At 63.1% G+C, this 115,343-nt stretch carries 85 protein-coding genes and 1 pseudogene (2 of these 86 running past the window's edge); 32 read left to right on the top strand and 54 right to left on the bottom strand.

The window, feature by feature from the left end; translation table 11 throughout:
• From DFS21_RS14235 to pip, 5 genes are all read right to left on the bottom strand, one after another.
• Positions 1-692 carry the 5' portion of a transporter substrate-binding domain-containing protein gene (locus DFS21_RS14235; protein WP_173862488.1) on the bottom strand. It extends 106 nt beyond the left edge of the window, so the window shows 692 of its 798 coding nt (coding positions 1-692); it begins with the start codon at positions 690-692; its stop codon lies off the left edge, out of view.
• Between the two features lie 267 nt (positions 693-959).
• Positions 960-3,527: a glucans biosynthesis glucosyltransferase MdoH gene (mdoH, locus tag DFS21_RS14230; protein ID WP_110700376.1), complete on the bottom strand. Its 2,568-nt coding sequence runs from the start codon at positions 3,525-3,527 to the stop codon at positions 960-962.
• Positions 3,520-5,256, bottom strand: a complete 1,737-nt coding sequence (locus DFS21_RS14225; RefSeq protein ID WP_110700374.1) for a glucan biosynthesis protein G — start codon at positions 5,254-5,256, stop codon at positions 3,520-3,522. The genes mdoH and DFS21_RS14225 overlap by 8 nt, the downstream gene beginning before the upstream one ends.
• Positions 5,257-5,518: 262 nt before the next feature.
• Positions 5,519-5,956, bottom strand: coding sequence for a D-aminoacyl-tRNA deacylase (gene dtd / locus DFS21_RS14220; RefSeq protein ID WP_110700372.1), 438 nt, complete (start codon positions 5,954-5,956; stop codon positions 5,519-5,521).
• The gene (gene pip, locus DFS21_RS14215; protein WP_046853900.1) at positions 5,953-6,924 is read right to left on the bottom strand and encodes a prolyl aminopeptidase; all 972 of its coding nucleotides are present in this window, start codon (positions 6,922-6,924) and stop codon (positions 5,953-5,955) included. The genes dtd and pip overlap by 4 nt, the downstream gene beginning before the upstream one ends.
• Before the next feature lie 149 nt (positions 6,925-7,073).
• On the opposite strand from pip, the gene DFS21_RS14210 reads away from it, so the two are divergent.
• The gene (locus DFS21_RS14210; RefSeq protein WP_110700370.1) at positions 7,074-12,668 is read left to right on the top strand and encodes an NEL-type E3 ubiquitin ligase domain-containing protein; all 5,595 of its coding nucleotides are present in this window, start codon (positions 7,074-7,076) and stop codon (positions 12,666-12,668) included.
• Positions 12,669-12,713: 45 nt separating this feature from the next.
• Here the strand turns inward: DFS21_RS14210 and hutG are convergent, their stop codons facing one another.
• From hutG to hutC, 7 genes are all read right to left on the bottom strand, one after another.
• Positions 12,714-13,517, bottom strand: coding sequence for an N-formylglutamate deformylase (hutG, locus tag DFS21_RS14205; protein WP_110700368.1), 804 nt, complete (start codon positions 13,515-13,517; stop codon positions 12,714-12,716).
• 10 nt (positions 13,518-13,527) lie between these two features.
• Entirely contained in the window at positions 13,528-14,733 is a 1,206-nt protein-coding gene (hutI, locus tag DFS21_RS14200; protein WP_110700366.1) for an imidazolonepropionase, read from the bottom strand.
• An 18-nt stretch (positions 14,734-14,751) separates the two neighbouring features.
• Positions 14,752-16,155 (bottom strand): amino acid permease, encoded by a 1,404-nt coding sequence (locus DFS21_RS14195; RefSeq protein ID WP_111532540.1) that lies wholly within the window; start codon positions 16,153-16,155, stop codon positions 14,752-14,754.
• Positions 16,156-16,295: 140 nt separating this feature from the next.
• A complete protein-coding gene (hutH, locus tag DFS21_RS14190; RefSeq protein ID WP_110700362.1) occupies positions 16,296-17,828 on the bottom strand; it encodes a histidine ammonia-lyase in 1,533 nt (510 codons plus the stop codon).
• Positions 17,829-17,911: 83 nt separating this feature from the next.
• Positions 17,912-19,585 carry a urocanate hydratase gene (gene hutU, locus DFS21_RS14185; RefSeq protein WP_111532539.1) on the bottom strand — a complete coding sequence of 558 codons (1,674 nt, stop codon included), beginning with the start codon at positions 19,583-19,585 and terminating at the stop codon, positions 17,912-17,914.
• Between the two features lie 246 nt (positions 19,586-19,831).
• Positions 19,832-20,404, bottom strand: coding sequence for a HutD family protein (locus tag DFS21_RS14180; RefSeq protein ID WP_102681740.1), 573 nt, complete (start codon positions 20,402-20,404; stop codon positions 19,832-19,834).
• Positions 20,401-21,111: a histidine utilization repressor gene (hutC, locus tag DFS21_RS14175; RefSeq protein ID WP_167659468.1), complete on the bottom strand. Its 711-nt coding sequence runs from the start codon at positions 21,109-21,111 to the stop codon at positions 20,401-20,403. The genes DFS21_RS14180 and hutC overlap by 4 nt, the downstream gene beginning before the upstream one ends.
• 144 nt (positions 21,112-21,255) lie before the next feature.
• Between hutC and DFS21_RS14170 the strand changes: the two genes are divergently transcribed.
• Entirely contained in the window at positions 21,256-22,620 is a 1,365-nt protein-coding gene (locus DFS21_RS14170) for a formimidoylglutamate deiminase (protein ID WP_110700358.1), read from the top strand.
• 69 nt (positions 22,621-22,689) lie between these two features.
• Here DFS21_RS14170 and DFS21_RS14165 read toward each other — a convergent pair whose 3' ends face one another.
• Both DFS21_RS14165 and bamE read right to left on the bottom strand, forming a co-directional pair.
• Positions 22,690-23,262: a lipocalin family protein gene (locus DFS21_RS14165; RefSeq protein WP_110700357.1), complete on the bottom strand. Its 573-nt coding sequence runs from the start codon at positions 23,260-23,262 to the stop codon at positions 22,690-22,692.
• Positions 23,259-23,513 (bottom strand): outer membrane protein assembly factor BamE, encoded by a 255-nt coding sequence (gene bamE / locus DFS21_RS14160; protein WP_079230016.1) that lies wholly within the window; start codon positions 23,511-23,513, stop codon positions 23,259-23,261. The genes DFS21_RS14165 and bamE overlap by 4 nt, the downstream gene beginning before the upstream one ends.
• Positions 23,514-23,736: 223 nt before the next feature.
• Between bamE and DFS21_RS27290 the strand changes: the two are divergent.
• Positions 23,737-24,774, top strand: a pseudogene (locus tag DFS21_RS27290) (cache domain-containing protein); the annotation flags it as partial.
• Positions 24,775-24,798: 24 nt separating this feature from the next.
• Positions 24,799-25,629 (top strand): methyl-accepting chemotaxis protein, encoded by an 831-nt coding sequence (locus DFS21_RS27285; RefSeq protein WP_371926848.1) that lies wholly within the window; start codon positions 24,799-24,801, stop codon positions 25,627-25,629.
• Between the two features lie 33 nt (positions 25,630-25,662).
• On the opposite strand, the gene DFS21_RS14150 is transcribed toward DFS21_RS27285, so the two are convergent.
• The 3 genes from DFS21_RS14150 to DFS21_RS14140 all read right to left on the bottom strand — a co-directional run bounded on the left by DFS21_RS14150 (position 25,663) and on the right by DFS21_RS14140 (position 29,896).
• Positions 25,663-26,259, bottom strand: coding sequence for a DUF924 family protein (locus DFS21_RS14150; RefSeq protein ID WP_110700352.1), 597 nt, complete (start codon positions 26,257-26,259; stop codon positions 25,663-25,665).
• A 3-nt stretch (positions 26,260-26,262) separates the two neighbouring features.
• The gene (locus DFS21_RS14145) at positions 26,263-27,273 is read right to left on the bottom strand and encodes a class 1 fructose-bisphosphatase (protein WP_038706942.1); all 1,011 of its coding nucleotides are present in this window, start codon (positions 27,271-27,273) and stop codon (positions 26,263-26,265) included.
• Positions 27,274-27,430: 157 nt separating this feature from the next.
• The gene (locus DFS21_RS14140) at positions 27,431-29,896 is read right to left on the bottom strand and encodes a glycogen/starch/alpha-glucan phosphorylase (protein WP_111532537.1); all 2,466 of its coding nucleotides are present in this window, start codon (positions 29,894-29,896) and stop codon (positions 27,431-27,433) included.
• A 185-nt stretch (positions 29,897-30,081) separates the two neighbouring features.
• Here DFS21_RS14140 and DFS21_RS14135 point away from each other — a divergent pair, with 185 nt between their 5' ends.
• Positions 30,082-30,486, top strand: coding sequence for a YkgJ family cysteine cluster protein (locus DFS21_RS14135; RefSeq protein ID WP_111532565.1), 405 nt, complete (start codon positions 30,082-30,084; stop codon positions 30,484-30,486).
• A 112-nt stretch (positions 30,487-30,598) separates the two neighbouring features.
• Here the strand turns inward: DFS21_RS14135 and typA are convergent, their stop codons facing one another.
• The 3 genes from typA to DFS21_RS26620 all read right to left on the bottom strand — a co-directional run bounded on the left by typA (position 30,599) and on the right by DFS21_RS26620 (position 34,268).
• Positions 30,599-32,419, bottom strand: a complete 1,821-nt coding sequence (gene typA, locus DFS21_RS14130) for a translational GTPase TypA (protein ID WP_046853888.1) — start codon at positions 32,417-32,419, stop codon at positions 30,599-30,601.
• Positions 32,420-32,546: 127 nt separating this feature from the next.
• The gene (gene thiI, locus DFS21_RS14125; protein ID WP_111532536.1) at positions 32,547-34,001 is read right to left on the bottom strand and encodes a tRNA uracil 4-sulfurtransferase ThiI; all 1,455 of its coding nucleotides are present in this window, start codon (positions 33,999-34,001) and stop codon (positions 32,547-32,549) included.
• Between the two features lie 99 nt (positions 34,002-34,100).
• The gene (locus tag DFS21_RS26620; protein WP_158539551.1) at positions 34,101-34,268 is read right to left on the bottom strand and encodes a hypothetical protein; all 168 of its coding nucleotides are present in this window, start codon (positions 34,266-34,268) and stop codon (positions 34,101-34,103) included.
• A 110-nt stretch (positions 34,269-34,378) separates the two neighbouring features.
• On the opposite strand from DFS21_RS26620, the gene glnA reads away from it, so the two are divergent.
• From glnA to ntrC, 4 genes are all read left to right on the top strand, one after another.
• Positions 34,379-35,785 carry a type I glutamate--ammonia ligase gene (gene glnA, locus DFS21_RS14120; RefSeq protein ID WP_111532535.1) on the top strand — a complete coding sequence of 469 codons (1,407 nt, stop codon included), beginning with the start codon at positions 34,379-34,381 and terminating at the stop codon, positions 35,783-35,785.
• A 146-nt stretch (positions 35,786-35,931) separates the two neighbouring features.
• The gene (aroQ, locus tag DFS21_RS14115) at positions 35,932-36,474 is read left to right on the top strand and encodes a gamma subclass chorismate mutase AroQ (RefSeq protein ID WP_110700346.1); all 543 of its coding nucleotides are present in this window, start codon (positions 35,932-35,934) and stop codon (positions 36,472-36,474) included.
• Between the two features lie 255 nt (positions 36,475-36,729).
• The gene (gene glnL / locus DFS21_RS14110) at positions 36,730-37,815 is read left to right on the top strand and encodes a nitrogen regulation protein NR(II) (protein ID WP_046853886.1); all 1,086 of its coding nucleotides are present in this window, start codon (positions 36,730-36,732) and stop codon (positions 37,813-37,815) included.
• Positions 37,812-39,248, top strand: a complete 1,437-nt coding sequence (gene ntrC / locus DFS21_RS14105) for a nitrogen regulation protein NR(I) (protein WP_111532534.1) — start codon at positions 37,812-37,814, stop codon at positions 39,246-39,248. Before glnL ends, ntrC begins: the two co-directional genes overlap by 4 nt.
• A 115-nt stretch (positions 39,249-39,363) precedes the next feature.
• Here ntrC and DFS21_RS14100 read toward each other — a convergent pair whose 3' ends face one another.
• Positions 39,364-40,269 (bottom strand): RHS repeat-associated core domain-containing protein, encoded by a 906-nt coding sequence (locus DFS21_RS14100; protein WP_111532533.1) that lies wholly within the window; start codon positions 40,267-40,269, stop codon positions 39,364-39,366.
• Positions 40,270-40,586: 317 nt separating this feature from the next.
• On the bottom strand, positions 40,587-41,024 hold the full coding sequence (locus DFS21_RS14095; RefSeq protein WP_111532532.1) for a hypothetical protein: 438 nt from the start codon (positions 41,022-41,024) through the stop codon (positions 40,587-40,589).
• Here DFS21_RS14095 and trmL point away from each other — a divergent pair.
• Entirely contained in the window at positions 41,023-41,484 is a 462-nt protein-coding gene (trmL, locus tag DFS21_RS14090) for a tRNA (uridine(34)/cytosine(34)/5-carboxymethylaminomethyluridine(34)-2'-O)-methyltransferase TrmL (RefSeq protein WP_110700337.1), read from the top strand. The two genes, DFS21_RS14095 and trmL, sit on opposite strands and share 2 nt — an antisense overlap.
• 84 nt (positions 41,485-41,568) lie before the next feature.
• Here the strand turns inward: trmL and secB are convergent, their stop codons facing one another.
• The 3 genes from secB to DFS21_RS14075 are packed head-to-tail and all read right to left on the bottom strand — an operon-like array spanning position 41,569 to position 42,763.
• Entirely contained in the window at positions 41,569-42,054 is a 486-nt protein-coding gene (secB, locus tag DFS21_RS14085) for a protein-export chaperone SecB (RefSeq protein WP_023628821.1), read from the bottom strand.
• Positions 42,055-42,093: 39 nt separating this feature from the next.
• Positions 42,094-42,348 (bottom strand): glutaredoxin 3, encoded by a 255-nt coding sequence (gene grxC / locus DFS21_RS14080; protein WP_003249204.1) that lies wholly within the window; start codon positions 42,346-42,348, stop codon positions 42,094-42,096.
• A gap of 1 nt (position 42,349) precedes the next feature.
• Entirely contained in the window at positions 42,350-42,763 is a 414-nt protein-coding gene (locus tag DFS21_RS14075; protein WP_023628822.1) for a rhodanese-like domain-containing protein, read from the bottom strand.
• Positions 42,764-42,969: 206 nt separating this feature from the next.
• Here DFS21_RS14075 and gpmI point away from each other — a divergent pair, with 206 nt between their 5' ends.
• The 4 genes from gpmI (at position 42,970) to DFS21_RS14055 (ending at position 48,140) form a co-directional block, all read left to right on the top strand.
• Positions 42,970-44,505 (top strand): 2,3-bisphosphoglycerate-independent phosphoglycerate mutase, encoded by a 1,536-nt coding sequence (gpmI, locus tag DFS21_RS14070; RefSeq protein WP_111532531.1) that lies wholly within the window; start codon positions 42,970-42,972, stop codon positions 44,503-44,505.
• Positions 44,506-44,646: 141 nt separating this feature from the next.
• Positions 44,647-45,948: a murein hydrolase activator EnvC gene (locus tag DFS21_RS14065; protein WP_111532530.1), complete on the top strand. Its 1,302-nt coding sequence runs from the start codon at positions 44,647-44,649 to the stop codon at positions 45,946-45,948.
• Between the two features lie 87 nt (positions 45,949-46,035).
• On the top strand, positions 46,036-47,364 hold the full coding sequence (locus tag DFS21_RS14060) for a S41 family peptidase (RefSeq protein WP_111532529.1): 1,329 nt from the start codon (positions 46,036-46,038) through the stop codon (positions 47,362-47,364).
• A gap of 8 nt (positions 47,365-47,372) precedes the next feature.
• The gene (locus tag DFS21_RS14055; RefSeq protein ID WP_110700331.1) at positions 47,373-48,140 is read left to right on the top strand and encodes a divergent polysaccharide deacetylase family protein; all 768 of its coding nucleotides are present in this window, start codon (positions 47,373-47,375) and stop codon (positions 48,138-48,140) included.
• Positions 48,141-48,175: 35 nt separating this feature from the next.
• Here DFS21_RS14055 and DFS21_RS14050 read toward each other — a convergent pair whose 3' ends face one another.
• Entirely contained in the window at positions 48,176-52,828 is a 4,653-nt protein-coding gene (locus tag DFS21_RS14050; RefSeq protein WP_111532528.1) for a dermonecrotic toxin domain-containing protein, read from the bottom strand.
• 133 nt (positions 52,829-52,961) lie between these two features.
• Positions 52,962-54,965 carry a BCCT family transporter gene (locus DFS21_RS14045; RefSeq protein ID WP_110700327.1) on the bottom strand — a complete coding sequence of 668 codons (2,004 nt, stop codon included), beginning with the start codon at positions 54,963-54,965 and terminating at the stop codon, positions 52,962-52,964.
• Positions 54,966-55,441: 476 nt separating this feature from the next.
• Between DFS21_RS14045 and betI the strand changes: the two genes are divergently transcribed.
• The 3 genes from betI to betA all read left to right on the top strand — a co-directional run bounded on the left by betI (position 55,442) and on the right by betA (position 59,383).
• Entirely contained in the window at positions 55,442-56,098 is a 657-nt protein-coding gene (gene betI / locus DFS21_RS14040; protein WP_046853878.1) for a transcriptional regulator BetI, read from the top strand.
• Between the two features lie 38 nt (positions 56,099-56,136).
• Entirely contained in the window at positions 56,137-57,609 is a 1,473-nt protein-coding gene (betB, locus tag DFS21_RS14035) for a betaine-aldehyde dehydrogenase (protein ID WP_110700325.1), read from the top strand.
• A gap of 76 nt (positions 57,610-57,685) precedes the next feature.
• The gene (betA, locus tag DFS21_RS14030) at positions 57,686-59,383 is read left to right on the top strand and encodes a choline dehydrogenase (RefSeq protein WP_110700323.1); all 1,698 of its coding nucleotides are present in this window, start codon (positions 57,686-57,688) and stop codon (positions 59,381-59,383) included.
• Between the two features lie 45 nt (positions 59,384-59,428).
• Here betA and DFS21_RS14025 read toward each other — a convergent pair whose 3' ends face one another.
• Positions 59,429-61,579: a dermonecrotic toxin domain-containing protein gene (locus DFS21_RS14025; RefSeq protein WP_111532527.1), complete on the bottom strand. Its 2,151-nt coding sequence runs from the start codon at positions 61,577-61,579 to the stop codon at positions 59,429-59,431.
• A gap of 176 nt (positions 61,580-61,755) precedes the next feature.
• Here DFS21_RS14025 and DFS21_RS14020 point away from each other — a divergent pair, with 176 nt between their 5' ends.
• From DFS21_RS14020 to trxC, 4 genes are all read left to right on the top strand, one after another.
• A complete protein-coding gene (locus DFS21_RS14020) occupies positions 61,756-63,498 on the top strand; it encodes a potassium/proton antiporter (protein WP_110700319.1) in 1,743 nt (580 codons plus the stop codon).
• Positions 63,499-63,533: 35 nt separating this feature from the next.
• Positions 63,534-66,839: a mechanosensitive channel MscK gene (gene mscK, locus DFS21_RS14015; protein ID WP_110700317.1), complete on the top strand. Its 3,306-nt coding sequence runs from the start codon at positions 63,534-63,536 to the stop codon at positions 66,837-66,839.
• Between the two features lie 165 nt (positions 66,840-67,004).
• On the top strand, positions 67,005-68,465 hold the full coding sequence (selO, locus tag DFS21_RS14010) for a protein adenylyltransferase SelO (protein ID WP_111532526.1): 1,461 nt from the start codon (positions 67,005-67,007) through the stop codon (positions 68,463-68,465).
• Positions 68,466-68,509: 44 nt separating this feature from the next.
• Complete coding sequence (trxC, locus tag DFS21_RS14005) at positions 68,510-68,944, top strand: thioredoxin TrxC (protein ID WP_110700313.1); 435 nt, start codon at positions 68,510-68,512, stop codon at positions 68,942-68,944.
• Here trxC and DFS21_RS14000 read toward each other — a convergent pair.
• Entirely contained in the window at positions 68,941-69,714 is a 774-nt protein-coding gene (locus tag DFS21_RS14000; RefSeq protein ID WP_110700311.1) for a ParA family protein, read from the bottom strand. The genes trxC and DFS21_RS14000 overlap by 4 nt on opposite strands.
• Positions 69,715-69,766: 52 nt before the next feature.
• Positions 69,767-70,672, bottom strand: coding sequence for a LysR family transcriptional regulator (locus DFS21_RS13995; protein WP_110700309.1), 906 nt, complete (start codon positions 70,670-70,672; stop codon positions 69,767-69,769).
• A gap of 206 nt (positions 70,673-70,878) precedes the next feature.
• On the opposite strand from DFS21_RS13995, the gene DFS21_RS13990 reads away from it, so the two are divergent.
• Together DFS21_RS13990 and DFS21_RS13985 are read left to right on the top strand one after the other, a co-directional pair.
• Positions 70,879-72,036, top strand: a complete 1,158-nt coding sequence (locus DFS21_RS13990) for an MFS transporter (protein ID WP_371926847.1) — start codon at positions 70,879-70,881, stop codon at positions 72,034-72,036.
• Positions 72,037-72,211: 175 nt separating this feature from the next.
• Positions 72,212-73,561, top strand: coding sequence for an APC family permease (locus DFS21_RS13985; protein WP_111532525.1), 1,350 nt, complete (start codon positions 72,212-72,214; stop codon positions 73,559-73,561).
• Positions 73,562-73,614: 53 nt separating this feature from the next.
• On the opposite strand, the gene DFS21_RS13980 is transcribed toward DFS21_RS13985, so the two are convergent.
• Together DFS21_RS13980 and DFS21_RS26470 are read right to left on the bottom strand one after the other, a co-directional pair.
• On the bottom strand, positions 73,615-74,184 hold the full coding sequence (locus DFS21_RS13980) for a DUF2780 domain-containing protein (protein WP_110700302.1): 570 nt from the start codon (positions 74,182-74,184) through the stop codon (positions 73,615-73,617).
• A 209-nt stretch (positions 74,185-74,393) separates the two neighbouring features.
• Entirely contained in the window at positions 74,394-74,702 is a 309-nt protein-coding gene (locus DFS21_RS26470; RefSeq protein WP_146230420.1) for a hypothetical protein, read from the bottom strand.
• 398 nt (positions 74,703-75,100) lie between these two features.
• On the opposite strand from DFS21_RS26470, the gene DFS21_RS13970 reads away from it, so the two are divergent.
• Positions 75,101-75,868 (top strand): RHS repeat-associated core domain-containing protein, encoded by a 768-nt coding sequence (locus tag DFS21_RS13970; RefSeq protein WP_110700298.1) that lies wholly within the window; start codon positions 75,101-75,103, stop codon positions 75,866-75,868.
• A 50-nt stretch (positions 75,869-75,918) separates the two neighbouring features.
• On the opposite strand, the gene fdhA is transcribed toward DFS21_RS13970, so the two are convergent.
• From fdhA to DFS21_RS13935, 7 genes are all read right to left on the bottom strand, one after another.
• Positions 75,919-77,118 carry a formaldehyde dehydrogenase, glutathione-independent gene (fdhA, locus tag DFS21_RS13965; RefSeq protein WP_046787516.1) on the bottom strand — a complete coding sequence of 400 codons (1,200 nt, stop codon included), beginning with the start codon at positions 77,116-77,118 and terminating at the stop codon, positions 75,919-75,921.
• Between the two features lie 238 nt (positions 77,119-77,356).
• Positions 77,357-78,214: a formyltetrahydrofolate deformylase gene (gene purU, locus DFS21_RS13960; RefSeq protein ID WP_023631289.1), complete on the bottom strand. Its 858-nt coding sequence runs from the start codon at positions 78,212-78,214 to the stop codon at positions 77,357-77,359.
• Positions 78,215-78,225: 11 nt separating this feature from the next.
• Positions 78,226-78,858 (bottom strand): sarcosine oxidase subunit gamma, encoded by a 633-nt coding sequence (locus tag DFS21_RS13955; protein WP_102681863.1) that lies wholly within the window; start codon positions 78,856-78,858, stop codon positions 78,226-78,228.
• 137 nt (positions 78,859-78,995) lie between these two features.
• Complete coding sequence (locus DFS21_RS13950) at positions 78,996-82,013, bottom strand: sarcosine oxidase subunit alpha (RefSeq protein ID WP_111532524.1); 3,018 nt, start codon at positions 82,011-82,013, stop codon at positions 78,996-78,998.
• A complete protein-coding gene (locus DFS21_RS13945) occupies positions 82,010-82,345 on the bottom strand; it encodes a sarcosine oxidase subunit delta (RefSeq protein ID WP_023631299.1) in 336 nt (111 codons plus the stop codon). Before DFS21_RS13945 ends, DFS21_RS13950 begins: the two co-directional genes overlap by 4 nt.
• 17 nt (positions 82,346-82,362) lie before the next feature.
• A complete protein-coding gene (locus DFS21_RS13940; RefSeq protein WP_046857448.1) occupies positions 82,363-83,613 on the bottom strand; it encodes a sarcosine oxidase subunit beta family protein in 1,251 nt (416 codons plus the stop codon).
• A 15-nt stretch (positions 83,614-83,628) separates the two neighbouring features.
• Positions 83,629-84,882: a serine hydroxymethyltransferase gene (locus DFS21_RS13935; RefSeq protein WP_102681861.1), complete on the bottom strand. Its 1,254-nt coding sequence runs from the start codon at positions 84,880-84,882 to the stop codon at positions 83,629-83,631.
• A 318-nt stretch (positions 84,883-85,200) separates the two neighbouring features.
• Between DFS21_RS13935 and DFS21_RS13930 the strand changes: the two genes are divergently transcribed.
• Positions 85,201-86,241 carry a low specificity L-threonine aldolase gene (locus DFS21_RS13930; protein ID WP_111532523.1) on the top strand — a complete coding sequence of 347 codons (1,041 nt, stop codon included), beginning with the start codon at positions 85,201-85,203 and terminating at the stop codon, positions 86,239-86,241.
• Positions 86,242-86,407: 166 nt separating this feature from the next.
• Positions 86,408-86,878 (top strand): hypothetical protein, encoded by a 471-nt coding sequence (locus DFS21_RS13925; RefSeq protein ID WP_111532522.1) that lies wholly within the window; start codon positions 86,408-86,410, stop codon positions 86,876-86,878.
• Between the two features lie 90 nt (positions 86,879-86,968).
• Here the strand turns inward: DFS21_RS13925 and DFS21_RS13920 are convergent, their stop codons facing one another.
• The 4 genes from DFS21_RS13920 to DFS21_RS13905 all read right to left on the bottom strand — a co-directional run bounded on the left by DFS21_RS13920 (position 86,969) and on the right by DFS21_RS13905 (position 90,723).
• The gene (locus DFS21_RS13920) at positions 86,969-88,906 is read right to left on the bottom strand and encodes a methyl-accepting chemotaxis protein (RefSeq protein ID WP_111532521.1); all 1,938 of its coding nucleotides are present in this window, start codon (positions 88,904-88,906) and stop codon (positions 86,969-86,971) included.
• Positions 88,907-89,108: 202 nt separating this feature from the next.
• The gene (locus DFS21_RS13915) at positions 89,109-90,140 is read right to left on the bottom strand and encodes an RHS repeat-associated core domain-containing protein (protein ID WP_256591387.1); all 1,032 of its coding nucleotides are present in this window, start codon (positions 90,138-90,140) and stop codon (positions 89,109-89,111) included.
• A 53-nt stretch (positions 90,141-90,193) separates the two neighbouring features.
• Positions 90,194-90,496, bottom strand: a complete 303-nt coding sequence (locus tag DFS21_RS13910; protein WP_062572563.1) for a cell division protein ZapA — start codon at positions 90,494-90,496, stop codon at positions 90,194-90,196.
• Positions 90,493-90,723: a hypothetical protein gene (locus DFS21_RS13905; protein ID WP_102681859.1), complete on the bottom strand. Its 231-nt coding sequence runs from the start codon at positions 90,721-90,723 to the stop codon at positions 90,493-90,495. The genes DFS21_RS13910 and DFS21_RS13905 overlap by 4 nt, the downstream gene beginning before the upstream one ends.
• A 276-nt stretch (positions 90,724-90,999) precedes the next feature.
• Here DFS21_RS13905 and DFS21_RS13900 point away from each other — a divergent pair, with 276 nt between their 5' ends.
• On the top strand, positions 91,000-92,625 hold the full coding sequence (locus DFS21_RS13900; RefSeq protein ID WP_110700286.1) for a methyl-accepting chemotaxis protein: 1,626 nt from the start codon (positions 91,000-91,002) through the stop codon (positions 92,623-92,625).
• Positions 92,626-92,712: 87 nt separating this feature from the next.
• Here DFS21_RS13900 and gbcB read toward each other — a convergent pair whose 3' ends face one another.
• A complete protein-coding gene (gene gbcB / locus DFS21_RS13895) occupies positions 92,713-93,813 on the bottom strand; it encodes a glycine-betaine demethylase subunit GbcB (RefSeq protein WP_046857453.1) in 1,101 nt (366 codons plus the stop codon).
• Between the two features lie 297 nt (positions 93,814-94,110).
• Here gbcB and gbcA point away from each other — a divergent pair, with 297 nt between their 5' ends.
• Positions 94,111-95,403, top strand: a complete 1,293-nt coding sequence (gene gbcA, locus DFS21_RS13890; protein WP_111532520.1) for a glycine-betaine demethylase subunit GbcA — start codon at positions 94,111-94,113, stop codon at positions 95,401-95,403.
• 112 nt (positions 95,404-95,515) lie between these two features.
• Here gbcA and DFS21_RS13885 read toward each other — a convergent pair whose 3' ends face one another.
• Positions 95,516-96,412 carry an RHS repeat-associated core domain-containing protein gene (locus DFS21_RS13885; protein ID WP_110700282.1) on the bottom strand — a complete coding sequence of 299 codons (897 nt, stop codon included), beginning with the start codon at positions 96,410-96,412 and terminating at the stop codon, positions 95,516-95,518.
• Between the two features lie 151 nt (positions 96,413-96,563).
• On the opposite strand from DFS21_RS13885, the gene DFS21_RS27280 reads away from it, so the two are divergent.
• Entirely contained in the window at positions 96,564-97,328 is a 765-nt protein-coding gene (locus DFS21_RS27280) for an RHS repeat-associated core domain-containing protein (RefSeq protein ID WP_309147863.1), read from the top strand.
• A gap of 624 nt (positions 97,329-97,952) precedes the next feature.
• Here the strand turns inward: DFS21_RS27280 and DFS21_RS13875 are convergent.
• The 6 genes from DFS21_RS13875 to DFS21_RS13850 form a co-directional block, all read right to left on the bottom strand.
• On the bottom strand, positions 97,953-98,723 hold the full coding sequence (locus DFS21_RS13875) for an electron transfer flavoprotein subunit beta (protein WP_111532519.1): 771 nt from the start codon (positions 98,721-98,723) through the stop codon (positions 97,953-97,955).
• Between the two features lie 11 nt (positions 98,724-98,734).
• On the bottom strand, positions 98,735-99,967 hold the full coding sequence (locus DFS21_RS13870; protein WP_110700276.1) for an electron transfer flavoprotein subunit alpha/FixB family protein: 1,233 nt from the start codon (positions 99,965-99,967) through the stop codon (positions 98,735-98,737).
• The gene (gene dgcB / locus DFS21_RS13865; RefSeq protein ID WP_111532518.1) at positions 99,967-101,919 is read right to left on the bottom strand and encodes a dimethylglycine demethylation protein DgcB; all 1,953 of its coding nucleotides are present in this window, start codon (positions 101,917-101,919) and stop codon (positions 99,967-99,969) included. The genes DFS21_RS13870 and dgcB overlap by 1 nt, the downstream gene beginning before the upstream one ends.
• Positions 101,920-102,095: 176 nt before the next feature.
• Positions 102,096-104,156 (bottom strand): dimethylglycine demethylation protein DgcA, encoded by a 2,061-nt coding sequence (gene dgcA, locus DFS21_RS13860; protein WP_111532517.1) that lies wholly within the window; start codon positions 104,154-104,156, stop codon positions 102,096-102,098.
• 15 nt (positions 104,157-104,171) lie between these two features.
• Positions 104,172-104,702, bottom strand: coding sequence for a DUF5943 domain-containing protein (locus DFS21_RS13855; RefSeq protein WP_012316656.1), 531 nt, complete (start codon positions 104,700-104,702; stop codon positions 104,172-104,174).
• A gap of 77 nt (positions 104,703-104,779) precedes the next feature.
• Positions 104,780-105,757, bottom strand: a complete 978-nt coding sequence (locus DFS21_RS13850; RefSeq protein ID WP_011536164.1) for a dipeptidase — start codon at positions 105,755-105,757, stop codon at positions 104,780-104,782.
• 275 nt (positions 105,758-106,032) lie between these two features.
• Here DFS21_RS13850 and DFS21_RS13845 point away from each other — a divergent pair, with 275 nt between their 5' ends.
• Positions 106,033-106,434, top strand: coding sequence for a lysozyme inhibitor LprI family protein (locus DFS21_RS13845; RefSeq protein ID WP_023629701.1), 402 nt, complete (start codon positions 106,033-106,035; stop codon positions 106,432-106,434).
• A gap of 54 nt (positions 106,435-106,488) precedes the next feature.
• Here the strand turns inward: DFS21_RS13845 and DFS21_RS13840 are convergent, their stop codons facing one another.
• Entirely contained in the window at positions 106,489-108,165 is a 1,677-nt protein-coding gene (locus tag DFS21_RS13840; RefSeq protein ID WP_111532516.1) for a DUF4153 domain-containing protein, read from the bottom strand.
• A 350-nt stretch (positions 108,166-108,515) separates the two neighbouring features.
• On the opposite strand from DFS21_RS13840, the gene ilvD reads away from it, so the two are divergent.
• The gene (gene ilvD, locus DFS21_RS13835) at positions 108,516-110,357 is read left to right on the top strand and encodes a dihydroxy-acid dehydratase (protein WP_110700270.1); all 1,842 of its coding nucleotides are present in this window, start codon (positions 108,516-108,518) and stop codon (positions 110,355-110,357) included.
• A 164-nt stretch (positions 110,358-110,521) separates the two neighbouring features.
• On the opposite strand, the gene DFS21_RS13830 is transcribed toward ilvD, so the two are convergent.
• On the bottom strand, positions 110,522-111,577 hold the full coding sequence (locus DFS21_RS13830) for a haloacid dehalogenase-like hydrolase (RefSeq protein ID WP_178082021.1): 1,056 nt from the start codon (positions 111,575-111,577) through the stop codon (positions 110,522-110,524).
• 247 nt (positions 111,578-111,824) lie between these two features.
• Between DFS21_RS13830 and DFS21_RS13825 the strand changes: the two genes are divergently transcribed.
• On the top strand, positions 111,825-113,216 hold the full coding sequence (locus DFS21_RS13825) for an L-cystine transporter (RefSeq protein WP_111532515.1): 1,392 nt from the start codon (positions 111,825-111,827) through the stop codon (positions 113,214-113,216).
• A gap of 40 nt (positions 113,217-113,256) precedes the next feature.
• Here the strand turns inward: DFS21_RS13825 and DFS21_RS13820 are convergent, their stop codons facing one another.
• Positions 113,257-115,343, bottom strand: the 3' portion of a protein-coding gene (locus DFS21_RS13820; protein ID WP_371926838.1) for a TonB-dependent siderophore receptor. 304 nt of this gene lie beyond the right edge of the window; the window shows 2,087 of its 2,391 coding nt (coding positions 305-2,391); its start codon lies off the right edge, out of view; it ends in the stop codon at positions 113,257-113,259.

Raw genomic sequence — 115,343 nt, 5'->3', positions numbered from 1 at the left:
ATGCTGTCGTAATCGCCCTTCTTCAGCCCGAAGGCCAGTGGCTCGTAGGTGAAGGGCTCTTCCAGGAACACCAGTTTGCCGGCGCCGGCCTTCTCCACCGCCACCACGTTGTAGGGCGAGTCGTAGACGAAGGCGTCGGCCTTGCCGTTGACCACGTCCATCACCCCTTCCTGCTCGTTGTCGTAGCCGTGGTACTTGGCCTTGCCGATCAGCTTTTTCGCGACCATCTCACCGGTGGTGCCAAGCTTGGAGGTGAGGCGATATTTCTCGTTGTTCAGGTCCTTGTATGACTTGATCTCGCCCGCCAGCTCCTTGCGGATCAGCAGGGTCTGGCCGACGACGATGAAGGGCTCGCTGAAGTTCAGGCGCAGGTTGCGCTCCTGAGTCAGGGTCATGCCGCTACCGATGAAGTCGAACTTGTCGGTCATCAGCGCCGGGATGATGCCGTCGTAGGCGGTGGAGACCATCTCCAGCTTGACGCCCATGGACTTGGCCATGGCCTTGAGGATGTCGACTTCGAAGCCGATGATCTCGCCACGTTTGTTGGTCATTTCGAACGGCATGTAGGTCGGGTCCATGCCCACACGCAGGGTGCCGCGCTTGACCGCGTCATCGATGGCGCCGGCCTGGGCGGTGGCTACCGCGATCAGGGCGGTCGCACCTACCAGCAGTCGCGACAGGTATTTCTTCATCATCACCAAGTCCCCTAGCAAGAAGTACGCAGATTTTTCTTGTAAGCACGGTCCTATAGACCGATGCGTAATGTCGGGACGGATGCTAACGCATGCGAAGGCCGGGACCTAGAGCCGGCGGGGACTTTGTTGGCCAAAAATCGATGAGGGAAAAACAATCGCGGGGCACGTCGGGCCGCCGCATCGCCGCTCCCACGCACCGTTGATACGGCGTGGGAGCGGCGATGCGGCGGCCCGACGTGCCCCGCGATTATCGGTGCGACGCAATCATGCCAGTGCTGGCTGGACCACGTGCTCCGGATGCAGCGGCAGCAACGGCGAGTGCGGATCGTTGGCGATGGAAGCGCGCCATACATCGATCCACGCCGTGTTGTGCCCGGCCCATACCTGCTCGTGCAGGCGCGATAGCGCCACCGGGTCGCTGAGCAGCGCCAGGCGGGTGTTCAGGTCCAGGCCTTGTGGCCCCACTTCCAGCGCCTTGGCCACGCGCTCAACACGCAGCGCCTCGATCGGCGCCGCCTGGCCGTGACGCGCAGTGGCCATGGCACAGGCCAGGGCGTTCTGGCGTGGGTCGACCACGGCCCGCACGAAGCCGTCGTGCAGGGCATGCCAGCGGTTCTCGTGGGTGTACTGGTCGGTGGCCAGCAGTTCCTGCGGCGTCGCATATTCCTCGGGGATGAGGAACAGCTTCTCGTCCTTGGCCGCCAGGCCCAGGCGGGTGCGGCTGGAGATCACCGAGACCGGGATCGACAGCACCAGCGAGCCAACGATCGGCGCCAGCCACCACAGGAAGCTCGGGTTCAACCAAGCCACCAGGCCGGCCCAGGCGATGCCCAGCAGGGTCTGCGGACCATGGCGACGTACCGCCTCGCTCCACGGGGTCGAGTCATCGTCACGCTGCGGCGAGTTCCAGGTCGCGGCCCAGCCGAGGAACGCGGCCAGCACGAAGCGGGTGTGGAAGATCATCCGCACCGGCGCCAGCAGCATGGAGAACAGCATCTCCATCAGCATCGACAAGGTGACCTTGATGCGCCCGCCAAACTCGGTGGCACCCTTGGCCCAGATCAAGATGACGCTGAGCAGCTTGGGCAGGAACAGCAGCACGATGGTCGTGGAGAACAGCGCGATGGCTTTTTCCGGGTGCCACTGCGGCCACAGCGGGTAGAGCTGGAAAGGTTCGATGAAGTATTGCGGCTCCATCAGAGTATTGGTCGCCAGCAGTGCGGTCGACAGCACCAGGAACAGGAACCACAACGGCGCCGACAGGTACGACATCACCCCGGTGAGGAACACCGCGCGATGCACCGGGTGCATGCCCTTGACCAGGAACAGGCGGAAGTTCATCAGGTTGCCGTGGCACCAGCGACGGTCGCGCTTGAGCTCGTCGAGCAGGTTCGGCGGCAGTTCTTCGTAGCTGCCCGGCAGGTCGTAGGCGATCCACACGCCCCAACCGGCCCGGCGCATCAGTGCGGCTTCGACGAAGTCGTGGGAAAGGATCGCACCGGCAAACGCGCCCTTGCCCGGCAATGGCGCCAGGGCGCAGTGCTCGATGAATGGCTTCATGCGGATGATCGCGTTGTGGCCCCAGTAGTGCGACTCCCCCAGCTGCCAGAAGTGCAGGCCGGCGGTGAACAGCGGGCCGTATACGCGGGTAGCGAACTGCTGCATGCGCGCATAAAGGGTATCCATGCCCGAAGCTTTTGGCCCGGTCTGGATGATGCCGGCGTCCGGATTGGCCTCCATCAGGCGCACCAGGCTGCTCAGGCACTCGCCGCTCATGACACTGTCGGCGTCGAGCACGACCATGTACTTGTACTCGCCGCCCCAACGACGGCAAAAGTCGTCGAGGTTACCGCTCTTGCGCTTCACCCGGCGCCGGCGACGACGGTAGAAGATGCGGCCGAAGCCCTTGGTCTCGCGACACACGTCGAGCCAGGCCTGTTGTTCGGCCACGGCGATATCGGTGTCGTTGGTATCGCTGAGCACGAAGAAGTCGAAGCGGTCGAGGTTGCCGCTGGCAGCCACCGACTCGAAGGTGGCGCGCAGGCCTGCGAACACCCGTGGCACGTCTTCGTTGCAGATCGGCATCACCAGCGCGGTACGCGCCTCGGCGGGAATCGGCTCGTTGCCGGCGCTGCTGCCGGAAATCTTGTACTTGTCACGCCCGGTGAGCAGCTCGAGGAAGCCCATCAGCGCGGTCCAGAAGCCCGCCGATACCCAGCAGAACAGGATGCCGAAGAGGATCAGGATGGACGTCTGCAGCGCATACGGCCACACCTGCACCACGGTGTCCCACAGAGGCTGGTGGATGACTTCGTCGAGGTCGACGAACGACCAGCCCTGGTAAGGCAGGATGCCCTTCATGTACCAGCCGGCGACAATGGTCTGCCCGATCATCAAGGTCAGCAGGATGTAGCGGCGGATCGAGCCGACCGTGCGCCAGCGCGCCGGCGGCAGCTCGCGCTTGGGCGGCTGCGGGGCGTTGGTGCGACCGGTCATGCGCCGCCACATGCGGATCAGCACGTTGGTGCGCCACGGCTCGGGCACGACCTTGGTGCGTTTGATCGGTGGGGCGATCTTCAGGCACAGGCGGCCGCTGCCATCGACGCCGAGCATCTCGGCCTCTTCCAATTCGGCGGCGCTGCCTACGGTAAGACGGGCACCCACCGAAGCCTGGACGGCCTCGGCGGTGGCGGCGGCCGGGTTGGCCGCCAGGCGTTGGTGCAGCTCGCTGAACGAAGTGCAACGGGCGAGTTCCGCGCGTTGCTCATCGCTCAGAGGGAGGTGGGCCAGGTACTCGCCAAGCGATTCCGGCCTTGTGCTTGAGTTACTCATCGGCAGGCAACTGATAGCTCCAGGTCTCGGTCAGCACCTTCTCGGTGGTGGCCGGGGCCCCGTTGGTGGATGCCGCGTCGGCGGCGGGTTGCTCGGCAGCCTGCTCGGCCTTGGCTTTCTCAGCCTTGGCGTGGGCGTGCTTGGCCGCGGCCTTGTCCTGCTTGGTTTCCTTGGCAGGCTTCGGTTGCTCGACCGGCACGTCACGCAGCAGCGCGGCGCGCATCTCGGTGGACTTCTTCGGATCCTGCACCTTCAGGCGCAGGGTCAGGCGCCAGCCTTTGGTTTCCGGGTTGTAACGCAGATTGTTCTCGACCACTTCGGCGTTGTCGCCGACGCTGACCTGGCTGCGCACGGCGGTGTCCGCCGGCAACGCCGCAAGGTTCGGGCCGATGAAATCGACCAGCAGGGCAACACTACCGTCGGTCTGGCGGATCAGGTTGGACTGCTTGACGTCACCGGCAGAGCGCAGGGTCTGCTTGACCCAGCCCAGCTCCTGCGAGTGCAGCTGGTCTTCCTTGATGGTCCAGCGCAGGCGGTAGTCGTATTCGAACGGCTTGCCTGGCTCAGGCAGTTTTTCCGGGCTCCAGAAGGCCACGATGTTGTCATTGGTCTCGTCGGCGGTCGGAATCTCGACCAGGTCGACGGTGCCCTTGCCCCAATCACCCTTCGGCTCGATCCAGGCACTCGGACGCTTTTCGTACTCGTCGTCGAGGTCTTCATAGTCGCTGAAGGCGCGTTGGCGCTGGAGCAGGCCGAAACCACGCGGGTTCTCGACGCTGAAGTTGCTCACGGCCAGGTGTTTCGGGTTGTTCAGCGGGCGCCACAGCCACTCGCCGTTGGCGGCGTGGATGGCCAGACCTTCGGAATCATGCAGGGCCGGGCGGTAGTTCATGACCTTCGACGGCTGGTTGGGGCCGAACAGGTACATGCTGGTCAGCGGGGCGATGCCCAAACGGCTGACGTTTTCACGCAGGTAGACGCGCGACTTGACGTCGACCAGGGTGTCCTCGCCAGGGCGCAGGGTCAGCTTGTAGGCACCGGTGGAGCGCGGCGAGTCGAGCAGGGCGTAGATCACCAGGTGCTTGTCTTTCGGCTTGGGCTTCTCGATCCAGAATTCGCGGAAACGCGGGAATTCCTCGCCCGACGGCAGTGCGGTATCGATGGCCAGGCCACGGGCCGACAGACCATAGCGGTGGCCTTTGCCGACCACGCGGAAATAACTGGCGCCAAGCAGGGTCATGATCTCGTCCTGCTTGTCGGCCTTGTTGATCGGGTAGAGCACACGGAAGCCGGCATAGCCGAGGTTCTTGGTGGCATCAGCGTCATGGGGCACGTCACCGAACTCGAAGCGGCTCGGGTCGTACTTGATTTCCTTGACCTTGTTGGCGGTGATCTCGTTGATGGTCACCGGCGTGTCGAAGTGCATGCCCTGGTGATAGAAGGACAGCTTGAACGGCGTCTTGTCCTTGGCCCACTCGGCCTTTTCCTGCAGGAAGCGGATCTTCTGGTAGTCGGCGTACTTCATGTCGCGGAACACCGGTGGCAGGTTGCTCTTCGGTGCCTCGAACTTCTGACCGGCCAGATCCTTTGCCTTGGCTGCAACATCGTCCAGATTGAATGCCCACAGCTGGCCCGCGCTCATCAGGCCGACCAGCGCCACGCCGGCCAACAGGGCCTTGCGCAGCCGGATACCGGGGATTCTAGGTGCAATACAGGGGCTTACAATCACGAGCAATCCTCGCCGAAAACAGATCATGAAACCAACGGCCAGCGACAAATGCCGGGTTGGCGAGCACTGTTCGGACCCCGTGAGGGCGTAATGATTCCCCAAACGGATCCTGACAATGCTCGAGTCAAAGTGAAACGAACCTGCGAACGCAGGTTCATGCAGCGCGCGATTATCCAGCAGGTCGCGTTACAACGCATCAGGCTGAACAAACTATTTATCGTACAAAACCCCTTGTTTTCGCCAAACAAAGGGTTTTTTGACCTCATATTTGTAACATAAATGTTACCGGGCCATCATTGACCAGATGCACCTGCATGTCAGCGCCGAAGCGACCACTGGCCACCTGGGGATGCTGACCTTGTGCCTTATTCAAAAGATAGTCGAAAAGCGCCGCGCCAAGGGCCGGTGGCGCAGCTGTCGAGAAGCTCGGGCGCATGCCGTTGCGGGTGTCGGCGGCCAAGGTGAACTGCGAAACCAGCAACAGGCCACCGCCGACATCCTTGAGTGAGCGGTTCATCTTGCCCTGCTCGTCGCTGAACACTCGGTAGTTCAGCAGTTTATGCAGCAGTTTGTCGGCATGCTCGGGCGAATCGCCAGGCTCGACCGCCACCAGCGCCAGCAGCCCTTGGTCGATGGCCCCGACGATCTCCCCCGCCACTTCCACCCGTGCGCCACGCACACGCTGGATCAGCCCTTTCATGCCTCTTCCAGGGGCAGGTCGAGCAGGCGTCGCGCCATCTGGTCGGCCGCGCGTACCAGAGCGTCGGTGATACCCGGCTCGGAGGCGGCGTGGCCGGCGTCGCGGATCACCTTCAACTCACTGTTCGGCCAGGCTTGGTGCAGTTCCCAGGCGTTGTCCAGCGGGCAGATCACATCGTAGCGGCCATGCACGATCACCGCCGGCAGATGGGCGATCTTCGGCATGTCGCGGATCAGCTGATCCTGCTCGAGGAACGCGTTGTTGGTGAAGTAATGGCATTCGATGCGGGCGATCGACAGGGCGCGCTGGGGTTCGGAGAAGCGGTCGACCACCAACGGATTTGGCCGCAGGGTGGCGGTACGGCCTTCCCAGGTGGACCAGGCCTTGGCCGCGTGCATCTGGGCGATCTGGTCGTTGCCGGTCAGGCGCTTGTGGAAGGCCTTGACCAGGTCGCCACGCTCTTCCGGTGGAATCGGTGCGATGTAGTCCTGCCAGTAATCCGGGAACAGACGGCTGGCGCCCTCCTGGTAGAACCAGCTGATTTCCTGCGGGCGGCACAGGAAGATCCCGCGCAGGATCAGCCCATGCACGCGCTCAGGGTGGGTCTGGGCATAGGCCAGGGCCAGGGTGGAGCCCCAGGAGCCGCCGAACAGCACCCATTTGTCGATGCCGAGGTGCTCGCGGATGCGCTCCAGGTCCTCGACCAGATGCCAGGTGGTGTTGTTCTCCAGGCTCGCGTGGGGCGTGGAGCGGCCACAGCCGCGCTGGTCGAAGGTGATGATGCGGTACAGGTTGGGGTCGAAGTAGCAACGGCTCTGGGCGTCGCAACCGGCGCCCGGGCCGCCGTGGATGAACACCACGGGCAGACCTTCCGGCGAGCCGCTTTCATCGACGTACAGCACATGCGGCGCTTCCACGGCCAGATCGTGCCGGGCGTAGGGTTTGATCTGCGGGTAGAGGGTCTGCATCGCGCACTCCGTGTGAGGTTTGGTTCGGCCGTGGGCCATCATAAACCTGAATTGCGCTTTGAGCATGTGTCTAAGCAAGATCATCTTATGTGCAAGGCGCAGACACGGCTCAATAGCATGAGGGGACTCAATCAACACGAGATGCCCTCATGCTCGACCCGGCAAACGCTGCAACCTCCGAACCTAGTCTCTATCACCAACTGATCAGCCGCAAGTTACCCGCCTGGCTGATCGACGCTCAGCCGGAGCAACGGCAACTCCTGCGCCAAGCGGCAAGCCAACGCGACCCACAGCTCGAACGCGCATGCGAGGAGAACCCGGCGGTGGCCAAGGCACTGGCGCAAACCTATGGCCAGCACCTGCAAGCCGAAGCCAACCTGAAGACACTTCTGGCGGGCCTGCCACAGCTGGAGCAATACGCCACTGAACTGCTTTCGAACGCGATCCGCCAGCACTTCGACCAGCAGATCGAGGTTTCGACAACCTACCTGATGAATCTGACCAGGGCCGCGGCCATCAGAGAGACGCTGTCCAGCCTGACCAGCGACCCATTCGCCACTTCAGCCCGCGCCCTGAAGCTGGCGACTCAATCCCTGCTGCACAGCGCCCTGCAGAATTTCGAGGCCTTCGAAGCTCGACCTGGGGGCTTGAAAGCTGGCAACAAAGAGTCGGCCATCCTCGACAGGAACGATGTCAGTCCCGTCTCCCAGGCCGTCAGGCTGCCCATCACTGCAGAAGACTTTGCGGCGCTGGCACGTAAGCTGGATATCGGCGGCAAGTACCAGGCGCTGCTCGACGCGCTCGATCCCCCCGCCGACAAGCCAGACTCAGAAGCCGTTCGGACCGTATTCAAGGCTGCCGAAAGCTCTGCATTCTGCTTGCACGTTCACCACGCCTTTTTACTGGGCAAGATCGGCAAAGCCATCCACGATACCCTGCTGAAACTCGCGAGCGACGACAAAGTCGAACATGGCGGGCGCCCTGTGCTGTGTGGCAGCATCACGCTGTTGCACACCACTCTTACCGGCGCAATGACGATTGGAATCGACGCTCGCATCCCAACGGGTGCCGGGCGCTTCCCACCCGGCCCGGTGTATCCCTATGACGGCTGGCTGGTGCTTTACCTCCCAGGCCTCCCCGAGCCGCTGACCTGCCATGCATCCAGGGCCGATGCCGAAGTCTTCCTTGCCAAGCAGTTGCCAGCACTTCGCCAGGCGAGCCACCAGCAACTGATACCCGACCGGCACCGGAGCAGTTTCCTCGACAGACTCACCGACACGCTTGAACCCTATACCTGGAACGCCAGCGGCCAGTACAAGGAACGCCTACCCGCCCCCAACCCCCAGATCAGCCTGCACGTACACCCCTTCACCAGGTCGTGCATGGACGAGCGAGTCACTCAACGGCAGCAGCGCCTGCGCGACGATGGACTGTTCCACGCCGTACCGACGGCAACGATGGACCAGCAGACCGCCCGAAGGCACATGGCCTACTTCGAGGCTATCGCGTTAAATACCCTGAATTTCGCGGGCATGTTCATAGCACCGTTAGGTGCCGTGATGCTCGGTGTGACCGCAATGCAACTGGTCAACGAAACCTTCGAGGGTATTGGCAGCTGGCTCGACGGGGATCGCGAGCAAGCGCTGCAGTACCTGATGGATGTGATCGAGAACGTCGCCATCATGGCGGCGCTGGCGGCGGCTCACCGTGGCAGTGGCACACCGGTGGTCGAGCGAATATCGGTGCAGACACCGTCCTTCATCGAAGAGCTCCAACCCGTCGAGACGCCTGACGGTGAACGCCGCCTGTGGAAACCGGATCTGGCCCCCTTCCACCACGACACAGTACTGCCGGCCGGACTCAAGCCCGACGAATTCGGTTTGATCCACCACGAAGGCAAAACCTGGCTGCCGGTCGAGGACCGGGTGTATTCGCTCAAGCGCGCAGACAATGGGTATCGCCTCGAACACCCTGGCCGCACCAACAGCTACCAACCGACAGCGCTGCACAACGGCGCAGGGGCGTGGCTGCTTCCCACCGAGCAACCGCGTAGTTGGGCCGACATGCGTCTGTTCCGCAGGCTTGGACACCTGCAGGCCAGCTTCGATGAATGTGCCGCCGAGCAGATACTGCGTGTCAGCGGCACCGACGAGCACGTGCTGCGCAAGATTCTGTGTCACAACCAGAGGCTACCGGCGCTGCTGGAGGACACGATGGAGCGTTTTGCCATCGATCAGCACATACAGCAGGCGCTTCCCGAGGCCTCGATCATGGCGCGCAGCGCCGAGTTCAGGCACCGCACCCAGGCAGTCATCGTCCCCCTTTCCTCTCGCGCGGCGCTGCTTCGAAGGGTTTACCCGAATCTACCTGTCAGGCTTTGCGAAGAACTGGCGCGCAATGCCTCATACGCCGAACGACGCATGCTGACTGCAGGTAAGGTACCTGGTCGGCTGGCTGGGGAAATTCGGCTCTATCAACAACAGGTGCGGCTGGCCCGTGCCTACGAAGGCCTGTATCTGGATTCCACGCGTAGCTGGGACAGCGACCGCCTGGCCCTGCGCATGCTCGAACGGCTGCCAGGCTGGCCCGAGGACCTGCGGGTGGAGCTGCACCACCGCCAGGTATCCCCGGAACGTATCGACGCTATCGGCCCAAAGAAAACCAGCTCGACCGTATCGATCACCAGTGCCTGGGCAGGCTATCTGGAGACCCCGACGGCCGAGACCCCGGATGAGCAGATTCGCCCCCACGACAGCCTGTACGGCGCAGTGTTCGACGCGCTGACCGACTCACATAAATTGGCGCTGGGTATCGATTCGGCGTCAGCCCTGCAAGAACGGGTGCGGGACGCCCCCCTGCTACCGCGCGCCGAACTGCGCAAAGTGCTCAACATGCAGCCCCCCGTGTTTCGTTCGCCCATGCGCCTGGCCGATGGACGGCTGGGCTACCGCCTGAGCGATGACGGGAAACCTCCAGAACCGCAGAGCAGGAGAAGCTTGTTGTCGCAACTTGACGACTTGAGCTTGGCACCCGAATTCTCCCTATCCTCGGAGCGTGTCTTGGTGGCCCTGGAAAACGCTGGCCGGTCGCCCTCTCAGATACAGGCGCGGATCGATCAATTGCGTGTCGAGCGCCAGGAGCTGCGTCAGAGTTTGGATGAGGCCTTCACCGGCACTAACCAGGTGTTGGCTCTCGGAGCGAGTATCGCCAATCGACAAGAGATCGAAATGGCCCTGTGGCAGCACTGGATTCATAGTGCCGTGCCCGAACTCGACGAATCACCAGGTATTCTGCGGCTTTCCAGGATGTTCATCGCCGAGTTCCCCCGGCAGTTGCCTGCCTTCATCGGTTTACGGGTCAACCGCTTGCAGCTGGATGACATCCTCCTCGATCACTCGCCCGACAGCAGCTTGGCCTGGACAGATTTCGAAGCGCAACTGAGCAATGTCTTCGGGCACTTCCCCAACCTGTCAGCCCTGGAAATCAGCCGTCACCCTGACGCGCTCGCTGGAACCTCGGAGTTCGCCAACAGCTTGCCGCTGATCGTCAGTAGTTTTCCACAGCTTGGTGAATTGAGACTGATCAACCAGAACCTCACACTCTACCCGCTGGACCTCGAACGCTTCGCCTCTCGCACTCAACTGAGCTATCTGGACCTGAGCGGCAATCGCCTTGCTCCACTCACACGCTTCAGCCCCCCGGACTGGTATCTGGATTACCTGGGCCTGGAGCGTATGGCACTGGAACACTGGCCGGACTGGCTTGACGCGGTGGCCCTGGAACGAATCGGCACCTTGTCGCTGCAACACAACAACCTGACCCGTGTCCCGACGCTGTTACTGGAAAACGCCGAAAGCGAGAGCACGCACACCCGTATTCTGCTCGATGGCAATGCCATACGCCCGGCGCAGTTGCTGGATATGCACCACAGCCAGGCAAGCCTGCGTCGCCGGTTCGTTTTCAGCCTGGGGCACAATCTCGTCATCGAGCAGTATCAAGCGCTGCGCGACACCCTGTACCAGTGGAGCATGGCCTCCACGTCCACGTCGGTGCCTGACGGCCAAACGGCAAACGCTCGATCGAGAGTCGCCCAATCTACTCTCGACTTCTGGGAACGCCGTGTCCGTGACGACTCCCTGAGCCCCTGGCACCTTGATGACTTCAGTGTTGAACACTTCCCACCTTCACTGCCGGAGTTCTTCATCCGCTGCGCCGATATTGTCCGACTGACCCGCATGCAGGGCACGGCAGAGCAGCTTGACCGGTGGCTTGAGCGTTTCACACACATCACCCATTTGACCCTCGACGGCCATGCCCGGCCACTTTCGCGCCTACCCGAGGCACTGACCCGACTGCCTGCGCTCAGCCGCCTGAGCGTCATAAACCAGGGCCTGGAGATCGACAATCAGGCGATGCGCGTAATCGCACGCATACCCGCCTTGAGGGAACTAGACATCTCTGACAACCGGCTGAACCCGGAATTGCGCAGCCTCAATGGCATGGCCCCACGCCTTGATCGCCTTGCTCTGCGCAACATGGGGCTGGAAAGCTGGCCGGCCTGGCTGGACAACCTGATGCCCAGATACACCTTGGACCTGCGGGAAAACCGCCTGACTACCCTGCCCCAGACGATTCTCGAAAACCCGCCAAGCACGTTCGGCAGCACTGCCATCCTGTTGACCGGCAACCCGTTGACCCCCGCGACGATGCGCGCAGCGCACCTGTCACAGCGCTACGACCGGACCTTCACCTTCGACATGGACTTGCCCTTCGACATTCTCAGCGCGTCGCCAATGGGCATCGAGCCAGGTGTCGCATTCGGCAGCTCGCTGGGCAGCCTCGGTAGTACGGGCAGCACCGGCAGCTACCATCGCCATGGCTTTGCCCCCTGGACGCCGATGCTAGAACTGGATGCCAGCCCTTGGCTGGAGGGTGCCGGCAGCTTGCACCAGTCACGGGACGCGCAGTGGCAGCAAATTCGCCAGGCCGGTGATGCGGACAACCTGCTGCAACTGATCACCCAGCTGACAACAGCCGTGCCCTATCGCAACACCGACACCAGGCCAGCCATCATAGAGCGTGTCTGGCGTGTCCTGGCAATGGCAGCGAACCAGCCAGATGAACGTGAGGTGTTCGATGCGATTGCTGCCGAGGCCATCCGCGAAGGCACCTGCCCGGACGGGATCTTGCTGCAGTTCCAGCAGGTCGAGCAGATGCACATGATTGCCCAGACCGCCCTGGATACGACCGGGGCGGGTCGCGAGTCGCGCCTCTATCGTTTGCTGCGCCGCCATTTCCGCCAAGAGCGCCTCGATGAAATTGCCAGCGCCAGGTCACTGCACCAGGATGCCGCCGAAGTCCGCCTGGCTTATCGGCGTCTGCTGGCCTCGCGCCTGGATCTGCTGAGCCCGGCTGACGAAATGATGTTCGCTGCCGACGTGAGTTCGGCAGATGCCACGGATGCTGCGTTACGAATATGGGAGGCTGAGGAGGGGGAGGAGTTTCTGACATTCGCCGGCTACACGCCGTTCTGGGTCGATTACCTGCGCGAGGTCTACGCTGGCGATTTTGAGCGGATCGAAACGAAGTTCCAGAGCGCAGTGAACAACCTGCAATACGACCAACCAGAGGCCAGCCTGGATGAACTGGAGGCGCCGACCCGCGCGCTGGAGGCTCTGCGCGAGCGACAAGAGGCAAACCTGATCGCCGAGCTGACCCAGCGCATTCGCGCCGAGCACCACTAGCCGCAAGCCAGCGCCCGCAGCTACGGCGCTGGCCATTGCTGCATGTTAGCGCCCGTAGCGCTCACGCCCCCATTGCAAGGTGGCTTCCAACAGGCGGCGCAAGACCGACTGGGTGGGTTGTGCCAGTTGCTCGCGATAGGTGAAAGGCTCCACTTCATCCATGTAGGTGCTCTGCGCTAGCTCCAGTTGCACTGCATGGATGTTGTTCGCCGGATCGCCGTAATGCCGGGTGATATGCCCACCCTTGAAACGGCCATTGAGCACATGGCTGTAGCCCTGCGCCTCAGCGCATACGCCCTCCAGCCGTTGAGCCAGCTCCGGGTCGCAACTTGCACCGTTGAAGGTGCCAAGGTTGAAGTCCGGCAGCTTGCCGTCGAACAGGTGCGGAATCAGCGAGCGGATCGAATGGGCATCCCACAACAGGGCGTAGCCGAAGTGGTCATGCAGACGCTCCAACTCGTTGCGAATGGTGTCGTGGTAAGGGCGCCAGATCTGCTTCAGGTACTGTTTGCGCTGCTCGCCTGTCGGTTCCAGCCCGTCCTTGAACAGCGGCTCGCCATCGAACAACGTGGCCGGGTACAGGCCGGTGGTGGCACCGGCATACAGCGGCTTGTCGTCATCCGGCCGATTCAGGTCAATGACGAACCGCGAGTACTCCGCCGCGACCACGCTGGCGCCCAGGTCACGAGCGAAGGTATACAGGAGTGGGATATGCCAATCGGTGTCCGGCAGGCTGCGGGCCCGGTCTACCAGACCGTCGCGCACGGCATCGGTGAGGCCAAGCCCGGCGTGGGGCATGCTGATCAGCAGGGGCAGGCGGCCCTGGTGGAAACTCAAAACCTTGTCCATGTCGCCTCGCTCAATTGGATATCTCGTGACCCATGCGCACCACGCGCTTGGGCAGGTCGCCGCCAAGCCAGTAGCTGAGGTCGGCCGGGCGTTCGATCTGCCAGGCGATGAAATCCGCCACCTTGCCCACTTCCAGCGAGCCATGGCTGTCGCCCAGCCCCAGGGCCGTGGCGGCATGCACGGTGACGCCGGCCAGCGCTTCCTCGGGGGTCATGCGGAAACAGGTGCAGCCCATGTTCAGCATCAGGCGCAGCGACAGCCCCGGCGAGGTGCCAGGGTTGAGGTCGCTGGCCAGGGCGATCTTCACGCCGTGCCGGCGCAGGGCGTCCATCGGTGGCAACTGGGTTTCGCGCAGGAAGTAGAACGCCCCCGGCAACAGCACGGCAACAGTGCCGGCCGCAGCCATGGCCATGGCGTCTTCCTCGGTCATGAACTCCAGGTGATCGGCCGACAGCGCCTGGTAACGGGCTGCCAGGCTCGAGCCATGCAGCGACGACAGTTGCTCGGCATGCAGCTTGACCGGCAGCCCCAGCTCGCGCGCCTTGATGAAGAGGCGCTCGACCTGGGCCGGGGAAAACGCCAGGTGCTCGCAGAAGGCATCCACCGCGTCCACCAGCCCCTCGGCGGCCAACGCCGGGAGCATCTGCTCGCAGATATGGTCGATGTAGTCGTCCGCTCTGCCCGCGTATTCCGGAGGCATCGCATGGGCGGCCAGGCAGGTGCTGCGCACGGTCACCGGCAACTCATCGCCCAGGCGGCGGGCGACGCGCAGCATCTTGCGCTCGTTCTCGAGATCCAGGCCATAGCCGGACTTGATCTCGATCGTGGTCACGCCGTCGCGCATCAGTGCCTGAACCCGCTGGCGGGCACTGCCCAGCAGCTCGTCCTCACTGGCCGCGCGGGTGGCCCGCACGGTGCTGGCGATACCGCCGCCCTGGGCAGCGATCTCGGCATAGCTGACGCCCTGCAGGCGCTGCTCGAACTCGCCGCTGCGGTTGCCGCCGAACACCGCATGGGTGTGGCAGTCGATCAGCCCGGGGGTGACCCAGGCGCCGCCCAGATCGACGACGCGGTCGGCCGTGACCGACGGCATGTCAGCGCGGGTGCCGATCCACTCGATCAGGCCGGCGCTGGTGACGATCGCCGCGTCCTCGATGACCGCGTAGCGACCACCGGTCATGGTCGCGGCGTGGCAGTGCTGCCAGAGGGTTCTCATCAGGATCTCCTTTCTAATTCAGCGTTGCAGCTCGGCAGGTTCCCGGACTGGCTCGCCACCACCGGCGCGTGGTTTGCACCACAGCAGGTAGGAGGCCACCAGGAACACCACCCAGATCACCCCGACGATCAATGCCGCCTGGGTGTCGGGGAAGTAGCCGAGCACACCGAAGATGAACACCATGAAGGCAATGGCCAGGACCGGGCCATAGGGCCAGAAGGGTACCGGGAACTTGAGCTGGGCGACTTCCTCGCGGCTCATGCTGCGGCGCATGGCCACCTGGGTGACCAGGATCATCAGCCACACCCATACAGTGGCGAAGGTAGCGATCGATGCGATCAGCAGGAACACGTTCTCCGGGATCAGGTAGTTGAGCAGCACCCCGACCAGCAGCGCCGCGCCCATCACCACCACGGTCATCCACGGCACACCGTGCCTGGATAGCTTGCCAAAGCCACGCGGCGCCTGGCCGTGCTGGGACAGGCCGTACATCATCCGGCCAGCGCCGAAGATGTCGCTGTTGATCGCAGAGATGGCTGCCGAAATCACCACGATGTTCAGCACCGCCGCCGCCGAGCCAATCCCCAGGTTGCTGAAGATCTGCACGAACGGGCTACCCTGGCTGCCGATCTGCGGCCAGGGGTACAGGCACATCAGCACGAACAGGGTCAGCACGTAGAACAGCAGGATGCGCAGCGGCACGGCGTTGATCGCTTTCGGGATCACGCGTTGCGGGTCTTTCGCTTCACCTGCGGTGACGCCGATGATCTCGATGCCGCCAAAGGCGAACATCACCACCGCGAACGAAGCGATCAGGCCGCTGACGCCATTGGGCATGAAGCCGCCATGTTCGAACAGGTTGCTCACCCCGACAGCCTGCCCGGTGCCCACCTGGCTGAAACCGAAGGCCATGATGCCGAGACCTGCGAGGATCATCGCGACGATGGCGCCGACCTTGAGCAGCGACAGCCAGAACTCCATCTCGCCGAACACCCGTACGTTGCACAGGTTCAGGCCGCCGATCAGGAAGACGATACCGAGTACCCAGATCCAGCGTGCCACTTCGGGGAACCAGAAGCCCATGTAGATCCCGAAGGCCGTGACGTCGGCGATGGCGACGATGACCATCTCGAAGGCGTAGGTCCAGCCGAGGATGAAGCCGGCCATGGGGCCGAGGTAGGTGCTGGCGTAGTGGCCGAAGGAGCCGGACACCGGATTGTGCACGGCCATTTCGCCGAGGGCGCGCATGACCATGAATACTGCGGCGCCGCCGATCAGGTAGGCCAGCAGCACGGCCGGGCCGGCCATCTGGATGGCCGAGGCCGAACCGTAGAAAAGCCCGGTACCGATTGCCGAACCGAGCGCCATGAAACGGATGTGCCGGGCCGATAGCCCGCGCTTGAGACCTTGAGCTTGTTGCATGTCACGTCCTTATTGTTGTTCTGGTCGTGATATCGGGATGGGGTCTGCTGCGCTGCCCAATCGCCGGCAAGCCGGCTCCCACACAAGCAGTTGTGGGAGCCGGCTTGCCGGCGATGGGCCGCAAAGCGGCCCCGAGGGCGTTACAGGCTTGGCAGGACGCCCGCCGGCAGCAGCCCGGTCAACGTGCCTTTGGCCAGCAACGCGGCAGCCGCCTCGATATCCGGCGAGAAGAAGCGGTCGCGGTCATAGTGCGGCACTTCGCGACGCAGCGCCTGGCGCGCCTGTTCCAGCTTGGCGGAGGTCTTCAGGCCCTTGCGCAGGTCCAGGCCCTGGCAGGCGCCCAACCATTCGATGGCCAGCACGCCACGGGTGTTCTCGGCCATTTCCCACAGGCGCTTGCCGGCGGCCGGGGCCATCGAGACATGGTCTTCCTGGTTGGCGGAGGTCGGCAGGCTGTCGACGCTGTGCGGGTGCGACAGTGCCTTGTTCTCGCTGGCCAGGGCGGCTGCGGTGACCTGGGCGATCATGAAGCCGGAGTTCACACCACCGTTTTCCACCAGGAACGGCGGCAGCTGGGACATGTGTTTGTCCATCATCAGCGAGATGCGGCGCTCGCTCAGCGAGCCGATCTCGGCAATGGCCAGGGCCAGGTTGTCGGCGGCCATGGCCACCGGCTCGGCGTGGAAGTTGCCACCGGAGATCACGTCACCCTCGGCGGCGAACACCAGCGGGTTGTCCGACACGGCGTTGGCTTCGATGCCCAGCACTTCGGCGGCCTGGCGGATCTGGGTCAGGCAGGCACCCATGACTTGCGGCTGGCAGCGCAGCGAGTACGGGTCCTGGACCTTGTCGCAGTTTTTGTGCGACAGCGAGACTTCGCTGGAATCACCCAGCAGGTCGCGGAAGCAGGCGGCGGTATCGATCTGGCCACGCTGACCGCGCACTTCATGGATGCGCGCATCGAACGGCGAGCGCGAACCCAGCGCCGCCTCGACGCTCAGGCCGCCACAGGCGATGGCCGCGGCGTACAGGTCTTCGGCCTGGAACAGGCCACGCAGGGCGTAGGCGGTGGAGGCCTGGGTGCCGTTGAGCAGTGCCAGGCCCTCTTTCGCGGCCAGGGTCAGTGGCTCCAGGCCGGCGACGGCCAGGGCTTCGGTGGCCGGCAACCATTGGCCCTTATAGCGGGCCTTGCCCTCGCCCAGCAGCACCAGCGACATGTGCGCCAGCGGCGCGAGGTCGCCGGAGGCGCCGACCGAACCTTTCAGCGGGATGTGTGGGTAGACTTCGGCGTTGACCAGGCCGATCAGCGCATCGATGACTTTGCGGCGAATGCCGGAGAAGCCACGACTGAGGCTGTTGATCTTGAGCACCATGATCAGCCGCACCAGGTCGTCGTCCAGTGGCGCGCCGATACCGGCGGCGTGGGACAGCACCAGCGAGCGCTGCAGGTTTTCCAAATCGTGGCTGGCGATGCGGGTCGAGGCCAGCAGGCCGAAACCGGTGTTGATGCCATAGGCGGTACGGTCTTCGGCGATGATCTGCTCGACGCAGGCGACGCTGGCGTCGATGGCGGGCGCGGCGCTGGCATCGAGCTGCAGGCGCACGGGCGCGGCGTGGACGGCGCGCAGTTGGGCCAGGGTCAGGGTGCCGGGCTTGAGGGTCAATTCGGTCACTTCGCTACTCCAATCGCGGGGGCCATGGCCCCCTTCTTGTTGTTCAGTATCACCCGTGAAGGGTGCGATCCAAAGCGCGGCGATCAGCCGGTGATCATCGGCAGGTCCAGGCCCTGCTCCTTGGCGCAGTCGATGGCGATCTGGTAGCCGGCGTCGGCGTGGCGCATCACGCCGGTGCCCGGGTCGTTGGTCAGTACGCGGGCGATACGCTCGGCGGCTTCATCGGTACCGTCGCAGACGATGACCATGCCCGAATGCTGGGAGAAGCCCATGCCTACGCCACCGCCGTGGTGCAGCGAAACCCAGGTGGCGCCGCCTGCGGTATTGAGCAGGGCGTTGAGTAGCGGCCAGTCGGAGACAGCGTCGGAGCCGTCGCGCATGGCTTCGGTTTCACGGTTGGGGCTGGACACCGAGCCCGAGTCCAGGTGGTCGCGGCCGATGACGACCGGCGCCGACAGCTCGCCGCTGCGCACCATTTCGTTGAATGCCATGCCCAGCTTGGCGCGCAGGCCCAGGCCAACCCAGCAGATGCGCGCCGGCAGGCCCTGGAAGCTGATGCGCTCGCGGGCCATGTCCAGCCAGCGGTGCAGGTGGGCGTCGTCGGGGATCAGTTCCTTGACCTTGGCGTCGGTCTTGTAGATGTCCTCGGCGTCACCGGACAGCGCAGCCCAGCGGAACGGGCCGACACCGCGGCAGAACAGCGGGCGGATATACGCCGGAACGAAGCCCGGGAAGTCAAAGGCGTTGGCAACGCCCTCTTCCTTGGCCATCTGACGAATGTTGTTGCCGTAGTCGAAGGTCGGGATGCCCTGCTTCTGGAAGTCGAGCATGGCCTTGACGTGCACGGCCATGGATTGCTTGGCGGCTTTCACCACAGCAGCCGGGTCGGTCTGCGCGCGGTCGCGGTACTGCTCCCAGGTCCAGCCAGCCGGCAGGTAGCCGTTGAGCGGGTCGTGGGCGCTAGTCTGGTCGGTGACCATGTCCGGGCGCACGCCACGCTTGACCAGCTCTGGCAGGATTTCGGCGGCGTTGCCGTGCAGGGCGATGGAGATGGCTTTGCCTTCGGCGGTGTACTTGGCGATGCGGGCCAGGGCGTCGTCCAGGTCAGTGGCCTGCTCGTCGACGTAGCGGGTCTCGAGGCGGAAGTCGATGCGGCTCTGCTGGCACTCGATGTTCAGCGAGCAGGCGCCAGCAAGTGTTGCCGCCAGTGGCTGGGCGCCGCCCATGCCGCCCAGGCCCGCGGTCAGTACCCACTTGCCCTTGAGGCTGCCGTTGTAGTGCTGGCGGCCGGCCTCGACGAAGGTTTCATAGGTGCCCTGGACGATGCCCTGGCTGCCGATGTAGATCCAGCTGCCGGCGGTCATCTGGCCGTACATGGCCAGGCCCTTGGCATCCAGTTCGTTGAAGTGTTCCCAGTTGGCCCAGTGCGGTACCAGGTTGGAGTTGGCGATCAGCACGCGCGGGGCATTGCTGTGGGTCTTGAACACGCCGACCGGCTTGCCCGACTGCACCAGCAGGGTTTCGTCGTCTTCCAGGCGGGTCAGGGTTTCGACGATCTTGTCGTAGCACTCCCAGTTGCGCGCGGCGCGGCCGATGCCGCCGTACACCACCAGCTCCTTCGGGTTTTCGGCGACCTGCGGGTCGAGGTTGTTCATCAGCATGCGCAGCGGGGCTTCGGTCAGCCAGCTCTTGGCGGTCAGCTTGTTGCCACGCGGGGCACGGATTTCTACGTCACGGTACTTGTTGTTGTCAGTCACGGGGATGTCCTCTGCGGTCGTCCGACGGCATGTGTGTGTCGTGGTGACTATACAAACACACCTTTACTTGTATGTACAAGCATAGGCAACCAAAAAAGAGTGACCATTCCTCGGATGAAAAACGAAAAAGGGGCCGCTACGCGCCCCATCGCTGGCAAGCCAGCTCCCACAGGGTTCACTTGGCCCATGTGGGAGCTGGCTTGCCAGCGATGGGCTGCATAGCAGCCCCCTTTCAGCGATGACAGATCAGTGTGAAATCAGCTCGATCAGGCAGAACCGCCCCTGTACATCCATTTCCAGCAACCCTTCATTGCCATCGACCCGCAGACAGTCATAGCGCCCAAGCTGCTGCGTCTCCTCCCCAGCCAGCCCCACCTCGACATGAGTGCTGGCGGCAAACAGCAACAGCGTCGACGCCGAGCTGAAGAGCCGGCTACTGCCATCGAACCACTGCAACCGCGCCCGATACCGCTGCGGCGCATAGATCAGGTTGAAATCGCGAATCGCCCCGCCCAACAGCTTGCAGCTCACCTGGCTTTCGCCACTGAAGGCGAACGCATCGAACGGCAGCAACGGCCGGCTGGCCTGGCCATCGACCAACAGGCGCATGCCATCGCCCTGCAATACGGTGATGATCCGCTGGTACCCGGTGAAGCTGGAAAAACCACCGGACTCCTCGATATCCGCGATCGACAGGCGCCAGCCGAAACCGTCCAGGCTGTCGCCTGCGTCGCGGGTGATCTCTTCGGTGAAACCGCCACCGTTCTTCCAGGGCATGCGCGGGTAGTCCTGGGCACGCAACAGCTGCAACTGGGTCATTTGCTGAATCGTCCTTCCAGACGGTGACGGGAACCGGGGTGAATCAAGCGCGCAGCGGTGACCGGCTGGCGCCCCGACCAGGTGCGACGGCGGATCAACAGGCACGGCTCGCCCCGCTCGATCTGCAGTAGTTTGCATTCTTCAGGCTCGGCGAGGATCGCCTCGACCACGTGCTCGCCTTCAGTGAGCGGCGCCACTTGCGACAAGTAGGCGTAGGGCGTCTGCCGGGTGAAATCCTGTTTCAGGTAGTCGGGCGCAATCGCCGCGTTGACATAGCGGTCCTCAATCTGCACCGGCACGCCATTTTCGTAATGCACGATCAGCGAGTGGAAGACCCGCTGGCCTTCGCGCATGTCCAGTGCCAGGGCGCGCTCGGAGCCGGCGGCTTCCTCGGCGAGTTTGATCACCTGGCAGCTATGCTGGTGGCCACGGCCGGCGATCTCGTCGGCGATGTTGTTGACCTCGAACAGCGCCGAGCGGCTCTTGGGCTCGGCGACGAAGGTACCGACGCCCTGCATGCGCACCAGCAGGCCTTCGGCGGTGAGTTCGCGCAGGGCGCGGTTGATGGTCATGCGGCTGAAGCCCAGCTCGCTGACCAGTTCGCTTTCCGATGGCACCCGGTGATGAGGCGGCCAGCTGCCGCTCTCGATCTGCTGGATGATCATCTGTTTCACCCGGGCGTAGAGCGGCGCCGGCCCTTCGCCCATCTGGGCAACCAGCGCGGAGACAGGAAGTGTCGGCACGGCGTTGAATCCTTGTGCGGTTGGAGTGAACGGTAGCTTGCCGGAGTTTACCCGGCAGGCAAACGGCTGTATATGTATATACAAGTTAACAATAACAGGATTTCACCGATGCCCGCCTACTTCGCCGAACGCGCCCTGCTCCCTTCGGGCTGGGCCCGCAATGTCCGCCTGGAGGTCGCCGCCGACGGTCGACTGGCCGCGATCATGGCCGATGCCGACGCCGAGGGCGCCGAGCGCCTGGGCGGGCCGCTGCTGCCGGGCATGCCCAACCTGCACTCGCACGCATTCCAGCGGGCCATGGCAGGGCTGGCGGAAGTGGCCGGCAATCCCAACGACAGCTTCTGGACCTGGCGCGAGCTGATGTACCGCCTGGTCGGCCGCATCACGCCGGAGCAACTGCAGGTCATCGCGCGCCAGTTGTATATCGAGATGCTCAAGGCCGGCTACACCTCGGTGGCCGAGTTCCATTATGTACACCATGACCAGAACGGCCAGGCCTATGCCGACCCTGCCGAGTTGTCGCGGCGCATCAGCGCCGCCGCCGCCGCCAGCGGCATCGGCCTGACCTTGCTGCCGGTGCTATACAGCCATGCCGGATTCGGCGGCCAGGCGCCCAATGACGGGCAACGGCGCTTCATCAACTCAACCGAACAATACCTGCAACTGCAACAGCAGCTAGCACCATTGCTGACACAACAGCCGGCGCAGGCACTGGGACTGTGCTTCCACTCGCTGCGCGCCGTGACACCGGGGCAGATCGCCGATGTGCTCGGTGCCAGCGACAAATCCTGCCCGATCCATATCCACATTGCCGAGCAACAGAAGGAAGTCGATGACTGCCTGGCCTGGAGCGGCCGCCGTCCGCTGCAATGGCTGTACGAGCATGTCGATGTCGATCAGCGCTGGTGCCTGGTCCACGCTACCCACGCCGAAGCCGACGAAGTCGCCGCCATGGCCCGCAGTGGCGCGGTGGCCGGATTGTGCCTGACCACCGAGGCGAACCTGGGTGACGGCATCTTCCCGGCGGTGGACTACCTGGCCCAGGGCGGGCGCATGGGTATCGGCTCGGACAGCCATGTGTCTTTGAGCGTGGTCGAGGAACTGCGCTGGCTGGAGTATGGCCAGCGCCTGCGTGACCAGCGGCGCAATCGCCTGTATCGCGCCGATCAGCCGATGGTTGGTCGAACCTTGTACGACGCCGCGCTGCTGGGCGGTGCCCAGGCGCTGGGGCAGCCGATCGGCGAACTGGCCGTGGGCAAGCGGGCGGACTGGCTGGTACTGGACGGGCAGGATCCGTATCTGGCCGTGGCCGACGGCGATGCCATTCTCAACCGCTGGTTGTTCGCGGGTTCTGATCGCCAGGTACGCGATGTGATGGTCAACGGGCAGTGGGTTGTGCGCCAAGGGCGGCATGAACAGGAGGAGCAAAGCGCGGCAGCGTTTGTACAAGTGCTGCGTCAGTTGCTGGACTGACAGTCGAAACATCGCGGGGCCCGCCCCCACAGGTAATGTGGGGAGCGGGTTTGCCCCGCGATGGCGTCCTCAATGCCGGGCGACGATGCTCTTGTCGGGCGTGCGCCAGATCAGGCGGCTGGTATCAAAGCCCTGCTGCCGCGCCTTGGCCAGCAGGTTTTCACGCTCCCACGCCGGCAACGAAGGCGTACGCGAAAGAATCCACAGGTACTTGCGGTCCGGGCTGCCGACAATCGCCGTGCGATAGCGCTCGTCGACGAACAGGATCCAGTAGTCCCCCTTGGCCACCCCGGGCACCAGGCGGGTGAACCAATTGTCGAACTCCACCCACAGCTTGTCGGTATGCCCCGCCTGCTGCGGCGTCGCATGGCCCTCGGCACGCAGCCATTCATCACCCAGGGTACGGCAACGGTTCAGCACGCCGACCGTGCCATCGGGCTTGAGGTTGTAATGGGCCTCGGACTGGGCGCAACCGTCCTGGTACTTCATTGGCAGGCGCGCCAGCTCGAACCATTTGCCTTGGTAACGCTTGAGGTCGACCGCACCTGCGGTCTTCGGCGCCAGCGGGTCGGTGGCCAAGGTGGCGCAGCCACCGAGCAGCATCACCAGGCACACGCCTAGCAGCAGGTGCAGGTGCCTCATTTGAGGCCCTGCCCGGAATACATCAGGACCTTGTCCGCCGCGTACTGCACGCTGATGAAGCTCTTCTCGTCCCCCCAGGTGCAACTGCTCATGCCTAGCGCACCAGAGCACTCCGTGGGCGTGCCGAGCAACTGCTCGACCTCGGCCTTGTTCATGCCAGCCTTGAGCTTGGAATAGTTTTCCTGGTTGATCTTGCTGCAGGCGGTCAGGACGACGCACAAGGACAACAAGGCGAGGGAACGCAACGACATGAAGGGACACTCCTGGAGATGGATACACAGGCACGAGGGCCTGCAGGGAGCTTAGAAGGGAAAAAGGCTCCTCGGTTCCCTGGCCGACGAGGTTTCGTTGTGCACCGTTGGTCGCCTGGCGCGCAAACGATTAATGTTTTATCCCTGCGCGTCGACATAGAGCGGTGGTGTGGCCTTTTGCCGCACCCCTCCCCTTCGTGCCCGTGCGCAGATTCCAAGAAAAATGACCAAGAACCTCAAGTTCAGCCACAAGATCCTGCTGGCCGCCGCCCTGGTGGTGGCAGTCGCCTTCACTTGCTTCGTCCTGTTCAACGACTACCGACAGCGTCAGTCACTGCGTAGCGACACCGAGTCGACCCTGCAATCGCTGGGCAACCTCACCGCCGGCAACATCCGCACCTGGCTCGACAGCCGCATCCAGCTGGTGAACTCGGTGGCCCAGCAGATTGCCGTCGACGGCCCCGCCAAGAGCAGCCTCGAGCGCATCCTGGCGCTGCCAGTGTATGGCGGCAACTTCATCCTCACCTACTTCGGCGGCCAGGACGGCAGCATGCAGTCGGTGCCGGTGGGCAACCGCGCCGCCGACTACGACCCGCGCGTGCGCGGCTGGTACAAGGCGGCCAGCACCGCGGGCCAAACCATCGTCACCGAACCGTACATCTCGGCATCGGCCGGCAAGCTGGTCATTACCCTGGCCACTCCGGTGCAACAGGGCGGGCGCATGATCGGCGTCAGCGGTGTCGACACCGATCTGCAGACCATCAGCAACCTGATCAACACCCTGGACTTCGGCGGCCACGGGCACGCCTTCATCGTCAACGGCGAGGGCAAGGTGCTCATCCACCCCAAGGGCGAACTGGCGCTCAAGCCCCTGGCGGAAGTCTACCCTGGCAGTAACCTGCGCATCGGCAGCGGCCTGAAGGAAGTGGAGGTCGAGGGTCGCAAACAGTTCATCAGCTTCACCCACGTCGACGGCGTGCCGTCGGCGGACTGGTACGTGGCCCTGGTGCTGGACCAGGACGCAGCTTTCGCCATGCTCGGCGAACTGCGCACTTCGGCCGTGGTGGCGACACTGATCGCGGTGGTGGTGATCATCGCCCTGCTCGGCTTGCTGATCCGCGTGCTGATGGAACCGCTGCACGTCATGGGCCGCGCCATGCGCGACATCGCCGAGGGCGAAGGCGACCTGACCCGGCGCCTGGCCATCCACGCCCAGGACGAGTTCGGCAGCCTGGCGCAGTCGTTCAACCGCTTCGTCGAGCGGATCCACGAATCGATCCGCGAAGTGGCCTCGGCCACCGGCCAGGTGAATGCCGTGGCCGGTCAGGTGGTGAGCGCCTCGAATGCCTCGATCCACAACGCCGACCAGCAGTCCAGCCGCACCAGCAGTGTCGCCGCGGCGATCAACCAGCTCGGCGCCGCCGCCCAGGAGATCGCCCAGAACGCCGCCCTCGCTTCGCAGCACTCCAGCGCCGCCCGCGGCCTGGCTGAAGAGGGCCAGCAGGTGGTGGGCGAAACCATCGACGTGATGAATCAGTTGTCGGCGCGCATCAGTGATGCCAGCGGCAACATCGAAACGCTGAACAACCACACGGCCAACATCGGCCAGATCCTCGATGTGATCAGCGGCATTTCGCAGCAGACCAACCTGTTGGCGCTCAACGCGGCCATCGAGGCAGCCCGTGCCGGCGAAGCCGGGCGTGGTTTCGCGGTGGTGGCCGACGAGGTGCGCAACCTGGCACACCGCACCCAGGACTCGGCACAGCAGGTGCAGCGCCTGATCGAGGAGCTGCAGGCCGGAGCCCAGGTGGCCGTGAGCACCATGAACCAGAGCCAGCAACACAGCGACCGCAGCGTCGGCATCGCCAACCAGGCCGGCGAACGCCTGGGCAGCGTCACCCAGCGCATCGGCGAAATCGACGGCATGAACCAGTCGGTGGCCACCGCCACCGAAGAACAGACGGCCGTGGTCGAGTCGATCAATGTCGACATCACCGAGATCAATACGCTGAATCAGGAAGGGGTGCAGAACCTGCAGAGCACCTTGCGTGCCTGCACCGACCTGGAGCATCAGGTCGAGCGGTTGAAGCACCTGGTGGGTAGTTTCAGGATCTGAGATGGCTGGGGCCGCTTCGCGGCCCCACTGGCACTAGAACCTGGACCCAGGCTCCAGCAAGAAGTCCATCTCTTCACTGGTGCTCGGGCGGTTCAGCACCAGGTTGCGGTGCGGGAAGCGCCCGAAGCGGGCGATCACCCGCTGGTGCTGCTCGGCATAGTCGAGGAAGCCTTCGAACAACCGACGGTTGGCCTCGGGCTGCTCGTCCAGCAAGGTCTGGTAACGCTCGACGCACAGGTTTTGCCAGTCCAGCACCTCGGCGTGCTCCAGTACCAGCAGCACGAACACCCGCTGGATCGGCAGCAGCTGGTAGTCCCAGCCCTTCTGCAACCCCTGCATGGCCACTACCTGGGCACGCCGGTCACCCTCGAAGGCACGCGGCGTGTCGCGATAGATCATGCGCGGCAGCTGATCCAGCAGCAGCACCAGACCGAGCCAGCCCTGGGGGCTCTGCTGCCACTCGTCGAGCCCGCCCGCCAGGGCTTGCTCGACCAGGTCGCCGAACAGCGCCTGGGCATCGACGTCGTGATGCTTGCCGAACCACAGCGTGTTCTTCTCGTCAGCCACGGCCTGGGCACTTGTGCCCCAACCGAACCACCACTCCAGCAACGGCTGCCAAGGTGCGAGCATGACTTACTCCTTGTGGTAGGCGGTGACGCGCTCGACCTCTTCCTTCGAGCCGAGGATCACCGACACACGCTGGTGCAGGCTCTCCGGCTTGATGTCGAGGATACGCTCGTAACCGTTGGTGGAGGCGCCGCCTGCCTGTTCGATGATGAACGACATCGGGTTGGCTTCGTACATCAGGCGCAGCTTGCCCGGCTTGCTCGGCTCGCGGGCATCGCGTGGGTACATGAACAGGCCGCCACGGGTCAGGATGCGATGCACATCGGCCACCATGGAGGCGATCCAGCGCATGTTGTAGTTCTTTTTCAGCGGCCCGGTCTCGCCGGCCAGCAGCTCGCCCACGTAGCGTTGCACCGGGGCTTCCCAGTGGCGCTGGTTGGACATGTTGATGGCGAACTCGGCGGTGGTGGCCGGTACCTGGATGTTTTCGTGGGTCAGGACGAAGCTGCCCAGCTCGCGGTCCAGGGTGAAGCCCTTGACGCCGTTGCCCAGGGTCAGGATCAGCATGGTCTGCGGGCCGTAGATAGCGTAACCGGCGGCGACCTGCTGGGTGCCTGGCTGCAGGAATGCATTCTCGTTCAGGGTTTCGTTCTGGCTCAGGTATTCGTTCGGGCAACGCAGCACCGAGAAGATGGTGCCGACCGAGACGTTGACGTCGATGTTCGACGAGCCGTCCAGCGGGTCAAAGACCAGCAGGTAGGCGCCTTTAGGGTACTTGCCCGGGATCTGGTAGGCATTGTCCATCTCTTCGGAGGCCATGCCGGCCAGGTGACCGCCCCACTCGTTGGCTTCGAGCAGGATGTCGTTGGAAATCACGTCGAGCTTCTTCTGCACCTCGCCCTGCACATTCTCGGTGCCCATGCTGCCCAGCACGCCGCCCAGGGCGCCCTTGGACACGTGGTGACTGATCTCCTTGCACGCACGCGCCACCACTTCGATCAGGAAGCGCAGATCGGCAGGGGTATTGTTGCTGCGGGTCTGCTCAATCAGATAGCGACTCAGGGTAACGCGGGACATGTATGGCTCCGAAAAGGAAAGGGGGAGAAAAACCCCCGCAGTTTACAGGGAGAGTTGCAGGCTAGCGAGCAAAGAGACTCGACTGGCGGATCAGACGGCGCTTTGACCATTGAGTTCACGCAGCTGGTCGATCGGGGCTGCCGCGCAGCCCCACGCTTCAATCCAAGGCCTTCCAGATCTCGCTCGCATACTCGCGAATGGTCCGGTCAGACGAGAACCAGCCCATGCGCGCCGTGTTCAGCACTGCCACGCGCCACCAGTCCTGCGGCGCGTGCCACAACTCCTCGACCCGCCGCTGGGCGTCCCAGTAGGCATCGAAGTCGGCGCACACCAGGAAGCGGTCGTAGGCGATCAGCCCGTCCACCAAGCCGGCATAGCGCGCCGGATCATCAGGCGAGAACACCCCGCTGCGAATCGCCTGCAGCACGTCGCCCAAACGATGGGAGGCAGCGATCGCCGACGCGGCGCCAAAGTCGCCGCTGCGCTTGCGTGCCTCCACCTGCTGCGCGGTCAGGCCGAAGATGAACATGTTCTCCGCCCCCACCTGCTCGCACATCTCGACGTTGGCGCCATCGAGGGTGCCGATGGTCAACGCGCCATTGAGGCCGAACTTCATGTTGCTGGTGCCGGAGGCCTCGTAGCCGGCCGTGGAAATCTGCTCGGACAGATCCGCCGCCGGAATGATGCTCTCAGCCAGGCTGACGTTGTAGTTGGGCAGGAACACCACCTTGAGCAGGCCGCGCACCGTGGGGTCGTTATTGACCACCCGGGCAATGTCGTTGGCCAGCTTGATGATCAGCTTGGCCTGGTGGTAGCTGGCCGCCGCCTTGCCGGCGAAAATCTTCACCCGCGGCACCCAGTCAGTGCCGGGGTCGTTGCGGATGGCCTGGTACAGCGCCACCGTATGCAGCAGGTTGAGCAACTGGCGCTTGTACTCGTGGATGCGCTTGACCTGCACGTCGAACAGCGCCTCCGGGTTGACCGTCACGCCCAACCTGTCCTGGATAATGCTGGCCAGGGCGCGCTTGCTGTGCAGGCGCTGGGCGGCGAACTGCTTGCGGAAGGTGGCCTTGTCGGCGAAGGACGCCAGTGCCTTGAGCTTGCCTTCCGGGTCATCCAGCACCTCCGGCCCCAGCGCTTCGATCAGCATCGCCGTGAGCGGCGGGTTGGCCTGGTACAGCCAACGGCGGAAGGTGATGCCGTTGGTCTTGTTGTTGATTCGCTGCGGGTAAAGCTTGTGCAGCTCGGCGAACACCGTGCTTTTCATCAGCTTGCTGTGCAGCGCCGAGACGCCGTTGACGCTGTGCGAGCCGAGGAACGCGAGGTTGCCCATGCGTACCCGGCGGCCATTGTCCTCCTCGATCAACGACACCGCGCGCAGCACGTCGAAGTCGTGCAGGCCTTTGGCCCGCAGTGCGTCGATATGGTAGGCGTTGATCAGGTAGATGATCTGCATGTGCCGCGGCAGCATGCGCTCCATCAATGCCACCGGCCAGGTTTCCAGGGCTTCGGGCAACAAGGTGTGGTTGGTGTAGGCCAGGGTGCCGACGGTCAGCGCCCACGCTTTGTCCCAGGGGATTTCGTGCTGGTCGACCAGCAGGCGCATCAGCTCGGCCACGGCAATCGACGGGTGGGTGTCGTTGAGCTGGATGGCCGCGGCATCCGGCAGGTTGAGCAGGTCCTTGTGCATGTTCAGGTGGCGTCGCAGCAGGTCCTGCAGCGACGCCGAAACGAAGAAGTACTCCTGGCGCAGGCGCAGCTCCTGGCCAGCCTCGGTGCTGTCGGCCGGGTACAACACTCGCGAGATGCTTTCGGCGCGGGCCACCTCGGCCACCGCGCCCAGGTGGTCACCAGCATTGAAGCGCTCCAGGTGCAGCTCCTCCAGCGCCCGGGCACGCCACAGGCGCAGGGTATTGACGCTGGAGCCGCGCCAGCCGACCACCGGCGTGTCATAGGCCACCGCCCGCACCGTCTCGCCCGGCCACCAGACCTGACGTTGCTGGCCATTGCCTTCCTGCACGGTCTCGACGCTGCCGCCGAAACTGATCGGATAGATCACCTCGGCCCGCTCGAACTCCCAGGGGTTACCAAAGTCCAGCCAGTTCTCGGTCTGCTCCTGCTGCCAGCCATCGACCACCGCCTGGCGGAACAACCCGTGCTCGTAGCGAATGCCATAGCCATGGGCGGCAATACCCAGGGTCGACATGCTCTCCATGAAGCACGCCGCCAGGCGCCCGAGGCCACCGTTGCCCAGCGCCGCATCGGGCTCGAGCAGGCGGATGCGCTCCAGGTCGACGTCCAGGCCTTCGAGGGCCTCGCGGGCGATCTCCAGGTAACCCAGATTGCTCAGGCTGTCGTACAGCAGGCGGCCGATGAGAAACTCGAGGGAGAGGTAATACACCCGTTTCTGGCTACGGCGGTAGGCCTGGCGAGTGTGATCCATCCAGTGGTCGACCATATGGTCGCGGGCAGCCAGGGCAATGGCCTCGAACCAGTCGTGATCAAAGGCGTGTTCCGGATCCTTGCCAACGGCGTAGGTCAGCTTGGCCAGCACGGCGGCGCGGAACGCGGCCACCTCATCGGGATGAGCTTTGGCCTCACGGGCCTTGTTTTCCTGGGACATGCGGCATCCTCGGGCAAGTAGGCGAAAGCGCAGGGAGAGTGTTCAGCCTAGACGCTCTGACACACAGCGACAGCGAGCGTTCGCGGTTTTCATCAACCACCAGGGGAATCGGGCAAAAGGTTGTTCACAAATTGAACAACTCCGGTATGATCGCGCGCCCCAAGACCGTGATTCACCCCATAACCATGAAAACGACCCTGATCGCCGCCGCCGAAGTCGACCGCCTGGAGACCTGGCAGCGCTATGCCAGCCATATGTGTGCTGGCTGCCACTCGACCTGTTGCACCCTGCCGGTGGAGGTGAAGATCAAGGATCTGATCCGCATTGGCGTGGTGGATGAATTCGAGAAAGACGAACCACCAAAGAACGTGGCCAAGCGCCTGCAGAAGGAAGGCATCATCGAGCGCTTCAACCAGAAGTCGGGGATCTTCACCCTGACCCGGATGAGCAACGATGACTGCATGTACCTGGATCGCAAGAGCCGCCTGTGCACCATCTACGACAAGCGCCCGGATACCTGCCGCAACCACCCCAAGGTCGGGCCGCGGCCGGGGTATTGCGCGTACAAGCCCAAGATGGTCGGGCGCTGAGACTGCGCCACGCCTGAAATGCTGGGGCTGCAAAGCGGCCTGTATTTCTGAAGGCAAACAAAAACGCCCCCGGCCTTTCGACCGGGGGCGTTTTCATTCAGCCTGAGCTAACTCAGTTCTTGGCTTTCTTGGCAGCGCGGGTACGCTCGCCTTCGTCCAGAATCTTCTTGCGCAGACGGATCGACTTCGGCGTGACTTCGCACAGCTCGTCGTCCTGGATGAACTCCAGAGCCTGTTCCAGGGTGTGGCGAACCGGCGGCACCAGGGCGATGACTTCGTCCTTGCCCGAAGCACGCATGTTGTCGAGCTTCTTGCCTTTGGTCGGGTTTACGCCCAGGTCGTTGTCGCGGCTGTTCAGGCCGATGATCTGACCGTTGTAGATCTCCTGGCCGTGCTCGACGAACAGCTTGCCGCGCGCCTGCAGGGTTTCCAGCGAGTAGGTCAGTGCCTTGCCGGTCTCGACCGAAACCAGTACGCCGTTCAGGCGGCCGGACATCTGGCCCGACTTCATGGTGTCGTAGCGATCGAAGATCGAGGTCAGGATGCCTGCACCGTTGGTCAGGGTCAGGAACTGGTTACGGAAACCGATCAGACCACGGGCTGGAATGTTGTATTCCAGGCGAACACGGCCCTTGCCATCCGGCACCATGTTGGTCAGGTCGCCTTTACGCAGACCCATTTCTTCCATGACCTTGCCCTGGGATTCTTCAGGGATGTCGATGGTGACGTTCTCGAACGGCTCCTGCTTGACGCCGTCGACTTCGCGGATGATCACTTCAGGACGGCCTACGGCCATCTCGAAGCCTTCACGGCGCATGGTTTCGATCAGAACGGACAGGTGCAGCTCACCACGGCCCGATACCTTGAACTTGTCAGGGGAGTCGGTTTCCTGGACGCGCAGGGCAACGTTGTACAGCAGCTCTTTGTCCAGACGGTCCTTGATGTTACGGCTGGTGACGAACTTGCCTTCCTTGCCGCAGAACGGCGAGTCGTTGACCTGGAAGGTCATCGAGACGGTTGGCTCGTCGACGGTCAGCGGCTTCATCGCTTCTACCGCGTCCGGGGCGCACAGGGTGTCGGAGATGAACAGCTCGTCGAAACCGCTGATGCAGACGATGTCGCCAGCCTGGGCTTCTTCGACGTCGACGCGGTGCAGGCCGTGGTGGCCCATCAGCTTCAGAATACGGCCGTTACGCTTCTTGCCGTCGACATCGATGGCAACAACCGGGGTGTTCGGCTTGATGCGGCCACGGGCGATACGGCCAACACCGATAACACCGAGGAAGCTGTTGTAGTCCAGTGCCGAGATCTGCATCTGGAACGAACCTTCACGGTCAACGTCCGGCGCCGGTACGTTGTCGACGATCGACTGGTACAGGGCGGTCATGTCTTCGCCCATGGCGGTGTGGTCCAGACCGGCGATGCCGTTCAGGGCCGAGGCGTAGACGACTTTGAAGTCCAGCTGTTCGTCGGTGGCACCGAGGTTGTCGAACAGGTCGAAGATCTGGTCCAGAACCCAGTCAGGACGCGCGCCCGGACGGTCGACCTTGTTGATCACGACGATTGGCTTGAGGCCAGCTTCGAAGGCCTTCTTGGTCACGAAGCGGGTTTGCGGCATCGGGCCGTCCTGGGCGTCGACCAGCAGCAGCACGGAGTCGACCATCGACATTACACGCTCAACCTCGCCACCGAAGTCGGCGTGACCGGGGGTGTCGACGATGTTGATGTGGTAGCCGTTCCAGTTGATGGCGGTGTTTTTCGCCAGAATGGTAATGCCGCGCTCTTTTTCCTGGTCGTTGGAGTCCATGACGCGCTCGTCGTTGAGCTCGTTACGCTCCAGGGTGCCGGACTGGCGCAGGAGTTTGTCGACCAGGGTGGTTTTACCATGGTCAACGTGGGCGATGATGGCGATGTTACGCAGATTTTCGATCACAACTGTATCTCGATCAGAGGATTCGGTTGCCGCCAGTGTAGGCGGCCAATATGTACGGTTTACGGCTCAGCGGGCCCGGTGGTCGGGAGGGCGATGGCGGATGCTGCCGCCATACAGCCCTGGCGTCTTATGTCGGACGATAAACACGCACATTGGCATGTCCCTCACTGAGCAGGTGGTGTGCGTGCAGACGGCTCATCACACCCTTGTCGCAATACAGCAAGTACTGGCGCGTGGGGTCCAGCTGCTTGAACTTGCTGTTGATGGCGTAGAACGGCATGGCCTGGACTTCGATGCCTTCCAGCACCAGAGGTTCGTCCTCCTGGGCGTCGGGGTGACGAATGTCGATGACGATCTGGCCTGGCAGTGCCTCGGCCACTTCCTCGATTTCGATGTCCTTGCCCAGTTCGTCGATCACATGGTCGATGGAGATGAACTTGGCGCGCTCCAGGGCGCGCTCCAGCACGGCCATGTCGAACTGCTTCTCTTCGTGCTCCATGCGGTGACGCTTGGCATGGGTAGTCGGGTTCACCGAGATCACGCCGCAATACTCGGGCATATGCTTGGCGAAGTCGGCGGTACCGATCTCGGTGGCCTGATCGATGATGTCCTGCTTGTGGCTGGCCAGCAGCGGGCGCAGCACCAGCTTGTCGGTGGCCGAGTCGATGATCGACAGGTTCGGCAAGGTCTGGCTCGATACCTGGGAGATCGCCTCGCCGGTGACCAGCGCGTCGATCTGCAGACGGTCGGCCATGTGCGCGGCGCCGCGCAGCATCATGCGCTTGAGGGTGACGCCCATGTAGCTGTTGTCGACCTTGTTGAGGATCTCGCCGACCACTTCCTCGAACGGCACGCTGATGAACAGCACGCGCTGGCTGCTGCCGTACTTCTTCCACAGGTAGTGGGCCACTTCCATCACGCCCAGCTCGTGGGCACGGCCACCGAGGTTGAAGAAGCAGAAATGGGTCATCAGGCCGCGACGCATCATCTGGTAGGCCGCGACGGTGGAGTCGAAGCCACCGGACATCAGTACCAGCGTCTGCTCCAGTGCGCCCAGCGGGTAGCCGCCAATGCCGTTGTGCTGATTGTGAATCACGTACAGGCGCTGGTCGCGGATCTCCATGCGCACCACGACTTCTGGCGTCTTCAGGTCGATGCCGGCGGCGCCGCACTGCTGGCGCAGCTGGCTGCCGACGTAGCGGTCGACGTCCATCGAGGTGAAATCGTGGTGGCCGCCGCGCTTGCAGCGTACCGAGAAGCGCTTGCCGGCCAGCAGGTGGCCAAAGTGGTGCTTGCACTTGGCGACGATGTCGTCGAAGTCGCCCAGTGCATACTCCTCGACCTGCAGGAAGTGGGTGATACCCGGCGTGCAGGTGAGGCGCTCGATCATTTCGCGCTGGATCTTTTCGTCCTCGACGCGGGTGACCACCTCGAGATTATCCCAGACACCATCAACCGCGAGCTCGGGATCAAGGTCCTTGAGCACGTTGCGGATGTTCTTGGCGAGCTGGCGGATGAAGCGCTTGCGCACCGGCCGGCTCTTGATGGTGATTTCTGGGAAGACTTTGACGATAAGTTTCATTGGTTTAACAGCGCGCCCAGGGCCTACCGAAAATGAGGGGCGCGAATTATAGCGGAAATTGCTCAGCTTTTGACCAACTTTTGTCCAGAAGGTTGGGATTTATGTTGCCTGCCCCGCGATGTAGCCCTGCACGCACAGGGCGCACCATAACGGTGCAACAAAGTTAAAAAACGCATCACATGAGTGCACCGCAGCCATCCAGATCATCAGCAAATGCCCAGCAACGCCTCCTTTTATCCCGTGCAGGCCATTTTCGGGCACTGGCATGCAATTTGCTCCCTTGTGAGGCAGGTAAGCTTGGCCGACTATCCGCGCCCAGCGACACCCTTATTTCCAGGGCAGCGGCCAACTGCGCCCTAGACCATCCGGAGGACAACATGTCGAAGTCGGTTCAACTCATCAAAGATCATGACGTCAAGTGGATTGATCTGCGTTTCACGGACACCAAGGGCATTCAGCATCACGTGACCATGCCGGCGCGCGATGGCCTGGACGAAGACTTCTTCGAAGTCGGCAAGATGTTCGACGGCTCCTCCATTGCTGGCTGGAAAGGCATCGAAGCCTCCGACATGATCCTGATGCCGGTCGACGAAACCGCCGTGCTGGACCCGTTCACCGAAGAACCGACCCTGATCATCACCTGCGACATCGTCGACCCGTCGAGCATGCAGGGCTACGATCGTGACCCGCGCGGCATCGCCAAGCGCGCCGAAGAGTACCTGAAGAGCACCGGCATCGGTGACACCGTGTTCGCAGGCCCAGAGCCTGAGTTCTTCATCTTCGACGAAGTGAAGTTCCACTCGGACATCTCCGGCTCGATGTTCAAGATCTTCTCCGAGCAGGGCTCGTGGATGACCGGCGCTGACGTGGAAGGCGGCAACAAAGGCCACCGTCCGGGCGTGAAAGGCGGCTACTTCCCGGTTCCGCCGTTCGACCACGACCACGAAATCCGCACCGCCATGTGCAACGCCCTGGAAGAAATGGGCCAGACCGTCGAAGTTCACCACCACGAAGTGGCGACTGCCGGCCAGAACGAAATCGGCGTCAAGTTCAACACCCTGGTGAAGAAAGCTGACGAAGTACAGGCCCTGAAATACGTCGTGCACAACGTTGCCGACGCCTATGGCCGTACCGCCACCTTCATGCCCAAGCCTCTGTACGGCGACAACGGCTCGGGCATGCACGTGCACATGTCGATCTGGAAAGACGGCAAGAACACCTTCTCTGGCGAAGGCTATGCCGGCCTGTCCGATACCGCCCTGTACTTCATCGGCGGCATCATCAAGCACGGCAAGGCCCTGAACGGCTTCACCAACCCGTCGACCAACTCCTACAAGCGTCTGGTCCCAGGTTTCGAAGCCCCGGTAATGCTGGCCTACTCGGCGCGCAACCGTTCCGCCTCGATCCGTATTCCTTACGTCGGCAGCCCGAAAGCCCGCCGTATCGAAGCACGCTTCCCGGACTCGTCGGCCAACCCGTACCTGGCCTTCGCGGCCCTGCTGATGGCAGGCCTGGACGGTATCCAGAACAAGATCCACCCAGGCGATGCCGCCGACAAGAACCTGTACGACCTGCCGCCTGAAGAGGCCAAGGAAATCCCGCAAGTCTGTGGCAGCCTGAAGGAAGCCCTGGAAGAGCTGGACAAAGGCCGTGCGTTCCTGACCAAGGGCGGCGTGTTCTCCGACGACTTCATCGATGCCTTCATCGAGCTGAAGAGCGAAGAAGAGATCAAGGTCCGCACCTTCGTGCACCCGCTGGAATACGAGCTGTACTACAGCTGCTGATCTGATCCGCGCCTCGCGTCGGTAACATCAGGACGGCCTCCTTCAGGAGGCCGTTTCCATTTTTGCATCGGCATCATCGGACTAGGCCTACAGCCGTATTTGGCAGCACTGCGACACTCGACTCTCCACCCATCCAGGAGATCGCCATGCGTACCACCCACCTCGCCTTCACTTGCTGCCTTGCACTGTCTGGTTGCAGCGCCGCGCCGCCGCCCACTTCGGACCTCGACACCTTGCTCGACGCCATCGAGCGCCGCCTTGACCTTGCCGAAGCAGTCGCCCTGCACAAATGGGACCGAGGGCAACCTGTGCAGGCCGTGGAACGCGAGCAACTGGTTCTGGCTAGTGCACGCCAGGCCGCAACCGCCTACCAACTGGACCCCGCACGCGCCGAAGCATTCTTCGCAGACCAGATCGAGGCCAGCAAACTGCTCCAGTACTACCTGCTTGACAGCTGGCACCGGGAACGGCGAGCACCCGACCTGCCTCGACGTGATCTTGGCCAAGATGTGCGCCCCACATTAGACCGCCTTCAGGCGCAACTGCTCGTGGCCCTTGCCCGGTTCGACCAGGGGGCCACGATCAAATGCCCCGGTTACCTGGCCGACGCACTGCAGCGCCGCACCCACGAAGCCACGCGACACCTCGCACTGATCCGCGCCACCGGCCAACTGTGCAAAAACGCCTGACCACCCTATGCTCCATATTGGTGCATAGCTAGGCCGAGCGCCTCGACATGCAGCCCAGTTTGGGTCGCAAGAATCGTTTAACCAAGACTTTGTGTGCCGAATTTGCGCGCACACGCGACTTTATCCGGAAATCCCGCTTCTTTTCGGAGCCTTGGTTTGGTTCTTGCATTTTCATTGCATCCTGCACGTCATCCGTGCGCGCCCCAGGTCTGGCCGGGGCGCCAAAAGAGTGCCAACAGAGGTCACCGACGCCTTATGACCATCAGCGATGCACAGCACCGTCTGCTTCTGGACAACCTGACCACGGCCACGCTCCTGCTCAATGCCGAACTGCGCCTGGAGTACATGAATCCAGCCGCGGAAATGCTCCTGGCTGTCAGTGGCCAGCGCAGCCATGGCCAGTTCATCAGCGAGCTGTTCACCGAATCGGCCGAGGCACTCAACTCGCTGCGCCAGGCGGTGGAACAGGCGCACCCGTTCACCAAGCGCGAAGCCCAGCTGACCTCGCTGACCGGCCAGAGCATCACCGTCGACTACGCCGTCACGCCCATCCTGCACCAAGGCCAGACCCTGCTGCTGCTGGAAGTGCACCCGCGTGACCGCCTGCTGCGCATCACCAAGGAGGAGGCCCAGCTGAGCAAGCAGGAGACCACCAAGATGCTGGTGCGCGGCCTTGCCCACGAGATCAAGAACCCCCTCGGCGGCATTCGCGGCGCGGCGCAACTGCTGGCCCGCGAGCTGCCCGAGGATGGCCTGCGCGATTACACCAATGTGATCATTGAAGAGGCCGACCGCCTGCGCAACCTGGTCGACCGCATGCTTGGCTCGAACAAGCTGCCGTCGTTGTCCATGACCAATATCCACGAAGTGCTCGAACGGGTATGCAGCCTGGTCGAGGCGGAGAGCCAGGGCGGCATCACCCTGGTGCGCGACTACGACCCGAGCCTGCCGGACGTGCTGATCGACCGCGAGCAGATGATCCAGGCCGTGCTCAATATCGTGCGCAACGCCATGCAGGCCATCGCCGGGCAGAACGAACTGCGCCTGGGCCGTATCACCCTGCGCAGTCGCGCCGTGCGCCAGTTCACCATCGGCCATGTGCGCCACCGCCTGGTGGCGCGGATCGAGATCATCGACAACGGCCCAGGCATCCCCGCGGAACTGCAGGACACGCTCTTCTATCCCATGGTCAGCGGCCGCCCGGACGGTACCGGGCTGGGCCTGGCCATTACCCAGAACATCATCAGCCAGCACCAGGGCCTGATCGAATGTGAAAGCCACGCCGGCCACACCACCTTCTCGATCTACCTGCCCCTGGAACAAGGAGCCACCGCCCCATGAGCCGAAGTGAAACCGTCTGGATCGTCGATGATGATCGTTCCATCCGCTGGGTCCTGGAAAAGGCTCTGCAGCAGGAAGGCATGACCACCCAGAGCTTCGACAGCGCCGATGGTGTCATGGGCCGCCTGGCCCGCCAGCAACCGGACGTGATCATCTCGGATATCCGCATGCCCGGCGCCAGCGGTCTCGACCTGCTCGCCCAGATCCGCGACCAGCACCCTGGGCTGCCGGTGATCATCATGACCGCCCACTCCGACCTGGACAGCGCCGTGGCGTCGTACCAGGGTGGTGCCTTCGAGTACCTGCCCAAGCCGTTCGATGTCGACGAAGCAGTGTCGCTGGTCAAACGCGCCAACCAGCACGCCCAGGAGCAACAGGCCCTGGAAGTGCCTCAGACGCTGGCCCGCACCCCGGAGATCATCGGCGAGGCACCGGCGATGCAGGAGGTGTTCCGCGCCATCGGCCGCCTCAGCCACTCCAACATCACCGTGCTGATCAATGGTGAGTCGGGTACCGGCAAAGAGCTGGTGGCCCATGCCCTGCACCGCCACAGCCCGCGTGCGGCATCGCCGTTCATTGCCCTGAACATGGCGGCGATCCCCAAGGACCTGATGGAGTCCGAACTGTTCGGCCATGAAAAGGGCGCCTTCACCGGCGCCGCCAACCTGCGTCGCGGGCGTTTCGAGCAGGCCGACGGCGGCACACTGTTCCTCGACGAGATCGGCGACATGCCCGCCGATACCCAGACCCGCCTGCTGCGAGTGCTGGCCGACGGCGAGTTCTACCGGGTCGGCGGCCATGTGCCGGTGAAGGTGGATGTGCGCATCATCGCCGCCACCCACCAGAACCTCGAGTCCCTGGTACAGGCCGGCAAGTTTCGTGAGGACCTGTTCCACCGCCTCAACGTGATCCGCATTCATATCCCGCGCCTGGCCGACCGGCGCGAGGACATCCCGGCGCTGGCCCGCCATTTCCTCGGCCGTGCCGCTCAGGAGTTGGCGGTGGAGCCCAAGCTGCTCAAGCCCGAGACCGAAGCGTTCATCCGCAACCTGCCCTGGCCGGGCAATGTGCGCCAACTGGAGAACACCTGCCGCTGGATCACCGTGATGGCCTCCAGCCGCGAAGTGCTGGTCGGCGACCTGCCGCCAGAGCTGCTCAACCTGCCCCAAGACGCCGCGCCGGTGACCAACTGGGAACAGGCCTTGCGCCAGTGGGCCGACCAGGCCCTTGCCCGCGGCCAGACCAACCTGCTGGACAGCGCCGTGCCCAGTTTCGAGCGGATCATGATCGAGACGGCGCTCAAGCATACGGCCGGGCGTCGACGTGATGCGGCGTTGTTGCTGGGGTGGGGTCGTAATACCTTGACGCGCAAGATCAAGGAGTTGGGGATGAAGGTGGATGGGGGGGATGAGGACGAGGGGGAAGAACACTGATCGTTGAACGCACTCGAAATCCATGAGCGGCCAGCATGGCCCTCATGGATTCTCTCGCTTCATCCCTGTTCAATGCAGAATAGTGCTGTCAAGCAGAGCTCAGATGCGAAGCAAGTCAATGTGTCTGAGCTCTAATAAAATTATCGAGATCTGAAACATTATGCTGAGCAATTAAATTAGCGTTATACAAGTCAGTCTCAGCGCGCTCAGCCCTACTTGCCATTTCCAGTCGATTCTCGTAATCGGCCTGACTTAGTGCTGGCTGCGTTTCGCTTTTTTGCAGTGCTTCATTTGCTAGCTTTTGTCCAGCAATAATTTGATTGTCACGCGTCCCAGCGGAGCGTCCCATAAAGTTTAGCGGACTCTCACGGTGTCGCGTTTCGCGGTGGCTTGCAAGCTGATCAAGCCCAAATGCACCGGCACCCACAGCTGCGAAACCTATCTGCAGAGGCACAGCAAGCAGAATCCCACCCATTGCGGCTAAATTAGATGCAGTCGTTGCTCCAGCAGAAAAGGTTGCAACCCCCTGCTCAACAATTCGAGTTCTGGAAACTTCCTTCCTATTGAGCACGTGGGGATCATTCGACCCCTTCTTCATACGCCTCACCTCAGCCCTCGTCTTGAGGCTGCTGATGAATTTACGCGCCATCATTACAGTTGCAATACCGCTCACCCCAGCGGAGATCCCCGGAGCTACCATATCCACACGGGCCAGCGAACCTCCACTGGGATCCCAATTATCTACTGGGTTACCTGCACAGTAGCCATAAGCATTGATCCCGCCAGCTCCAAACGGACTCAACCGATCAGGGGACTGAAAACGCATTATCTCCGGGGAGTAAAAACGATTGCCATTACCCAGCGGATAGCTACCAGTCACCCTGTCGCGAAGCTGTCCACAGAAGCCGGTGGCCGGCCCCCCTGCATCTGGAATGGCACCGTAAGGTGTATATGCTCTAGAGAAGTTGCCCCCCCCGAATGGTGAGCGCTGGCGATCAAGCATCGGCAAATACAGGCTCATGAACGGTCACTCCCGCAGGACTATGAAATCATGAGCCGAAAGCTAACCGAGGCTAATCGGTGTCCGATACTGGCAAAATTATCAGGTCCCGGTAGAAGTCTTCTCCGCCTGATGTCCACTATCTATCGGATAGAGCCCCTTTGCACCGTTGCTGGGCCATATGCACCAGCAAAAGGCAGATTAGTCCTCAGAACCCCTCGAAAAATGGCCAGAACACTGCATTTCCGGGCCTACTAGACTTGGCACGCTCCCTGCTAACTACCCAGTACCTCCAGTTTCGGGGACCTCGGTACAGGCAGGCCGGGATATCCCCTCTTTTATTCGTGCAGCCTGACCTGCACCCGCCAACGCCCCGCCTCCTGCGCGCCGGTCCATTCGCCGCGCAGGGGGCGCGCAGCGACCAGCGTCAACAGCAAGCCTTCCTCGCTCTTCTGCAAACGCCAGCCCACCGGCTTGCCCTGCAACATCAACTGGCCCCGCGCGGCCTTGCCCTCGGCCTGGAACACCACGGCCACGGTACCCTCGACATTCTCGCCATGCAGTTGCGGCTCTTCGTTGAACCATAGGTCCAGCCCGCCCTGCACCACCTCGACCTGCTCCAGCACCCGCTCCTCGGGCGCCGTCAGCCGGCCGATCATCAGGCCCACGAGCATGCCGAAGATCGCCAGCGACAGCAGCACCCGCGGCCAGGCCTTCGAACGCGGGTCGGGTTCGGGGGTAGAATGCTCGTCATCTTCACGCTTGGAGCCGTGCATGTTTCACGTCATCCTTTTTCAACCAGAAATTCCGCCGAATACCGGCAACATCATCCGCCTGTGCGCCAACAGCGGCTGCGCCCTGCACCTGATCGAGCCCATCAGCTTCGAGCTGGACGACAAGCGCCTGCGGCGCGCGGGGCTGGACTACCACGAGTATGCCACGCTACAGCGCCACCAAAGCCTGGCCGAATGCCTGGAAAGCCTGAATCAGCCTCGACTGTTCGCGTTCACTACCAAAGGCTCGCACCCGTTCCATGAGGTCGAGTACCTGCCCGGTGACGCTTTCCTGTTCGGGCCCGAAAGCCGTGGCCTGCCGGCCGAGGTGCTGGACAGCCTGCCTGCCGAACAACGCCTGCGCCTGCCGATGCGGCCGGGGTGCCGGAGCTTGAACCTGTCCAATACCGTGGCGGTGACGGTGTACGAGGCGTGGCGCCAGCAGGAGTTTGCCGGAAGCTGATGCGCTTGCCGCTCGGGCCCTATCACCAGCAAGAGACATGAAAAAGGCGACCACGAAGGTCGCCTTTTGCTTTACCGGCAGAAATTACTGCACGGTCGGCACTTCACCGGCTTCCTGCATGCGCTGCATCTCTTGCGCGTACAGGGCGTCGAAGTTGACCGGCGACAGCATCAGCGCCGGGAACGAACCACGGGTCACCAGGCTGTCCAGGGTCTCGCGGGCGTACGGGAACAGGATGTTCGGGCAGAACGCGCCGAGGGTGTGGCTCATCGAAGCGGCATCGAGGTTGGCGATCAGGAAGATGCCGGCCTGTTGCACTTCGGCGATGAAGGCCACTTCGTCACCGTTCTTGACGGTCACCGACAGGGTCAGCACCACTTCGTGGAAGTCGCCTTCCAGGGCTTTCTGGCGGGTGTTCAGGTCCAGCGATACGCTCGGTTCCCACTGCTGGCGGAAGATCTGCGGGCTTTTCGGAGCCTCGAACGATAGATCGCGCACGTAGATGCGCTGCAGGGAGAATTGTGGTGCGGTTTCTTCAGCACCAGCGCCGTTGTTCTGTTGGTCAGTCATGGCAGATCCTTTTCCTAATGTTCTTGAATGCAGTGCGAATCAGGCCGCCAGCAGCGCGTCGAGCTTGCCCGCGCGCTCCAGGGCATAGAGGTCATCGCATCCACCGACATGCGTGCTGCCGATCCAGATCTGCGGCACCGAGGTACGGCCGGCCTTCTGGCTCATTTCGGCGCGAACCTGGGGTTTGCCGTCGACCTTGATCTCCTCGAACGCCACGCCCTTGCTCTCGAGCAGGTACTTGGCGCGCATGCAGTAGGGGCAGTAGTCGCTGGAATAGACGATGACGGGCTTCATATCACTTCACCAGGGGCAGGTTATCGGCTTTCCAGCTGGAAACGCCACCGCTGAGCTTGGCGGCGGTGTAACCAGCCTTGAGCAGTTCGCGGCACAGGGTACCGGACTGCTGGCCCATCGCGTCGACGACGATCAGGGTCTTGTCTTTGTGTTTTTCCAGCTCGGTCATGCGGCCGGCCACTTTGTCCTGCGGCATGCTCAGCGCGCCGACGATATGCCCGGCCGAATATTCCTTGGCAGTGCGGATATCGATCACCACGGCCTTGTCGGCGTTGACCAGTGCGGTCAATTGGCCGTTGCTCAGGCTCTGGCCGCCACGGCGGACTTCATTGACCAGCAGCAGGACCAGCAGGACGACGAAAATGGCCACCAGGATGAAGTGATCTGTCGCGAATTGAATCAGGTGAGCAACCATCAGGGGTGTTCCAGGCGATTGAAAATGGCGGCCAGTATACACAGCCCCCCATGACCGCCAAAGCCCACCGGGCTGGCGGCAAACGCGCCTTCATGCTGCATGCCTGACCGCGCTGGTCGGGCAATGGGAGGAATATTCGCCGTCGCTGGCGGATTTGCCCTAAAATGCGTGTCTTTATCATCTTTGAACAACCGTGAGTTTGATTGATGACGAGTACGCCTAAACCCCTGGTCCTGATCATCCTGGATGGCTTCGGTCACAGCGAAAGCCCCGAATACAACGCCATCTTCGCTGCCAACACGCCGGTCTACGACCGCCTGCGCGCCACCCAGCCGCACGGTCTGATCTCCGGCTCCGGCATGGACGTGGGGCTGCCCGACGGGCAGATGGGCAACTCGGAAGTCGGTCACATGAACCTCGGCGCCGGCCGCGTGGTGTACCAGGACTTCACCCGGGTGACCAAGGCCATCCGTGACGGCGAGTTCTTCGAAAACCCGGTGCTCGTCGGTGCCGTGGAAAAAGCCGCCAGTGCCGGCAAGGCCGTGCATATCCTCGGCCTGCTCTCCGACGGCGGCGTGCACAGCCACCAGGACCACCTGATCGCCATGGCCGAACTGGCCGCGCAGCGTGGTGCCGAGAAGATCTACCTGCATGCCTTCCTTGACGGCCGCGACACGCCGCCGCGCAGCGCGCAATCGTCCATCGAACTGCTCGACGCCACCTTCGCCAAGCTCGGCAAGGGCCGCATCGCCAGCCTGATCGGCCGCTACTACGCGATGGACCGCGACAACCGCTGGGACCGCGTCAGCGCCGCCTACAACCTGATCGTCGACAGCGCCGCCGAATACACCGCAGCGACCGCCGTGGCCGGCCTTGAAGCCGCCTATGCCCGCGACGAGAGCGACGAGTTCGTCAAGGCCACGCGCATTGGCGAGGCGGTCGAGGTCGAAGACGGCGACGCCGTGATCTTCATGAACTTCCGAGCCGACCGCGCCCGCGAGCTGTCCCGCGTGTTCGTCGAGCCCGATTTCAATGAATTCCCGCGCGCGCGCCTGCCCAAGCTGGCGGCCTACATCGGCCTGACCCAGTACTCGGCGAAGATCCCGGCCCCCGCGGCTTTCGCCCCGGCCAGCCTGCACAACGTGCTCGGCGAGTACCTGGCGAAGAATGGCAAGACCCAGCTGCGCATCGCCGAAACCGAGAAGTACGCCCACGTCACGTTCTTCTTCTCGGGCGGGCGCGAAGAGCCGTTCGAAGGCGAAGAGCGCATCCTGATCCCGTCGCCGAAGGTCGCCACCTACGACCTGCAGCCGGAAATGAGCGCCCCTGAGGTCACCGACCGTATCGTCGAGGCCATCGAGCAGCAACGTTATGACGTGATCGTGGTCAACTACGCCAACGGCGACATGGTCGGCCACACCGGTGTGTTCGATGCCGCGGTCAAGGCCGTGGAGGCGCTGGACGGCTGCGTCGGCCGCATCGTCGAGGCGCTGGACAAGGTCGGCGGCGAAGCCCTGATCACCGCCGACCACGGCAACGTCGAGCAGATGGAAGACGAATGCACAGGCCAGGCGCACACCGCCCACACCACCGAGCCGGTGCCGTTCATCTACGTCGGCAAGCGCCACGTGAAAGTCCGTAACGGCGGCGTGCTGGCGGACGTGGCGCCGACCATGCTCGAGCTGCTGGGGCTGGAAAAACCAGTGGAGATGACCGGCACCTCGATCCTGATCGACGCCTGATCGATGTAGTGGGGCTGCCTTGCGGCCCCCAAAACAGTTGAATTCCAGACCAACGCCCCGCCGCACACGCCGCTGGGCGTTTTTTTTGCACGCCTGCGCGGGCATACTAGGCCAGTCTCCATCCCTGGTACGCCCAACCCCATGCTCCGCGCCCTGTTCCTACTCGCCCTGTCATGTCTGCTTGCCCCGGCCTTCGCTGCCGATGAGCGCGCGCAGACCCAACAACAGCTGGACGCCACCCGCCAGGACATCGCCGAGCTGAAAAAGATGCTGGGCAAGCTCCAGGAGGAAAAGTCCGGCGTGCAGAAAGACCTCAAGGCCACCGAGACCGATATCGGCAACCTCGAAAAACAGGTGGAGGCACTGCAGCAAGAACTAAAAAAGACCGAGGGCGAGCTGGAGCGCCTTGACCACGAGAAAAAAAAACTCCAGAGCGCCCGCGTTGAACAGCAACGCCTGATTGCCATCCAGGCCCGTTCCGCGTACCAGAACAATGGTCGCGAGGAATACCTCAAGCTGCTGCTGAACCAGCAGAATCCCGAGAAATTCGCCCGTACCCTCACCTATTACGACTATCTCAGCAAAGCGCGCATGGACCAGTTGCGCACCTTCAACGAGACCTTGCGCCAGTTGGCCAACGTCGAGCAGGACATCGCCGGCCACCAGCAACAGTTGCTGGCACAACGTGCCGAGCTCGACACTCAGCGCCAGGCCCTCGTCGCCGAACGCGACAAGCGCCAGCAGGTGCTGGCCAAGCTCAGCAGCGACATGAAGGAGCGCGACCAGAAACTGCAGAGCCGCGAGCAGGACCAGGCCGACCTGAGCAAGGTGCTCAAGACCATCGAGGAAACCCTCGCCCGCCAGGCGCGCGAGGCCGAGGAGGCCCGCCAGCGGGCCCTGCTGGCCAAACAGGAAGAAGAGCAGCGCCGCAAGGCGCAGGCCCTGGCCGCCGCGACCCGCAAGCAGGAACCCGAGGAAGCCCCGAAAAAGGCCCGGACTACCCTCGGCCCGGTGGTTTCCAGCGACACGGCCAGCTATGGCGGCGCATTTTCTTCGGCACGGGGAAAACTTCCATGGCCGGTCAATGGTCGATTGCTGGCACGCTTCGGTGACACCCGCGGCGGTGATGCGCGGGCCAAGTGGGACGGGGTGATGATCAGCGCCAGTGCGGGCACCCAGGTGCGCGCCGTGCATGGCGGGCGGGTGGTGTTCGCCGACTGGTTGCGCGGCGCTGGACTTCTGGTCATTCTCGACCATGGCAATGGCTACCTGAGCCTGTACGGCCACAACCAGAGCCTGCTCAAGAGCGCCGGCGACATCGTCAAGGCCGGCGAAGCCATCTCCACTGTCGGTGACAGTGGCGGCCAGGACAGCGCCGGCCTGTACTTCGCGATTCGCCAGCAGGGCCAGCCCACCGACCCCGCGCAATGGTGCCGAGGCTAGATAATGCTACTTTTACGGCGCCGCCCACGAAACGGCGGCGCCGATGCTCCCAGCAGGAGCACCAACAGGATCAGGAGTTCGTTCGACATGCTGCACTCGCCTCGCCTCACCCAGCTGGCCCTGACCATCGCCCTGGTCATCGGCACGCCCTTGGCCATTGCCGCCGAACCGGCCAAGCCAGTGGCCAGGCAGGCCGCGGTGCCGGCCACCGAGGTGACCGCCAAGGCGCCGCTGCCGCTGGAGGAGCTGCGCACCTTCGCCGAGGTCATGGACCGCATCAAGGCGGCCTATGTGGAACCGGTCGACGACAAGACCCTGCTGGAAAACGCCATCAAAGGCATGCTCAGCAACCTCGACCCGCACTCGGCCTACCTTGGCCCCGAAGACTTCCAGGAGCTGCAGGAAAGCACCAGCGGCGAGTTCGGCGGCCTTGGGATAGAGGTCGGCATGGAGGACGGCTTCGTCAAGGTGGTCTCCCCCATCGACGACACCCCGGCTTCCCGCGCCGGCATCGAGGCCGGTGACCTGATCGTCAAGATCAATGGCGCGCCAACCCGCGGTCAGACCATGACCGAGGCCGTGGACAAGATGCGCGGCAAGATTGGCGAGAAAATCACCCTCACACTGGTGCGCGACGGCGGCACGCCGTTCGACGTGACGCTGGCCCGTGCGGTGATCCAGGTCAAGAGCGTCAAGAGCCAGCTGCTGGAGAACGACTACGGCTACATCCGCATCACCCAGTTCCAGGTCAAGACTGGCGACGAGGTGGGCAAGGCCCTGGCCAAGCTGCGCAAGGACAACGGCAAGAAGCTGCGCGGCGTGGTTCTCGACCTGCGCAACAACCCCGGCGGCGTGCTGCAGTCGGCGGTCGAAGTGGCCGACCACTTCCTCACCAAAGGCTTGATCGTCTACACCAAGGGCCGCATCGCCAACTCCGAGCTGCGCTACTCCGCCGACCCGGCCGATGCCAGCGAAGGCGTACCTCTGGTGGTGCTGATCAACGGTGGCAGCGCCTCGGCCTCGGAAATCGTCGCTGGCGCCCTGCAGGACCAGAAACGCGCCGTGCTGATGGGCACCGACAGCTTTGGCAAGGGCTCGGTGCAGACCGTCCTGCCGCTGGCCAACGACCGTGCGCTGAAACTCACCACCGCGCTGTACTTCACCCCCAACGGCCGTTCAATCCAGGCCCAGGGCATCGTCCCGGACATCGAAGTGCGCCCGGCCAAGCTGACCGCCGAAGCCGACAACGACAACTTCAAGGAAGCCGACCTGCAAGGCCACCTGGGCAACGGCAATGGCGGCGCCGACCGACCGACCGGCAGCGCCAAGCGCAAGGATCGCCCGCAGGACAACGACTTCCAGCTCAGCCAGGCACTCAGCCTGCTCAAAGGTCTGAACATCACCAAGGGTGACTGAAGCCCCCCATGCGTTATCTGCTATCCCTGCTGTTCTGCCTGCTGGCCGTCGTCGCGCACGCGGCGCCCGCCGGCAAGGCCTACATGAGCATCATCATTGACGACCTCGGCCAAAGCAGCGAGCGCGACAGCCGCACCCTCGCCCTGCCCGGCCCGGTCACGCTGGCGATCATGCCCGACACCCCGCACGCCACCGACTTCGCCCGCCAGGCCCACAAGGCCGGACGCACGGTGATCCTGCACATGCCCATGGACCCGGCCACCGGCCCCTACGCCTGGCACCCCGGCACGCCGGTCGACGAACTGGCCCGACGCCTGGACGCCGCCTTGGCCAAGGTGCCCTTCGTCGCCGGTATCAACAACCACATGGGCAGCCGCATGACCGCTCAGCGCGAACCGATGCACTGGCTGATGGAAGAGCTGCAGCGCCGCCACCTGTTCTTCGTCGACAGCCGCACCAGCGCCGCCACCGTGGCCGCGGCCCAAGCGCAGGCCATCGGCCTGGCGCATGTTTCGCGGGATGTATTCCTCGATGACGTGAGAACGACAGAGGCGATCAACGGACAGTTGCAGCTGGGCATCGCCCAGGCCCGCAAGCAAGGCTCGGCGGTGCTGATCGGCCACCCCTATCCGCAGACGCTCGAGGTGCTGGCTCGCGAGATCCCTCGACTGAAGGCCCAGGGCATCGAGTTGATCGGCCTGCACCAGATAATCGCCGAGCGCGGCAACCAGGCCATGCCCGCCCATGGCCGCCTAGGCCGCTACGACAACCGCTGAAAGCCTGGCAAGCCGGGGTCGAATCCAGCCGTTATTCAGGTCAAAGGAATGATGCCTTCCACATCCGTTGGCGTCAGACGCCCCCTGTGGACCCGCTCACCGCTGACGGCCTCGTACCGTCGCCCCAGGAAGCGCTGGCTCCAGACCTTCAGGTGCCCATAGGTGAAGGCCTCGAGCGGCGCGGACTGCGAGTCCACATGGAAGTGCGCGGCCCACAGGTTGCGGCCCTTTGTCTCTCCGGGAGCATTCAGGCGGGTGATCCTGAACTCATCGAAGGGGCTGGTGCTGACCGATGTATCACGCCTGACATAATCCACCTTGATCAGCCCCTGCTCATGGAGAAACCGCAGACCATGCGCGGTCGGGTATCGGGTCTTGCCGTACAGTTCGATCATCAACCGTACCTTGTGAGCCTGAAAGTCGCTCACGGCCTCACTCAAGGCGGCTATCCGCTGCGCACTCACCCCCTGCCCCGCCAGTGCCGCGATCGTTCCTTGCAGCTTGCCGAGCTGCCGGTTCAGCAACCGCTGCAGCACCACGCCGTTGACGTCATCCCTCACGTAGTCTTCGGCAATTGCCAGCACGTCGTTGCCATCCTTGAGCAGTGCTTGTACCAGGGCCTCGACGTCCGGCGTGCCCCCCTCTTCGGACGATGGTTCGTTGATATCCTCGCGCTGGACCCATTGCCCATCCTTGAGATCGAAGACTTGCAGCGACCGTTTGCTGAGCGGATCCAGCACTTCTAGCGCGCTATCCCCCTGAATCCGGGTGGCGATGACCAAAAGTCCATCCCGGTTGCGAATGGCCCGCTGAGGCAAACTTGCCTTTGGATAGGGCAAGCGACCGGCAGCGCCCACCACACCGTCCTGCTCCGCAAGGGCGTCGATCAAGCGGCGTCCGGCATCATCCTTGAGCAACTGCATATGAGCCCGGTAGCGCTGAAGCATATCGGTTTCGACAAGGGCGCCCCCCGTGCGTTCGAGGTGCAACGCGTTGATGATAGCGGCCGCATAGGCATCCCACGCCTCCTGCAGGATGCTGATGCGGTCGGCCACGTTCAGGTTGGACATCAGCGACTCGCCATGGGCCGTGGCGGCGCTTCTTAGCGTGTCGCCTGCCAGGTCCTCCCGATATCTGAACAACTGAGGTTGCCCCGCGTCCAGGTGCAGCGCCAGGTCCGCCAGGTTCAGGGCATGATGAAAGCGAAGGTCTACAGTGGTGAACATGCGCCCGGCAATCAGTTGGTCGACCGTGCGCGGGGCGCCCACCCGTCCGATATCGAGATCGCCCGCTACCTCGCCGAGCAACTCGTCCAGGACACCTTGGGCGACAAGCATGCGCTCCTGTATACCGATGACCGTTTTCAGCTCCTCGCGAAACTGCTGATACTCCTTGCGCACATGGCCCCCCACGCCATCGTCGAATTGCGCGGCCAGCTCGCTCATGCGCGGGAAGTTCGCCAGATGCTGCAGCTCCCCCAGGATGAAATCGCTATTGCGGATCAGACCGGCCACCAGCATGCTTCGTTGCTGCAGGATGGCCTGCCCGAGCCCTTGTGTTCGATAGCTGCCGTACTTGGGCTCGAGCATGGCGGTCAGGATGTCGCGGTGCTCGCGATCCAGGCGCACTATACGCTCGGTCTGGGCGACCGCCTCCAGGCGCTTGGCGTCCAGCTCCATATCGAGCGTCGCGATACGTTGTTCATATGAACCCATGATCCTGTCGGATGCAGGCCAATCAAACGACTCATCCTTGTTGTTTTCCGCCTCCAGTCGCTTGCTCCCCTCTGCATCCTTAAGTCTTTCGAGGTGCTCGATGCGCCCTTGGATAGTGACCACCTCAAGGCTGCAACGACCAAACGCATCCAGCTCCCGCGCGGCATTGCTGGTAAAGGTATCGGAGGACTTTCTCATCTTGATGAACTGCTTCTCGAGACTTGCCTTCGGCATGCCGCCAAGGAGGCGTAGCCCTGCATCGACTCGCCAGGCGCCTTGCTCGAAGACCAGCCATGGCCCGCTCTTGTGCGCCGTGTCGACTACCCGGACGCCGTCCTCTGTCACGCTCACGGCAAAGGCCTCGCCAAGCATCGAGACATAGTGCCCTCCATCAACCTCGAACAATCCTGCTTGCGAAGGTTGCAGTCCCTCCAGCACGACGCTCGAGCGCATTGCCATCAGGACCTCGCGCTGCCCCGGCGCCAGCCAGTTGAAGCCCTGGTTGCCACGCCACGCCAAGTCGAGCAATAAGCCATCTACCTGCGACAAGGCACCTGGCGAGCCCACCTTCCCCTGGGTAGGTTCGACCCTGGCAGCCGCGTAACCACCGTCCTGAGCAGGGGTACCCTCGAACAAGGGAAGTCTGGGCGGGCGGTTCGGGCCCGCCACCGCGGATTGCGGCAATCGGGCATGCAGCATTGCCATCCCCAGGCTCATGACCAGATCAACGGTCGCCGCGGACCGCTCGAACGCACTGCCTTGCTCAAGGGCTTGCCCGTCCCCGTGCAGGCTGGCGGCGCTCTGGACCAGCCAGGCCGCCGAAGCGACCGGCCCCCGGAGCAACACAGTGGCGGTGTCGAACAACAACCATGCGCCTTTGCTGAGTATCGCCCAACGACTCTCCCTATCAGAGGTGCTCTGCTCCTCGGCCAATACAGTCAGCAACTCACGATTCGCCGTGTACAGCTTTTCATCCACAGCGCTCAACCACTGATGCGCGTCGAACTGGGCCGGCCCAGGCTTGTCAGGTAACGCGTACAGGTCGATACCGATGGAGGTGATATGAGGCTCGGTGAATCCGCCGTTGGCATAGATCGGACGAACACGCTCGTCCATCCAGGCGAGAATGCTTTCCTGCAGGGTGGATGATTCGCGAATGGCCGCCATCATTGCGTCGAGGCAGGAGAACTGCCGCAATGGATCCTTCGGGTAGAGCGGGCGATACAGCATCACCACCGCAGGCTCGGTCGAGAACAGCACGAACATGCCCCGGACCAGATCATCCTGGCCTGACGCCGACTGTCGCTTGAAAGTCAGCGGCATCAAGCCACTTGCGTTTGTCTGCTTGTCGACATGGCCGTTGCACAGGTCGACAATGCACTGCAGGCCTGCCTGCGAAAGCTTGCGGTCGAGTTTCGCCTGCAAGGCACTGAAACGTAGCGCCTGGCGCCACTCCCGGGCAAAGCGACGAGTGCGATCGGAACGGGTTGCCGGGTCAGCCAAGGCATCGGCTACGTATGCTGGGTAACACCCGCCGATATCAACCTTGCTTACCAGGTTCTTGACGTACTCGGCATTCATCCAGGGCATGACCAGTTGCTCGTTGACGTGCCTGATGTGCTTGATGAAGGCATTCCCCAAGCCACTGAGGTTGCCGATGGCGAACTCGGTGAGGGTCTTCTCGCCCGCCGCCGCCAGCGGCTCGCCACCGCCGCTGCCGACACCTGCGCCACCGGGCATGCCCTCGGCGACCTGCAGTTCCAGTATCAGCTCATCAGGAAAATAGTTGGCCTCCACCGGATAGTCCTCCAGCATCTGCTTTCGCAGCTTCCGGCTGGCGTAGGTCTGCAGGTCGAGCACCCCGTCCAGCGCCGCGACGCCCTCGACACTTGCATGGTCCAGCGCCAGGTCCAGCAACCCCGACTGATAGGCGAAGCTGTCACTCGCCGAGGCGAAGTCGATGCCCGGTGGTATCGCGGGTGAACCGTCCTCTACGATGAAGTAACCACCGACGAACCACTGCGCAGGGTCGCTCAGCTCCGCGAACAGCCCCTCCATCCGCGCCAGGGTCAACCCGTGCAAGCGCAATTGGCCGATGCATTCGAGCATGTGCCCGAGCAGCAAGGCGCTCAGCTGCGCGAATGCGTTGCCTTCGAGTTCGTGACGATCCCAGCTCATGGCAGTGAACCGATAGCGCAGCGCAAGCTCGTCACGCAACGACCGGGCAAAATCACACAACGACTCGAAGGCCAGGACCTGGCCGGACGGCTCGCACCAGAGCACAACCTCCCGCTCATCCCACTCACCTGTCACCAGCAAGCCGGGCTGTATCCGATCGAATTGCTGCGCATCGGCACTCAGGTTGGCCTGAACGACGAACACCGCTGGCTGCTCGTCGCCACCGCGGATCAAGCTACGGACACAGGCCTGCTGCTGATCATCCAGCCTCTGCAGAGGCAGGTTGCGCAGCAGCGCCATCTTCAACAGCAATTGCAACCAGCTATCACGGCTCCTTCCGGAACTACTAACCCCGTTCCAGTAGTTCACCTGGGCTTGGCAAAAGCATTCGGCAAGCTGCGGCAGCAGCTCGTTGAGCGCTGGCGTAAGACCTGTCAGGCGACGCGTGTCCCATTCGCTGTGCGAGTCGGCGAAACGGTGTGACGCCGCCAACCCAAGATTGTGGTGTCGCTCACCGATCGCCTCCAGATCCAGCGGCGCGCCATCGAGCATCGCCTGCATCACGACATCCACCAGCGCTGCGGTCGTCCAGTACTCGGTGTCGGGATCGGGGCTGTCCAGGATCAGTGGATCGGCGGACACCAACGCGGGTTCGACGAAGGTCAGCCAGGGCAGTTCCTTGAACAGCACTTGCAGCAGCTGCTCACTGACGACCTGACGCAAGGTCGGACGGTCGGCGAATTGACGGACTACGGCGTCCTTGAAGTCGAAGATCGATGTGGAGGATTGGGTCATGGCAAAGGCCTGCTCGTTGATGAGCCGCCACCATGCCCGCGCAGCCGCACACTGCTGGCACTACATATTGCACCCCAGAACGACAAGGGGCCCGACGCTTGCGCGCCGGGCCCCTTGGTCACTTCAGCCGTGATCAGCTGTACACACGCCCCAGCAGCTGGCGATGGCTTTCGAACTGATCCAGCACGTCACGCACGATCTGCTCGCGGGTGAAGCCCATCAGGTCGTACTCCTGACTGCCGTCGTGCAGATACACCTCGGCACGGTAGAAGCGCTGCTGCACTTCCGGCTCGCCCTCGACCGGCGCCTCACTCGGCGCGGCGAGGTAGCCATCCAGGCTGGCTTCGTAGACGAACGGGTTGCCCTCTTCCATCATCACCCGCAGGCCCATCATGTTGCGCGACTGGCCAACACGGGTCTCGACCTCGAAGCCCAGGGTACGCAGCTGCTCGGCGGCCTCTTTCAGCGCCGGACTGACCTGCTTGTCCATGAACCGCTGCACCACGGCCTGGGTCGGCTGCAGGTCCAGCTGGCTGAGACGCTCGCTGAAACCGCGACGGCCACGGGCGGCCAGTTCGGCGCGCTCGCTCTCGACCGCGACGTCCTGCTTCATGGCCTTCATCAGGCCGAACATGAACAGCACCAGGACCACCGAGAACGGCAGGCCGGCCAGTACCACCATGGTCTGCATGGCTTCGAAGTTACCGGCGAACAGCAGGCCGATGGTGACCAGGGTGATGACCACCGACCAGAACACCACCATCCAGTGCGGGGCGTCTTCGTCGACCTTGCCGCCTTTGCACGACAGGTTGGCCATCATCACCGCGCCGGAGTCGGCCGGAGTGAGGAACAGCACGAAGCCAACAAACACCGCCACACCGATGACGATCTTGGCCGCCGGGAAGAATTCCAGCAGCTGGTAGATCGACATAGACGGCTGTTCGAGCGCGGTCTTGCCCAGCTCCACGGCGCCCTGGTTGATCACCAGGTCCAGCGCAGTGTTGCCGAAGATCGACAGCCACGCCAGGGTGAAGCCCAACGGGATCAGCAGCACGCCGCTGACCAGCTGGCGCACGGTCCGGCCCTTGGAGATACGGGCGATGAACATGCCGACGAACGGGCCCCAGGAGATCCACCAGGCCCAGTAGAACACGGTCCACAGGCCCAGCCAGCGCTCGGACTTGTCGTTGTCGCCTTCATAGACATAGAGGTCGAAGGTCTTCAGGACGACGCCGTTGAGGTAGTCACCGACGTTCTGCACGAAGCCGTTGAGCAGGTGCAGGGTGTTGCCGGCCAGCAGCACGAAGATCAACAGGCCGCTGAACAGCAGGATGTTCAGGTTGGACAGGCGGCGGATGCCGTTCTCCACGCCGGACACCGCGGCCACGGTGGCCACACCGGCCATGACCAGGATCACCACCAGCAGGTTGGTCTTGCTGTGGTCCATGCCAAACAGGTATTCCAGACCCGAGGCCACCTGCATCGAGCCGATACCCAGGTTGGTCACCAGGCCCAGCAGGGTGACGAACATACCGAAGATGTCCACGGCATGGCCGGCGCCGCCCTTGACCCAACGCTCACCGACCAGCGGGTACAGCGCCGAGCGCAGTGCCAGCGGCTGGTTGTGGCGGTAGGCGAAGTAGCCGACGGCAAGGCCCACCAGGGCGTAGATCGCCCAGCCGTGCAGGCCCCAGTGCAGGAAGGTCAGCTGCAGGCCCTGGCGCGCGGCCTCGAGGCTGGCAGGCGTACCTTGCGGTGGGTTGAAGTAATGGTCCAGCGGCTCGGAAGCGCCGAAGTACAGCAGCGAGATACCGATACCGGAGGAGAACAGCATGCCGGCCCAGGCGCCGTAGCTGAAGTCGGGGGTGTCGTCCTTGCCGCCCAGCTTGAGCTTGCCGAAGTCGGAGAAGGCCAGGTAGACGACGAACAGCAGGTAGCCACAGATGACCAGCATGTAGTACCAGCCAAAAGTGCGGGTCAGCCATTTCTGGGCGACGCCCAGCACCTGGCCGGCGGCTTCGGGTACAGCGATCAGCAAGGCAGTCAGAACGAGGATCATCAGCGCCGAGGTGTAGAACACCACGCGATTGACCCGTACCCGCTCGGCGGGGGGCTTTGTCAGGGAGGCAGAACTCATTGCACGAATGCTCCGGGCAGTGCGGCAGTGGAGGCTAAACAGTTATTTCCCACGCAATTGGTGCAATAGCCCTACTGCGACAGGTGTTATAAAAGCACCCTGGAAACCGTGATCCCGAATAGGAACGTTGCAAAAAAATCAGACCGGTCGGCTGTGGAAAACCCTGCCCTCCATAAGGAGGTGCGCGCATTCGCCACAGACACCTGCCCGCTCCAAGGGCCGGCCGCGCAGCCTGTGACTGCTCGGCAAAATCTGTCTTTCGCATCGCCCATGCCCGTCAACGCCTTGTATTCCGGGGGTTACACGATTTCCTGGGGTGTCGATTCGTGCTTCCGTGACCGTCCGAAAACTGTCAATGGCACAAATTGTCGCAGAGCTTATTCTTTATTGATTGAACGTTCAATCAAAACAAAATAGACTGGCCTTCGCCGAGGCAGCCGCTTGTCGTCTGCCCGCAGGCCTGAGGAGATAGCAAGATGCCCAAGGTCGGTATGCAACCCATCCGCCGCCAGCAGTTGATCGAAGCCACACTGCAGGCGGTCGATCAGGTCGGACTGGGAGATGCCAGCATTGCGCTGATTGCCCGTTTGGCCGGCGTGTCGAACGGCATCATCAGTCACTACTTTCAGGACAAGAACGGCCTGATCGCAGCGACGATGCGCTACATCATGAACATGCTCAACGAGGGTGTGATCGCGCGTCGTCAGGCACTCACGGACGACAGCCCGCGTGCCCACCTGAAGGTGATCATCGAAGGCAACTTCGATGCGAGCCAGGTGAATGGCCCGGCAATGAAAACCTGGCTGGCCTTCTGGGCCTCCAGCATGCACCAGCCGTCTTTGCACAGGTTGCAGCGGATCAACGACCACCGCCTGTATTCCAACCTGTGCTGCCAGTTCCGCCGCGTCCTGCCGCTCTACCATGCGCGCAAGGCTGCCCGCGGCCTGGCAGCGTTGATCGACGGCCTTTGGCTGCGTGGTGCCCTGTCGGGTGACGCATTCGACACCGAGCAGGCAATACGCATCGCTTACGAATACATGGATCTACAACTGGCTAAGCAGCAGACCCTGGGCACAACCGACCAGGCCGCTGAACAGCCGCGCGCAGCGACCAGCCAACCGGCGGGAGCGTGACGCGGCAGCCAACCACACACTGCACTTGCGAGGACACTATGGCCCGTTTCGGAACGCAAAAACTCTACATCGATGGCGCTTACGTCGACGCTGGCAGCGATGCCACCTTCGAAGCCATCAACCCAGCTACCGGCGAAGTCCTCGCCCACGTGCAGCGCGCAACTCAAGCTGACGTCGAGAAGGCCGTCGAAAGCGCCGAGCGTGGCCAGAAAGTCTGGGCCGCCATGACCGCCATGCAGCGTTCGCGCATCCTGCGCCGCGCCGTCGACATCCTGCGCGAGCGCAACGACGAGCTGGCCATGCTGGAAACCCTGGACACCGGCAAGTCGTACTCTGAAACCCGCTACGTCGACATCGTCACCGGCGCCGACGTTCTGGAGTACTACGCAGGCCTGGTACCGGCCATCGAAGGTGAGCAGATCCCGCTGCGCGAATCGTCCTTCGTCTACACCCGCCGCGAGCCGCTGGGCGTGACCGTCGGTATCGGCGCCTGGAACTACCCGATCCAGATCGCCCTGTGGAAATCCGCCCCGGCCCTGGCCGCCGGCAACGCGATGATCTTCAAGCCGTCGGAAGTCACCTCGCTGACCACCCTGAAACTGGCCGAGATCTTCACCGAAGCCGGCCTGCCGAACGGCGTGTTCAACGTCCTGACCGGCAGCGGTCGCGAAGTCGGCACCTGGCTGACCGAGCACCCGCGCATCGAGAAAGTCTCCTTCACCGGCGGCACCACCACCGGCAAGAAAGTCATGGCCAGCGCCTCGAGCTCGTCGCTCAAGGAAGTCACCATGGAACTGGGCGGCAAGTCGCCGCTGATCATCTGCGATGATGCCGACCTGGACAAGGCCGCCGACATCGCCATGATGGCCAACTTCTACAGCTCCGGTCAGGTCTGCACCAACGGCACCCGCGTGTTCATCCCTGCCGCGATGAAAGCCGCCTTCGAAGCCAAGATCGCCGAGCGCGTTGCCCGCATCCGTGCCGGCAACCCGGAAGACGAGAACACCAACTTCGGCCCGCTGGTCAGCTTCCAGCACATGGAAAGCGTGCTGTCCTACATAGCCAAGGGTAAAGAAGAAGGCGCCCGCGTCCTCTGCGGCGGTGAGCGTCTGCTGGACGGTGCCTTCGCCAAGGGCGCGTTCGTCGCCCCGACCGTGTTCACCGACTGCACCGACGACATGACCATCGTCAAGGAAGAGATCTTCGGCCCAGTGATGAGCATCCTCAGCTACGAGACCGAGGAAGAAGTCATCCGTCGCGCCAACGACACCGAATACGGCCTGGCCGCCGGTGTCTGCACCAACGACATCAGCCGCGCCCACCGCATCATCCACAAGCTCGAAGCCGGTATCTGCTGGATCAACGCCTGGGGCGAGTCGCCGGCCGAAATGCCGGTTGGCGGTTACAAGCAGTCGGGCGTCGGCCGTGAGAACGGTGTCAGCTCGCTGGCTCAATACACTCGCATCAAGTCGGTCCAGGTCGAGCTGGGCGGCTACAACTCGGTTTTCTAAACCCCGTTTAGCCACGCCCGTGCTTTCACGCACGGGCGTTTCCGCTCCCTGACCACCGCCAACGAGGGTACTTCTCATGTCCCAAGAATTCGATTACATCATCGTCGGTGCCGGCTCCGCCGGTAATACCCTGGCCACCCGCCTGACCGAAGACGCCAGCGTCACCGTGCTGCTGCTGGAAGCCGGCGGCCCCGACTACCGCTTCGACTTCCGCACCCAGATGCCGGCCGCCCTGGCCTTCCCCCTGCAGGGTCGTCGCTACAACTGGGCCTACGAGACCGATCCGGAGCCGCACATGGACGGCCGCCGCATGGAATGTGGCCGCGGCAAGGGCCTGGGTGGCTCCTCGCTGATCAACGGCATGTGCTACATCCGCGGCAACGCCATGGACTTCGACGGCTGGGCTGAACTTCCAGGCCTCGAGGACTGGACCTACCTGGACTGCCTGCCGTACTTCCGTAAAGCCGAAACCCGCGACATCGGCCCGAACGACTACCACGGCGGCGAAGGCCCGGTCAGCGTGGCCACGCCGAAAGCCGGCAACAACCCGCTGTTCCACGCCATGGTCGAGGCCGGCGTGCAGGCCGGCTACCCGCGCACCGAAGACCTCAATGGCTACCAGCAGGAAGGTTTCGGCCCGATGGACCGTTCGGTCACCAAGAATGGTCGTCGTTCCAGCACCGCCCGTGGCTACCTGGACCAGGCCAAGAAGCGCCCGAACCTGACCATCGTCACCCACGCCCTGAGCGACCGCGTGCTGTTCGACAACAAGCGTGCCATCGGCGTGACCTACCTGGTGGGTGACAGCGAAGAGCGCGTCGAAGCCCGCGCCCGCAAGGAAGTCATCGTTTCCTCCGGCGCCATCGCCTCGCCACAACTGCTGCAGCGCTCCGGCGTCGGCCCGCGCGCCCTCCTGGAAAGCCTCGACATTCCAGTGGTCCACGACCTCCCGGGCGTCGGCGAGAACCTGCAGGACCACCTCGAGCTGTACCTGCAGTACGCCTGCACCCAGCCGGTGTCGCTTTACCCGTCGCTGCTGTGGTGGAACCAGCCGGCCATCGGTGCCGAGTGGCTGTTCAACGGCACCGGCATCGGCGCCAGCAACCAGTTCGAGGCCGGTGGTTTCATCCGCACCCGCCCTGAATTCAAGTGGCCGAACATCCAGTACCACTTCCTGCCGGTCGCCATCAACTACAACGGCTCCAACGGCGTGAAGGAGCACGGCTTCCAGGCACACATGGGCTCCATGCGCTCGCCAGCCCGTGGTCGCATCCAGGCCAAGTCGAAAGACCCGCGCCAGCACCCGAGCATCCTGTTCAACTACATGTCCACCGAGCAGGACTGGCAGGAGTTCCGCGACGGCATCCGCCTGACCCGCGAAATCATGGCCCAGCCGGCGCTGGACCCGTACCGCGGCCGCGAGATCAGCCCGGGCGCCCACGTGCAGACCGATGAAGAGCTGGACAAATTCATCCGCGAGCACGCCGAAACCGCCTTCCACCCGTCCTGCTCGTGCAAGATGGGCACCGACGACATGGCGGTAGTCGATGGCGAGGGTCGCGTGCACGGCATGCAGGGCCTGCGTGTAGTCGATGCGTCGATCATGCCGCTGATCATCACCGGCAACCTCAACGCCACCACGATCATGATCGCCGAGAAGATCTCGGACAAGATCCGTGGCCGCAAGCCGCTGCCGCGCAGCACCGCCAAGTACTATGTGGCAGGTGATGCGCCGGTGAAAGGCAAGCCGATGCGTGAAGTGAAGCAGGGCTGACACCCCGATCAGGGGCCGCGCTGCGGCCCCTCTCACGCCTTCCAGTCAGGTGGGCAACGCAAAGAAGGTGCGCATCAACGCGTCATCCTCTGTGCCCAAACGCTCAGCCAGTGCCTGACGATCGAACAATCCCCCCGTGCGCATCTCCCGCACGGTCCCCCCGCTTGGCGCCTGGGCCAGCGCCTTCAGGCACACCTCCGTAAACTGATAATCGTGCCCCTGAACGGCCGTCACCTTCTCCACTTGCAGGTAGCGCCCCGGCAACATCAGCGACTCCGCCTCATCCGGTCGCCTTGAGAAGGGCCCGATAGGCGTCGCCTGCATGTCCTCGCCCGGTTCCAGCACGTACACCAGCGCGTGGTCATCAAACGGTCCTCTGCCACTGACCTGTGTCTGCGGGTCGTTGAAAACCTCCCAGAGTGCATAAGGGTTTTCCGTGAAAGACGTGAAGTCGGTGGTCACCAGCACGTCACCCACATCAATGGCGCCATCGCCGAACGCCGGTATACCGGTACCCCGCAAGCTGGATGCTGCCCGGTACAGCCGTACCTGGTTGCTCACTCCTATATGCCCAAGGGCACAGGCAAGGTCGTGACTGCGCTGGACATTCCCGGCGTGAGTACCTTCGAGGGGCAAACCCCGCCACAGGTTGTTGTAGCGCTCTGGTGAGCTGGTGTACTCGGCAATGGCGGCCGAGCCAAAGCCGTGCTCATCCCGATAGACGGGAAAGGGCTCACTGAATGCATCCAGATACTCACCGCGGGGGCCCAAAGCATCCAGGTCAGCCCACGGCACCGAGCCCATCAGGGCTTCCTGGCGGGCTAGCGCCTGGTCCGACACCGCCAGCAATTCGTCTGCCGCCGGCGCCATGTAAAGCCCCCAGTCGACCTCGGCAGCCGCGGTTTGCGCCTGGCCAGCAATGCGCGGGGGTATGCGGCTCTCGCTGAACAGCTCACCGGCTCGCATCATTGCTGCATCGAGCAGAATAAAAAGAATATCCGTCAGTACTGCCCACCATGCTGCCGTGCGCCAAGCCCGTTTGCCATTGAGCGCCCGGTCCAGGTGCAGCCCCAGGCTCGCGGTGCCAAGCCCCAGCGAGGTCAATATGACTGGCCAGCCAAACGGCGCCATCGGTGCAATGACCAGGCTCGCAGCTTGTAAGCCCGCCAGCCAATTGGCCTTGCGCAGTTGTGCGTTGGTGGTCAGCCGCTCGTGGGCATCGCTGGTCAGATCATCCATGACCGCATCGCGCAGGTGGACGAACAGGTCCCCTGCAATCGCCTGCCCGGTAATCGTGATATCGCCCCGTGACTGGGCAAGCCACTTGAGGTTTGTGCTTAGGCGCAGGCGTAGCGACTGTGCCAGTACCCCATCCCCGACGAATAGCCTGACCAGGCGCTCCCGCCCCTCAGGCGTGGCTGCCTGATCAGCAAGCCATGCTGTCAGCGCGTGGCGATCGTCGAATAGCTGCACAACAGCCTGCGCATCGGCAAGATAGAGGCACAACTTGCCAGCCTTCAGCTTATGCTGGAACAACAGCCTGGCGCTGATACCGCCGATGGCAAGCATGCTCCAACCCCGCTGAGCATTCACCGGGCGGGTCTGTCGCAGACCTTGCACACTGATCGGCACTGCGGGTGCCGCAAACGTCGCCACCATCAGCTCCCGCCGCTCTGGCTCGCTGAGCGTCGATTGGCCCACAGCGGCAAGGAAACGGGCGCGGGCCAGCACGCAATAATCTTCGCCATGCTGCGACCGGAACCTGCTCAGAGCCTCGGTATAGCGCCCCGCAAAATCCAGTTGCCAGAACGCCTTCAGTACCTGCTGTGGGTCAAGCCGCACTTCGTTGCGCTCGTCATAGTCAATGTGGCTGGCATCCACCCGGTAGAAGCCACCGTAAACGCTTAACTCATCTGCACTGTCCTGCTGCTGTGGGCTGAAGCGCTGGACCACCAGCTCGGTCAGGCTCAGGGAGCGCCAGGGCGGCCCGCTGTGGCACCAGCCGGTGTAGCTGCGCGAGCTCGTTGCCGCGGCGTGGAATTCGTGCCAGTAGAGCCTGTCCGGATCCACCCAGTAACCCAACTGCTGGTGCAGCACATGGCCGGCCGCTTGACGCGCCATCCTGTGCAAATCAGGGAAATGCCCCAGCATGCGTTGAGCCAGCTGGGCGAGTGACAAGGTTTCTTGATCGTTCATGGATCTTGGCTACCTGGGACAAGGCGTTCCACTACACCGGCAAGCCGCAGCAACGATGCGGTATCGCTTTACAGCCCGCATCGGCCTCAGGTTAGAATCGATTGGCACGCGACCTGCTAGCTTTTTCTGAAAACTACGCTACATGGTCCATTCCCCCGCTGTCGGAGTACCTGCCTTTGGATGCAAGCACCATCAACAGCCTGTTCTTGATCGGCGCATTGCTGGTGGGCGCAAGTATCCTGGTCAGTTCCCTGTCATCGCGCCTGGGTATTCCTATTCTGGTCATCATCCTCGCCGTCGGCATGGTCGCCGGTGTCGACGGTGGCGGGATCATCTTCAACAACTACCCGACCGCCTACCTGGTGGGCAACCTGGCTTTGGCCGTGATCCTGCTCGACGGCGGCCTGCGCACGCGGGTGGCAAGCTTTCGCGTAGCGCTGTGGCCGGCGCTGTCGCTGGCCACGGTCGGGGTGATGATCACCACCGCCCTCACCGGCCTGGTTGCCGCCTGGCTGTTCAACCTGAGCCTGATCCAGGGCCTGCTGATCGGCGCCATCGTTGGCTCCACCGATGCCGCTGCGGTGTTCTCGCTGCTGGGCGGCAAAGGCCTGAACGAACGGGTTACCGCCACCCTGGAGATCGAGTCGGGCAGCAACGACCCAATGGCCGTGTTCCTCACGGTCACCCTGATCGACATGATCGCCAGCGGCCAGACCGGTCTGCACTGGAGCCTGCTGGGCCACCTGTTGCGCGAATTCGGCATCGGCGGGCTGCTGGGCCTGGGTGGCGGCTGGCTGATGCTGCAACTGGTAAACCGCATCAACCTGGCCGGTGGCCTGTACCCGATCCTGGTGGTAGCCGGCGGCCTGGTGGTGTTCTCGCTGACCAACGCCCTGCACGGCAGCGGCTTCCTCGCCGTGTACCTGTGCGGCCTGGTGCTGGGCAACAAGCCTATCCGCAGTCGCCACGGCATCCTGCACATGCTCGACGGCATGGCCTGGCTAGCCCAGATCGGCATGTTCCTGGTACTGGGCCTGCTGGTCACGCCCCACGACCTGCTGCCCATCGCCCTGCCCGCCCTGGGCCTGGCATTGTGGATGATCCTGGTCGCCCGGCCACTGTCGGTGGTCGCCGCACTGCTACCGTTCAAGGCCTTCCATGGTCGCGAGAAAGGCTTCATCAGCTGGGTCGGCCTGCGCGGCGCGGTGCCGATCATTCTGGCGGTGTTCCCGTTGATGGCTGGCCTGCCCCAGGCCCAGCTGTTCTTCAACCTGGCGTTTTTCATCGTGCTGGTGTCGCTGCTGGTGCAAGGCACCAGCCTGCCGTGGATGGCCAAGCTGCTGAAGGTCACGGTACCGCCGGACCCGGCGCCGATTTCACGCTCCGCGCTCGAGGTACACGTCACTAGCGAATGGGAGCTGTTCGTCTACCGCCTGGGCGCCGAAAAATGGTGCATCGGCGCCGCACTGCGTGAGCTGAAAATGCCAGAGGGTACGCGGATCGCCGCCTTGTTCCGCGGCGAGCAGCTGCTGCACCCGTCGGGCAGCACCGTGCTGGAGGTCGGCGACATGCTCTGCGTGATCGGCCACGAACATAACCTGCCGGCGCTGGGCAAGCTGTTCAGCCAGGCGCCGCAACGCGGCCTGGACCTGCGCTTCTTCGGCGATTTCGTGCTCGAAGGCGATGCCGAGCTGGGTGCGGTGGCCGCACTTTATGGCCTGAAACTCGATGGCCTGGACGCGAAGATGCCGCTGGCGCAGTTCATCCGACAGAAGGTCGGAGGCGCTCCAGTAGTAGGCGACCAGATCGAATGGCACGGCACGATCTGGACCGTCGCGGTCATGGACGGGAACAAGATCCAGAAAGTGGGCGTCAGATTCCCCGAAGGTACCCGCCCCGGCCCCGGGCTGTTCCTCTAAACTCCGATTTGCCGCGTAACACAAGAACTCTGCCTATGTCCCTGCGTGACCATTGCCGCGCAGCCCTGCTGGGGCTGTGCCTGACCCTCTCGTTCGCCGCCGGCGCGGTGGAAATCCCGACCACTCCGGGCATCCAGAGCAGCCTGAGCAAGATCGCCGAGCGCAAACTGCCGGAAACCGAGCAGAAAGCCGTGCAGCAGGTGCTGGAGCAGACCCTGGCGCTGCTCAACGCCCGCGACGACAGCGAAAAGAAGCTCGAAGCCCTCAAGCAACAGCTGGCCAACGCTCCCCAGGAGATCCGCGACAGCCAGCGCGAACTGATCAAGCTCAAAGCCTCCAGCGTCGTGCCGGTGGCGCAGCGCTACGCCAGCCTGACGGTGCCGCAGCTCGAACAGATGCTCAGCGAGCGCAGCACTCAGCAGGGCGACCTGCAGAAAGCGCTGTCCGAAGCCAACAGCCTGATCATCAACTCCCAGACCCGCCCGGAGCGCGCCCAGGCCGAGATCAGCGGCAACCAGATGCGTGCCCAGCAGATCAACAACAGCCTCAAGAGCGGCAAGGACAACGGCAAGTCGATCAATGCCGACCAGCGCAACCAGCTCAACGCCGAGCTGGCCTCGCTCAACGCCCTGACCCTGCTGCGCCGCCAGGAACTGGCCGGCAACAGCGTGCTGCAGGACCTGGGCAACGCCCGCCACGACCTGCTGATCGAACGCGCCACAAGGCTGGAACAGGAAATCCAGGACCTGCAGACGTTGATCAACGAAAAGCGCCTGGCGCAGTCGCAACAGGCCGTCACCCGCCAGTCGATCGAGGCGCAGAAGGCCGGCGGCAGCAACCTGCTGGCCACCGAGAGCACCGCCAACCTGCAGCTGTCCGACTATCTGCTGCGCAGCACCGACCGCCTCAACGAGGTGACCCAGCAGAACCTGCGCACCAAGCAGCAGCTCGATAGCCTCACCCAGGCCGACCAGGCCCTCGACGAGCAGATCAACGTACTCAAGGGCAGCTTGCTGCTGTCGAAGATCCTGTACAAGCAGAAGCAGGCCCTGCCGCACCTGAAGCTTGATCGCAACCTGGCCGACCAGATCGCCGATATCCGCCTGTACCAGTTCGAGATCAACCAGGAACGCGAACAGATGAGCAGCCCGTCCGCTTACGTGGACAAGCTGCTGGCCAGTCAGCCCGAGGAAGACATCACCCCGCAACTGCGCAAGGCCCTGCTGGAAGTGGCGATCACCCGTGGCGACCTGCTCGAGCGGTTGAACCGCGAGCTGTCGGCGCTGCTCAACGAATGCATCACCCTGCAGCTGAACCAGAAGCAGCTGCTGAGCACCGCCCAGAGCCTGCGCACCACGCTGGAAGAGCAGATGTTCTGGATCCCCAGCAACAAGCCGCTGGACTGGCAGTGGCTGCGCGAAGTACCCGAGCGCCTGACCACCCAGGTGGCCAGCCTGCCCTGGGGCGCGGGCATCAAGGAACTGGCTGACGGCCTGGTGCAACAGCCGCTGCTGTTCCTGCCGCTGATCCTTGTGATCGGCGCCCTGCTGTGGCGGCGTAAGGCGCTGTACCGGCGCCTGGGCAAGGTCCACCAGGACATCGGCCACTTCAAGCGCGACAGCCAGTGGCACACGCCCCAGGCGATCCTGATCAACATCCTGCTGGCCCTGCCGGTGGCCCTGGCCCTGACCCTGGGCAGCTACGCCCTGCAGCTCGATGCCCGTGGGCAGAACGCCAATCTCGGCGCCGCCTTGTGGCAGATCGCCCAGGCATGGCTGGTGTTCTACACCGCCTACCGCATCCTCGCCCCGGGCGGAGTGGCAGAGATCCACTTCCGCTGGCACAAGCCGCAGGTCGAGTTCCTGCGCGGCTGGGTGCGCCGGCTCGGCACCGTGGTGCTGGCCCTGGTCGGTGTGGTGGCAGTGGCCGAACACCAGCCGTCGGCCTTGGCCGAGGACGTGCTGGGCATCGGCGTGGTACTGACCTGCTACGCCCTGATGGCCTGGCTGCTCAGCCGCCTGCTGCTGAGCAGCCCCGCGCACCGCAACACCTCGCTGTTCCGCAAGGCCGTGGGAGTGGCCTTCACCGCCTTGCCCATCGCGCTGTTCGTGGCGGTGTGCTTCGGCTACTACTACACCGCCCTCAAGCTCACCGACCGGTTGATCTACACCCTTTACCTGCTGCTGTTCTGGCTGGTGATCGAGGCCGCGTTCGTGCGCGGCCTGTCGGTGGCGGCGCGGCGCCTGGCCTACCAGCGCGCCCTGAGCAAGCGCCAGGCGGCCAAGGAAGGGCTTGACGGCGAAGTGGTGGTCGAGGAGCCGACCCTGGACATCGAGCAGGTCAACCAGCAGTCCCTGCGCCTGATCCGGCTGGCCCTGCTCGGCGGCTTCATCGGCGGGCTGTACTGGGTATGGGCGGACCTGATCACGGTATTCGCCTACCTCAACAACATCACCCTCTACGAGTACAGCAGCGGCACCGGCGCGGCGGCGAGCATGGTGCCGATCAGCCTCGGCGACCTGCTCGGCGCCATGGTCATCGCCGGTATCGCCGTGGCCCTGGCCAGCAACCTGCCGGGCCTGCTCGAAGTACTGGTGCTGTCGCGCCTGAACCTTGCCCAGGGCAGCGCCTACGCCATCACCACGCTGCTTTCCTACGTGATTGCCGGCGTCGGCATCGTCAGCACCCTGGCCACCCTCGGGGTCAGCTGGGACAAACTGCAATGGCTGGTGGCGGCACTGTCGCTTGGCCTGGGCTTCGGCATGCAGGAGATCTTCGCCAACTTCATCTCCGGCATCATGATCCTGTTCGAGCGCCCGGTGCGCATCGGCGACACCATCACCATCGGCAACCTGTCCGGCACGGTGAGCAAGATCCGCATCCGTGCCACCACCATTACCGACTTCGACCGCAAGGACATCATCGTCCCTAACAAGACCTTCATCACCGGCCAGCTGATCAACTGGTCGCTGACCGACACGGTCACCCGGGTGACGCTGAAGCTGGGCATCGACTATGGCTCGGACCTGGACCTGGTGCGCGACCTGCTGCTCAAGGGCGCCCACGAAAACCCGCGGGTGCTCAAGGATCCGGAGCCGCTGGTGTACTTCCTCAACTTCGGCGAAAGCTCGCTGGACCACGAGCTGCGCATGCATGTGCGCGACCTTGGCGACCGCAACCCGACCCTGGACGAACTGAACCGCTACATCAACCGCGAGTTCAAGGCGCACAACATCAAGATCTCGGTGCGCCAGGTGGAGGTGTTCCTCATGGATACCAAGGGCGGCAAGCAGCAGTTGATCCCGATGGACAGCAAACCGGACAGCACGCCGCCGAGCTGAGTGGACTGCGACAGGCATGCCCTCCAGAATGCAGGCGAGGGCTTTGCCCTCGATCGCCGGCAAGCCGGCTCCCACAAGATGGCATGCCTTGCCCTGTGGGAGCCGGCTCGCCGGCGAAAGGGCCGCACAACGGCCCCAATGGCACCGAATTCAGGAGCAGGCCCCGTGAAGTCCCTCGACCAACTCACCTTCGACAACCGCTTCGCCCAACTCGGCGACGCCTTCTCCACCCAGGTCCTGCCCGACCCGATCGCCGATCCACGCCTGGTCGTCGCCAGCGAATCGGCCATGACCCTGCTCGACCTCGACCCGGCCCAAGCCGAACTGCCGGTGTTCGCCGAGCTGTTCAGCGGCCACAAGCTCTGGGAAGAGGCCGACCCGCGCGCGATGGTCTATTCCGGCCACCAGTTCGGCTCCTACAACCCGCGCCTGGGGGACGGTCGTGGCCTGCTGCTGGGCGAGGTCCTCAACGATGGCGGCGAGCACTGGGACCTGCACCTCAAGGGCGCCGGCCAGACGCCCTACTCGCGCATGGGCGACGGCCGCGCCGTGCTGCGCTCGTCGATCCGCGAATTCCTCGCCTCCGAGGCCCTGCACGCCCTGGGCATTCCCAGCAGCCGTGCGTTGTGCGTGATCGGCTCGAGCACCCCGGTATGGCGTGAGACCCGCGAGAGCGCCGCCATGCTCCTGCGCCTGGCCCAGAGCCATGTGCGCTTCGGCCACTTCGAATACTTCTACTACACCAAGCAACCGGAACAGCAGCGGGTGCTGATCGACCATGTGCTGGAGCAGCACTACCCCGAGTGCCGCGATGCCGAGCAGCCTTACCTGGCCATGTTCCGCACCATCGTCGAGCGCAACGCCGAGCTGATTGCCCGCTGGCAGGCCTACGGCTTCTGCCACGGGGTGATGAACACCGACAACATGTCGATCCTCGGCATCACCTTCGACTTCGGCCCCTACGCCTTCCTCGACGACTTCGACGCCAACTTCATCTGCAACCATTCCGATGACCGGGGCCGCTACAGCTACGCCAACCAGGTGCCGATCGCCCATTGGAACCTCAGCGCGCTGGCCCAGGCGCTGACCACGGTGATCGAAGTCGAGCCGCTGAAAGAAGCGCTGGGGCTGTTCCTACCGCTGTACCAGGCGCACTACCTGGACCTGATGCGCCGCCGCCTGGGCCTGACCACGGCCGAGGACGGCGACATGGCGCTGGTCGAGCGCCTGCTGCAGTGCATGCAGAGGGGCGGCGTGGATTACACCCTGTTCTTCCGCCGCCTGGGCGAGCAACCCGTGGCCGAGTCCCTGCAGGTGGTACGGGAAGATTTCATCGATCTGGCCGGCTTCGACGCCTGGGGCGCCGAATACCAGGCGCGCTGCGCGCGCGAAGCGGGCAATGCAGAAGGGCGCCGCGAGCGCATGCATGCGGTCAACCCGCTGTATGTGCTGCGCAATTACCTGGCGCAGAAGGCCATCGAAGCCGCCGAGGCGGGCGACTACCGTGAAGTGCGGCGGCTGCACCAGGTGCTGGGCAAGCCGTTCGAGGAGCAGCCCGGGATGCAGGCCTATGCCGAGCGGCCGCCGGAATGGGGCAAGCATCTGGAAATCAGTTGTTCGTCATGAACCCCGGGGCCGCTACGCGGCCCCAGCAATATCAAGGAGATGAAATGTCCGAACCACTCGTAATCCCCTGCCCAAACTGCAACGGCCTCAACCGCCTGCCCGCCGAGCGCCTGGGCGACAGCCCCAAATGCGGCCGCTGCAAACAGGACATGCTGCTCGCTCAGCCCTTCGAACTGAACGAAAGCACCTATGCCGCCCAGATCAAGGGCGATCTGCCGTTGCTGCTGGATGTCTGGGCCGACTGGTGCGGCCCCTGCAAGAATTTCGCCCCGGTGTTCGAACAGGCCGCACGCCAGCTCGCCGGCCGCTGCCGCCTGGCCAAGCTCGACAGCGAGGCCAACCGCAATCTCGCCGGCCAGCTCGGCATCCGCTCGATCCCGAGCCTGATCCTGTTCAGGAACGGCCGCGAAGTGGCTCGCCAGGCCGGCGCATTTCCACTGCAGTCGTTGCTGGAGTGGCTGCGCAGCCAGGGTGTCTAGGCGCTGCGTTCGAGCAGGTCGTGCAACTCGACGAACTGCTGGGTCAACTTGTGCCGTGGCTCAAGGTGGATCAGCGGCAGGCTGGCATGGTGGGATTCGCGCATCTTCACCGAACTGCCCAGGTACACCGGCAGCACCGGCAGGCCTTCGGCCAGCAGCTCTTCGAGCATTTGCTGGGGCAGGCTGGCCCGTGACTGGAACTGGTTGACCACGATGCCCTCGACCATCAGCTCGTCGTTGTGGTCTTCCTTGAGTTCATCGATCTCGGCCAGCAGGCCGTACAGGGCCTGGCGCGAAAAGCTGTCGCAGTCGAAGGGAATCAGCACGCGATCGGCGGCGATCAACGCGGAAACCGCGTAGAAATTCAGTGCAGGCGGGGTATCGATGTAGATCCGCTCGTAATCCTCGTCCAGCTCGTCGAGCAGTTTGCGCAGCTTGTTGATCTTGTGCTTGGCCTCGAGCTTGGGCTGCAGGTCGGCCAGCTCTGCCGTGGCGGTGACCACGTGCAGGTTATCGAAAGGGGTTTCGTAGATGTCGACCTTGTTCTTCTTGGCGAACGGCCCGCTGGACAGCGACTGCTTGAAGAAGTCGGCGATGCCCATGGGGATGTCGTCGCCGGTCAGGCCGGTCAGGTACTGGGTCGAGTTGGCCTGGGCATCCAGGTCGATCAGCAGGGTCCTATAGCCTTCACTGGCGCTGACCGCCGCAAGATTGCAGGCAATGCTCGACTTGCCCACGCCACCTTTCTGATTGAACACCACGCGCCGCATGTCAGACCTCCGTGTATCAACGAATGCCCGAGTATGTGGTCAGCGCAGCGGTTTAGCCAGCACCTTCGGGCTGTTCCAGCCCGGCCAGCAGGGCGATGAAGGCATTGGCCATGGCCGAGCCGGGCGCCTCGCGACGTACCAGCCACACGGCAGTCATCGCCTGCTCATCCAGTAGAGTGCGATACACCACGCCTTCGATGCGCATGCGCTGGAACGAGGCCGGTAGCACCGAAACGCCCAGCCCCGCCGAGACCAGGCCGATGATGGTCATCGCCTCTCCCGCCTCCTGGGCGAAATGCGGGGTGAAACCCGCCTGGCGCGCCAGGCTCATCAATTGGGCATGCAGGCCACTGCCGTAGCTGCGCGGGAAGAACACAAACGGTTCATGGGCCAGAGCCTGCATGTGCACACCTTGTTCGCTGCCGACGGCCAGCGGGTGCGATGCATTGAGCACGGCTACCAGGGGTTCGTGGAACAGCTCGGTGCAGGCTATTCCTTCTGGCAGTGGCATCGGTCGCATCAGGCCGATCTCGATGGACTCGTCGAACACCGCCTCCACCACTTCACGGCTACTCATTTCCTGGAGATTGAGGTGCACTGACGGATAGCGCTGACGGAAGGCCCGAATTGCCTGGGGAATCCGCGAGGTGAACGGTGCCGACGAGGTGAAACCGATCTTCATCTCGCCCAACTCACCCAGCTGCGCTCTCCTTGCCACGTCGGCGGCCTTCTCGACCTGCGCCAGCACCTGGCGCGCCTCCTCGAGGAATAGCCGCCCGGCCTCGCTCAACTCGACCCGACGGTTGGTACGCTCGAACAGGCGCGCGCCCAATTCCTGTTCCAGCGCTTGGATCTGCTGGCTCAAGGGTGGCTGGGAAATACCCAACTGCTGAGCGGCGCGGCCGAAGTGCAGCTCCTCGGCCACGGCGATGAAATAGCGCAGGTGACGCAGCTCCATGATCGGCTCCAAACAGGTCGTAAAACGTCTTAAACAGGTCGAACAATATATTGGATCTAATCATTAGCCAGCTATATGCTTTTTTCATCGCAGCACCGGCCCCAGCGCCCGAGGTACCCTCCGTGAGATCCGCCGTAGTCCCCCTGCCTGCCGAACCCGAGCCTGTCGTCAACGATATCTGGATCGAGAAAGGCTCGCCCGCGTTCATGAAAACCGTGCTGGCCCTGTTCAGCGGTGGCTTCGCCACCTTTGCCCTGTTGTACTGCGTACAGCCGATGATGCCGCTGCTTTCCCGGGAGTTCTCGATCAACGCCGCGCAGAGCAGCCTGGTGCTGTCGGTGTCCACCGCCATGCTGGCGTTCGGGCTGCTGGTCACGGGGCCAATCTCCGACCGCATCGGGCGCAAGCCGGTGATGGTCTTCGCCCTGCTCTGCGCGGCCCTGTCGACCCTGGCCAGCGCGGTGATGCCGAGCTGGGAGCTGGTATTGGCCGCGCGTGCCCTGGTGGGCCTGTCGTTGAGCGGCCTGGCGGCGGTGGCGATGACCTACCTGAGCGAAGAAATCCATCCGCAGCACATCGGCCTGGCCATGGGCCTGTACATCGGCGGCAACGCCATCGGCGGCATGAGCGGGCGCCTGATCACCGGCGTGCTGATCGACTTCGTCAGCTGGCACACGGCGATGCTGACCATCGGCGGGCTGGCCCTGGCAGCAGCGCTGGTGTTCTGGAGGGTGTTGCCCGAATCGCGCAACTTCCGGCCCCAGCCCCTGAATCCGCGCAGCCTGCTGGACGGCTTCGTCATGCACTTCAAGGATGCCGGACTGCCCTGGCTGTTCCTCGAAGCCTTCCTGCTGATGGGTGCCTTCGTGACCCTGTTCAACTATATCGGCTACCGCCTGCTGGCCGGGCCCTATCACATGAACCAGGCGCTGGTCGGGTTGCTGTCGGTGGTATACCTGTCGGGGATCTACAGTTCGGCGCAGGTCGGCGCCCTGGCCGACAGGCTGGGACGGCGCAAGGTGTTCTGGGCCAGCATCCTGGTGATGGCCGGCGGCCTGTTGATGACCCTGGCCACCCCATTGGCGATGATCATCGTCGGCATGCTGGTGTTCACCTTCGGCTTCTTCGGCGCGCACTCGGTAGCCAGCAGCTGGATCGGCCGCCGGGCGCTGAAGGCCAAGGGGCAGGCGTCTTCGCTTTACCTGTTCTGCTACTACGCGGGATCAAGTGTCGCCGGGACTGCCGGCGGGGTGTTCTGGCACCAGTGGGGCTGGAACGGGACAGGACTGTTCATTGCCAGCCTGCTGGCGGTCGCGTTGCTGGTGGCGCTGCGCCTGAGCAAGTTGGCGCCTAAATCGGGCTGATTCCAGGGCTGCAGTGAGGCGCTTGTCGCTCGCGGGGAGGGCCTGGAACGCCTCACTCAATACTCGATTAAAATCCAGGTTAATAATCGACATTAGCAACTCTTTGTTTGTCAGCATCCACTCAAGTGGATAAAAATCGATCAACCACAACTACAAGAAAAGCCAGGATCGATCAATGGCCAACGCCCCCCGCTCCGCCCCCGCGCAACTGCGCCGTGTCCTGGGCCTTCCCGCCCTGGTGTTCTTCGGCCTGGTGTACATGGTCCCGCTGACCATCTTCACCACCTACGGCATCGTCACCGAACTCACCGGTGGCCGCACCGCCGGCGCCTACCTGGTCACCCTGCTAGCCATGCTGTTCACCGCCACCTCCTACAGCTTCATGGTCAAGCGCTTCCCCGTCGCGGGCTCGGCGTACTCCTACACCAACATGGCGTTCGGCCCCAACGTGGGTTTCCTGGCGGGTTGGTCGCTGCTGCTCGACTACCTGTTCATCCCGATGATCAATTACCTGCTGATCGGGCTGTTCCTCAACATCGCCTTCCCGGCCATCCCGGCCTGGGCCATCGTGCTGGCGGCCATCGCCGTGGTGACCGTGCTCAACGTGGTCGGTATCCACTCGGTGGCCAAGACCAGCAACCTGATCGTCGGCGCGCAGATCGTCTTCATCGGCGTGTTCGTCGCCCTGTCCTGGCAGGGCCTGGCCGGGCAGCCGCTGGACCTGCTGGCGCCGTTGCGCGGTGATGGCAGCGCGCCGGGCTTCGCTGCCTTGATGGCGGGGGCGGCGGTGCTGTGCCTGTCGTTCCTCGGCTTCGATGCCGTGTCGACCCTGGCCGAAGAGTGCAAGGACGCCCGCCGCGACGTGCCGCGGGCGATCATCCTCACCACCCTCGGCGCCGGGCTGCTGTTCACCGTGCTGGCTTATGTCAGCCAACTGGTGCTGCCGGGCAGCACCTTCGCCAACAGCGATGCCGCCGCCAACGAAGTGATGATCAAGGCCGGTGGCCAGTTCCTCGCCAACTTCTTCACCGCTGCCTTCGTTGCCGGCAGCCTGGGCTCGGCGCTGGCCTCGCAGGCGGCGGTGTCGCGCATCCTGTTCACCATGGGCCGCGACCGCGTGCTGCCGCAGCGCAGCTTCGGCTACCTGTCGCCGCGCTTCGGCACACCGGTATTCGCCACCCTGCTGGTGTCGGCGTTCTCGCTGCTGGCACTGGTGATCGACCTGGCCACCCTCGCCTCGCTGATCAGCTTTGGCGCGCTGGTGGCGTTCTCGGCGGTGAACCTGGCGGTGGTGAAGACGCACCTGATGGATGACGCCGACCAGCGCACGCCGCTGGGCCTGCTGCGCTATGGCGCGGTGCCGCTGGTGGGGTTGAGCCTGACCTTGTGGCTGTGGACCAGCCTGTCGGCGCTGACGCTGGTGATCGGCTTGTGCTGGTTTGCGTTGGGGCTGGCGTACCTGGCGGTACTCACTGCCGGTTTCCGCAGGCCGGTGCGGTTAGTGGTTTTCTCCGAAACCGCGTAGCCCAAATATCTCCTGCAGGAGCAGCGCTGCACCGCTCCTGCAGAGGGTCGGGGTCAGACCGACGGGGTATTTACCGCCGGGCTACCCCACAAACTCCCCAGGTTTTGCAGCAACGACCCGGCAATCCCCTGCTGCCCCAGGTACTGCAGGATCAACGGCGCAAACTGGCCGATCATCCCGCTATCCATGCCCAGCGCCTTGAAGGCGTTGTCCAGGTCATTGCGGTTCTCGACTTCACCGCCCAGCGCATTGCTCAGGGCCGAGCTGTTCTTGTCGTTGCCCAGCAACTGCCCCAGCCCGTTCAGCCCACCCAGCGCATTGTTGCCCGACAGCAGGTCGAGCCCCGGCACAGCCTTGGTCAACTGCCCGTAGTCATCGCCGCTGAGGTTGTTGCGCGCCAGGCCCAACATGGCTCCCGCGCCGCCGATGGCCTGCTCGGGGGTGATCTTCAATTCGCTGCCCAGCGTATTGAGCAGGTTGGCCTGGGCGGCCGGCGCTTGCCCCTGGGCCTGTTGGTTCTGGTTCTGCATGGCCGAGACAGCATTGGCCGCGTCGCTGAGGTTGAAGGCGAACACCGGGCTTGCGGCCAGGGTCATCAAGGTTGCCAGGGTGAATGCTTTCATCGGGAGGGACCTCGTCGGCCGGAATGGCCGGGAAACGAGGGGTTGGACTGGGGTGCCGAAGGTTTGTTCCGGGCCGGCCATCGATGTTCATCCCAGGGGCCCAATCGCTGGCAAGCCAGCTCCCACAGTGGATTGCGCAATAGTCTGAGCCCTGCGCGGTCCCTGTGGAAGCCGGCTTGTCTTGGCGACGAACAGCGGCCCCGGCTATGTCAGCCTGGCTGAGAAAAGCCCGAGGCAGGCACCTGCTTCAAGGCCCCCACCAGAGCATCGACCTGACCCCAGGCGACGGTCAGGTGCTGCAGGCTCGACGCCTGGAGCTGCTTCAGATCGCCCTCGGTCGCCAGTTCCTGGGCGTGGTAGCCGTCGGTATAGGCGATGAACATGAAATGGCAGACGTTCATCAGCACCTCCTCGATGGGCACGGCGCCTTCGAGGATGGCAGTGGAGAGGGATTGGCCGGGTGGGAGTTGGAATTTGGCGTGGAGGTCTTCAGGTGGATCGGGGACGATCTTTTTCATCGAGGCACCATGCTGTGTTGAGTGCCACCCGTCCGTTTCCACACATCAGGGTGACAGCTGTACACGGGGTGGAAAGACCGGTGCATGGTGAACCCGGCAGGCCAAGAGGCCTCCCGCGTACAGCCGTCATGACGACAACAACCATGCTAACCGCCGGGTTTCCACGCCCGATCGCTGAACCGACAGCGACCGGGAAAGCCTAGTGGGCAGGATTTCCCCGGACAATCAGACGTGCATCGACAGATCACGCAGGATATTTCCTGCAACCTCAAACAGTAAGTGGGATATAGCCTCATCCTGGGTAGGACTCTTCCTCACGCCTAGCATTTCTGTCAGTAGCGGGCCTAGCTCCATTGCTGCAAATTGGGTAGGAAACCCAGCATCATTCGGAGAAAGTCATGCAACCGAAGCACCTCTCCTCCTCGGCAACATCGCTACTGGCAACAGACATGCAAGGCTCAATATTGCGTGCGCATACAAAACAAGCACCTCTTTCACTAGCGTATGCGACCTACGGGTTCGACCCACGTGCAATCTCGGATAGCCCCCAACTTCGATTCAACGCAAAACTTCGCACAGTTGCAGGTTTCTACCTCCTTGGCAGCTACAGAGCCTACAATCCAATACTGATGCGTTTCCACTCACCCGATAACTTAAGCCCTTTTGAGGGCGGCAGTATTAATGCATATGCTTACTGCTCAAATGACCCAGTAAACTTCAGCGACCCCAGCGGGCATATGAAGAAGCGCACTTCAATACAGGATCAATTGCGCCCAATTGTAACGGCCCAAATTTTTCACCAAGAGAGCAAAACAAACAAAACAAACCAGTTAAGTGCACTCAAGAAAAACCAGCCAAAAGCGGAAGCTAGACTGCAAACAATTCTCACGGAGTTAAAAGCCGACGACAAGGTCTACGGCAAGGAAAAAATGCACCGCAACAGTCGCTATGGACTAGAAACCGAAAAAACCTCACTGCTTTCCGATCTTGTAAAAATTGATAAACTACCCTCTGAAATAGCTTCTCACGAGGCGGCGCTTTTAATGCTCGATAAAAAAAATGACGCAATTGAAGTCCAGATTGGAAAAGCCAGATTCGATGAACAGTTCAAAATTGCTTTTCATGCCGCCATAGAAATTAACAGAATGCGCCAGGAAAGCAATTAAACAACTCACAGCAACAAAGCCCCAACGAGGGGCTTTGTTCGCTCAGAAATTCACGCTGCACTAAACGTCTTATGCGGATCAATCACAAACTTCTTCGGCACTCCCGCATCAAACTCCCCATACCCCTCCGGCGCCTGATCCAGGCTGATCACCTGCACCCCCACCACTTCAGCGATATTGATGCGATCCCACATGATCGCCTGCATCAGCTGGCGGTTGTACTTCATGGTCGGGGTCTGACCGGTATGGAAGCTGTGGGACTTGGCCCAGCCCAGGCCGAAGCGAATGCTCAGCGCGCCAATCTTGGCGGCGGCATCCACCGCGCCCGGGTCTTCGGTCACGTACAGGCCAGGAATGCCGATGTTGCCGGCGACCCGGGTCACTTGCATCAGCGAGTTCAGCACGGTGGCCGGGGCTTCGTGCTTGGCGCCTTCATGGCCATGGCCACGGGCTTCGAAGCCGACGGCATCGACGGCGCAGTCCACTTCCGGCTCGCCGAGGATGTCGACGATCTGCTCATGCAGCGGGGTGTCCTTGGACAGGTCGACCACCTCGAAGCCCTGGGACTTGGCGTGGGCCAGGCGCAACGGGTTGAGGTCGCCGACGATCACGCAGGCGGCGCCCAGCAGGCGCGCCGAGGCGGCGGCAGCAAGACCGACCGGGCCGGCACCCGCGACGTACACGGTGCTGCCCGGGCCAACGCCAGCGGTAACGGCACCGTGGTAGCCGGTGGGCAGGATATCGGACAAGCAGGTCAGGTCGCGGATCTTCTCCATGGCCTTGTCGCGATCCGGCAGTTTCAGCAGGTTGAAGTCGGCGTACGGCACCAGCACGTATTCGGCCTGGCCGCCGGTCCAGTCGCCCATGTCGACGTAGCCGTAGGCGCCGCCAGCGCGGGCCGGGTTGACGGTGAGACAGACACCGGTGTGCATCTCCTTGCACGAACGGCAGCGGCCGCAGGCGACGTTGAACGGCACCGACACCAGGTCGCCGATCTTCAGGCGCTCGACGTCACGCCCCATCTCGACGATTTCACCAGTGATTTCGTGGCCCAGCACCAGGCCGACCTGGGCGGTGGTGCGGCCGCGGACCATGTGCTGGTCGGAGCCGCAGATGTTGGTGGAGACCACCTTGAGGATGACGCCGTGCTCGATCTTCTTGCCGCGCGGGTCCTGCATCTTGGGGTAGTCGATCTTCTGCACCTCGACCTTGCCCGCGCCGAGATACACCACTCCACGGTTACCAGACATGCTCTTACCTCGCTTGATTTGTATTTATGCAGCGGTGGTGGAAAGCGCCGCCTTTCCGTGGGCGGCCTGTGTTACTGGAATGAAGGGATTGTGGGCTTGATGGGGGATGGGGCGGTGACTGGATGCGACAGGGGGATGCCTGTTTGCGGCGCAGCTAACGTCGCAACAAGCATCGCGGGGCAAGCCCGCTCCCACGCTGGATAACGTGGGAGCGGGCTTGCCCCGCGATGGTGTCGGCTCAGAGAACGACAGTACGATTGGCGTTCAAAAATACCCTTCTTTCGATGTGATAACCGACAGCCCGCGCCAGGGTCAGGCACTCGATGTCCCGCCCCTTGGCAATCAGGTCTTCCGGGTAGTGGCTGTGATCCACCACCTCCACGCCCTGGGCGATGATCGGCCCTTCGTCCAGGTCGTTGTTGATGTAGTGCGCGGTGGCACCCACCATCTTCACGCCCTTGTTGTAGGCCTGGTGATACGGCTTGGCGCCCTTGAAGCCAGGCAGCAACGAGTGGTGGATGTTGATCGCCCAGCCATCCAGCCGGCGGCACAGCTCCGGCGACAGCACTTGCATGTAGCGGGCGAGGATCACCAGCTCGGCACCGCTCTCCTCGATCACCTGCAGCACCTTGCGCTCCTGCGCCGGCTTGTCGTTGGGGTCGAGGGCGAAGTGGTAGTAGGGAATCTTGTGCCAGTGCGCCAGGGGCTCCAGGTCGGGGTGGTTGGACACCACCGCGACCACGTCCATCGCCAACTGGCCAATGCGTTGGCGGTACAGCAGGTCGTTCAGGCAATGGTCGGCCTTGGACACCATGATCACCACCTTGGGGCGGTGGTTGGGCGCGGTCAGCTCAAAGGCCATGCCGAAGGCTTCGCTGCGTTCGGCGAGCCCGGCACGGAAGCCCTCCTCGTCGAAGCCGTCCGCGGCGCGGAACTCCACACGGATGAAGAACCGCCCCGACAGCCGGTCATCGAAGGAATGGTGCTCGGTGACGTAGCAGCGCTGCTCGTAGAGATGACGCGTCACCACATCGACCGTGCCGAGCATGCTCGGGCAGTCGGCGGTGAGAATCCAGGTGTCCGGTGCCCGACTCATGGTGCTGCTCCTTACGCTTCGATGGCCAGGCCGTACTCGGCCGATGCGTCCTGCAGCCACAGCCACCAGTAGTCGGAGAAGCTGCGGCGAATCACCAACTCCCAGGTGTCCTCGGCGGTACGGCGGATCACCAGTTGCGACTTGGCGAAGACGGTGCCAACGGCCTTGCCGACCGGGAAGTTGTTCGGGTGTACATCATAGCTGGTGGATTTCATCAGCACGTCGCGCACGTTGGGGCCGCGCAGCTCGAGCAGGGTCTGCCCGCCGGTGACGTTGACCACCTGGATGTGCTGGCCGTCGAGGGCATCGCGCAGCTTCTGCTCGACGGCGAACTCCTGGCCGCCGGGGACGATCAGCAGCCACTCGTCCGGGCCGACCCACTGCAGCGACATCTCGCTGTTGGCGACCACGGTCAGGGCCACCGGCAGCTCCAGGCCCAGGGCCTTGTGCACGCCGCCGGCAAAGGCCTGGTCATGGCCGTCGCCACGCAGGGTCAGGTGGCCGAGGAATTTCTTTTCGCGCAGGGTCACGCCTGCGTTCTTGCGGCCCTTGCCAACCAGGCTGGCCAGGTCGGCGTGGTGCAGTGGCGACTGGGCCTTGGCGTCAGGGCCTGGGTTTTGCTGGAAGACGTTGATAGCGCTCATTTCTTACCTGCCTTGAATTCTTGTGCGAGGAACCACACTGATCTCGTGGGAGCGGGCTTGCCCCGCGATAGCGGCATCAGGGCCTCAATCGCATCGCGGGGCAAGCCCGCTCCCACCAGGACCGCGTCATCCTGAAATCAAACGTTCTGCCGCTCACCCTTCGGATCGAAGAACACCGAAGACACGATCTCGGCCTCGATCACACTGCCATCGGCCTGCGGCGAATAGACCCGCTCGCCCAGGCGCTTGAGGCCGCCCTTGACCACGCCCATGGCGAACGAATAGCCCAGAGAGTTGGCCGCGTAGCTGGAGGTGACGTGGCCGACCATGTCCATCGGGATCGGCTGCTTGGGGTCGAACACCAACTGGGCGCCTTCCGGCAGCCACACGTTCGGGTCCACGGGCTTGAGGCCCACCAGCTGCTTGCGATTGTCGCGGGTGGTGTCTTCACGGTTCATGCCGCGCAGGCCGATCCACGAGAAGGCTTTGTTGCGGCCCACGCACCAGCTCATGTTGAGGTCGTCCGGGGTCATCGAGCCGTCGGTGTCCTGGCCGACGATGATGAAGCCCTTCTCGGCGCGCAGCACGTGCATGGTCTCGGTGCCGTACGGGGTCAGGTTGTACTTTTTGCCCGCCTCGACGATCTGTTCCAACACGCCCATGGCGTAGTTGGCCTGCACGTTGATCTCGTACGACAGCTCGCCGGTGAACGAGATGCGGAACACCCGCGCCGGCACGCCGCCGACCAGGCCTTCCTTCCAGCTCATGAACGGGAAGCCGTCCTTGTCCAGGTCGATATCGCTGACCTCGGCCAGCAGCTTGCGGCTGTTGGGGCCGGACAGGGTCATGGTCGCCCAGTGGTCGGTGACCGAGGTGAAGAACACCTTCATTTCCGGCCATTCGGTCTGGTGGTACAGCTCCAGCCACTGCAGCACGCGAGCGGCGCCGCCGGTGGTGGTGGTCATGATGAAGTGGTTGTCGCCGACGCAGGCGGTCACGCCGTCGTCGAAGACCATGCCGTCTTCCTTGCACATCAGGCCGTAGCGGGCCTTGCCCACATCGAGCTTGGTCCAGGCGTTGGTGTAGATGCGGTTGAGGAACTCACGCGCATCCGGGCCCTGGATATCGATCTTGCCCAGGGTCGAGGCGTCCAGCAGGCCGACGCTGTCACGCACGGCCTTGCACTCGCGGGCCACGGCGGTGTGAATATCTTCGCCGGGCTTGGGGAAGTACCACGGGCGCTTCCACTGGCCGACGTCCTCGAACTCGGCGCCGTTCTTGATGTGCCAGGCATGCAGGGCGGTGAAGCGCACCGGCTCGAACAGGTGGCCGCAGTGCCGGCCTGCTACCGCGCCGAAGGTCACCGGCGTGTAGTTGGGGCGGAACATGGTGGTGCCCATTTCCGGGATGCCGATCCCGAGCGAGCGGGCGGCGATGGCCAGGCCGTTGATGTTGCCCAGCTTGCCCTGGTCGGTGCCGAAGCCCAGGGCGGTGTAGCGCTTGACGTGCTCGACCGACTCGAAGCCTTCGCGGGTGGCCAGCTCGATGGCCGCGGCGGTGACGTCGTTCTGTTGGTCGACGAACTGCTTCGGCGCACGGGCGGTGCCTTTGTCGTGGGGCACTTGGAACAGGGCCACGGTGGCCTCTTCCTTGCGCGCCAGGGTTTTCGGCAGGGTGCCGACACTGGCCTTGAAGCCGGCCTCGGTGGCAGCGCGAACACCGCCTTCGAAACCGTCGGCGATCACGTCACCAAGGGCATAGACGCCGTTCACGCCACCGACGCACACGCGTTTCTGCGGGGCATCGCCCGGCACGAAGCCGAGGATGTCTTCACGCCACACCGGGCGACCGCCCAGGTGCGAGGCCAGGTGCACCACCGGGCTGTAGCCGCCGGAGGTGGCGATCAGGTCGCAGTCGAGGGTTTCACCCGGGCTGGTGACCTTGTGCGCCTGCACATCGATGGCGGCCACGCGGGCGCCAGTGACGTGCTTGCTGCCCTTGGCCTCGATCACGGCGCTGGAGGTGAGGATGCGAATACCTTTGGCGCGAGCCTCTTCGACCAGCGAGCCACGCGGGTTGTGGCGGGCGTCGGCGATGGCGACCACTTGCAGGCCGGCATCGTGCCAGTCCAACGCGGCACGGTAGGCGTGGTCGTTGTTGGTCGACAGCACCAGCTTGCGGCCCGGGGCCACGCCATAGCGGCGCACGTAGGTGGATACGGCGCCAGCCAGCATGTTGCCCGGCAGGTCGTTGTTGCCGTACACCAATGGACGCTCATGGGCGCCAGCAGCCAGCACTACACGATTGGCACGTACACGGTGCACGCGCTGGCGCACTTGGCCGATCGGGGCACGGTCACCAAGGTGGTCGGTAAGACGCTCGTGGATGGTCAGGAAGTTGTGGTCGTGATAGCCATTGACCGTGCTGCGTGGCAACAGGGTGACTTCCGGCAGCGACTCCAGTTCGGCGACAACGGCATTGACCCAATCGGAGGCTGGTTTGCCATCGAGGGTTTCGCGGCTGTCGAGCAAGGTGCCGCCGAACTCTTCCTGCTCGTCGGCCAGGATCACCCGTGCACCGCTACGGGCAGCAGCCAGCGCGGCGGCCAGGCCGGCAGGGCCGGCGCCGACGATCAGCACGTCGCAGTGCTGGTTCATGTAGTCGTAGCTGTCCGGATCATTCTGCAGCGGCGCGCGGCCGAGGCCCGCCGCCTTGCGGATGTACTTCTCGTAGGTCATCCAGAACGACTTGGGGTACATGAAGGTCTTGTAGTAGAACCCGGGCGGCATCATGCTGCCGCCGACCTTGCCGATGATGCCCATCATGTCGTTGTTGACGTTCGGCCAGCCGTTGGTGCTGGTGGCCACCAGGCCTGCGTACAGGGCCTGCTGGGTGGCGCGCACGTTGGGGATCTGGGTAGCTTCGCTGGCGCCGATCTGCAGGATCGCATTCGGCTCTTCGGTACCGGCGGCGATGATCCCGCGGGGACGCGAGTACTTGAAGCTGCGCCCGACGATGTCGACGCCGTTGGCCAGCAGCGCGGCGGCCAGGGTGTCGCCGGCATAGCCCTGGTAGGTCTTGCCGTTGAAGGTGAAATTCAGCACCTTGCTGCGGTCGATACGACCGCCGCTGGCGAGGCGATAGGTCTGGCTCATACTTTTTCCCCTTGGCCCTTGGCGGTCGCTGGCGCGCTGCTCTGTTTCGAGGCGGCGGTGACCTGAGGCTTCTCGCCGATCTTGTAGGTTTCCAGAATCTCGTAGGTCACGGTGTCGCGGGTGACGTTGAAGTACTGGCGGCAGCCGGCAACGTGGTCCCACAGCTCGTGGTGGATGCCACGCGGGTTGTCGCGGAAGAACATGTAGGTGCCCCACTCCTCGTCGGAGCAGGCGTTCGGGTCCAGCGGGCGGGCGATATGCGCCTGGCCGGACGCGTGGAATTCTTCCTCGGAGCGCAGCTCGCCGCAGTGGGGACAGAAGATGTGCAACATGACGGTTGTCTCCGGGGTCAGTGGGCGACGGCAGCGGCGCCGTGTTCGTCGATCAGCGCGCCGTTGTAGAAACGGTCGATGGAGAAAGGCGCGGCCAGCGGGTGCATCTCGCCCTTGGCCAGGCTGGCGGCAAACACGTTGCCCGAGCCCGGGGTGGCCTTGAAGCCGCCGGTGCCCCAGCCGCAGTTGAAGAACATGTTCTTCACCGGGGTCTTGGAGATGATCGGGCAGGCGTCGGGGGTGGTGTCGACGATACCGCCCCACTGGCGGTTCATGCGCACGCGCGAGAGGATCGGGAACATCTCGACGATCGCCTGCAGGGTGTGCTCGATGACCGGGTACGAACCGCGCTGGCCATAGCCGACCCAACCGTCGATACCGGCGCCGATCACCAGGTCGCCCTTGTCGGACTGGCTGATGTAGCCGTGCACGGCGTTGGACATGATCACGCTGTCGATGATCGGCTTGATCGGCTCCGATACCAGTGCCTGCAGCGGGTGCGACTCCAGCGGCAGGCGGAAGCCGGCGAGCTTGGCCATGTGCCCGGAGTTGCCGGCGGTGACCACGCCGACGCGCTTGGCGCCGATGAAGCCCTTGTTCGTTTCAACCCCGATCACGGCACCGTTCTCCTTGCGGAAGCCGATCACCTCGGTCTGCTGGATCAAGTCCACGCCCAGGGCGTCGGCGGCACGGGCGAAGCCCCAGGCCACGGCATCGTGGCGGGCCACGCCGCCACGGCGCTGCACGGTGGCACCGAGGATCGGGTAGCGGGTGTTCTTCGAGCAGTCGAGATATGGGATCTCGGCCGCCACCTGTTCGGTGCGGATCAGCTCGCCGTCGACGCCGTTGAGGCGGTTGGCGTTGACCCGGCGCTCGGAGTCGCGAATGTCCTGCAGGGTGTGACACAGGTTGTAGACGCCGCGCTGGGAGAACATCACGTTGTAGTTGATGTCCTGGGACAGCCCCTCCCACAGCTTCATGGCGTGTTCATACAGGTGCGCCGACTCATCCCACAGGTAGTTGGAACGCACGATGGTGGTGTTGCGAGCGGTGTTGCCGCCGCCCAGGTAGCCCTTCTCGATCACCGCGACGTTGGTGATGCCGTGCTCCTTGGCCAGGTAGTAGGCGGTGGCCAGGCCATGGCCGCCACCGCCAACGATGACCACGTCGTAGACCTTCTTCGGCGTCGGCGTGCGCCACATACGCTGCCAGTTCTCGTGGTGGCTGAGGGAGTGCTTGAAGAGGCCGAAGCCCGAATAACGTTGCATGGTGTTCTGCTCCACTCAGCGGTAGACCGGGAAGTCGGCGCACAGCGCGGCGACGTTCTTGGCCACATCGGCCTCGACATCGGCGTCGCCCAGGTTGTCGAGCACATCGCAGATCCAGCCGGCCAGCGCAGTGCACTGGGCAACCTTGAAGCCACGGGTGGTGACCGCCGGGGTACCGATGCGCAGGCCCGAGGTGACGAACGGCGACTGCGGGTCGTTGGGCACGGCGTTCTTGTTGACGGTGATATGGGCGCGGCCCAGGGCTGCGTCAGCGTCCTTGCCGGTCAGGCCCTGGCGGATCAGGCTGACCAGGAACAGGTGGTTGTCGGTACCGCCGGACACCACGTCGTAGCCGCGCTCGATGAATACCTGGGCCATGGCCTGGGCGTTTTCGATGACTTGTTTCTGGTAGGCCTTGAACTCGGGCTCCAGAGCCTCCTTGAAACACACCGCCTTGGCGGCGATCACGTGCATCAGCGGGCCGCCCTGGGCACCGGGGAACACGGCGGCGTTGAGCTTCTTCTCGATCTCTTCGTTGGATTTGGCCAGGATCAGGCCGCCACGAGGACCGCGCAGGGTCTTGTGGGTGGTGGTGGTGACCACGTCGGCGAACGGGATCGGGTTCGGGTACAGCCCCGCGGCGACCAGCCCGGCGACGTGGGCCATGTCGACGAACAGCAGCGCGCCGACTTTATCGGCGATCTGGCGGAAACGCGGGAAATCCAGGGTCTTGGAGTAGGCCGAGAAGCCGGCGACGATCATCTTCGGCTTGTGTTCCACGGCCAGGCGCTCGACTTCGTCGTAGTCGATCAAGCCGGTTGCGGTGTCAATCCCGTATTGAACGGCGTTGTACAGCTTGCCCGAGGACGACACCTTGGCGCCGTGGGTCAGGTGGCCGCCGTGGGCCAGGCTCATGCCCAGGATGGTGTCGCCGGCCTGCAGCAGGGCCAGGTACACCGCGCCGTTGGCCGAGGAGCCGGAGTGCGGCTGGACGTTGGCGTAATCGGCGCCGAACAGCTGCTTGGCGCGCTCGATGGCCAGCGCCTCGACTTTATCCACATGCTCGCAGCCGCCGTAGTAGCGCTTGCCCGGGTAGCCTTCGGCGTACTTGTTGGTGAGGCCGCTGCCCTGGGCCTGCATCACGCGCTTGCTGGTGTAGTTCTCCGAGGCGATCAGCTCGATGTGATCTTCCTGGCGCTGTTCCTCGGCATTCATCGCCGCCAGCAGTGCGTCGTCGTAACCCTGGATCTGGTCTTGCTTGCTGAACATCGTGTATCTCCCGGCAGCGATCGTTTCTTGTCTGGTGAGGGTTTTCCCACCCTTTGCAGCGATGGTATGACCGGGCACGGCGGTACAGATGCCTGCGCGCGCCTTGCAATGGCGCGTTTACGACATTGCTACCCCAAGCACCACACAGCCCTGTGGGAGCCGGCTTGCCGGCGATGGAGCCAGACGCAGAACCATCGCTGGTTGAGCGGACGCTATCGCCGGCAAGCCGGCTCCCACAGGGATAGCGGTGGCCTGTATAGGCAACCGCCGAATCGATGGTTTAGAGTGCGTGCCTGCGTCGTAAAAAGGACAGGCGTCATGACCAATAACAACCAGCAATTCGCCAGCGACAACTATTCCGGCATCTGCCCCGAAGCCTGGGCCGCCATGGAAAAGGCCAACCACGGCCACGACCGCGCCTACGGCGACGACCAGTGGACCGAACGCGCCTCGGAGTACTTCCGCAAGTTGTTCGAGACCGACTGCGAAGTGTTCTTCGCCTTCAACGGCACCGCCGCCAACTCCCTGGCCCTGGCCTCGCTGTGCCAGAGCTACCACAGCGTGATCTGTTCCGAGACCGCCCACGTCGAGACCGACGAATGCGGCGCGCCGGAGTTCTTCTCCAACGGCTCCAAGCTGCTCACCGCGCCTAGCGTCAACGGCAAGCTCACCCCCGAGTCGATCCGCGAAGTGGCACTCAAGCGCCAGGACATCCACTACCCCAAGCCGCGGGTGGTGACCCTTACCCAGGCCACCGAAGTGGGCACCGTCTACCGCCCCGACGAGCTCAAGGCGATCAGCGCCACCTGCAAGGAGCTGGGCCTGAACCTGCACATGGACGGCGCGCGCTTTACCAATGCCTGCGCCTTCCTCGGCTGTTCGCCGGCCGAACTGACCTGGAAGTCCGGCGTCGATGTGCTGTGCTTTGGCGGCACCAAGAACGGCATGGCGGTGGGCGAGGCGATCCTGTTCTTCAACCGTGCCCTGGCTGAGGACTTCGACTACCGCTGCAAGCAGGCCGGGCAGCTGGCGTCGAAGATGCGCTTCCTGTCGGCACCGTGGGTGGGCCTTTTGGAAGACGGCGCCTGGTTGCGCCATGGCAACCATGCCAACCGTTGCGCGCAGCTGCTGGCATCGCTGGTGAGTGATTTGCCGGGGGTCGAGCTGATGTTCCCGGTGGAAGCCAACGGGGTGTTCCTGCAGATGCCGGAACATGCCATCGAGGCGCTACGTGGCAGGGGCTGGCGCTTCTATACCTTCATTGGTAGTGGCGGCGCACGCTTCATGTGTTCGTGGGATATCGAAGAGGACCGCGTGCGCGAACTGGCAGCAGATATCCGTAGCATTATCGGCGTCTGACGCCATTGTTCGGCAGGCCACAAGGCCTGCCGGGCTATTTTCAACGACGCGTATAACAATCTCTAGCCTGAAGTCACCTGACAGTTTTGCCAGTTTGCAACGTGCAGACGAGGCTTTATGTTCTTCGGCAGCCAATGGCTTTGACCCACCACGCCGAGGATGTATCATGACTACGAAAGTGTTGATAAATGATGAAGAAGTAGAAAATATTCATCCGACCAACCTGCGGTTCTTTCTCGCACTCAAACTTAAAGACCAATATATTGGCCGCCGTCAGTCTGGCCTTGTCACCAAAGTCACCCACAAGGAGGAAGGTGACAACGTGACCGTAGAGATCACCTTGGACGGGGCCACGGTAAGTGGCAATTCATCCTATAAACATAAAAATCGAACGCTCCGGCATCGCGGCCCAAATGCACCCATCACAGAAGTCACATTCTACGGGTCGAATAACGATACTCACTACGTCGATGAGCCTGAGATAGGCAAACTTATCAAGCTTAGTGCCGGTGAGAATTTCAAGATCAAGTGTGTGGATGAAAAAGAGAAAGAGGTCACTCTGATTGGCCAGATCATTGAGCAAATATTTGAGTATGAATTCGCTGGATCCAGCTCCCTTTGGACTGCTGTACATTAATCATCTTCATGGTAACTGCTACAGTCTCACCACCCGGGAGGGCTTTGCCCTTCTGTAGCGGTACAAGGCCGCGAAGCGGCCCCCGGCAATCTAAAGCCTGACCCCCCCCATCTGCCGCGCCAGATCATCAGCCAGGCCACGCAAAGCCTGGCATTCGTCCCGGCACCCTTGGACTTCGGCCGCAGTCTCCCGCGCCAGGTCGGAAATCCCCTGTACCGTGCGATTGATTTCCTCGGTCACCGCCGACTGCTCTTCGGTCGCAGTCGCCACCTGATTGTTCATGTCGCTGATGTGCTCGACCTGGTCGGTAATCGCCCCCAATGACGCGCCGGTGAGCTGGCTGGACTCCACACCACTGCCGGTCGCCTGCTGCCCCGCCTGCATCGAACTCACCGCTGAACCCGCCCCCTGCTTGAGGCGCTGGATCATCTGCTGCACTTCATCGGTGGACAGCTGTGTACGCCGGGCCAACGTCCGCACTTCATCGGCCACCACGGCAAATCCACGGCCCATCTCCCCTGCCCTGGCCGCTTCGATGGCAGCATTCAATGCCAGCAGGTTGGTCTGCTCGGAAATACTGCGGATCACCGCCAATACTTCGTCGATCGAGGCGACTTCATCAGCCAACTGGCTGACAGCATCAGCCGCCTTGCCGATATCGCCCGACATGCCCTCGATACCCTGGATCGAGCGCCGTACCACTTCGCGCGCCTGCAGGGCCTCATCCCGCGCCGATTGCGACGCCTGCGCCGCATCGCCGGCATTGCGGGCGATGTCCTGCACGGTCAGGCCCATCTCGTGCACCGCGGTGGCGACCATCTCGGTCATTTCCTGCTGGCGGCCCGAGCGTTCGGCGGTGTTGTCCACCACCTGGGTCACCTGCTCCACCGACAGGTGCAGGCGTTCAGTGGTGCGCAGCACCTCGCCGATCAGACCACGCTGGCTGTCGAGGAAACGGTTGAAGCCACGGGCCAGGTCGCCCAGTTCGTCCTGGCGCGAGTCGTCCAGGCGATGGCTGAGGTCTCCCGCGCCACCGCCGATCTGCACCAATGCGGCGGTGACCTGGCGAATGGGGCGTACCAACCCGCGTGCCAGCAGCACCACCAGCAATAGCGAAAGCAACGCCACACCACCGCCGATCAGGCAGGTCTGCCAGATAGCCTGGCGCGCCTGGGCGTAGATCTCGGCTTCCGGCACTTCGGCCACCAGCGTCCAGTTCAGGTCGCGCAGGGGCAAACCCAAGGCCAGGTAGTCCGCGCCATCACGCTGGAAACGGCTGCTGCGCAGGCCTTCGCCGCCTACCAGCACGGCCTTCGCCGCCTCGACGTCCAGCTGCTCGGCGAGCTGGCGCTTGCCACTGAACTGCTGGTCGGGATGGACCTGGATCAACCCGTCGTTGCGCACCAGGAACACCTTGCCGTGCTCGCCGAAGCTGAAGTCGTGGATCAGCTTGGACAGCTCGGTCATGCGCAGGCCCATGCCGGCTACACCGACCAGCTGGCCATCCTTCTCGACCCGGTAGTCGATGAACAGTGCCAGCTCGCCGGTCGAGCCGTCGATATCGATGTTGATCAGGCGCTCGGCGCCACTGTCGATGTAGCCGTAGAACCATTTGTCCTTGGGGTTGGCACGGCTGAGGGTACGGTCCAGGCCCTTCTCGTTGTAATAGTGGCCGGTGACGGTCGAGGCGAACAGGGTGGTGAAGGCGTGATTGCGCTGCTTGGCCGCGTCCAGGTATTCGATGAAGCGCGGCAGCTCGGCCGGGGTTTCACCGGCGGCCAGCCAGTCACGCAGGAGGGTGTTGCCAGCGATGTCCGCCGCCGCCACCAGCGGCTGGCCGAGCATGCGCTCGATATCGTTGCGGATGGCCTCGACGCTGGCCGGCAGCGCCGTGTCGACCAGGTAGCGTTCGGTGAGGCGGTTGAGCGCCACCGTGTAGATCGCCACCACCACCAGGATGCTCACCAGCAGGGCGGCGCCCATGCTCGCGATCAATTGCCACTGGATGCTCCGCTGCCAGATACGCATGTCCCACTCCCCGATAATTATTGTTTTTCGGGAAGTGTATACACTTAAGTATCCAGTTGTTCCAGTGATCTGCGACAGTGAGGGTCGCCATCATCGCGGGTGTCCACTCTCCAAGCCCGCGATGTGGCAGCGGGCCTTGTGGGAACGGGGCGCTCGACGGCCTGCTCGTGCTCACTCAATCGTGTAATGGCTAACCAACTGGTCACGCGGCGCCACGGATGTTACCAGCTACGGACCCTGTGTACAGTGCTCGAACGCCCCCCACCATCAGACCTGCTGCTTGAACGCCCCTCACTACCAGACTTGCGCCAGCCTGAGCGCCCTCTACCACCATTCCCATTCCTGACACTTCATAAAGCGTTTCCGCAACCACACCAGGGACGGAGAGCGCATTTTCCTCGGCCTTGGCCATCCAGCCTGTAAACACCGGCTGGGTCAGCAATGCGCCGCCTGCGGCAATGCCCATACTACTGGCCGTTTGCGCAACATAGGTCGAAATGTCCTCGGCGCCCTCCGGCGCGTCAGCAAGTCCCTTTTGTAGCAGCACGGATCTGCCAACATCCCCGGCAATTCCCCCCAAGAACTGCGCTGTGTTACCCCATCTGTTCGAATATGTCGGCTTAGCCCCCTCCGGGTTTATGCGCTTATCTACAACTTGGCCAGCCACGCGATTGAACGCCCCGAAAGCGGTCATCGTGCTGGCCGAATAGCCTAAGACATGGCCACCCACAGTTACAGTGTTTTGGCCTGAGGGGTCCCGTCGATTCACCGGGTTCCCCGCGCAATATGCATAAGCGTTGATCCCGCCATCATCGAAAGGACTCAGCTGATCGGGGGAATGAAAGTGCATCAACGCCGGGTTAAAGACTCTATGACCATTGCCCAACAGATACCCTTTCAATCCAGGCTCAAAGCGTTGCCCGGTAAAGCCTGTCATTGGCAAAGACTCGAAGGCCGCCCGATGGCCGTAGACGGAGTAGACCACTGCCTGAAAGCTTGACGCCGTGTGGATCGAAAGTGGGCTGAACATCCAATCGGTCGCCAAAAGTTTCTGCGCACCCACGGCTGTTTCCTCGCATGCGGATTTCTGTTTGAAATCTACCAAAACATCAACGACCGCAAACCTGGCAAAAATACCAGGTTGTGGAGCGATCACTTCGGCATCGCGAGAAGGCGAGGCCATGATCAAGGAATGGCATTTTTGGCAGCGGATATGCCGCGAGAAGATGATCAAGACCTGGGAGCCGTGATGGCCTCATCGCGGGGCAAGCCCCGCGATGACGTCAGTCAGACGTCGGAGACGGCCTTGCTGATGGCATCGACCGTGGCGTCGATCTGCGCCTGGGTGCGCTCGAGGGTGCGGTCGTGCTCGCGCTGCAGTTCGATCTGCCTGGAGCACAGGTTCAGGGCGGCCAGCACCAGCAGCTTGTCGCCGATCAGGGTCGGATAGCTGCGCTTGGTCTCGGCCAGGGCGACATTGAGCATGCGCACGGCCTGGTTCAGGGTTTCTTCCTGGCCCTCGGGGGCCTTAAGCGAATAGTCGTTGCCCAGGATCGACACGACGTTGACCGGCTGCGCTTGCAGTCTCATGCGTTCACGACACCTGCGCTGGCGCGCTCGACCAAGGCCTGGATGCGCGCGGCGGTGGCGCCGTGCTTCTCTTCCTGCTCCATGAGCGACAACTGCAGGCTGTCGTTCTCTTCCTTGGCCTGGGCCAGTTCCTGGCTGAGGCTGGTGTTCTGTTCGGCCAGCTGTGCGTTCTTGTGCATCAGGTCGCTGACCAGTTGCTCGAGTTGATTCAGGGAAGTTTCCAACATGCGTCTATCTCGGTTGTTGCAAAGGGCGCACACGATAAGGAAAAACCTGCGCCCCCGCCATTAAATATCGGATTCAAAAGGTGTTTGCCGGGTTCAGGTTGACCCAGGATCAGCGCCCTTGTTCCGACTTGGGTCAACCGCTGGTCAGGAAAATAGTTAGCTGCCTCACAATTTCATCAAGTCAGCCTAAAGACTGGCCGGTAACGACCGATAGGCAGGCAGGTCTTCTTCCGTCGCATGGATCGCGGCACCTCTTCTGCCTTGGAAACCGCCTCCATGTCCTTACGCAATATGAATATCGCGCCCCGCGCGTTGCTCGGGTTCGCCGTGATCGGTGTGCTGATGCTCGGCCTGGGTATCTTCTCGCTGATCCAGATGGGCAACATCCGCCAGGCCGGCGTGACCATCGAAGAAGTCAGCGTGCCCAGCATCAAGACCCTCGACGAGCTGACCGCGCTGAACCTGCGCCTGCGCACCCTCTCCTACCGCTTGCTGCTCAACCGCGAGCCGGCCACCCAGCAAGATACCCTGCGCCTGCTGGACGAGCGCAACGCGCAGATCGACAAGGCGCGCCGCGCCTATGAGCCGCTGGTGACCGCCGCCGACGAGAAGGCCGTCTTCGACCAGTACGGCCTGCTGCTCAACCAATACCGCCAGCTCGAGGCGCGCATGCGCAGCCTGAGCCAGGCCGGCGACCTCGATGCCCTGCGTGACCTGCTCAACCGCGACCTGCTGGACAACTCCGAGCAGATCAACAAGGTCATGGACGCGCTGGTGCGCATCAACACTGACCAGACCAGCGCCACCAATGCCCAGGCCGCCGAGCAGTACAGCGGCGCCTTCGCCCTGGTCATCAGCCTGCTGGTGGCGGCCACGGTGCTGACTTTGCTGTTCGCCTTCCTCCTCACCCGCAGCATCGTCAAGCCCATCGACGAGGCGCTCAAGGCCGCCGAGCAGATCGCCGAAGGCGACCTGACCCACAGCATTCACGCCGACGGCACCGATGAGGCCGCGCGCCTGCTCAAGGCCATGGCCAAGATGCAGGACAAGCTGCGCGACACCCTCCAGCTGATCGCCGGCTCCGCCACCCAGCTGGCCTCCGCCGCAGAAGAGCTGAACAGCGTGACCGACGAAAGCGCCCGTGGCCTGCAGCAGCAGAACAACGAGATCGAGCAGGCCGCCACCGCCGTTACCGAGATGACCAGTGCCGTCGAAGAAGTCGCACGCAACGCGGTCAGCACTTCGGAAGCCTCCAGCGAAGCCAGCCGGTCGGCCGGCGATGGCCGCGACCTGGTACTGGAGACCGTGGGCGCCATCGAGCGCATGAGCGGCGATGTGCAGGCCACCGCCAAGCTGATCGCACACCTCGCCGAGCAGTCCCGTGATATCGGCAAGGTGCTCGACGTGATCCGCGGCCTGGCCGACCAGACCAACCTGCTGGCGCTCAACGCCGCCATCGAGGCCGCCCGCGCCGGCGAGGCCGGTCGTGGCTTCGCCGTGGTCGCCGACGAGGTGCGCGCACTGGCGCATCGCACCCAGCAGTCTACCAGCGAGATCGAGCGGATGATCGGCAGCATCCAGGGCGGCACCGAGCAGGCCGTGGACTCGATGCGCACCAGCACCGAGCGCGCCGAGTCGACCCTGAACATCGCCCGTGGCGCGGGCCTGGCGCTGGACACCATCGCCGGGGCGGTGGCGCAGATCAACGAGCGCAACCTGGTGATCGCCAGCGCCGCCGAGGAGCAGGCCCAGGTGGCCCGCGAGGTGGACCGCAACCTGGTGAACATCAACGACCTGTCGGTGCAGAGCGCCACCGGGGCGCACCAGACCAGCGCGGCGAGTGCCGAGCTGTCCCGTCTGGCAGTGGATCTGAACGGGTTGGTGGCGCGGTTCCGCACCTGATCCTCAAACGCATCGCGGGGCAAGCCCGCTCCCACCAGCCTCACTGCGTGGGAGCGGGCTTGCCCCGCGATCGCATCCGATCGAGGATCAATACTCGATCCGCACATCCCCCTTCGGCACGCTGCAACACGACAGGATGTAGCCCTCGGCCTCGTCCTCCTCGGTGATCCCGCCGTTGTGCTCCATCTCCACCTCGCCGCCGAGCTTGAGCACCTTGCAGGTGCCGCAGATGCCCATGCCACAGGCCTTGGGGATCATCAACCCGACCTTGGCCGCCGCCGCGTGCACGGTCTCGCCCGGGGCCACGCGAATACTCTTGTCGCTACCGACGAACTCCACCAGGTTGAGGTCGGCTACATCCACTTCCGGCGCATCGGCCGCGGCCTCCGCGTGCTCGACCGCGTCGGCCTTGGCCTCCGGCGGCGTCGCGCCGAACGATTCCTCGTGGTAGTTCTTCATGTCGAAGCCGACCGCTTCAAGCATGCGCTTGACCGCGCTCATGTAGGGCGTTGGGCCGCAGCAGAATATGGTGCGCTCGAGGTAGTCCGGGGCGATCAGTTCCATCAATCGCTGGTTGAGGTAACCGCGATAACCCGCCCACGGCTCGCCCAGCCCATGCTTCTCGCAAATGATATGCAGGCTGAAGTTAGGGATGCGCGAGGCCATCTGCTCCAGCTCACGGTGGTAGATGATGTCTTTCGGCGAGCGGGCGCTGTGCACGAACACCATGTCGACATTGGCGTTGGTGTCGTAGAACCAGCGGGCCATGGACATTACCGGGGTGATGCCGACGCCGCCGGACAGGTACAGCGTCTTGCCGGCCGGGAAGTCGATGGCGTTGAACAGCCCCACCGGCCCGTGCACCGGTAGCTCGGCGCCTTCGTGCATGGTGTCGTGGAGGAAGTTGGAGACCAGCCCGCCCGGGACCCGCTTGACGGTGATCGAGAAGCTGTAGGGCACCGACGGCGAGCTGGAGATGGTGTACGAACGCATCACCGGCTTGCCTTCGATCTCCAGCTCCAGGGTGACGAACTGCCCGGGCTTGAAGAAGAACATGATCGGCTGGTCAGCCATGAAGCAGAAGGTGCGCACGTCCCAGGTTTCCTGGATGACCTTGACACAACGCACGATGTGGCGGCCATTGGCCCAGGTCTGGGTGGTAACCGGGTTGAGGAAGGTATCGGACATGTTCATCTCCAGCAGCCGACTGTCGGCCTTTCTTATGGCTCCGATAATGCGCATAGCGCCGTCTACGTACATTCCCATCCGCGACATCGGCGTGCTTATCGCGACCAGCCCCGCGCTACAAGGGCTGGCGCGTCGGAATTCGATGCGGCCATGTCGCCCGTGGATATGGTCCTTTCACTGCCCGGACGCACACTCCTCGGCAAAACAACACGCTGTTTATCGCGAAGAACAGCCTTGCGGCACTACAACAACGATTAGCCACTTCAGCCGGCCGCACGCGGCCACGAGGACCACACGATGGACGTCACCGCAACCCTGAGCCTGGGCGATCCACTGGAACCTGCACGCAAGGCCACCGCCGAGATGCTGCAGACCCGCGAGCGCACCTACTCGCTGCCGCAACCGTTCTACTGCGACGAGCGCCTGTTCCAGATCGACATGCAGGAGATATTCCACAAGGAGTGGCTGATCGCCGGCATGGTTTGCGAGATCCCGACCAAGGGCAACTACATCACCCTGCAGATCGGCAAGAACCCGATCATCGTGATACGCGGTGCCGAAGGTAAGGTGCATGCCTTCCACAACGTCTGCCGCCACCGCGGCTCGCGCCTGTGCGTCAGCGACAAAGGCAAGGTGGCCAAGCTGGTCTGCCACTACCACCAGTGGACCTACGAACTCGATGGCCGCCTGCTGTTCGCCGGCACCGAGATGGGCGCCGACTTCGACATGAACCAGTACGGCCTCAAACCCGTGAACGTGAAGGTGGCCGGGGGCTACATCTTCATCAGCCTGGCCGAGAACCCGCCAGCGATCGACGAGTTCCTCGCCACCCTCGACCACTACATGGAACCCTACGACATGGAGAACACCAAGGTGGCGGTGCAGACCACCTTGATGGAAAAGGCCAACTGGAAACTGGTGCTGGAGAACAACCGCGAGTGCTACCACTGCAGCGGCTCGCACCCAGAATTGCTGAAGACCCTGCTGGAGTGGGACGACACCAACGATCCCCGCGCCAGCCAGGAATTCAAGGACCACGTCGCCGCCTCCGCCGCCGCCTGGGAAGCCGAGAAGATCCCCTACCTGCACAAGAGCCACGGCTTGCGTAACCGCATCGTGCGCATGCCGCTGCTCAAGGGCACCGTGTCGATGACCATGGACGGCAAGGTGGCGTGCAAGAAGCTGATGGGGCGCATCAAGAATCCGGATCTTGGCTCGATGCGCATCTTGCATCTGCCGCATTCGTGGAACCACTGCATGGGCGACCACATGATCGTGTTCACCGTGTGGCCGATCAGCGCCCAGGAGACCATGGTCACCACCAAGTGGCTGGTGCACAAGGATGCGGTGGAGGGTGTGGATTACAATCCCGAGGAGATGCGCAAGGTGTGGGATGCCACCAATGACCAGGATCGGCGGTTGGCGGAGGAGAACCAGCGGGGGATCAACTCAACGGCGTATCAGCCGGGGCCTTATTCGAAGACTTATGAGTTTGGCGTGGTGAACTTCATCGACTGGTACAGCCAGCGGATGCTAAATAATCTGGGGGCGGAGCCTGCTGCTTACCTTAAGGAAGTAATGGCTCAGTAAAAGAGTGGCCACGCCTGCGGTGGGTCGCAGGCGTGGCCACTGGTACCAGCGCTCAGCTCTACTCTCTACGATAATTTTGGCTGTCGGCATATGCCGGACTTTTTCAGTAACTTTACGCCCGCATATTTTCCACCACGCTCCCTAGATCGAATGCATCATCAATGGTCGAAGACCTACGACTAGAGTAAGGTGAATTATCTTGAGAAGAATTATTACTCGTAGCACTCGATCCGTGCCTGAGTCTCACGGTGCTTTGATCACCAAAGTTGCCACCTTGAACCACAACCTCTGGAAACGAACTGCTTGACTCTCGAAAACCCAAATTATTCATACCCACAGAAACTTCACGCCCACGTTGGCCCCAAGCATGGTAGCGATTCGACGCAGACACATAAGCCGATTGAACACCTCTGACTGCAGACATAACAACATTGGCGGCAGGCTCCCTGAATACAAGTAGCGCCGCAGCGACAGTTGCGTCATTGATCATACTGTCTCCCAGCGGGACATCATTATACTGCAGCACTGCACCCACGGAAGTATAGGCAGCAACAACACCACCAATTATAGACTGAGTTAATTGCCCACCCGAAAAGGTCGGGTTAGCTCTAAACGCCCCAGCGTCCTTGTATGTCGTATAACTACCCGCCAGCGCGGCAACCCCAGAAGCTGCCCACCCTGGAATGCCCATTATACGCCCACTAGGATCGATGAAATTTATTGGATTGCCCTGACAATAGGCATAGCTATTCAGCCCGCCTTTCCCCATTGGACTCATCTGATCAGCTGAATTGAAACGCATCAGTATTGGGTTGTAGCCGCGATAGCCATTGCCCAGCAAATAAATTTCTAATCCACGTTCTCGCAGCTGCCCGGTAAAGCCCAGGGCTGCCATTTCTCGGCAGCTACCGCGGCCATATGGCATGTAGGCCTTAATCATGCGTTCAGTTAGAGTCACCGCGGCAATCGGGCTTGAAAGTTTGTCAACGGCCAACAAGCGCATACTCATATGATTTCCTCGCGCACCAGACGGTCAGTTCATACTGAATTACGCTATCACAGCCGCTGACAAAGGGTACTGGCAAAAATGCTAGGTTGCCTTACCTACCGAGATGCCCCATCCTCCAGACTCCGCCTCCTTCGGAGGAAAAACCTTGAAAATGTCCGATGCCTTTCGCCTGCTAGCAACCGATGCGCAGTGCTCGACGGTGCACCACTGTTCGGCCTGGGCGAGTACTTCAATGGCTTACACAGTCTATGGCCATACACCTTCGGCAAGCTACCCAACATTGATGTACGCAGGAAAACTACGTGAACGCTCAGGCTTTTATAGCCTTGGAAATGGTTATCGCATCTACAATCCAGTGCTGATGCGCTTCCACTCGGCGGATGTGCTCAGCCCATTTTTAGCAGGCGGGATAAACACATATACCTATTGCGAAGGGAATCCTGTGGGCTGGCAAGACCCTTCCGGGCATAACCGGGGGAGAAAGCGTAGTTTTATTCCATTACCAACGATCGTGGAGGAAAGCACAACGACAACGAAACCGACACTTTTGGCCTATCCTATTGAGGAGGCAGTGAATTCTGTACTAAAAGCCCCAATTGACGCTTTCCCACAACATATGCAAAAAAACATAAAAACAATAAATGAACAAAAGAGCAACATACTAAAGACCAAGGCCGAGATAAACAAATACAGCACTTCCATTACCTATGCCAGCACACCAACTAATAAGGCCCCACTTCCCGTTAGTGTACTCCTCACCTACATCACCATGAACAAAGAAATCCAGCACACTCACAAGACAATAAAACATAACGCGACGCACAGTTTGTTTCACTACATAAGAACAATGCCAATGGAGTCATTTATTGAAACTGCCAGAAAAATACAAGCCATCCGTAATGTCGAATCCGCCTAAATTTGACATGCACAGTGAATTGCAGCCCTCGTGCAGCCCAATCAAGGAATCCTCAACCTCCGTCTGCAGTGGTTTCTGATGTCCAGTGCCAACCCCAAACCTTATCCACAACCCTGCTGGTGCAGTGGAAGCCCCATCCGGCCTTTACAACCCTCCACCCCCGCATCTGTGCAAATGCTTGTTTTTTGATCAAACCTTTGAAAGCCGCGCGGTGTAAGGCCTACGGTAAAAGCTGAACAGATTATCCACAGCCTGGCAAACAGCAATTGTGGGCAACTGGATGAATCAAAATAATCAATTCACATGAGACTGCATACATCGCATTGATCGATTATTGCTCAATCGCTTGAGGGCCTTGCTATACAGGCCCTGGCGCGATTCGCAAACACTTTATCCACAGAATATCGAACAGATTTGGTGGGTAACCACGTCTATTTTTGATTAGTCACGGGGACGCCGGAGCAGGACTGATAAATTACCCACAGCCTGAAACTACTTACGAAGCAATGGCTGTTTTGCAGAACGTCTATTCTTACCCCATTGCAGGGTAAGCCCACTCCTGAAAAAGTGCGCAAGGCTCGTAGGAGTGGGTATTCCGGGAAATAGCGACAGCGTTGAATAGATTCAGCGCAACACCCCCTCCTCCACCAACAGCTTCAGAATGGCCTCGGCCCCTTCCTGCGCAGATACATCCTTCAGCACCTTACCGCCCCCACCACTGGCCTTGGCCGTGGCAGCCTTCATCCGATCGGCACCGCTCTTGGCCTTGATCACCTTGAGCCGCTTGGGTCGTGGCCGGGCGGGTTGCAGGGCGTCTTCGGCGAGCAGCGGATCGTCCACTACCACAACCTCACGCGCCGCCAATATGCCCCGGCGCGCCGGGCCAAACGCGCTCTGGCGTGGCTTGGGCGCGGCGTTATCCACAGTGGCCAGCAACGGCAGGCGCACTTTCAGGCGACGCCGCTGGCCGCGAGGCAGGGCCTGTAATACTTGAGCAGTGCCGTTGTCGATGGATTCCACCTCAGCCAGCCCGACCACCAATGGCCAGCCCAGCTTCTCGGCCAGTAGGAACGGCAGCATGCCCGAGCCCTCGCCGGTTTCGGCCTGGCTGCCGGTCAGCACCAGCTGGGCCCCGGCGTCACGCAGGTAGTCGCCAAGCACACCCAATACATCGGCGCCGGCGGGCTGTTCCAGCACATCCAGGTGGTCCAGCCCCATGCCCAGGTAGGCACGCAGCGCCTCTTCACGAGGATCGCCGGCGTGCACCACCTGCAAGTTATCCCCAGCCAGTTGCAAGCCCAGCTCCACGGCACGGGCATCCTGCTCGGCGCGGCGCGCACGGCCGGAGCTGGGGTGGGCGCCGATCGAGACCAGGCTGATGACTTTCGTACTCATGCTCGCTGCCCCTATGCCGCGTCGCGCTGGCCGCCGCTGCGGTAGTTGTCCACAGCCTCGATCAGTGCCTGGAGAATTGCCGAGCTGTCGCCAATCACCGACAGGTCGGCCCGTTTGATCATGTCGCAGCCTGGGTCCATATTGATCGCCACCACCTTGTCGCAGGCGCCGATGCCCTGCAGGTGCTGGATGGCGCCGGAGATACCCACAGCCACGTATACCCGCGCCGTGACCCAGGTGCCGGTGGCGCCGACCTGGCGGTTACGCGGCATGAAGCCGTCGTCCACCGCCACCCGCGACGCGCCTTCGGTAGCGCCCAACGCGGCAGTGGCCTGGTGATACAGGTCCCAGTCCTTGACGCCGTTGCCACCGGAGACGATGAACTCGGCCTCGGCCATGGCGATGGCGGCCGGGTCCACGGCCACCGAGCCAAGGTCTTCGATGCGCGACAGGCTGCGCGCCACGCCTGTGGACAACTCCACCGGCAGGGCTTCATGGCGAGTTTCACTCACAGGTTCGGCGCATTCGGCGGCGGCCAGGATCAGTCGCGGCACCTCACGCTGGATATCCTGCTGGCCCGCGCCGGCACGGCCGATGCACTGGCCATCCTTGACCTGCCACACCCTTGTTGCCGGGCGCTCACCCAGGGCTGCGGCGAAACGTCGGCCCAGCTCGCCACCACCGCTGCGGCTGTCGGGCAGCAGCCAGTGGCGTGGGGCGAACTGGTTATCCACAGCCCGCAAGCCCTGGACCAGTTGTTCCGGTGCATAACCCTCGAAGGCCTCACCCTCGATGACCAGCAGGCGGTCCACACCGGCTGTGGAAAAGTTGCTTTCCTTGTGCTCGCCGAACACCACGGCCAGCACTGCACCGTCGCTACCGGCCAGGCTGTGGGCCAGGCCGAGCAGGTCGCGGTCGTGGCTGCCGAGGCGACCACCGACCATATCCGGTACCACGGCGATATAGAACGCAGGCGCAGCCACGCTGTGCAGCGGCAACTGCACTTCGGCAGCTGCCGTGCGCCGGCCGCCGACGCCGGTGCCCTGCTGGGCGCCGCTGCGGTCGATGCGCTTGAGGCCGTTGGGGCCGATGAAGCCGGCAGCAATCGCATGGGGGTTCTTGCGCATCAGCCCATTGGGGCCCATCCAGCTGGTTTGTTGCGTCTGCATGGCCGCATGCAGCGGGTGCAGGCGGTTACGGGCGATCCACTCGGCGCGTGGGTCGCGGCGGATGATGTCGCTCATCAGTGCACCTCCGCAGGTTCACGTTTGGCCGCTGGCGACTTTGCGCTGGTGGGGGCCTCACCTTCGATCAGTACATCGGCGACCAGCTCGGCCAGGTCCTTGATCTGTGGGCGCGGTTCGACCACGCCTTCGAGCATCGCCGTGCACTGCGGGCAGCCCACGGCCACCAGCTCCGCTTCGGTTTCGCGGATATCGTCCATGCGCATGTCGGGGATACGCTGCTTGCCGGGGATATCGGTGATCGGCGCACCGCCGCCTCCGCCACAGCAGCGGGAACGGAAGCCCGAGCGCTGCATCTCGCGTACCTCGATACCGAGGGCCTTGAGCACGTCGCGCGGGGCTTGGTACTCGCCGTTGTAGCGGCCCAGGTAGCAGGGATCGTGATAGGTCACGCTGCCGCCCTTGTGCTGGCCGAGGTTGAGCTTGCCAGCGGCGATCAGTTCGGCGATGTAGGTGCTGTGGTGCTGCACCTGGTATTCGCCGCCAAGGGCGCCGTATTCGTTCTTCAGCACATGGAAGCTGTGCGGGTCGCAGGTGACGATGCGCTGGAACTGGTACTTGGCCAGGGTCTGGATATTGCGCTTGGCCAGCTGCTGGAACGTTGCCTCGTCGCCCAGGCGGCGCGCCACGTCACCGCTGTCTCGCTCTTCCAGGCCGAGCACGGCGAAGTCGACGCCGGATGCTTTGAGCACTTTGACGAAGGCGCGCAGGGTGCGCTGGTTGCGCATGTCGAAGGCGCCATCGCCCACCCAGAACAGCACCTCGGTGGTTTTCACCTCTGAGAGCAGCTGCAGGTTGAGGTCGGCCGCCCAGTTCATCCGCCCGCCGGGGGCGAAGCCGCCGGGGTTGTCGGTGGCGATCAGGTTGTCCAGCACCTCGGCGCCCTTGTTCGGCGTGGCGCCCTTTTCCAGGGTCAGGTGGCGGCGCATGTCGACGATGGCATCGACGTGCTCGATCATCATCGGGCATTCCTCGACGCAGGCGCGGCAAGTCGTGCACGACCACAGCGTCTCGGCATCCACCAGGCCGTTGACGATCGGCTGGTGCGGGTGGCCGCCATGCTCGCCGATCGGCTTGCCCGGGTACGGGCTGCCGGCGAACCGCGCGTCGGTGCCACCGGCCAGGCCGATGACCATGTCCTGGATCAGTTTCTTCGGGTTCAGCGGCTGGCCAGCGGCGAACGCCGGGCACATGGCCTCGCATTTGCCGCACTGCACGCAGGCGTCGAAACCGAGCAGCTGGTTCCAGGTGAAATCCACCGGTTTTTCCACGCCCAGCGGCGCATTCGGGTCTTCCAGATCCAGCGGCTTGAGGCCCGTGGAGCGGCCACCGCCAAAGCGTTCGGCGCGGCGGTGCCAGGCCAGGTGCAGGGCACCGGCGAAGGCGTGCTTCATCGGCCCGCCCCAAGTCATGCCGAAGAACAGTTCGGACACGCCCCACAGCACGCCGATACCCAGCAGTGCGACCAGTACCCAGCCGCCCGTGCCTTCAGGCAGGATCCCCGCCACCGGCAAGGTGGCAATGAAGAAGCTCGCCACGAACATCAGCAGGCTCTTGGGCAGGCGCATCCACGGGCCCTTGGACAGCCGGGAGGGCGGGTTCAGCCGGCGTTTGAAGACAAACAGGGCGCCACTGAACATGATCACCGTGGCCACCAGCAAGGCGTAACCGAGGATCTTGCTGTGCAGGCCAAAGCCATGCACCAGGATCGCCAGCACGGCCGAGAGCACGAAGCCGCCAGCGGTGGCCACGTGGGTCTTGGACATGTACTTGTCGCGCTCGACCACATGGTGCAGATCCACCAGGTAGCGCCGTGGCATGGCCAGCAGGCCACCAAGCAGGTCAACCTTGCTCGGCCGCCCGCGGCGCCACATGCGCACCCGGCGCAGGGCGCCGAGCACCGCCAAGGCGAGGGCGGTGAACAGCAGGATGGGTAGAAGGGTGTTCAACATGGGAGGCTCCCACAACAGCGGTAAGCGTGCGCCGGTCCCTGTGGGAGAGGTCGGTGGGAGCGGGCTTGCCCCGCGATAGCGTCCGGTCGGCCAATCAGGTTGCACCTGCTGGCGCTATCGCGGGGCAAGCCCGCTCCCACCGTGTTCTCCCTACAGGGACCGCGTTGGTCCTGGGCTCAGAAATCCTTGCACAGCCGCAAGGCGTCATAGATCGCCGCATGCACGTTGCGCTGCGCCACGCAGTCGCCGATGCGGTACAGCAGGTAGCCTTCGCCCGGCTGGCTGAGGATCGGCTGCGGCTTGATGGTGAACAGCGCCTCCACATCGATCTGGCCCTTGTTGCGCGAACCGTCCTTGAGCGCGTAGTACAGCTGCTCATCGGGACGCACACCGTTCTCCACCACCACCTGGTCGACTACCCGTTCTTCCTTGGCGCCGGTGTACTCGTTCTCGAGCACCGCCACCAGCTTGTCGCCTTCGCGGTAGACCTTTTCCAGCATCATGTCGCCGGTCATGATCACTTCTTTCGGATACATGCTGCGGTAGTAGGTCGGGAAGGTGGTGCCGCCCATGGCCACGCCCGGCTTGATGTCGTCGGTGACGATCTCGACCTGGCTGCCCTTGTCGGCGATGAAGTCGGCCACCGACATGCCGGTGAATTCGCAGATGGTGTCGTACACCAGCACGTTCTTGCCCGGCGCGACCTTGCCGTCGAGCACGTCCCAGCTGCTGACCACCAGGCCTTCGGCAGCGCCCCAGTGCTCATTCTGTTCAAGGAACGAGTGCCCGCCCACCGCCAGCACGATCACATCCGGGCGCAGGTCCTGGATGGTCGCCACGTCGGCGGCAGTGCCCAGGCGCAGGTCGACCTTCAGACGTGCCAGCTCCAGCTGGTACCAGCGGGTGATACCGGCAATCTGGTCACGCTGCGGGGCCTTGGCGGCGATGGTGATCTGCCCGCCAATCTGCTCCTTCTTCTCGAACAGGGTCACGTCGTGACCACGTTCGGCTGCCACGCGGGCTGCTTCCATGCCGGCGGGGCCTGCGCCAACCACCACCACCTTGCGCTTGACCCCGGTGGTCTTCTCGATGATGTGCGGCACGCCCAGGTATTCACGGGAGGTGGCGGCGTTCTGGATGCACAGCACATCCAGGCCCTGGTACTGACGGTCGATGCAGTAGTTGGCACCGACGCACTGCTTGATCTGGTCGATCTGGCCCATCTTGATCTTGGCGATCAGGTGCGGGTCGGCCATGTGCGCGCGGGTCATGCCGACCATGTCCACGTAGCCGCCTTCGAGAATGCGCGTGGCCTGGTTCGGGTCCTTGATGTTCTGCGCGTGCAGCACCGGAACCTTGACCACTTCCTTGATGCCGGCCGCCAGGTGCAGGAACGGCTCCGGCGGGTAGCTCATGTTGGGGATGACGTTGGCCAGGGTGTTGTGGGTGTCACAGCCCGAGCCGACCACGCCGATGAAATCGAGCATGCCGGTGGCGTCGTAGTACGCGGCGATCTGCTTCATGTCCTCGTGGCTGAGGCCATCGGGATGGAACTCGTCACCGCAGATGCGCATGCCCACGCAGAAATCGTCACCGACTTCCTTGCGCACGGCCTTGAGCACTTCCAGGCCAAACTTCATGCGCCCTTCGAAGGTGCCGCCCCATTCGTCTGTACGCTTGTTGACCCGTGGGCTCCAGAACTGGTCGATCATATGCTGGTGCACAGCGGACAGCTCGACGCCGTCCAGGCCGCCCTCCTTGGCCCGACGCGCAGCCTGGGCGTAATTGCCGATCACCCGCCAGATCTCTTCCACCTCGATGGTCTTGCAGGTGGCGCGGTGCACCGGTTCACGGATGCCCGATGGCGACATCAGCGTGGGCCAGTTGAAGCCGTCCCAGCGCGAGCGCCGGCCCATGTGGGTAATCTGGATCATGATCTTGGCGCCATGCTTGTGCATGGCGTCGGCGAGGTTCTGGAAGTGCGGGATGATGCGGTCGGTGGACAGGTTGACCGAGGCCCACCACTCCTGCGGGCTGTCGATGGCCACCACCGACGAGCCACCGCAGATCGCCAGGCCGATGCCGCCCTTGGCCTTCTCTTCGTAATACTTCACATAGCGGTCGGTGGTCATGCCGCCGTCGGTGGCATACACCTCGGCATGCGCGGTGCTGAGCACGCGGTTGCGGATGGTCAGCTTGCCGATCTGGATCGGCTGGAACATTGCTTCGAAGGCCATGACGCTATCTCCGGCTTACAACGGCTTTGTAACGAACAGGCCATCTTCGTGGCCTTCTTCCGACCCGCCGTAGACCTGCTCGGCCACGGTGCGGATCGAGCTGCCGCGAGCGGCGAGAATCTGGTCCATGGCGCCGGCGAACCAGCCGGTGAACATGTAGTCGACCTTACGGCCGCACTTGCCGTACACGTACACGAACGCCGAGTGCTTGAGCTTGACGCTGCAGGTGCCTTTATCCAGGTCGATATCCTGGATCTCGAACAGGCCCCAGCCACGCTGGCTCAGGCGCTTCATGTAGTGCTCGAACACCGCCACCCCTTCCAGGCCATGGCACTCGGCCTCTTTCTCGCACCAGTGCCAGGCGGACTTGTAGCCGGCCTTGTAGAGGATCTCGGCGTAGGCGTCGGCGCCCAGCACTTCCTCGATGCCCATGTGGTTGTTGACGAAGAAATGCCGCGGCACGTACAGCATCGGCAGGGCGTCGCTGGTCCAGACACCGGTCTCGCTGTCGACTTCGATTGGCAATTGCGGGGCGATCTTGGCCATGGAAACTCAACTCCATAAAATTTTTTGTTTGGGTGCCCCGGCGTTGCTGGCAAGGGCTTTCAGGCTTGGAGAGCGGCTTACTCGCCCCAGACGTCTTTCAACACGTTGACCCAGTTTTCGCCCATGATCTTGCGCACCACGCGCTCGGAATGGCCGCGCTTTAGCAGCGTCTCGGTCAGGTTGGGGAACTCGCCGACGGTGCGGATGCCCAGCGGGTTGATGATCTTGCCGAAGTTGGTCAGGCGCCGGGCGTAGCCCTTGTCGTGCGTGAGGTACTCGAAGAAGTCCTGGCCGTGGCCCTGGGTGAAGTCGGTACCGATGCCGATGGCGTCTTCACCGACGATGTTCATGGTGTACTCGATGGCCTCGGCGTAGTCGTCGATGGTCGAGTCGATGCCTTTGGCCAGGAACGGCGCGAACATGGTCACGCCGACGAAGCCGCCGTGGTCGGCGATGAACTTCAGCTCTGCATCGGACTTGTTGCGCGGATGTTCCTTGAGGCCCGAGGGCAGGCAGTGGGAATAGCAGACCGGCTTCTTCGATTCGAGGATGACTTCCTCGGAGGTTTTCGAGCCGACGTGGGACAGGTCGCACATGATGCCGACACGGTTCATCTCGGCGACGATCTCGCGGCCGAAGCCCGACAGCCCGCCGTCGCGCTCGTAACAGCCGGTGCCGACCAGGTTCTGGGTGTTGTAGCACATCTGCACGATGCCCACGCCCAGTTGCTTGAACACGTCGACGTAGGCGATCTGGTCCTCGAACGCGTGGGCGTTCTGGAAGCCGAAGAGGATGCCGGTCTTGCCCAGTTCCTTGGCCTTGCGGATGTCGGCGGTGGTGCGCACCGGCATCACCAGGTCGCTGTTTTCGCGGATCAGCTTCTGGCTGGAAGCGATGTTGTCGACGGTGGCCTTGAAGCCCTCCCACACCGACACCGTGCAGTTGGCCGCGGTCAGCCCGCCCTTGCGCATGTCCTCGAACAGCTCGCGGTTCCATTTGGCAATGATCAGGCCGTCGATGACGATGCTGTCGGCGTGAAGTTCGGCTGGGCTCATCAGGCTGTCCCCTTTTATTGAAGTTTGCAGGCGCCGAACCTTGTGCCGACGCTTTGGGGCCAGCATATGCCTGCGGCCCGAGGCGCCCCGATGCAAAAACGACAGGGGGTTTGCCGAAAGCGTCAATGGCCGACCTGGCAGGCTCTGGCGCGCCCCTCGGCAATGAGAGCGAGTCTCGACAACGCTGTTTCATGAACATTTTCTCGGGGAGCTATCGCCCGGGCCTGGGCTGAGCGAGAATCCAGCGCATCGTCAGCCTCTTCAGGAGAAACCCGATGAAATCAATGGCATGGCTGGTCTTGCTGGCAGTGGCTTTCGGCGCGCACGCCGCCGAAGAGGAGAGCACCCCCTGCGACAACGTCGAGACCGACCAGCAGGGCTATGCCTGCGCCGCCTACAACAAGCAGACCGCCGAACGCGAGCTGAAGGCGGCCTATGACGACCTCATGCAGCGCATTCGCGACCAGTACGCGGATGAAAGCGACAAGGCCGCGGCGCTGAGCGGCAAGCTGGAAGCCGCCGAGAAACTCTGGACGCAGCTGCGTGACGCCGACTGCAAGGTCGAGACCTGGGCCGAGAAACCCGGCAGCAAGGCGTTCGAGGCAGCGTGGGACACCTGCGTGGCGCAACGTAGCGATGAGCGGTCGGAGTACCTGCAGGGCATCGGCCAGCAATGACCTTTGGCCCGCGACGGGCCGCCAAGCGGCCCCCGGGAGTTCCCGCGCCGGGCGCTAGCGCCTGAAGTCAGGCCGCAGCTCCTGGCCATCGATGCTCAGCGTCTTGTAACGCGGCGCCACCAGTTTCACCGCCCCCTCGCGAATACCGTTGGCCAAGCTTTCGAGGTTTTCCATGTTGCCGCTCAGGCTGCCCACCTCGCGCCACTCCCGGTCTTCCCAGGTGAACACGAACAGCTGCGATGCATAGGTGTGCCGGGGGATCATCAGCACTTCGTCGTGCCCGTCGCCATCCAGGTCGACTGCCCACAGGTAGCAGCCCTTGCCACCGCACTGGCTTTGCGCAAGCGTCGCGTCGGCCAATGATTCGCTACTCGATTGCACCGGCCCGAGCCACTCGAACTTCGGGCCATGGTCTTCGGACACTGTCGGTTGACGCACCTGGGCCATCAGCACCAACAACTGCTGGCGGCGGCCCGCATCGAACAGTTCATCCGTCTGCAGCCGCTGCTCGAGCTGCTCGAAGGCTTCACGCCCCGGCTGGCCGAGGTCGCGATACAAGGTCTCGGCGTCGAACTCGGTGATCGGCGTGTACCCGTTGACCAGGCGCTGGACCTGGTTCCTCGCACTCAATGCCTGCGGATCGAGCAGCGGCGTGTAGAACACCACCACCAGCAGCGCACTGAGCAGGGCGATCCATGGATTGCTCAGGCGCAGGCTGTGCAGCCAGGCCTGGCGCGAAGCCAGCACCGACCAGACCGCCGCCAGGCCGTGCGCCAGCATCACGCCCACCAGCATCGACGCCATGATCCGTGACGGTGTAAGCCCGTATTGGTCGATACGCAGCCAGCTCGCATAGGCTGCCAGGCCCACCAGCACTGGCAGGCACAGCAGGCTGGCCTCCACCAGACGCTTGAGCGGCGCGGGGTAGACGCTACCTTGCCGGCCATCCTGGAACACGCCGTTGACCAGGAACAGGTTGATGCCCGCCAGTACCAGCAGAAGGGTGGTCGAATAGCCGGTGTTCCACACCGGTTGCAGGCCGGAGAATGGCAATGTCAGGGTGAACAGCACGGCGATCAGCGCGCTGAGCGGCAACAGGAAGCGGCACAGCGTCAGCAGGATGCCGCGCAGCAGGCCGATGATCTTCTCGTTTTCCCGGCCCATGCGCATGCCCAGCGAAAATACCACCGGCAGCACCAGCCAGAGAAACACCGGTGACTCCACCGCGTCCTTGACCTGCGGAATACCCAGCATGCTGAACAGCAGCGCGCACAACCACAGCAGTTGCCAGAACAGGCCAGTCAGCAGCTGTGCCAGGAACACGATGAACACGTTGTTCCAGGCATGCCGGAACAGGTCTTCGTAGCGCAGGCGCAGCCCTTCGCCGGTCGGCCAGGCGAGAATGAACGCGGTACCGATATAGGCCAGCACGACGGCGGCCAGGCACCAGGTCTGCTGCAGCCAGCCCATACGCCCGGTATCGAGGAGCCAGGCACTGATCCCGCTGAGCAGCACGGTCAGGCCCAGTACCAACCAGCCGGTGCCACGCTGCAGCACCGCGCTGCCAAGCAGTTGCAGGTTCACGCCCGCTACCGCCACCGCGACGCACAGGGCTACCGACAGGCTGAAACCCAGCAGCTGACCCTCCCCCTTCACGGTGGTGAGCCACACCACGCCCTGAATCAGGCCGATGACGACGTAGAACAATAAGGAGCGACTTGGCGCTGGCATTGCAAATCCTTTTGGCCAGAGGAGTAGAAGGCGCGCAAGTCTACCGAAACCGGCCCCCTCCACACCAAGGCCTTTACCTTGCGGGCTGGCGGCAGCCAATTATCACAACGCCATTCCCTCACGAGCGCGGCGGTGTAGAATCGGGCTATTCATCGCCAGACACCCCCGGCGGGTTTATGAGCTCTGGTCGAGCCTGCGGCGATCCCGCGCGGTCCTTCGACCCCCATCCGTGCCTGTGGCAACCGGCCTTCGGCGTATTAGGACAAGAGAAGCTCACTCCCTGTTTGGGTTTGCGGAAAAGCACTTTTCTCGCAAAGCCAGTGACCTGATTAAGCCGCCAGGAGCGCTCCATGCCTGATTATCGTTCCAAGACCTCCACCCATGGCCGCAACATGGCCGGCGCCCGTGCCCTGTGGCGCGCCACCGGGATGAAGGATGAAGACTTCAAGAAACCGATCATCGCCATCGCCAACTCGTTCACCCAGTTCGTCCCGGGGCACGTGCACCTGAAGGACCTGGGCCAGCTGGTTGCCCGCGAGATCGAACGCGCCGGTGGCGTGGCCAAGGAATTCAACACCATCGCCGTCGATGACGGCATCGCCATGGGCCACGACGGCATGCTGTACTCGCTGCCCAGCCGCGAGATCATCGCCGACGCCGTCGAATACATGGTCAACGCCCACTGTGCCGACGCCATCGTCTGCATCTCCAACTGCGACAAGATCACCCCCGGCATGCTGATGGCGGCCTTGCGCCTGAACATCCCGGTGATCTTCGTCTCCGGCGGCCCGATGGAAGCCGGCAAGACCAAACTGGCCAGCCACGGCCTGGACCTGGTCGACGCCATGGTCATCGCCGCCGACTCCTCGGCCAGCGACGAGAAAGTTGCCGAGTACGAGCGCAGCGCCTGCCCGACCTGTGGTTCGTGCTCCGGCATGTTCACCGCCAACTCGATGAACTGCCTGACCGAGGCCCTGGGCCTGGCCCTGCCGGGCAACGGCTCCACGCTGGCGACCCACTCTGACCGCGAGCAGCTGTTCCTTACCGCGGGCCGCACCATCGTCGAGCTGTGCAAACGCTACTACGGCGAGGGCGATGCGTCCGTGCTGCCGCGCAGCATCGCCAACTTCAAGGCGTTCGAGAACGCCATGATGCTCGACATCGCCATGGGCGGCTCGACCAACACCATCCTGCACCTGCTGGCCGCGGCCCAGGAAGGCGAGGTGGACTTCGACCTGCGCGACATCGATCGCCTGTCGCGCAAGGTGCCGCAGCTGTGCAAGGTGGCGCCGAACATCCAGAAGTACCACATGGAAGACGTGCATCGCGCCGGCGGCATCTTCAGCATTCTCGGCTCGCTGGCCCGTGGCGGCCTGCTGCACACCGACCTGCCGACCGTGCACAGCGCCAGCATGGAGGAAGCCATCGCCAAGTGGGACATCACCCAGACCGATGACGAAGCGGTGCACACCTTCTTCAAGGCAGGCCCGGCCGGTATCCCCACGCAAACCGCCTTCAGCCAGTCGACCCGCTGGGAAACCCTGGACGACGACCGCGAAAACGGCTGCATCCGCAGCTTCGAACACGCCTACTCGCAAGAGGGCGGCCTGGCCGTGCTATACGGCAACATTGCCCTGGACGGCTGCGTGGTGAAGACCGCCGGCGTGGATGAGTCGATCCACGTGTTCGAGGGCAACGCGAAGATCTTCGAGAGCCAGGACAGCGCGGTACGCGGCATCCTCGCCGACGAGGTGAAGGCCGGCGATATCGTCATCATCCGCTACGAAGGCCCGAAAGGCGGCCCGGGCATGCAGGAGATGCTCTACCCGACCTCGTACCTGAAGTCCAAGGGCCTGGGCAAGGCGTGCGCGCTGCTCACCGACGGCCGCTTCTCCGGCGGCACCTCGGGCCTGTCCATCGGCCATGCCTCGCCGGAAGCTGCCGCAGGCGGCGCCATTGGCCTGGTGCGCGATGGCGACAAGGTGCTGATCGACATCCCCAACCGGTCGATCAACCTGCTGGTCAGCGATGAAGAGCTGGCCGCGCGTCGTGTCGAACAGGACAAGAAAGGCTGGAAGCCGGCGGAAGTGCGCCCACGTAAAGTGACCACTGCGCTGAAGGCCTATGCCCTGCTGGCCACCAGCGCCGACAAGGGCGCGGTGCGCAACAAGGCAATGCTCGAAGGGCTGTGAGGCTCTGAAGGCAATAAGAACCGGCGCCTAGGGCGCCGGTTTTTTTATGCCTGAGGAGGCCTCATCGCCGGCAAGCCGGCTCCCACAATGTAATCGCAGACCTTGGCATTGTACCTGTGCGAGCTGGCTTCCCAGCGATTGGGCCGAAACACGTTATGCGTATTTCACTGAATCTGCTCCGGCGTCACGATCACCCAGTTCTTGTCCGCCGTCACCGGCAAGCCTTCCTTGGCCTGGGCCGCTGCATTCTTCGCGATCATGCCGTTGAGCTGATCCATGTACTTGGCCTTGCGGTTTATCCACAGGTGAATGCCGCCTTTGTTCACATCGACGCCGTGGAACTGCATGTAGCCGTCGCTCGTCGGAGTGTCGCCCCCCACCAGCACCGGCTTCTTCCACTCATCGATGTAAGTCAGGATCGCCGCCTGCTTGCCCGCCATCCAGGTAGCCGGCGTCCACAGGTACGGGGTCAGTTCCAGGCCTTCATTGGCCTTGGGATCGTACTGCCCGGCGCTGATCTGCTTGCGCGCCGTGGTCAGCTGGCCACTGGCGCGGTCCTTGAGCAGCAGGCTCACGCCGATCACGTTCTGCGGCTTGACGTTGTAGCCGTACCTGGGATCCGAGGCGACCATGCGTACCAGCTCTTCGGACGCCGCCGAGATCACATAGACCTCGATGCCGTTCTCCATCAGCTTGTTGTACAGCTCGGCCTGGCCCGTGAACACCTTCGGCGGCTGCACCTCGATACTCTTGACCTGGTCGCCCTCGAAGTAGGTGCTGGGGATCGGCTTGCCCGAGGCCATCAGCTCGTCGACCTGCTGCTTCAGTTCCTTGAGAGTGAAGCCAGAGAACACCTGGGCCACCCAGGGGTAGCAGACCATGTCGTCGAGTTCGCACAGGCGGTAGTAGTAACTGAACAGGCTTTCCTTATGCTCCGCTGTGTCCTTGAATGGGATCAGCTTGAGTGAGGGGTCAAGCGTGTCTCGGCTCAGCAGGCCCTTGTTCTCCATGAACGGCAGCAGTGCCTCTTCGAGGTCGAAGCGGTAGCTGGTGTTGTCCATGTCGAACACCGCGTAGTTACCCTTGTTGGCGTTGGCCTTGATCATTGCGTCGAGCTTTTGCGCGGCTTCGGCCGGCCAGTGCTTGAGCTCGGTGGCCGCCCAGCTGCTGGCGCTCAGCAACAGGGCAAGGCCGCCGGCAAGGATTCTCGGAGCTGACATCATGTGCGGTTCTCCCAAAGACGTGGCCGCTCAACCCTAGACCTGATTCATGACAGACAGGCATGCGCCACCGACCTCGAAGCAACCGCAAACGCCATGTGTATTGCCAAAAACGACCAGGCGTTATTCCATAAACGACTATGTAAATTCCTTTTAGGTATAAATTCGTTTGTTTTCAGGCTGTTAGCATTTCCGTTCGTAATCGCTCACAGAGGCGATGCCTCTTTTGCCTTTTTCCGGAGCTTCAATGAACCTGCCGCTGTCACTCAACCTGCTGGCGTTCCTGGCCCTGCTGCTGGGCCTGGCGCAAACCCGCCGCACCGACTGGAGCCTGGCCAAGAAGGTGCTGCTGGGCCTGGCCCTCGGCGTCGGCTTCGGCCTGGTGCTGCACACGATCTACGGCGCCGGGCACCCGGTGCTCAAGGCCACCCTCGGCTGGCTCGACCTGGTCGGCAATGGCTACGTCGGTTTGCTGCAGATGATCGTCATGCCGCTGATCTTCGCCTCGATCCTCAGCGCCGTGGCCCGCCTGCACAACGCCTCGGCGCTGGGCCGCATCAGTGTGCTGAGCATCGGCACCCTGCTGCTGACCACCGCGATCGCCGCGCTGCTCGGTATCGCCCTGACCAACCTGTTCGGCCTGAGCGCCGAAGGGCTGGTGGCCGGCGCCCAGGAAAGCGCCCGCCTGCAGGCCATCCACAGCGACTACGCGGGCAAGGTCGCCGACCTCAACATCCCGCAACTGCTGCTGTCGTTCATCCCGACCAACCCGGTCGGCGACCTGGCCCGGGCCAAGCCGACCTCGATCATCAGCGTGGTGATCTTCGCCGTGTTCCTGGGCCTCGCCGCTTTGCAGCTGCTCAAGGACGACAAGGACAAGGGCGAGCGCGCCCTGTCGGCCATCGACGTGCTGCAGGCCTGGGTCATGCGCCTGGTGCGCCTGGTGATGAAGCTCACCCCCTACGGTGTGCTGGCCTTGATGACCAAGGTGGTGGCCAGCTCCAACCTCGACGACATCCTCAAGCTGGGCAGCTTCGTGGTGGTGTCGTACATCGGCCTGGGCCTGATGTTCGTGGTCCACGGGGTGATCCTGGCGCTGACCGGTGTCAGCCCGCTGCGCTTCTTCCGTAAAGTCTGGCCGGTGCTGACCTTCGCCTTCACCAGCCGCTCCAGCGCCGCCAGCATCCCGCTGAACATCGAGGCGCAGACCCTGCGCCTGGGTGTGCCGCAGTCGATTGCCAGCTTCAGCGCGTCGTTCGGCGCCACCATCGGCCAAAACGGCTGCGCCGGCCTGTACCCGGCGATGCTGGCGGTGATGGTCGCCCCGGCGGTGGGCATCGACACCTTCGACCCGCTGTGGATCGCCACCCTGGTGGCCATCGTCACCCTCAGTTCGGCAGGCGTTGCCGGCGTCGGCGGCGGCGCGACCTTCGCCGCGCTGATCGTGCTGCCGGCCATGGGCCTGCCGGTGGAACTGGTGGCGCTGCTGATCTCGGTGGAACCGCTGATCGACATGGGCCGCACGGCGTTGAACGTGAATGGCTCGATGACGGCGGGCGTGGTTACCAGCCAGTTGCTCAAGCAGACCGACCAGCAGGTGCTGGCAGGGGATGAGCATGCACAACTGAGTCACTCCTGAAAGATTATCGGGGGCGCTTTGCGCCCCCGGCGATCCAGGCTCAGTACGTCGCGCGCAACTTGAGCGTCAGGTTGCGCGGCTCGCCATAGAAGTTCGAGCCCCAGGCACTGTCCACACGCTCGTAATACACACGGTCGAACAGGTTGTTGGCCGTGAGTGTCGCCGACAGGTGCTTGTTGAAGCGATAGCCCACCTGCGCCGTGGCGACGCTGTAGCCACCCTGCACGAAGTCCACGCTGTTGCGCGTGTAGTAGGTGGAGCTGACCACCCGCACGCCGCCTCCGACACTGAACCCCTCCAGCGGCCCATCGGCGAACGCATAGCGCGTCCACACATTGAAGTTGTGCTTGGGCGTGATGCTGATGCCCTGGTAGTCGGCCTGACGCCCTGATTCCAGACGGGTGAAGGCGTAGCCGGTGCTGACGCTCCAGTTGTCGGTCAGGTTGCCGGACAGCTCGGTTTCCCAACCCTGGCTGCGCACCTTGGCCTGGGCCTCGTAGAACGGCGTCTGGTCGATTTGCTGGGCGCGGTTCTCGTCGTAGATGCGGAACACCGCCACGCTGCCGTTCAGGCGGCCGTCGAAGAACTCCCGCTTCAGGCCCAACTCATACTGTTTGCCCTCGCGCGGCGCCACCGTGCTGTCGCCGCCGGCCATCTGCGTCTGCGGCTTGTACACCGTGGTGTAGCTGGCATAGGCCGACAGTTCGGGGGTGAGCTTGGCGACCAGCGCACCGTAGGGGATCACCTTGCGGCGAACACTGGTGTGCGGGTCGGAGAATTCGTTGAAGAACGGGTTGGCATTGTGGCCATCGCTGTCGAACCAGATCACCCGGCTACCGAGGATCACGTCCAGCCAGTCGTTGGCGCTGACCTTGGTGCGCGCATACAGTCCGTACTGGTTCGACTTGGACGAGTTGCCGTTGTCCATGGCGTAGTCGATCTTGGGGATGTCGATGCTGCCCGGGTCGAACACGTTGATGTCGAACCACTCCCGGCCACCGTAGCGAAAGTCCTTGTCCACATGCTGGTAGTCGGCGCCCACGGTAAGCTCATGGGTACGCCCGAACGCCTCGAACGGCCGCGTCACGAAGCTGTCCAGACCCAGGGCCTTGATATGGGTGTAGTAGTTGTAGGCCACCGCGGAACTGGCACCGGTCACCGGGTCCACGGCGCCGTCGGTCCAGGTGAAATTGCGCGTGGGTGCCTCGGCGTCGCGATAGGTCAGCGAGGTCTTGAACTGGCCACCATCGTCCAGCGCATGGTCGACCTCGAAGAAGCTTTCCCAGACCCGCTCGTCCAGTTCGTTCCACTTCGCGTCGACGTAGGTCGAGCGCTTGACGTCGAGCAGCTTGCCGCTGTCGTAGGCCGGCAGACCGAACGCGGGCACCGACTTGTTGCGCTGGTAGGCGCCGCCCAGGGTCAGGGTGGTGGCCGGCGACAGGTCGTACTCCAGGCGCCCGTACATCATCGGGCGCTCGTTCTGGGCGTAGTCGACAAAGGCCTGGTTGTTCTCGTAGGCGGTGACGAAACGCCCGCGCAGGCTGCCATCGCTGTTCAGCGGCCCGGTGACGTCAACCGTGGAGTGGTAGCGATCATAAGTGCCCGCCGACAGCTCACCAGACAGGGTAAACTTGCCCAAGGCGCGCTTGCGCACCAGGTTGATGGTGCCACCGGGCTCGCCCGCGCCCTGGTACAGGCCGGATGGCCCGCGCAGCACTTCGACACGGTCATACATGGCCAGGTCGAACGCCGTGGCCATGTCGCCTTGCCCGGTGGGCTGGGTGACGCCATCGACCTGCACCAGGTCGACCGGGAAGCCGCGCATGTAAACGTCATTGAGGTTGGAGCCGGTGTTGTAGCTCTTGATCGTGGTACCGGTCACCTGCCGCATGGCGTCCTGCAGGCTGTTCATGTTCTGGTCGTCCAGGCGCTGGCGGGTCATTACCGACACCGACTGCGGGATGTCCTTGAGCTTCTGCTCACCCTTGCCAAGGGTCAGCGATCCAGTGGTGTAGGAGCCGGTGCCTTCGGTGGTGGTGCCCAGCTGGCTGCTGTCGATCTTCACCGCGCCCAGTTGCATCGCGTCGTCGCCCCCGGCGCGCTGGCGCTCCAGGGTGACGCTGTCGT

Origin of the sequence: Pseudomonas sp. 2848, assembly GCF_003253945.1 — a bacterium.
Taxonomy (GTDB): Bacteria; Pseudomonadota; Gammaproteobacteria; order Pseudomonadales; family Pseudomonadaceae; genus Aquipseudomonas.
This window is presented reverse-complemented; position numbering and strand designations above follow the sequence as displayed.

Bases quoted from the DNA above. Each gene is read 5' to 3' on its own strand.
- mdoH (WP_110700376.1), bottom strand. From the start codon at position 3,527: ATGAGTAACTCAAGCACAAGGCCGGAATCGCTTGGCGAGTACCTGGCC.
- dtd (WP_110700372.1), bottom strand. From the start codon at position 5,956: ATGAAAGGGCTGATCCAGCGTGTGCGTGGCGCACGGGTGGAAGTGGCG.
- pip (WP_046853900.1), bottom strand. From the start codon at position 6,924: ATGCAGACCCTCTACCCGCAGATCAAACCCTACGCCCGGCACGATCTG.
- DFS21_RS14210 (WP_110700370.1), top strand. From the start codon at position 7,074: ATGCTCGACCCGGCAAACGCTGCAACCTCCGAACCTAGTCTCTATCAC.
- hutG (WP_110700368.1), bottom strand. From the start codon at position 13,517: ATGGACAAGGTTTTGAGTTTCCACCAGGGCCGCCTGCCCCTGCTGATC.
- hutI (WP_110700366.1), bottom strand. From the start codon at position 14,733: ATGAGAACCCTCTGGCAGCACTGCCACGCCGCGACCATGACCGGTGGT.
- DFS21_RS14195 (WP_111532540.1), bottom strand. From the start codon at position 16,155: ATGCAACAAGCTCAAGGTCTCAAGCGCGGGCTATCGGCCCGGCACATC.
- DFS21_RS14180 (WP_102681740.1), bottom strand. From the start codon at position 20,404: ATGACCCAGTTGCAGCTGTTGCGTGCCCAGGACTACCCGCGCATGCCC.
- hutC (WP_167659468.1), bottom strand. From the start codon at position 21,111: ATGGGCGAAGGGCCGGCGCCGCTCTACGCCCGGGTGAAACAGATGATC.
- DFS21_RS14170 (WP_110700358.1), top strand. From the start codon at position 21,256: ATGCCCGCCTACTTCGCCGAACGCGCCCTGCTCCCTTCGGGCTGGGCC.
- DFS21_RS14165 (WP_110700357.1), bottom strand. From the start codon at position 23,262: ATGAGGCACCTGCACCTGCTGCTAGGCGTGTGCCTGGTGATGCTGCTC.
- bamE (WP_079230016.1), bottom strand. From the start codon at position 23,513: ATGTCGTTGCGTTCCCTCGCCTTGTTGTCCTTGTGCGTCGTCCTGACC.
- DFS21_RS14150 (WP_110700352.1), bottom strand. From the start codon at position 26,259: ATGCTCGCACCTTGGCAGCCGTTGCTGGAGTGGTGGTTCGGTTGGGGC.
- DFS21_RS14145 (WP_038706942.1), bottom strand. From the start codon at position 27,273: ATGTCCCGCGTTACCCTGAGTCGCTATCTGATTGAGCAGACCCGCAGC.
- DFS21_RS14140 (WP_111532537.1), bottom strand. From the start codon at position 29,896: ATGTCCCAGGAAAACAAGGCCCGTGAGGCCAAAGCTCATCCCGATGAG.
- DFS21_RS14135 (WP_111532565.1), top strand. From the start codon at position 30,082: ATGAAAACGACCCTGATCGCCGCCGCCGAAGTCGACCGCCTGGAGACC.
- thiI (WP_111532536.1), bottom strand. From the start codon at position 34,001: ATGAAACTTATCGTCAAAGTCTTCCCAGAAATCACCATCAAGAGCCGG.
- DFS21_RS26620 (WP_158539551.1), bottom strand. From the start codon at position 34,268: ATGCCAGTGCCCGAAAATGGCCTGCACGGGATAAAAGGAGGCGTTGCT.
- glnA (WP_111532535.1), top strand. From the start codon at position 34,379: ATGTCGAAGTCGGTTCAACTCATCAAAGATCATGACGTCAAGTGGATT.
- aroQ (WP_110700346.1), top strand. From the start codon at position 35,932: ATGCGTACCACCCACCTCGCCTTCACTTGCTGCCTTGCACTGTCTGGT.
- glnL (WP_046853886.1), top strand. From the start codon at position 36,730: ATGACCATCAGCGATGCACAGCACCGTCTGCTTCTGGACAACCTGACC.
- ntrC (WP_111532534.1), top strand. From the start codon at position 37,812: ATGAGCCGAAGTGAAACCGTCTGGATCGTCGATGATGATCGTTCCATC.
- DFS21_RS14100 (WP_111532533.1), bottom strand. From the start codon at position 40,269: ATGAGCCTGTATTTGCCGATGCTTGATCGCCAGCGCTCACCATTCGGG.
- trmL (WP_110700337.1), top strand. From the start codon at position 41,023: ATGTTTCACGTCATCCTTTTTCAACCAGAAATTCCGCCGAATACCGGC.
- DFS21_RS14095 (WP_111532532.1), bottom strand. From the start codon at position 41,024: ATGCACGGCTCCAAGCGTGAAGATGACGAGCATTCTACCCCCGAACCC.
- secB (WP_023628821.1), bottom strand. From the start codon at position 42,054: ATGACTGACCAACAGAACAACGGCGCTGGTGCTGAAGAAACCGCACCA.
- grxC (WP_003249204.1), bottom strand. From the start codon at position 42,348: ATGAAGCCCGTCATCGTCTATTCCAGCGACTACTGCCCCTACTGCATG.
- DFS21_RS14075 (WP_023628822.1), bottom strand. From the start codon at position 42,763: ATGGTTGCTCACCTGATTCAATTCGCGACAGATCACTTCATCCTGGTG.
- gpmI (WP_111532531.1), top strand. From the start codon at position 42,970: ATGACGAGTACGCCTAAACCCCTGGTCCTGATCATCCTGGATGGCTTC.
- DFS21_RS14065 (WP_111532530.1), top strand. From the start codon at position 44,647: ATGCTCCGCGCCCTGTTCCTACTCGCCCTGTCATGTCTGCTTGCCCCG.
- DFS21_RS14060 (WP_111532529.1), top strand. From the start codon at position 46,036: ATGCTGCACTCGCCTCGCCTCACCCAGCTGGCCCTGACCATCGCCCTG.
- DFS21_RS14055 (WP_110700331.1), top strand. From the start codon at position 47,373: ATGCGTTATCTGCTATCCCTGCTGTTCTGCCTGCTGGCCGTCGTCGCG.
- DFS21_RS14050 (WP_111532528.1), bottom strand. From the start codon at position 52,828: ATGACCCAATCCTCCACATCGATCTTCGACTTCAAGGACGCCGTAGTC.
- DFS21_RS14045 (WP_110700327.1), bottom strand. From the start codon at position 54,965: ATGAGTTCTGCCTCCCTGACAAAGCCCCCCGCCGAGCGGGTACGGGTC.
- betI (WP_046853878.1), top strand. From the start codon at position 55,442: ATGCCCAAGGTCGGTATGCAACCCATCCGCCGCCAGCAGTTGATCGAA.
- betB (WP_110700325.1), top strand. From the start codon at position 56,137: ATGGCCCGTTTCGGAACGCAAAAACTCTACATCGATGGCGCTTACGTC.
- betA (WP_110700323.1), top strand. From the start codon at position 57,686: ATGTCCCAAGAATTCGATTACATCATCGTCGGTGCCGGCTCCGCCGGT.
- DFS21_RS14025 (WP_111532527.1), bottom strand. From the start codon at position 61,579: ATGAACGATCAAGAAACCTTGTCACTCGCCCAGCTGGCTCAACGCATG.
- mscK (WP_110700317.1), top strand. From the start codon at position 63,534: ATGTCCCTGCGTGACCATTGCCGCGCAGCCCTGCTGGGGCTGTGCCTG.
- trxC (WP_110700313.1), top strand. From the start codon at position 68,510: ATGTCCGAACCACTCGTAATCCCCTGCCCAAACTGCAACGGCCTCAAC.
- DFS21_RS14000 (WP_110700311.1), bottom strand. From the start codon at position 69,714: ATGCGGCGCGTGGTGTTCAATCAGAAAGGTGGCGTGGGCAAGTCGAGC.
- DFS21_RS13995 (WP_110700309.1), bottom strand. From the start codon at position 70,672: ATGGAGCTGCGTCACCTGCGCTATTTCATCGCCGTGGCCGAGGAGCTG.
- DFS21_RS13990 (WP_371926847.1), top strand. From the start codon at position 70,879: ATGAAAACCGTGCTGGCCCTGTTCAGCGGTGGCTTCGCCACCTTTGCC.
- DFS21_RS13985 (WP_111532525.1), top strand. From the start codon at position 72,212: ATGGCCAACGCCCCCCGCTCCGCCCCCGCGCAACTGCGCCGTGTCCTG.
- DFS21_RS13980 (WP_110700302.1), bottom strand. From the start codon at position 74,184: ATGAAAGCATTCACCCTGGCAACCTTGATGACCCTGGCCGCAAGCCCG.
- DFS21_RS26470 (WP_146230420.1), bottom strand. From the start codon at position 74,702: ATGAAAAAGATCGTCCCCGATCCACCTGAAGACCTCCACGCCAAATTC.
- DFS21_RS13970 (WP_110700298.1), top strand. From the start codon at position 75,101: ATGCAACCGAAGCACCTCTCCTCCTCGGCAACATCGCTACTGGCAACA.
- fdhA (WP_046787516.1), bottom strand. From the start codon at position 77,118: ATGTCTGGTAACCGTGGAGTGGTGTATCTCGGCGCGGGCAAGGTCGAG.
- purU (WP_023631289.1), bottom strand. From the start codon at position 78,214: ATGAGTCGGGCACCGGACACCTGGATTCTCACCGCCGACTGCCCGAGC.
- DFS21_RS13955 (WP_102681863.1), bottom strand. From the start codon at position 78,858: ATGAGCGCTATCAACGTCTTCCAGCAAAACCCAGGCCCTGACGCCAAG.
- DFS21_RS13950 (WP_111532524.1), bottom strand. From the start codon at position 82,013: ATGAGCCAGACCTATCGCCTCGCCAGCGGCGGTCGTATCGACCGCAGC.
- DFS21_RS13945 (WP_023631299.1), bottom strand. From the start codon at position 82,345: ATGTTGCACATCTTCTGTCCCCACTGCGGCGAGCTGCGCTCCGAGGAA.
- DFS21_RS13940 (WP_046857448.1), bottom strand. From the start codon at position 83,613: ATGCAACGTTATTCGGGCTTCGGCCTCTTCAAGCACTCCCTCAGCCAC.
- DFS21_RS13935 (WP_102681861.1), bottom strand. From the start codon at position 84,882: ATGTTCAGCAAGCAAGACCAGATCCAGGGTTACGACGACGCACTGCTG.
- DFS21_RS13930 (WP_111532523.1), top strand. From the start codon at position 85,201: ATGACCAATAACAACCAGCAATTCGCCAGCGACAACTATTCCGGCATC.
- DFS21_RS13925 (WP_111532522.1), top strand. From the start codon at position 86,408: ATGACTACGAAAGTGTTGATAAATGATGAAGAAGTAGAAAATATTCAT.
- DFS21_RS13920 (WP_111532521.1), bottom strand. From the start codon at position 88,906: ATGCGTATCTGGCAGCGGAGCATCCAGTGGCAATTGATCGCGAGCATG.
- DFS21_RS13910 (WP_062572563.1), bottom strand. From the start codon at position 90,496: ATGAGACTGCAAGCGCAGCCGGTCAACGTCGTGTCGATCCTGGGCAAC.
- DFS21_RS13905 (WP_102681859.1), bottom strand. From the start codon at position 90,723: ATGTTGGAAACTTCCCTGAATCAACTCGAGCAACTGGTCAGCGACCTG.
- DFS21_RS13900 (WP_110700286.1), top strand. From the start codon at position 91,000: ATGTCCTTACGCAATATGAATATCGCGCCCCGCGCGTTGCTCGGGTTC.
- gbcB (WP_046857453.1), bottom strand. From the start codon at position 93,813: ATGTCCGATACCTTCCTCAACCCGGTTACCACCCAGACCTGGGCCAAT.
- gbcA (WP_111532520.1), top strand. From the start codon at position 94,111: ATGGACGTCACCGCAACCCTGAGCCTGGGCGATCCACTGGAACCTGCA.
- DFS21_RS13885 (WP_110700282.1), bottom strand. From the start codon at position 96,412: ATGAGTATGCGCTTGTTGGCCGTTGACAAACTTTCAAGCCCGATTGCC.
- DFS21_RS27280 (WP_309147863.1), top strand. From the start codon at position 96,564: ATGTCCGATGCCTTTCGCCTGCTAGCAACCGATGCGCAGTGCTCGACG.
- DFS21_RS13875 (WP_111532519.1), bottom strand. From the start codon at position 98,723: ATGAGTACGAAAGTCATCAGCCTGGTCTCGATCGGCGCCCACCCCAGC.
- DFS21_RS13870 (WP_110700276.1), bottom strand. From the start codon at position 99,967: ATGAGCGACATCATCCGCCGCGACCCACGCGCCGAGTGGATCGCCCGT.
- dgcB (WP_111532518.1), bottom strand. From the start codon at position 101,919: ATGTTGAACACCCTTCTACCCATCCTGCTGTTCACCGCCCTCGCCTTG.
- dgcA (WP_111532517.1), bottom strand. From the start codon at position 104,156: ATGGCCTTCGAAGCAATGTTCCAGCCGATCCAGATCGGCAAGCTGACC.
- DFS21_RS13855 (WP_012316656.1), bottom strand. From the start codon at position 104,702: ATGGCCAAGATCGCCCCGCAATTGCCAATCGAAGTCGACAGCGAGACC.
- DFS21_RS13850 (WP_011536164.1), bottom strand. From the start codon at position 105,757: ATGAGCCCAGCCGAACTTCACGCCGACAGCATCGTCATCGACGGCCTG.
- DFS21_RS13845 (WP_023629701.1), top strand. From the start codon at position 106,033: ATGAAATCAATGGCATGGCTGGTCTTGCTGGCAGTGGCTTTCGGCGCG.
- DFS21_RS13840 (WP_111532516.1), bottom strand. From the start codon at position 108,165: ATGCCAGCGCCAAGTCGCTCCTTATTGTTCTACGTCGTCATCGGCCTG.
- ilvD (WP_110700270.1), top strand. From the start codon at position 108,516: ATGCCTGATTATCGTTCCAAGACCTCCACCCATGGCCGCAACATGGCC.
- DFS21_RS13830 (WP_178082021.1), bottom strand. From the start codon at position 111,577: ATGTCAGCTCCGAGAATCCTTGCCGGCGGCCTTGCCCTGTTGCTGAGC.
- DFS21_RS13825 (WP_111532515.1), top strand. From the start codon at position 111,825: ATGAACCTGCCGCTGTCACTCAACCTGCTGGCGTTCCTGGCCCTGCTG.